Origin of the sequence: Massilia sp. Root351 (genome assembly GCF_001425045.1) — a bacterium.
Lineage (GTDB): Bacteria > Pseudomonadota > Gammaproteobacteria > Burkholderiales > Burkholderiaceae_D > Rugamonas.
This window is the reverse complement of sequence record NZ_LMDJ01000034.1, coordinates 229,160-339,147: the sequence shown is the minus strand read 5'-3', so window position 1 is coordinate 339,147 and position 109,988 is coordinate 229,160. Positions and strand designations below refer to the sequence as shown.

At 64.8% G+C, this 109,988-nt stretch carries 110 protein-coding genes, 1 tRNA gene and 2 pseudogenes (2 of these 113 running past the window's edge); 87 read left to right on the top strand and 26 right to left on the bottom strand.

Annotated features, from left to right (window positions below):
- From rplF to ASD15_RS28185, 12 genes and pseudogenes are all read left to right on the top strand, one after another.
- Positions 1–46, top strand: partial view of a 50S ribosomal protein L6 gene (rplF, locus tag ASD15_RS28235; protein ID WP_057158344.1) — the final stretch only. It extends 488 nt beyond the left edge of the window; 46 of the gene's 534 nt are visible here — the last part of the coding sequence; its start codon lies beyond the left edge, outside the window; it ends in the stop codon at positions 44–46.
- Between the two features lie 13 nt (positions 47–59).
- The gene (rplR, locus tag ASD15_RS28230; protein ID WP_028833785.1) at positions 60–422 is read left to right on the top strand and encodes a 50S ribosomal protein L18; all 363 of its coding nucleotides are present in this window, start codon (positions 60–62) and stop codon (positions 420–422) included.
- A gap of 10 nt (positions 423–432) precedes the next feature.
- Positions 433–951: a 30S ribosomal protein S5 gene (rpsE, locus tag ASD15_RS28225; protein WP_049817602.1), complete on the top strand. Its 519-nt coding sequence runs from the start codon at positions 433–435 to the stop codon at positions 949–951.
- A gap of 11 nt (positions 952–962) precedes the next feature.
- Entirely contained in the window at positions 963–1,139 is a 177-nt protein-coding gene (gene rpmD, locus ASD15_RS28220; protein ID WP_050409754.1) for a 50S ribosomal protein L30, read from the top strand.
- Between the two features lie 27 nt (positions 1,140–1,166).
- Positions 1,167–1,598: a 50S ribosomal protein L15 gene (rplO, locus tag ASD15_RS28215; protein WP_056404276.1), complete on the top strand. Its 432-nt coding sequence runs from the start codon at positions 1,167–1,169 to the stop codon at positions 1,596–1,598.
- A gap of 32 nt (positions 1,599–1,630) precedes the next feature.
- Positions 1,631–2,965: a preprotein translocase subunit SecY gene (secY, locus tag ASD15_RS28210; protein WP_057158343.1), complete on the top strand. Its 1,335-nt coding sequence runs from the start codon at positions 1,631–1,633 to the stop codon at positions 2,963–2,965.
- A 21-nt stretch (positions 2,966–2,986) separates the two neighbouring features.
- The gene (gene infA / locus ASD15_RS28205; RefSeq protein ID WP_005663428.1) at positions 2,987–3,205 is read left to right on the top strand and encodes a translation initiation factor IF-1; all 219 of its coding nucleotides are present in this window, start codon (positions 2,987–2,989) and stop codon (positions 3,203–3,205) included.
- A 31-nt stretch (positions 3,206–3,236) separates the two neighbouring features.
- Positions 3,237–3,350 carry a 50S ribosomal protein L36 gene (rpmJ, locus tag ASD15_RS32040; protein ID WP_005663407.1) on the top strand — a complete coding sequence of 38 codons (114 nt, stop codon included), beginning with the start codon at positions 3,237–3,239 and terminating at the stop codon, positions 3,348–3,350.
- 27 nt (positions 3,351–3,377) lie between these two features.
- Positions 3,378–3,743 (top strand): 30S ribosomal protein S13, encoded by a 366-nt coding sequence (gene rpsM, locus ASD15_RS28200; RefSeq protein WP_056404273.1) that lies wholly within the window; start codon positions 3,378–3,380, stop codon positions 3,741–3,743.
- A gap of 15 nt (positions 3,744–3,758) precedes the next feature.
- Positions 3,759–4,163 (top strand): 30S ribosomal protein S11, encoded by a 405-nt coding sequence (gene rpsK / locus ASD15_RS28195; protein WP_008444339.1) that lies wholly within the window; start codon positions 3,759–3,761, stop codon positions 4,161–4,163.
- A 239-nt stretch (positions 4,164–4,402) separates the two neighbouring features.
- Entirely contained in the window at positions 4,403–5,026 is a 624-nt protein-coding gene (rpsD, locus tag ASD15_RS28190) for a 30S ribosomal protein S4 (RefSeq protein ID WP_057158342.1), read from the top strand.
- A gap of 106 nt (positions 5,027–5,132) precedes the next feature.
- A pseudogene (locus ASD15_RS28185) lies at positions 5,133–6,044 on the top strand (DNA-directed RNA polymerase subunit alpha); the annotation flags it as partial.
- On the opposite strand, the pseudogene ASD15_RS33455 reads toward ASD15_RS28185, so the two are convergent.
- Positions 5,999–6,127, bottom strand: a pseudogene (locus tag ASD15_RS33455) (cytochrome C oxidase Cbb3); the annotation flags it as partial. The pseudogenes ASD15_RS28185 and ASD15_RS33455 overlap by 46 nt on opposite strands.
- A 91-nt stretch (positions 6,128–6,218) precedes the next feature.
- Between ASD15_RS33455 and rplQ the strand changes: the two are divergent.
- Both rplQ and dsbD read left to right on the top strand, forming a co-directional pair.
- Positions 6,219–6,614: a 50S ribosomal protein L17 gene (gene rplQ, locus ASD15_RS28180; protein WP_056404269.1), complete on the top strand. Its 396-nt coding sequence runs from the start codon at positions 6,219–6,221 to the stop codon at positions 6,612–6,614.
- 109 nt (positions 6,615–6,723) lie between these two features.
- Positions 6,724–8,511: a protein-disulfide reductase DsbD gene (dsbD, locus tag ASD15_RS28175; protein ID WP_057158341.1), complete on the top strand. Its 1,788-nt coding sequence runs from the start codon at positions 6,724–6,726 to the stop codon at positions 8,509–8,511.
- A gap of 44 nt (positions 8,512–8,555) precedes the next feature.
- On the opposite strand, the gene ASD15_RS28170 is transcribed toward dsbD, so the two are convergent.
- Positions 8,556–9,068 (bottom strand): Spy/CpxP family protein refolding chaperone, encoded by a 513-nt coding sequence (locus tag ASD15_RS28170; RefSeq protein ID WP_057158340.1) that lies wholly within the window; start codon positions 9,066–9,068, stop codon positions 8,556–8,558.
- A gap of 206 nt (positions 9,069–9,274) precedes the next feature.
- On the opposite strand from ASD15_RS28170, the gene ASD15_RS28165 reads away from it, so the two are divergent.
- The 5 genes from ASD15_RS28165 (at position 9,275) to ASD15_RS28145 (ending at position 16,747) form a co-directional block, all read left to right on the top strand.
- A complete protein-coding gene (locus tag ASD15_RS28165) occupies positions 9,275–10,003 on the top strand; it encodes a response regulator (protein ID WP_057158339.1) in 729 nt (242 codons plus the stop codon).
- Positions 10,000–11,355, top strand: a complete 1,356-nt coding sequence (locus ASD15_RS28160) for an ATP-binding protein (RefSeq protein ID WP_057158338.1) — start codon at positions 10,000–10,002, stop codon at positions 11,353–11,355. Before ASD15_RS28165 ends, ASD15_RS28160 begins: the two co-directional genes overlap by 4 nt.
- 28 nt (positions 11,356–11,383) lie before the next feature.
- Complete coding sequence (locus tag ASD15_RS28155; protein WP_057158337.1) at positions 11,384–12,577, top strand: efflux RND transporter periplasmic adaptor subunit; 1,194 nt, start codon at positions 11,384–11,386, stop codon at positions 12,575–12,577.
- A complete protein-coding gene (locus ASD15_RS28150; RefSeq protein WP_057158336.1) occupies positions 12,574–15,708 on the top strand; it encodes an efflux RND transporter permease subunit in 3,135 nt (1,044 codons plus the stop codon). Before ASD15_RS28155 ends, ASD15_RS28150 begins: the two co-directional genes overlap by 4 nt.
- Positions 15,709–15,841: 133 nt before the next feature.
- Positions 15,842–16,747 (top strand): cell envelope integrity protein TolA, encoded by a 906-nt coding sequence (locus ASD15_RS28145; RefSeq protein ID WP_057158335.1) that lies wholly within the window; start codon positions 15,842–15,844, stop codon positions 16,745–16,747.
- Positions 16,748–16,786: 39 nt separating this feature from the next.
- On the opposite strand, the gene hemB is transcribed toward ASD15_RS28145, so the two are convergent.
- Positions 16,787–17,791 carry a porphobilinogen synthase gene (gene hemB / locus ASD15_RS28140; protein WP_057158334.1) on the bottom strand — a complete coding sequence of 335 codons (1,005 nt, stop codon included), beginning with the start codon at positions 17,789–17,791 and terminating at the stop codon, positions 16,787–16,789.
- Between the two features lie 24 nt (positions 17,792–17,815).
- The gene (gene yihA, locus ASD15_RS28135; RefSeq protein WP_057158333.1) at positions 17,816–18,538 is read right to left on the bottom strand and encodes a ribosome biogenesis GTP-binding protein YihA/YsxC; all 723 of its coding nucleotides are present in this window, start codon (positions 18,536–18,538) and stop codon (positions 17,816–17,818) included.
- A gap of 181 nt (positions 18,539–18,719) precedes the next feature.
- On the opposite strand from yihA, the gene ASD15_RS28130 reads away from it, so the two are divergent.
- The 5 genes from ASD15_RS28130 to ASD15_RS28110 all read left to right on the top strand — a co-directional run bounded on the left by ASD15_RS28130 (position 18,720) and on the right by ASD15_RS28110 (position 24,833).
- Positions 18,720–19,379 (top strand): cytochrome c, encoded by a 660-nt coding sequence (locus tag ASD15_RS28130; RefSeq protein ID WP_057158332.1) that lies wholly within the window; start codon positions 18,720–18,722, stop codon positions 19,377–19,379.
- 126 nt (positions 19,380–19,505) lie between these two features.
- The gene (locus ASD15_RS28125; protein ID WP_057158331.1) at positions 19,506–21,668 is read left to right on the top strand and encodes a cytochrome c biogenesis protein ResB; all 2,163 of its coding nucleotides are present in this window, start codon (positions 19,506–19,508) and stop codon (positions 21,666–21,668) included.
- Positions 21,669–21,701: 33 nt separating this feature from the next.
- The gene (ccsB, locus tag ASD15_RS28120) at positions 21,702–23,027 is read left to right on the top strand and encodes a c-type cytochrome biogenesis protein CcsB (RefSeq protein ID WP_373888207.1); all 1,326 of its coding nucleotides are present in this window, start codon (positions 21,702–21,704) and stop codon (positions 23,025–23,027) included.
- A gap of 191 nt (positions 23,028–23,218) precedes the next feature.
- Positions 23,219–24,196: a protein-methionine-sulfoxide reductase catalytic subunit MsrP gene (gene msrP, locus ASD15_RS28115; RefSeq protein ID WP_057158330.1), complete on the top strand. Its 978-nt coding sequence runs from the start codon at positions 23,219–23,221 to the stop codon at positions 24,194–24,196.
- Between the two features lies 1 nt (position 24,197).
- On the top strand, positions 24,198–24,833 hold the full coding sequence (locus ASD15_RS28110; protein WP_057158329.1) for a sulfite oxidase heme-binding subunit YedZ: 636 nt from the start codon (positions 24,198–24,200) through the stop codon (positions 24,831–24,833).
- Between the two features lie 15 nt (positions 24,834–24,848).
- On the opposite strand, the gene lysA is transcribed toward ASD15_RS28110, so the two are convergent.
- Positions 24,849–26,123 carry a diaminopimelate decarboxylase gene (gene lysA / locus ASD15_RS28105; protein WP_057158328.1) on the bottom strand — a complete coding sequence of 425 codons (1,275 nt, stop codon included), beginning with the start codon at positions 26,121–26,123 and terminating at the stop codon, positions 24,849–24,851.
- A gap of 8 nt (positions 26,124–26,131) precedes the next feature.
- The gene (locus ASD15_RS32700; RefSeq protein WP_229418371.1) at positions 26,132–26,338 is read right to left on the bottom strand and encodes a lipoprotein; all 207 of its coding nucleotides are present in this window, start codon (positions 26,336–26,338) and stop codon (positions 26,132–26,134) included.
- Positions 26,339–26,378: 40 nt separating this feature from the next.
- Here ASD15_RS32700 and cyaY point away from each other — a divergent pair, with 40 nt between their 5' ends.
- Complete coding sequence (cyaY, locus tag ASD15_RS28100) at positions 26,379–26,714, top strand: iron donor protein CyaY (protein ID WP_057158327.1); 336 nt, start codon at positions 26,379–26,381, stop codon at positions 26,712–26,714.
- A 31-nt stretch (positions 26,715–26,745) separates the two neighbouring features.
- Here the strand turns inward: cyaY and ASD15_RS28095 are convergent, their stop codons facing one another.
- Entirely contained in the window at positions 26,746–29,070 is a 2,325-nt protein-coding gene (locus ASD15_RS28095; protein WP_057158326.1) for a penicillin-binding protein 1A, read from the bottom strand.
- Between the two features lie 332 nt (positions 29,071–29,402).
- Here ASD15_RS28095 and ASD15_RS28090 point away from each other — a divergent pair, with 332 nt between their 5' ends.
- The 8 genes from ASD15_RS28090 (at position 29,403) to ASD15_RS28055 (ending at position 39,390) form a co-directional block, all read left to right on the top strand.
- A complete protein-coding gene (locus tag ASD15_RS28090; protein WP_057158325.1) occupies positions 29,403–30,482 on the top strand; it encodes a pilus assembly protein PilM in 1,080 nt (359 codons plus the stop codon).
- Complete coding sequence (locus ASD15_RS28085) at positions 30,482–31,126, top strand: PilN domain-containing protein (protein WP_057158324.1); 645 nt, start codon at positions 30,482–30,484, stop codon at positions 31,124–31,126. Before ASD15_RS28090 ends, ASD15_RS28085 begins: the two co-directional genes overlap by 1 nt.
- Before the next feature lie 9 nt (positions 31,127–31,135).
- Positions 31,136–31,798, top strand: a complete 663-nt coding sequence (locus ASD15_RS28080) for a type 4a pilus biogenesis protein PilO (protein WP_057158323.1) — start codon at positions 31,136–31,138, stop codon at positions 31,796–31,798.
- Complete coding sequence (locus ASD15_RS28075; RefSeq protein ID WP_057158322.1) at positions 31,795–32,358, top strand: pilus assembly protein PilP; 564 nt, start codon at positions 31,795–31,797, stop codon at positions 32,356–32,358. Before ASD15_RS28080 ends, ASD15_RS28075 begins: the two co-directional genes overlap by 4 nt.
- Positions 32,359–32,405: 47 nt before the next feature.
- Complete coding sequence (pilQ, locus tag ASD15_RS28070; protein WP_057158374.1) at positions 32,406–34,532, top strand: type IV pilus secretin PilQ; 2,127 nt, start codon at positions 32,406–32,408, stop codon at positions 34,530–34,532.
- Positions 34,533–34,584: 52 nt separating this feature from the next.
- Positions 34,585–36,525: a hypothetical protein gene (locus ASD15_RS28065; protein WP_057158321.1), complete on the top strand. Its 1,941-nt coding sequence runs from the start codon at positions 34,585–34,587 to the stop codon at positions 36,523–36,525.
- Between the two features lie 101 nt (positions 36,526–36,626).
- Entirely contained in the window at positions 36,627–38,252 is a 1,626-nt protein-coding gene (gene aroKB, locus ASD15_RS28060) for a bifunctional shikimate kinase/3-dehydroquinate synthase AroKB (protein WP_057158320.1), read from the top strand.
- A gap of 1 nt (position 38,253) precedes the next feature.
- Positions 38,254–39,390, top strand: a complete 1,137-nt coding sequence (locus ASD15_RS28055) for a deoxyguanosinetriphosphate triphosphohydrolase (protein ID WP_057158319.1) — start codon at positions 38,254–38,256, stop codon at positions 39,388–39,390.
- A gap of 154 nt (positions 39,391–39,544) precedes the next feature.
- On the opposite strand, the gene mutY is transcribed toward ASD15_RS28055, so the two are convergent.
- Genes mutY through mutM form a run of 3 tightly spaced genes read right to left on the bottom strand, consistent with a single transcriptional unit; the run spans position 39,545 to position 43,487 of the window.
- A complete protein-coding gene (gene mutY, locus ASD15_RS28050; protein WP_057158318.1) occupies positions 39,545–40,696 on the bottom strand; it encodes an A/G-specific adenine glycosylase in 1,152 nt (383 codons plus the stop codon).
- A gap of 13 nt (positions 40,697–40,709) precedes the next feature.
- Positions 40,710–42,638: a dynamin family protein gene (locus ASD15_RS28045; protein ID WP_057158317.1), complete on the bottom strand. Its 1,929-nt coding sequence runs from the start codon at positions 42,636–42,638 to the stop codon at positions 40,710–40,712.
- A gap of 9 nt (positions 42,639–42,647) precedes the next feature.
- Positions 42,648–43,487, bottom strand: a complete 840-nt coding sequence (gene mutM, locus ASD15_RS28040) for a bifunctional DNA-formamidopyrimidine glycosylase/DNA-(apurinic or apyrimidinic site) lyase (protein ID WP_057158316.1) — start codon at positions 43,485–43,487, stop codon at positions 42,648–42,650.
- Between the two features lie 107 nt (positions 43,488–43,594).
- Here mutM and ASD15_RS28035 point away from each other — a divergent pair, with 107 nt between their 5' ends.
- From ASD15_RS28035 to pth, 7 genes are all read left to right on the top strand, one after another.
- Positions 43,595–45,394 carry a tetratricopeptide repeat protein gene (locus ASD15_RS28035; protein ID WP_057158315.1) on the top strand — a complete coding sequence of 600 codons (1,800 nt, stop codon included), beginning with the start codon at positions 43,595–43,597 and terminating at the stop codon, positions 45,392–45,394.
- 10 nt (positions 45,395–45,404) lie between these two features.
- Positions 45,405–46,052: an outer membrane lipoprotein LolB gene (locus ASD15_RS28030; RefSeq protein WP_057158314.1), complete on the top strand. Its 648-nt coding sequence runs from the start codon at positions 45,405–45,407 to the stop codon at positions 46,050–46,052.
- A complete protein-coding gene (ispE, locus tag ASD15_RS28025) occupies positions 46,052–46,927 on the top strand; it encodes a 4-(cytidine 5'-diphospho)-2-C-methyl-D-erythritol kinase (protein ID WP_057158313.1) in 876 nt (291 codons plus the stop codon). Before ASD15_RS28030 ends, ispE begins: the two co-directional genes overlap by 1 nt.
- Before the next feature lie 77 nt (positions 46,928–47,004).
- Positions 47,005–47,081 (top strand) — tRNA-Gln (locus tag ASD15_RS28020).
- 143 nt (positions 47,082–47,224) lie between these two features.
- Positions 47,225–48,175 (top strand): ribose-phosphate pyrophosphokinase, encoded by a 951-nt coding sequence (locus ASD15_RS28015; RefSeq protein ID WP_057158312.1) that lies wholly within the window; start codon positions 47,225–47,227, stop codon positions 48,173–48,175.
- Between the two features lie 158 nt (positions 48,176–48,333).
- The gene (locus tag ASD15_RS28010) at positions 48,334–48,963 is read left to right on the top strand and encodes a 50S ribosomal protein L25/general stress protein Ctc (RefSeq protein WP_057158311.1); all 630 of its coding nucleotides are present in this window, start codon (positions 48,334–48,336) and stop codon (positions 48,961–48,963) included.
- Positions 48,964–49,031: 68 nt separating this feature from the next.
- Positions 49,032–49,613, top strand: a complete 582-nt coding sequence (pth, locus tag ASD15_RS28005; protein ID WP_057158310.1) for an aminoacyl-tRNA hydrolase — start codon at positions 49,032–49,034, stop codon at positions 49,611–49,613.
- A gap of 16 nt (positions 49,614–49,629) precedes the next feature.
- Here the strand turns inward: pth and ASD15_RS28000 are convergent, their stop codons facing one another.
- Positions 49,630–50,913, bottom strand: coding sequence for an HD-GYP domain-containing protein (locus tag ASD15_RS28000; RefSeq protein ID WP_057158309.1), 1,284 nt, complete (start codon positions 50,911–50,913; stop codon positions 49,630–49,632).
- Between the two features lie 114 nt (positions 50,914–51,027).
- Positions 51,028–51,921, bottom strand: coding sequence for a LysR family transcriptional regulator (locus tag ASD15_RS27995; protein ID WP_057158308.1), 894 nt, complete (start codon positions 51,919–51,921; stop codon positions 51,028–51,030).
- 75 nt (positions 51,922–51,996) lie between these two features.
- Here ASD15_RS27995 and ASD15_RS27990 point away from each other — a divergent pair, with 75 nt between their 5' ends.
- The gene (locus ASD15_RS27990) at positions 51,997–52,956 is read left to right on the top strand and encodes a PhzF family isomerase (protein ID WP_057158307.1); all 960 of its coding nucleotides are present in this window, start codon (positions 51,997–51,999) and stop codon (positions 52,954–52,956) included.
- Here the strand turns inward: ASD15_RS27990 and ASD15_RS27985 are convergent.
- A complete protein-coding gene (locus ASD15_RS27985) occupies positions 52,898–53,752 on the bottom strand; it encodes an AraC family transcriptional regulator (protein WP_057158306.1) in 855 nt (284 codons plus the stop codon). The two genes, ASD15_RS27990 and ASD15_RS27985, sit on opposite strands and share 59 nt — an antisense overlap.
- A 55-nt stretch (positions 53,753–53,807) precedes the next feature.
- On the opposite strand from ASD15_RS27985, the gene ASD15_RS27980 reads away from it, so the two are divergent.
- The 4 genes from ASD15_RS27980 to ASD15_RS27965 all read left to right on the top strand — a co-directional run bounded on the left by ASD15_RS27980 (position 53,808) and on the right by ASD15_RS27965 (position 56,943).
- Positions 53,808–54,272 carry a DUF3224 domain-containing protein gene (locus ASD15_RS27980; protein WP_082552202.1) on the top strand — a complete coding sequence of 155 codons (465 nt, stop codon included), beginning with the start codon at positions 53,808–53,810 and terminating at the stop codon, positions 54,270–54,272.
- Between the two features lie 90 nt (positions 54,273–54,362).
- Positions 54,363–54,776, top strand: a complete 414-nt coding sequence (locus tag ASD15_RS27975) for a hypothetical protein (protein WP_057158305.1) — start codon at positions 54,363–54,365, stop codon at positions 54,774–54,776.
- Positions 54,777–54,794: 18 nt separating this feature from the next.
- The gene (locus ASD15_RS27970) at positions 54,795–56,114 is read left to right on the top strand and encodes an amidohydrolase (protein ID WP_057158304.1); all 1,320 of its coding nucleotides are present in this window, start codon (positions 54,795–54,797) and stop codon (positions 56,112–56,114) included.
- A 10-nt stretch (positions 56,115–56,124) separates the two neighbouring features.
- Positions 56,125–56,943 carry an AraC family transcriptional regulator gene (locus ASD15_RS27965; protein WP_057158303.1) on the top strand — a complete coding sequence of 273 codons (819 nt, stop codon included), beginning with the start codon at positions 56,125–56,127 and terminating at the stop codon, positions 56,941–56,943.
- On the opposite strand, the gene ASD15_RS27960 is transcribed toward ASD15_RS27965, so the two are convergent.
- Entirely contained in the window at positions 56,897–57,886 is a 990-nt protein-coding gene (locus ASD15_RS27960) for a proline dehydrogenase family protein (protein ID WP_057158302.1), read from the bottom strand. The genes ASD15_RS27965 and ASD15_RS27960 overlap by 47 nt on opposite strands.
- Positions 57,887–57,982: 96 nt before the next feature.
- On the opposite strand from ASD15_RS27960, the gene ASD15_RS32695 reads away from it, so the two are divergent.
- On the top strand, positions 57,983–58,273 hold the full coding sequence (locus tag ASD15_RS32695) for a hypothetical protein (RefSeq protein ID WP_157201175.1): 291 nt from the start codon (positions 57,983–57,985) through the stop codon (positions 58,271–58,273).
- A 25-nt stretch (positions 58,274–58,298) separates the two neighbouring features.
- Here ASD15_RS32695 and ASD15_RS27950 read toward each other — a convergent pair whose 3' ends face one another.
- On the bottom strand, positions 58,299–58,967 hold the full coding sequence (locus ASD15_RS27950; RefSeq protein ID WP_057158300.1) for an ion channel: 669 nt from the start codon (positions 58,965–58,967) through the stop codon (positions 58,299–58,301).
- A gap of 3 nt (positions 58,968–58,970) precedes the next feature.
- Positions 58,971–59,399, bottom strand: a complete 429-nt coding sequence (locus ASD15_RS27945) for a thioesterase family protein (protein ID WP_229418374.1) — start codon at positions 59,397–59,399, stop codon at positions 58,971–58,973.
- Between the two features lie 90 nt (positions 59,400–59,489).
- Between ASD15_RS27945 and ychF the strand changes: the two genes are divergently transcribed.
- The gene (gene ychF, locus ASD15_RS27940) at positions 59,490–60,581 is read left to right on the top strand and encodes a redox-regulated ATPase YchF (protein WP_057158298.1); all 1,092 of its coding nucleotides are present in this window, start codon (positions 59,490–59,492) and stop codon (positions 60,579–60,581) included.
- A gap of 167 nt (positions 60,582–60,748) precedes the next feature.
- On the opposite strand, the gene ASD15_RS27935 is transcribed toward ychF, so the two are convergent.
- Positions 60,749–61,249 carry a nuclear transport factor 2 family protein gene (locus ASD15_RS27935; protein ID WP_057158297.1) on the bottom strand — a complete coding sequence of 167 codons (501 nt, stop codon included), beginning with the start codon at positions 61,247–61,249 and terminating at the stop codon, positions 60,749–60,751.
- Positions 61,250–61,379: 130 nt separating this feature from the next.
- Between ASD15_RS27935 and ASD15_RS33450 the strand changes: the two genes are divergently transcribed.
- The 3 genes from ASD15_RS33450 (at position 61,380) to ASD15_RS27920 (ending at position 65,571) form a co-directional block, all read left to right on the top strand.
- A complete protein-coding gene (locus ASD15_RS33450) occupies positions 61,380–63,380 on the top strand; it encodes an NYN domain-containing protein (protein ID WP_082552201.1) in 2,001 nt (666 codons plus the stop codon).
- 197 nt (positions 63,381–63,577) lie between these two features.
- Positions 63,578–64,429, top strand: a complete 852-nt coding sequence (locus tag ASD15_RS27925) for an MOSC domain-containing protein (protein WP_057158372.1) — start codon at positions 63,578–63,580, stop codon at positions 64,427–64,429.
- Between the two features lie 2 nt (positions 64,430–64,431).
- Positions 64,432–65,571 (top strand): diguanylate cyclase, encoded by a 1,140-nt coding sequence (locus tag ASD15_RS27920; RefSeq protein ID WP_057158296.1) that lies wholly within the window; start codon positions 64,432–64,434, stop codon positions 65,569–65,571.
- A 110-nt stretch (positions 65,572–65,681) separates the two neighbouring features.
- On the opposite strand, the gene ASD15_RS27915 is transcribed toward ASD15_RS27920, so the two are convergent.
- Positions 65,682–67,658 (bottom strand): monovalent cation:proton antiporter family protein, encoded by a 1,977-nt coding sequence (locus ASD15_RS27915; RefSeq protein WP_057158295.1) that lies wholly within the window; start codon positions 67,656–67,658, stop codon positions 65,682–65,684.
- 108 nt (positions 67,659–67,766) lie between these two features.
- Between ASD15_RS27915 and ASD15_RS27910 the strand changes: the two genes are divergently transcribed.
- From ASD15_RS27910 to ASD15_RS27875, 8 genes are all read left to right on the top strand, one after another.
- The gene (locus ASD15_RS27910) at positions 67,767–68,765 is read left to right on the top strand and encodes an SIS domain-containing protein (RefSeq protein ID WP_057158294.1); all 999 of its coding nucleotides are present in this window, start codon (positions 67,767–67,769) and stop codon (positions 68,763–68,765) included.
- The gene (locus ASD15_RS27905) at positions 68,765–69,304 is read left to right on the top strand and encodes an HAD family hydrolase (RefSeq protein WP_057158293.1); all 540 of its coding nucleotides are present in this window, start codon (positions 68,765–68,767) and stop codon (positions 69,302–69,304) included. Before ASD15_RS27910 ends, ASD15_RS27905 begins: the two co-directional genes overlap by 1 nt.
- Before the next feature lie 27 nt (positions 69,305–69,331).
- Positions 69,332–69,925: an LPS export ABC transporter periplasmic protein LptC gene (gene lptC, locus ASD15_RS27900; RefSeq protein ID WP_057158292.1), complete on the top strand. Its 594-nt coding sequence runs from the start codon at positions 69,332–69,334 to the stop codon at positions 69,923–69,925.
- Between the two features lie 14 nt (positions 69,926–69,939).
- Positions 69,940–70,518 (top strand): lipopolysaccharide transport periplasmic protein LptA, encoded by a 579-nt coding sequence (gene lptA, locus ASD15_RS27895; protein ID WP_057158291.1) that lies wholly within the window; start codon positions 69,940–69,942, stop codon positions 70,516–70,518.
- A 2-nt stretch (positions 70,519–70,520) separates the two neighbouring features.
- The gene (gene lptB, locus ASD15_RS27890) at positions 70,521–71,282 is read left to right on the top strand and encodes an LPS export ABC transporter ATP-binding protein (RefSeq protein ID WP_057158290.1); all 762 of its coding nucleotides are present in this window, start codon (positions 70,521–70,523) and stop codon (positions 71,280–71,282) included.
- A 7-nt stretch (positions 71,283–71,289) separates the two neighbouring features.
- Positions 71,290–72,780: an RNA polymerase factor sigma-54 gene (locus ASD15_RS27885; RefSeq protein ID WP_057158289.1), complete on the top strand. Its 1,491-nt coding sequence runs from the start codon at positions 71,290–71,292 to the stop codon at positions 72,778–72,780.
- Positions 72,781–72,847: 67 nt separating this feature from the next.
- Positions 72,848–73,204, top strand: coding sequence for a ribosome hibernation-promoting factor, HPF/YfiA family (hpf, locus tag ASD15_RS27880; protein WP_057158288.1), 357 nt, complete (start codon positions 72,848–72,850; stop codon positions 73,202–73,204).
- Between the two features lie 93 nt (positions 73,205–73,297).
- Entirely contained in the window at positions 73,298–74,374 is a 1,077-nt protein-coding gene (locus tag ASD15_RS27875; RefSeq protein ID WP_057158287.1) for an enoyl-CoA hydratase/isomerase family protein, read from the top strand.
- Between the two features lie 46 nt (positions 74,375–74,420).
- On the opposite strand, the gene rapZ is transcribed toward ASD15_RS27875, so the two are convergent.
- The 4 genes from rapZ to queF form a co-directional block, all read right to left on the bottom strand.
- Complete coding sequence (gene rapZ / locus ASD15_RS27870) at positions 74,421–75,284, bottom strand: RNase adapter RapZ (protein ID WP_057158286.1); 864 nt, start codon at positions 75,282–75,284, stop codon at positions 74,421–74,423.
- Between the two features lie 104 nt (positions 75,285–75,388).
- Positions 75,389–76,324: an HPr(Ser) kinase/phosphatase gene (gene hprK / locus ASD15_RS27865; RefSeq protein ID WP_056404135.1), complete on the bottom strand. Its 936-nt coding sequence runs from the start codon at positions 76,322–76,324 to the stop codon at positions 75,389–75,391.
- 54 nt (positions 76,325–76,378) lie between these two features.
- The gene (locus ASD15_RS27860) at positions 76,379–76,861 is read right to left on the bottom strand and encodes a PTS sugar transporter subunit IIA (protein ID WP_057158285.1); all 483 of its coding nucleotides are present in this window, start codon (positions 76,859–76,861) and stop codon (positions 76,379–76,381) included.
- A 351-nt stretch (positions 76,862–77,212) separates the two neighbouring features.
- The gene (gene queF, locus ASD15_RS27855; RefSeq protein WP_057158371.1) at positions 77,213–78,046 is read right to left on the bottom strand and encodes an NADPH-dependent 7-cyano-7-deazaguanine reductase QueF; all 834 of its coding nucleotides are present in this window, start codon (positions 78,044–78,046) and stop codon (positions 77,213–77,215) included.
- Between the two features lie 212 nt (positions 78,047–78,258).
- Here queF and ASD15_RS27850 point away from each other — a divergent pair, with 212 nt between their 5' ends.
- Positions 78,259–78,588 (top strand): hypothetical protein, encoded by a 330-nt coding sequence (locus ASD15_RS27850; RefSeq protein WP_057158284.1) that lies wholly within the window; start codon positions 78,259–78,261, stop codon positions 78,586–78,588.
- Between the two features lie 41 nt (positions 78,589–78,629).
- On the opposite strand, the gene ilvA is transcribed toward ASD15_RS27850, so the two are convergent.
- A complete protein-coding gene (ilvA, locus tag ASD15_RS27845; protein ID WP_057158283.1) occupies positions 78,630–80,165 on the bottom strand; it encodes a threonine ammonia-lyase, biosynthetic in 1,536 nt (511 codons plus the stop codon).
- Positions 80,166–80,313: 148 nt separating this feature from the next.
- Between ilvA and ASD15_RS27840 the strand changes: the two genes are divergently transcribed.
- The 27 genes from ASD15_RS27840 (at position 80,314) to ASD15_RS27715 (ending at position 107,381) form a co-directional block, all read left to right on the top strand.
- Positions 80,314–80,808: a YqaA family protein gene (locus ASD15_RS27840; RefSeq protein ID WP_057158282.1), complete on the top strand. Its 495-nt coding sequence runs from the start codon at positions 80,314–80,316 to the stop codon at positions 80,806–80,808.
- 204 nt (positions 80,809–81,012) lie between these two features.
- Positions 81,013–85,017: an FAD/FMN-binding oxidoreductase gene (locus tag ASD15_RS27835; RefSeq protein WP_057158281.1), complete on the top strand. Its 4,005-nt coding sequence runs from the start codon at positions 81,013–81,015 to the stop codon at positions 85,015–85,017.
- Complete coding sequence (locus ASD15_RS27830) at positions 85,014–85,457, top strand: HIT family protein (protein ID WP_057158280.1); 444 nt, start codon at positions 85,014–85,016, stop codon at positions 85,455–85,457. The genes ASD15_RS27835 and ASD15_RS27830 overlap by 4 nt, the downstream gene beginning before the upstream one ends.
- Positions 85,454–85,870, top strand: coding sequence for a gamma-butyrobetaine hydroxylase-like domain-containing protein (locus ASD15_RS27825; RefSeq protein WP_200954107.1), 417 nt, complete (start codon positions 85,454–85,456; stop codon positions 85,868–85,870). Before ASD15_RS27830 ends, ASD15_RS27825 begins: the two co-directional genes overlap by 4 nt.
- Positions 85,871–85,984: 114 nt before the next feature.
- Positions 85,985–86,335 carry a YciI family protein gene (locus ASD15_RS27820; RefSeq protein WP_057158279.1) on the top strand — a complete coding sequence of 117 codons (351 nt, stop codon included), beginning with the start codon at positions 85,985–85,987 and terminating at the stop codon, positions 86,333–86,335.
- 89 nt (positions 86,336–86,424) lie between these two features.
- On the top strand, positions 86,425–87,762 hold the full coding sequence (locus tag ASD15_RS27815) for an RNA polymerase sigma factor (RefSeq protein WP_057158278.1): 1,338 nt from the start codon (positions 86,425–86,427) through the stop codon (positions 87,760–87,762).
- Between the two features lie 237 nt (positions 87,763–87,999).
- On the top strand, positions 88,000–88,734 hold the full coding sequence (gene ubiE / locus ASD15_RS27810) for a bifunctional demethylmenaquinone methyltransferase/2-methoxy-6-polyprenyl-1,4-benzoquinol methylase UbiE (RefSeq protein ID WP_057158277.1): 735 nt from the start codon (positions 88,000–88,002) through the stop codon (positions 88,732–88,734).
- A 13-nt stretch (positions 88,735–88,747) separates the two neighbouring features.
- Positions 88,748–89,707 (top strand): Tim44 domain-containing protein, encoded by a 960-nt coding sequence (locus ASD15_RS27805; protein ID WP_057158276.1) that lies wholly within the window; start codon positions 88,748–88,750, stop codon positions 89,705–89,707.
- Between the two features lie 113 nt (positions 89,708–89,820).
- Complete coding sequence (locus ASD15_RS27800; protein ID WP_057158275.1) at positions 89,821–90,450, top strand: SCP2 domain-containing protein; 630 nt, start codon at positions 89,821–89,823, stop codon at positions 90,448–90,450.
- Positions 90,447–92,015 (top strand): ubiquinone biosynthesis regulatory protein kinase UbiB, encoded by a 1,569-nt coding sequence (ubiB, locus tag ASD15_RS27795; protein WP_057158274.1) that lies wholly within the window; start codon positions 90,447–90,449, stop codon positions 92,013–92,015. The genes ASD15_RS27800 and ubiB overlap by 4 nt, the downstream gene beginning before the upstream one ends.
- The gene (locus tag ASD15_RS27790; protein WP_057158273.1) at positions 92,012–92,641 is read left to right on the top strand and encodes a methyltransferase; all 630 of its coding nucleotides are present in this window, start codon (positions 92,012–92,014) and stop codon (positions 92,639–92,641) included. The genes ubiB and ASD15_RS27790 overlap by 4 nt, the downstream gene beginning before the upstream one ends.
- A gap of 65 nt (positions 92,642–92,706) precedes the next feature.
- Positions 92,707–93,018 carry an FmdB family zinc ribbon protein gene (locus tag ASD15_RS27785; protein WP_057158272.1) on the top strand — a complete coding sequence of 104 codons (312 nt, stop codon included), beginning with the start codon at positions 92,707–92,709 and terminating at the stop codon, positions 93,016–93,018.
- A gap of 4 nt (positions 93,019–93,022) precedes the next feature.
- Positions 93,023–93,610 (top strand): DUF502 domain-containing protein, encoded by a 588-nt coding sequence (locus ASD15_RS27780; protein ID WP_057158271.1) that lies wholly within the window; start codon positions 93,023–93,025, stop codon positions 93,608–93,610.
- A gap of 29 nt (positions 93,611–93,639) precedes the next feature.
- Positions 93,640–95,445, top strand: a complete 1,806-nt coding sequence (gene aspS / locus ASD15_RS27775) for an aspartate--tRNA ligase (protein WP_057158270.1) — start codon at positions 93,640–93,642, stop codon at positions 95,443–95,445.
- A gap of 47 nt (positions 95,446–95,492) precedes the next feature.
- Complete coding sequence (gene nudB, locus ASD15_RS27770) at positions 95,493–95,960, top strand: dihydroneopterin triphosphate diphosphatase (RefSeq protein WP_057158269.1); 468 nt, start codon at positions 95,493–95,495, stop codon at positions 95,958–95,960.
- A 92-nt stretch (positions 95,961–96,052) separates the two neighbouring features.
- Entirely contained in the window at positions 96,053–96,670 is a 618-nt protein-coding gene (locus ASD15_RS27765; protein ID WP_057158268.1) for a GNAT family N-acetyltransferase, read from the top strand.
- 21 nt (positions 96,671–96,691) lie between these two features.
- Positions 96,692–96,871 (top strand): DUF4160 domain-containing protein, encoded by a 180-nt coding sequence (locus tag ASD15_RS33925; protein WP_373888206.1) that lies wholly within the window; start codon positions 96,692–96,694, stop codon positions 96,869–96,871.
- A 59-nt stretch (positions 96,872–96,930) separates the two neighbouring features.
- The gene (locus tag ASD15_RS27760; RefSeq protein ID WP_229418370.1) at positions 96,931–97,131 is read left to right on the top strand and encodes a DUF2442 domain-containing protein; all 201 of its coding nucleotides are present in this window, start codon (positions 96,931–96,933) and stop codon (positions 97,129–97,131) included.
- A gap of 156 nt (positions 97,132–97,287) precedes the next feature.
- Positions 97,288–98,094, top strand: coding sequence for an endonuclease/exonuclease/phosphatase family protein (locus ASD15_RS27755; protein WP_057158266.1), 807 nt, complete (start codon positions 97,288–97,290; stop codon positions 98,092–98,094).
- Between the two features lie 6 nt (positions 98,095–98,100).
- The gene (clsB, locus tag ASD15_RS27750; RefSeq protein WP_057158265.1) at positions 98,101–99,264 is read left to right on the top strand and encodes a cardiolipin synthase ClsB; all 1,164 of its coding nucleotides are present in this window, start codon (positions 98,101–98,103) and stop codon (positions 99,262–99,264) included.
- Positions 99,264–99,641 (top strand): RNA-binding S4 domain-containing protein, encoded by a 378-nt coding sequence (locus ASD15_RS27745; protein WP_057158264.1) that lies wholly within the window; start codon positions 99,264–99,266, stop codon positions 99,639–99,641. The genes clsB and ASD15_RS27745 overlap by 1 nt, the downstream gene beginning before the upstream one ends.
- Positions 99,642–99,855: 214 nt before the next feature.
- Positions 99,856–100,443 (top strand): TetR/AcrR family transcriptional regulator, encoded by a 588-nt coding sequence (locus ASD15_RS27740; protein WP_056404066.1) that lies wholly within the window; start codon positions 99,856–99,858, stop codon positions 100,441–100,443.
- Positions 100,444–100,544: 101 nt separating this feature from the next.
- Positions 100,545–102,335 carry an acyl-CoA dehydrogenase C-terminal domain-containing protein gene (locus ASD15_RS27735; RefSeq protein WP_057158263.1) on the top strand — a complete coding sequence of 597 codons (1,791 nt, stop codon included), beginning with the start codon at positions 100,545–100,547 and terminating at the stop codon, positions 102,333–102,335.
- Positions 102,336–102,352: 17 nt separating this feature from the next.
- Entirely contained in the window at positions 102,353–104,752 is a 2,400-nt protein-coding gene (locus ASD15_RS27730) for a 3-hydroxyacyl-CoA dehydrogenase/enoyl-CoA hydratase family protein (RefSeq protein WP_057158262.1), read from the top strand.
- 9 nt (positions 104,753–104,761) lie between these two features.
- Positions 104,762–105,259 (top strand): PaaI family thioesterase, encoded by a 498-nt coding sequence (locus ASD15_RS27725; protein ID WP_229418369.1) that lies wholly within the window; start codon positions 104,762–104,764, stop codon positions 105,257–105,259.
- 54 nt (positions 105,260–105,313) lie between these two features.
- Complete coding sequence (locus ASD15_RS27720; RefSeq protein ID WP_057158261.1) at positions 105,314–106,510, top strand: acetyl-CoA C-acyltransferase; 1,197 nt, start codon at positions 105,314–105,316, stop codon at positions 106,508–106,510.
- A gap of 91 nt (positions 106,511–106,601) precedes the next feature.
- Positions 106,602–107,381: an enoyl-CoA hydratase gene (locus tag ASD15_RS27715; RefSeq protein WP_057158260.1), complete on the top strand. Its 780-nt coding sequence runs from the start codon at positions 106,602–106,604 to the stop codon at positions 107,379–107,381.
- Position 107,382: 1 nt separating this feature from the next.
- Here ASD15_RS27715 and ASD15_RS27710 read toward each other — a convergent pair whose 3' ends face one another.
- On the bottom strand, positions 107,383–107,925 hold the full coding sequence (locus ASD15_RS27710) for a hypothetical protein (protein ID WP_157201174.1): 543 nt from the start codon (positions 107,923–107,925) through the stop codon (positions 107,383–107,385).
- A gap of 226 nt (positions 107,926–108,151) precedes the next feature.
- Between ASD15_RS27710 and ASD15_RS27705 the strand changes: the two genes are divergently transcribed.
- Entirely contained in the window at positions 108,152–108,538 is a 387-nt protein-coding gene (locus ASD15_RS27705) for a hypothetical protein (protein ID WP_157201173.1), read from the top strand.
- Here ASD15_RS27705 and ASD15_RS27700 read toward each other — a convergent pair.
- Entirely contained in the window at positions 108,523–109,209 is a 687-nt protein-coding gene (locus tag ASD15_RS27700; protein ID WP_229418368.1) for an ABC transporter substrate-binding protein, read from the bottom strand. The genes ASD15_RS27705 and ASD15_RS27700 overlap by 16 nt on opposite strands.
- Before the next feature lie 125 nt (positions 109,210–109,334).
- On the bottom strand, positions 109,335–109,988 hold the 3' portion of the coding sequence (locus ASD15_RS27695; RefSeq protein WP_057158257.1) for a PEP-CTERM sorting domain-containing protein. 423 nt of this gene lie beyond the right edge of the window; only the last 654 of its 1,077 coding nucleotides appear in the window; the start codon falls outside the window, past its right edge; it ends in the stop codon at positions 109,335–109,337.

The following is a 109,988-nucleotide window of genomic DNA, read 5'->3' as shown; positions in this document are numbered from 1 at the left end:
TTATTCGGACGAAGTGGTTAAGATCAAAGAAACCAAGAAGAAGTAATTAGGGGCTGACGATGGATAAAAAAGAATCTCGTCTGCGTCGCGGACGTCAAACCCGGATCAAGATTGCGCAGCTGAAAGTGAACCGCCTGTCGGTACACCGCACCAACCTGCACATCTATGCAAACTTGACCTCCCCGGATGCCAAAGTACTGGTTTCGGCCTCGACCGCGGAAGCGGAAGTGCGCGCAGAACTGGCCGGCAAATCGGGCAAGGGTGGCAACGCCGCCGCCGCCGCACTGGTGGGCAAGCGCGTAGCAGAAAAAGCACTGAAAGCAGGAATCACCGAAGTTGCGTTCGACCGCTCCGGTTTCCGTTACCACGGCCGTGTCAAAGCGCTGGCAGAAGCTGCCCGCGAAGCCGGTCTGAAGTTCTAAGGGTACGATCATGGCAAAAATGCAAGCTAAAATGCAAAGCGACAAGCCGGATGACGGCATGCGCGAAAAAATGATCGCGATCAACCGCGTGACCAAAGTGGTCAAGGGTGGTCGTATCATGGGCTTCGCGGCGCTGACCGTCGTTGGTGACGGCGATGGCCGCATCGGCATGGGTAAAGGCAAATCGAAAGAAGTGCCAGTGGGTGTGCAAAAGGCAATGGAAGAAGCCCGCCGCAACCTGATCAAAGTGCCGCTGAAAAACGGCACGCTGCATCACACCGTCATCGGCCGCCACGGCGCGTCGAAAGTGATGATGATGCCAGCCAAGCCGGGTACCGGCGTGATCGCTGGTGGCGCCATGCGCGCGATCTTCGAGGTAATGGGCGTGACCGACGTGGTGGCGAAATCCACCGGTTCGAGCAACCCATACAACCTGGTGCGCGCGACCCTGGACGGCCTGTCGAAAATCAGTACTGCTGCTGACATCGCTGCGAAACGCGGCAAGTCGGTGGAAGACATCCTGGCTTAAGGGGAAACCACATGAGCACTATCAAAGTCAAACTGGTGAAGGGCCTGATCGGCACTCGTCAAGACCACCGCGCCACCGTGCGTGGCCTGGGTCTGCGCCGCGTCAACTCGGTTTCCGAGCTGCAGGACACCCCATCGGTACGCGGCATGATCACCAAAGTCGCCTACCTCGTGAAAGTCGTATCGTAAGCCTTGGCTTATGATCTGGAGAAATCAATGGAATTGAATACCATTCAACCAGCAGACGGCGCGAAGCACTACAAGCGTCGCGTCGGTCGCGGTATCGGCTCCGGCCTGGGTAAAACCTCCGGCCGTGGTCACAAAGGTCAAAAATCGCGTTCGGGCGGCTTCCATAAAGTCGGTTTCGAAGGCGGTCAGATGCCTCTGCAACGCCGTCTGCCTAAGCGCGGTTTCAAGTCGCTCAACGCCACCTTCAAAGCTGAAGTGCGCCTGTCCGACCTGAACAACCTGCCTACCGGCGAAGTCGACATTCTGGTCCTGAAGCAAGCCGGCGTGCTGGGCGTGCTGGCCCGCGACGTGCGCGTGATCGCCTCCGGCGAAATCACCAAAGCCGTCGTGGTCAAAGGCCTGAAAGTCACCGCGGGCGCGAAAGCGGCCATCGAAGCGGCTGGCGGCTCGGTAGCCTGAGCTGATAGCTAACAGCTAGATCGGAGCGAAAATTGGCGACCAACCCACAACTTGCTAAGAGCGCCGCAGCTGGCTTCCCTTGGGGCCGCCTGTGGTTCCTGCTTGGCGCATTGGTGGTGTATCGTATCGGCGCTCACGTTCCTGTACCGGGTGTCGACCCGGTACAGCTGGCGGCCCTGTTCAAGCAACAGGAAGGCGGCATCCTGGGCATGTTCAACATGTTCTCCGGTGGCGCCTTGTCCCGCTTTACGGTGTTTGCGCTCGGTATCACGCCCTACATCTCGGCCTCGATCATCATGCAGTTGCTGTCGATCGTGTCGCCACAGATGGAGGCGCTGAAGAAGGAGGGCGAATCCGGCCGCCGCAAGATCACCCAGTACACCCGTTATGCGACGGTGGCGCTGGCTCTGTTCCAGGCGCTGGGTGTGTCCGTGGCACTGGAATCGCAGCCTGGTCTGGTGCTGGATCCTGGCCTGGGCTTCCGCTTCGTGACGATCGTGACGCTGTTGACCGGCACCATGTTCCTGATGTGGCTGGGGGAGCAGATTACCGAGCGCGGTCTCGGTAACGGCATCTCCATCATCATCTTCGCCGGTATCGCCGCCGGTCTGCCTGGCGCCCTGGGCGGCTTGTTCTCCCAGGTGTCGACGGGTTCGATTGGCAGCTTCTCGGCCATCCTCATCGTGGTACTGGTCGCCCTGGTGACCTACGCCGTGGTGTTCGTGGAGCGTGGACAGCGCAAGATCCTGGTCAACTACGCCAAGCGTCAAGTCGGCAACAAGATCTACGGTGGCCAAACCAGCCACCTGCCGCTGAAGCTGAACATGGCCGGCGTGATCCCGCCGATCTTCGCATCGTCGATTATCCTGTTCCCGGCTACGCTCGTGGAGTGGTTCTCGAAGGGTGCCGACAAGTCCAGCCCGGTCGTCGGTTTCATGAAAGACCTGGCTGCGTCGTTGAGCCCTGGCGAGCCGATCCATGCGTTGTTGTACGCCATTGCAATCGTGTTCTTCTGTTTCTTCTATACCGCGCTGGTGTTCAACAGCAAGGAAACAGCGGACAACTTGAAGAAGAGCGGGGCCTTTGTGCCAGGGATCCGTCCCGGTGAGCAGACTGCCCGCTACATCGACAAGATCCTGACGCGATTGACGCTGGCCGGTGCCATCTACATCACGCTGGTGTGTTTGTTGCCGGAGTTTATGAATGCCCAGTGGAAGGTCCCCTTCTACTTTGGCGGCACCTCCCTGTTGATTATTGTGGTTGTGACCATGGATTTCATGGCCCAGGTGCAAAACTATGTGATGTCGCAGCAATACGAGTCGCTGCTGCGCAAAGCAAACTTCAAGGGCGGGATTCCGACGCGTTAAGCGCGGCAAACATAACGAAAAATGGCAAAAGACGACGTCATACAGATGCAAGGCGAGATTCTGGAGAATCTCCCCAATGCAACATTTCGAGTGAAGCTGGAAAACGGGCACGTGGTGCTCGGGCACATTTCGGGTAAAATGCGGATGAACTATATCCGCATCCTTCCTGGCGACAAGGTGACGGTCGAACTGACACCTTATGATCTGAGCCGGGCCCGCATCGTGTTCCGGACCAAGTAAATAAACAATCGTACTAGAAGAGAGTGCAAAAATGAAAGTTAACGCTTCAGTCAAGCGCATCTGCCGCAACTGCAAGATCATCAAGCGCAAAGGTGTGGTCCGCGTAATCTGCGTCGAACCGCGTCACAAGCAGCGTCAAGGTTAATAACCGTTATTTATCGAGGAATAACGAATGGCACGTATTGCAGGGGTTAACATCCCAAACCACCAACATACCGTTATCGGCCTGACCGCCATCTACGGTATCGGCCGCCCACGCTCGCAGTTCATCTGCCAGGCGACGGGTGTTCCATCCAACAAGAAGATCAAAGATCTGGACGACAGCGAGCTGGAAAAGCTGCGTGATGAGATCGGCAAGTTCGTAGTTGAAGGCGACCTGCGCCGCGAACTGTCGATGAACATCAAGCGTCTGATGGATCTGGGCTGCTACCGCGGCATGCGTCACCGCAAGGGCCTGCCGGTCCGCGGCCAGCGCACCCGCACCAATGCACGTACCCGCAAGGGCCCGCGCAAAGCCGCTCAATCGCTGAAGAAATAATCTTAGGAAAATATTATGGCTAAGCAACAAAGCAGCGCAGCAGCAGCTCGCGTACGCAAGAAGGTCAAGAAGAACGTTGCAGAAGGCATCGCACACGTTCACGCTTCCTTCAACAACACCATCATCACCATCACCGACCGTCAGGGCAACGCTCTGTCGTGGGCGACCTCCGGTGGCGCTGGCTTCAAGGGTTCGCGTAAATCGACCCCGTTCGCAGCGCAGGTTGCTGCTGAAGCCGCAGGTAAAGTGGCTGTTGAGTGCGGCGTGAAGAACCTGGAAGTGCGCATCAAGGGCCCAGGCCCTGGCCGCGAATCCGCAGTGCGCGCACTGAACAACCTGGGCATCAAGATCACCGAGATCCAGGACGTTACCCCAGTACCGCACAACGGCTGCCGTCCTCCTAAGCGTCGTCGTATCTAATGATGCTGCCGGCGGCGGGGCAACCCGCTCCCGCCGGCGTCGTCCTCTTGGAAGCAAAAAACCGCTGGAACAGTGGGCCGGAAACGGCTATACTGTCCGGCTGTTCTCGCCTGTCGGATGGATTTCGACGGGTTTTTCGTTTTGTCAGCCACCGTCCAAGCTGAAAGTGAGCTGGACTAGCGCCTAACCGCACGCATAGTCGCGCCGCGGCTGGGGCGTCATATTTAAAGGAAAACACCGTGGCACGTTATATCGGACCAAAAGCAAAGCTGTCCCGCCGTGAAGGCACCGACCTGTTCCTGAAGAGCGCCCGCCGCTCCCTGGATTCGAAATGCAAACTGGACGTCAAGCCAGGCCAGCACGGCGTGAAATCGGGCGCCCGCACCTCGGACTTCGGCAACCAGCTGCGCGAAAAGCAAAAAGTAAAACGCATGTACGGCATCCTGGAACGCCAGTTCCGCCGCTACTTCGCCGAAGCCGACCGCCGCAAGGGCAACACCGGCGAAACCCTGCTGTCCCTGCTGGAAACCCGCCTGGACAACGTGGCTTACCGCATGGGCTTCGGCTCGACCCGCGCTGAAGCGCGCCAGCTGGTATCGCACAAAGCCTTCACCGTGAACGGCCAAGTGGTCAACATCGCTTCCTACGCCGTGAAAACCGGTGACGTGATCGCCGTGCGCGAAAAAGCCAAGAAGCAAGTGCGTATCGTTGAAGCGCTGTCGCTGGCGGAACAAGTCGGCATGCCAGCCTGGGTGTCGGTTGACTCCAAGAAAATGGAAGGCACGCTGAAATCGCTGCCAGAGCGTAACGAAATCGCTCACGACGTCAACGAATCGCTGATCGTCGAACTGTACTCGCGTTAATCGCAGTAAGTAGCCTCCGCCCACTGGGTTTCGCCCAGTGGGCTTTTTCACTAATGCCATCAGCCTTATCGGTGTAATGAGCCGAGGGTATTGAAAAGGACATTTCATGCAAAACAGTTTGTTGAAACCACGTATCATCGACGTCGAAGCCCTGGGCGCCGGTCACGCTAAAGTCGTGATGGAGCCGTTCGAGCGTGGCTATGGCCACACCCTGGGCAATGCGCTGCGCCGCGTGCTGCTGTCGTCCATGATCGGCTACGCGCCGACCGAAGTGACGATTGCCGGCGTGGTGCACGAGTACTCGTCGCTGGACGGCGTCCAGGAAGACGTGGTTGACCTGTTGCTGAACCTGAAGGGCGTGGTCTTCAAAGTCCACAACCGTGACTCCGTCACCCTGACCCTGAAGAAGGAAGGCGAAGGCGCCGTCCTGGCATCGGACATCGACCTGCCGCACGACGTCGAGCTGATCAATCCGGACCACGTGATTGCCCACCTGACCGCAGGCGGCAAGCTGGACATGCAGATCAAAGTGGAAAAAGGCCGCGGCTATGTGCCGGGCAACGTCCGCCGCCTGTCCGAAGACACCAACAAGACCATCGGCCGCATCATCCTGGACGCGTCGTTCTCGCCAGTGCGCCGCGTGTCTTACGCCGTGGAATCGGCCCGTGTGGAACAGCGTACCGACCTGGACAAGCTGATCATCAACATCGAAACCAACGGCGTGATCACGCCGGAAGAAGCGATCCGCCAGTCGGCCCGCGTGCTGGTGGACCAGTTGAATGTATTCGCCGCCCTGGAAGGCACGGAAGCGGCCGCCGAAGCGCCATCGCGTGCTCCGCTGGTCGATCCTATCCTGCTGCGTCCGGTGGACGACCTGGAGCTGACCGTACGTTCGGCCAACTGCCTGAAAGCGGAAAACATCTACTACATCGGCGACCTGATCCAGCGTTCGGAAAACGAACTGCTGAAGACGCCGAACCTGGGCCGCAAGTCCTTGAACGAGTTCATGATGGTGGTCTTGATGACGTCCGGCGCGCCGCCGTACAGCCAGTCCTTGTCGGTCAGGTTGGGGAAGCCCTTGTTGCCGCGCGCGTTTAACCCTTATGAACCGGTCCGCGCCCTGGCGGGCAGCGATAGCTGTCCCCCTGGCGATCGAAGAACCTGGCATTAAACATCATCGAAAGGAAGTACCATGCGTCACCGTCACGGCCTCCGTAAGCTGAACCGTACCTCGTCCCACCGCCTGGCTATGCTGCGCAACATGACCGTTTCCCTGCTGCGTCATGAAGCCATCAAAACCACCGTTCCTAAAGCTAAGGAACTGCGCCGCGTGATCGAGCCGATCCTGACCCTGGGCAAGACCGACACCCTGGCCAACAAGCGCCTGGCTTTCGCTCGCCTGCGCGACCGCGAAATGGTTCTGAAGCTGTTCGCCGAACTGGGCCCACGCTACGCCAACCGCAACGGCGGTTACCTGCGCATCCTGAAAATGGGTTTCCGCGTGGGCGACAACGCGCCGATGGCTTACGTTGAACTGCTGGACCGTCCAGAGATCACCGAAGCTGTTGAAGTTGCCGACGAAGCGTAAATCACGCTGAGTCAGGAAAAAAGCCAGGCGCTGCCTGGCTTTTTTTATGGCCGGGCGGGAAAGCGCGGCCAGGTGTACCATAGGCGGGTTTCAGTTCTCGAAGGCAGTCATGTCCCGCTTTGCCCACTTCCTCGTCCGCCTGCTGGCGTTGACGGTCCTGCTGTTTGCCGCGCCGGCCCGCGCCGAGGAAGACTTCCTCGATCCGGCTGTCGCCTTCAAGTTCTCCGCCCGCATGCTGGACGAGAAAACCGCCAGCGTCACCTATGACATCGCCGACGGCTACTATATGTACCGCGAGCGCTTCATGTTCAAGGCGCAGGGCGCCACGCTGGGCGCGCCGGACATTCCGCCCGGCAAGGTCAAGTTCGACGAAACCTTCAACAAGGACGTGGAAACCTACCGCAAGCAGGTCACCATCACCATCCCGGTCGACACCGCCGGCCCGTTCACCTTGCTGGCCACCTCGCAGGGCTGCTCGGACAAGGGCTTGTGCTACTCGCCGCAGGAGGCCCAGGTCAAGCTGGTGGGCGCCGGCGGCAGCGGCGCGGCCATGTCGCTGCCTGGCGCCGCAGGGCCGGGCGCCGCCTTGGCCGGCGTGGACGCGGCCGGCGCCGGCGGGGTCAGCGAACTGGGCAAGATCGAAGCGGCGCTGCAGGGCGGCCGCCTGCTGGTGATCCTGCCGCTGTTCGCGCTGCTGGGCCTGGGCCTGGCGTTCACCCCCTGCGTGCTGCCCATGGTGCCCATCCTGTCCTCGATCATCGTCGGCGAAGGTGCGCGCAGCAGCCGCGGGCGCGGCCTGCTGCTGTCGCTCACCTATGCGCTGGGCATGGCCATCGTCTACACCGCGCTGGGCGTGGCGGCCGGGCTGATCGGCGAAGGCCTGGCCGCCGCGCTGCAGAACCCCTGGGTGCTGGGCGCCTTCGGCCTGCTGATGGTGGCGCTGTCGCTGTCCATGTTCGGCCTGTACGAACTGCAAGTGCCGGCCGGGCTGCAAAGCCGGCTGAGCACGGTGTCCAGCCGCCAGTCGTCCGGCAAGCTGGCCGGCGTGTTCGCCATGGGCGCCATTTCCGCCCTCATCGTCGGCCCCTGCGTGGCCGCGCCGCTGGCCGGCGCGCTGGTCTACATCAGCCAGACGCGCGACGTGGTCATCGGCGGCGGCGCGCTGTTCGCCATGGCGGTGGGCATGAGCGTGCCGCTGGTGCTGGTGGGCGTCTCGGCCGGCACGCTGCTGCCGCGCGCCGGCGGCTGGATGGACAATGTGAAGAAATTCTTCGGCGTGCTGCTGCTGGCCATGGCGCTGTGGCTGGTGTCGCCGGTGCTGCCGGCCTGGGTGGCCATGCTGGGCTTCGCGCTGCTGGGCATAGGCTACGGCGTCTACCTGCTGACGGCCGGTAGCCGGGGCCGGGCCGGCACGGGCTGGCTGGGCAAGGCGGCGGCCGTGGTGTTCATCCTGCTGGGGGCGGTGCAACTGGTCGGCGCAGCCACCGGCGGGCGGGACGTGCTGGCGCCGCTGGCCCACCTGGGGCGTGGCGGCGAGCAGCCGGTGCACTTCCAGCGCGTCAAGACCGTGGCCCAGCTGGACGCCGCGCTGGCGCAAACCGGCGGCAAGACCGCCATGCTGGACTTCTACGCCGACTGGTGCGTGTCCTGCAAGGAAATGGAAAAGCTCACCTTCGTCGACCCGGCCGTCAAGGCCAAATTGGCCAACACCGTGCTGCTGCAGGTGGACGTGACCGCCAACGACGAGGACGACAAGGCCATGCTGAAGCGCTTCAAGCTGTTCGGCCCGCCCGGCATCATCTTGTTCAACCCGCAAGGCCAGGAAATCCCGGACTCCCGCGTGGTCGGCTTCCAGAATGCGGAAACCTTCCTGAAATCGCTGGACAAGCTGCAATAAACCAAGGGGCGCCGTGGCGCCCCTTGTGCTTGATGCAAGCCCGATCAGCTATGGTGCATGGCGCCGTGGCCGCCGCCAGGGCGGTGGCCGCGTCGGTGGTGGCGCTGGGTGGCTTGGTCGAAGGTCTTCTGCTGCTCGGGCGTCAGCTGGGCGTAGAAGGTCTTCAGCGCGGCCAGGCGGGTTTCATGCTGGGCGATCATCTGCTTGTGCATCTCCAGGCGCCGCTCGGCGCGCTCCGGCGCACTCAGCTGGGCCAGCGCGGCGCGGTCGGCGCGGGCCGCCGGCAGCTTGGGCGCGCTGGCGGCGACGAAGGCGTTCCAGGCCGGTTCCTGCGCCGCCGTCAGCTTCAGCTTGTCGTGCAGCGCGGCCTGGTGCCTGGCCATCATTTCCTTGAATGTGGCCTGGCGCTCGGCGGCCCTGGCGGCGCGCTGCTCCTGGGTCAGGGCCTGGCCGTGGCGGCCCGGGGCCGGGGTGTCGGCGGCGAAGGCGCTGCCGCCCACCGCGCCCAGGCTGAGCACGGCCATGCCGATGATCAGGGATTTGCGTATCGTGTTCATGGTAAGTCCTTTGAGGTTGGGTTCGGTGGCTACACTCGATGTGCACTGCACATGGAGGCCATCTTGGCAGCGCGGTGTTGCCGCTGCATTGCCCCAGCCGCCGCTTTTGTATCAAACTGTTTCGCCGGGACTGCAGCGCTTGCAGATATACAAGCCGATACAAACCCTTATTGGCCTTCCCCCTCCGAACTGAGGATAATTGAGGCATGGAACAAACTTCTACCATCCTGATCGTCGACGACGACCGCGATATCCGCTCCCTGCTGGCCGACTACCTGGAGGCCAATGGCTACCGCGCGCAGTGCGCGGCGGACGGCGGCGCCATGTGGAAACAGCTCGACGAGGCGCGCCCGGACCTGATCGTGCTGGACCTGAACCTGCCCGGCGACGACGGCCTGAGCCTGTGCCGCAAGCTGCGCGCCACGTCGTCGCTGCCGGTCATCATGCTGACCGCCCGCAACGAGCCGCTGGACCGCATCCTGGGCCTGGAAATGGGCGCCGACGACTACCTGCCGAAACCGTTCGAGCCGCGCGAATTGCTGGCCCGCATACGCAGCGTGCTGCGCCGCAGCCACGCCATGCCGTCCAATGCCGGTTCCGACAAGGTGCAGCAGATGCGCTTTTCCAACTGGACCCTGGACCTGACCGCGCGCCACCTGGTGAATCCGGACGGCATCGTCATCATGCTGTCGGGCGCCGAGTTCCGCCTGCTCAAGGTGTTCCTGGAACACCCGAACCGGGTGCTCAACCGCGACCAGCTGCTGAACCTGACCCAGGGCCGCGACGCCGACCCCTTCGACCGATCGATCGACATCCAGATCAGCCGCCTGCGCCAGAAGCTGGGCGAGGACGCGCGGGTGCCGCAAATCATCAAGACCGTGCGCAACGGCGGCTATGTGCTGGCCGGCGCCGTCAGCGTGGAGCCGGGCACGTGAAAGCGTTCCTCAGTTCGATGACGGGCCGCGTGTTCCTGGTGCTGCTGCTCGGCATCGTGGCCTCGGCCACGCTGACGCAATACCTGGCCGTCAACGAACGCCAGCGCACGCTGGAGCGCTACCGCGACTCCTACGCGCTGGACCGCGCGGTGGAACTGCTCTCCACGGTCGGCGTGGTCAAGCCGGAAGGGCGCGCCACCTACCTGAAGATCACCAGCCAGGGCGGCCTGCGGCTGGAAGCGACCAGCGACGCCATCAACACCGCCCACCCGCAATCCGATTTTTCCCGCCACCTGGGCGAGCGCCTGGGGCAGGACTACGTGCTGGCGCCGCTGGCCGAGCGGCCCGCCGCCTGCGACGCGCCGCGCGAGATCAACTCCATCTTCGGCCCGGCCCAATGGCGCGGCACCTGCGAGGCGATCAATGTGGGCATGCCGGACGGCCAGGTGCTGCGCCTGACCATCCTGCCGCCGCGCTCGCCGCCCCCGACCGGCCAGAATGAGCTGCTCAGCCTGCTGCCTTTCCTGTTCAGCATAGTCGGCCTGGCCTACCTGGTCACGCGCATGGCGGTGCGCCCGCTCAAGCAGCTGGCCCAGGCCGCCAAGGACCTGGGCAACGACATCAACCACGCGCCGCTGGAACTGCGCGGCGCCAGCGAGATCCGCCAGGCCAGCGCCGCCTTCAACGCCATGCAGGCGCGCATCCGCCAGCACATCTTCCAGCGCACGCAAATGCTGGCCGCCATCACGCACGACTTGCAGACCCCGCTGACCCGCATGCGGCTGCGGCTGGAAAAAGTGGCCGACGGCGACTTGCAGCAAAAGCTGCTGGGCGACCTGTCGGCCACGCAGCAGATGGTGAAGGAAGGCCTGGACCTGGCGCGCAGCATGGACAGCACCGAAAACATGCAGGCGCTGGACCTGGACTCGCTGCTCGACAGCGTGTGCGCCGACGCGGCCGACGCCGGCCAGGACGTGGCCCTCAAGGGCCGCGCCGCCATGGCGCTGATGGGCCGTCCGCTGGCGATCCGGCGCTGCCTGGTGAACCTGCTGGACAACGCCGTCAAGTACGGCCAGAGCGCCAGCGTGACGGTGGAGCGCATGGTGGGCGCGGCCCGCATCCGCATCCGCGACGCCGGCCCCGGCATTGCCGCCGACCAGCTGGCGCAGGTGTTCGAGCCGTTCTACCGCATCGAGACGTCGCGCTCGCGCGAATCCGGCGGCACCGGCCTGGGCCTGACCATCGCGCGCAACATCGCCGAACAGCACGGCGCCAGCATCGCGCTGGCCAACCACCCGGACGGCGGCCTGGAGGTCACCCTGGTACTGCCCGAATATTACGCCGGGAAATGATTCCCGCTTTGCACTCACCTAAAACAACATGAAAAAGACGACACTGGTAGTTCTGGTGGCTGCGGCCGCCGCGATCGGCGCGGGCGCCTGGTATTTCGGGCAGCCGGCGGCAGCGCCGGCCGGGCAGGCGGGCGCCCAAGGCAAGGGACAGCAGGGGCAGCAGGGACCGACCACGGTCAACGTGGTGGCGCCGCAGCGGCAGGACGTGCCGGTGCTGCTGACCGCCAACGGCACGGTGTCGCCCATCAGCACCGTGGACCTGCACCCGCAAACCACCAGCACCATTGTCAAGGTGCACATCAAGGAAGGCCAGTTCGTCAAACAGGGCGAGCTGATGTTCTCGCTCGACAGCCGCAGCGAACACGCCAACGTGGAGAAAGCCCAGGCCCAGGTGATGCGCGACCGCGCCACCCTGGCCGACCTGGAGCGCCAGTACCAGCGCAGCATGGAGCTGCTGGCGCAGAAATTCATCGCCCAGGGCGCGGTCGACACCCTGCGCAGCCAGGTCGAGCAGGCGCGCGCCGTGCTCAACGCGGATCTCGCCGCCGCCCAGGCTGTCAAAGTGGACGCCAGCTACACCAGCATCCGCGCGCCGCTGACGGGCCGGGTGGGCGCCATCAACGTCTACCCGGGCAGCCTGGTGCAGCTGTCGACCTCGCTCACCACGGTGACCCAGCTGAACCCGATCAATGTCGCCTTCACGCTGCCGGAAAGCGCGCTGGCCGGGCTGCTGGCGGCGCAACAGGCCGGCGCGGTGCCGGTCGAGGTGGAATCGGGCGGCAAGCTGTTCAAGGGCAAGCTGAGCTTCATCGACAACGCAGTCGACCCGATGGCCGGCGTGATCCGGGTGAAGGCCGAGTTCGACAACAGCCAGACCCAGCTCTGGCCGGGCCAGTACGTCGGCGCCAGGCTCACCGTGCAAACGCTGAAAGACGTGCTGGTGGTGCCGCAAAACGCTATCATTAACAACACCAGAGGTACTTTCGTGTACACCGTCGCCCCGGACCAGACCGCCGCGGTGGCCAATATCAAGCGCCTGCACACGTTCGGCCCCTACGCCGCCGTGAGCGGCCTGAACGGCGATGAGAAGGTCATCGTCGAAGGCAAGCAGAACCTGCGTCCCGGCGGCAAGGTGCGCATCGCCGACGCCGCGTCGCCGGACAAGAAAAAGGGCGCGGGCGAGGGCGGCGGGGCTGCCAAGAAAAAGGATAGCGCGGCATGAACCTGTCCGAATTGTGCATACGCCGCCCGGTGATGGTGGTGCTGCTGTCGCTGAGCCTGATCCTGGCCGGCGTGCTGGCCTACGCCCACATCCCGGTCGCCGCGCTGCCCAGCTATAACACCCCGGTCATCAACGTCGGCGCCGACCTGCCCGGGGCCAGCCCGGAAACCATGGCGTCCTCGGTCGCGCTGCCGCTGGAGAAGCAGTTCTCCACGATCGCCGGCCTGAGCATGATCACCTCCACCAGCACCCTGGGCAACACCTCGCTGACGCTGGAGTTCGACACCAGCATCGATGTCAACGAGGCGGCGGTCGATGTGCAGGCCGCGTTGCTGCGCGCGCAGCGTTCGCTGCCGCAGGAAATGACGGACTTGCCGTCCTACCGCAAGGTCAACCCGGCCGACGCGCCGGTGCTGTTCATGACCATGACCTCGCCGTCGCTGAGCCTGTCCGAACTGAACGACTATGCGGAAAACCTGGTCGCGCCCAGCCTGTCGACGCTGCCCGGCGTGGCCCAGGTCACCGTCAACGGCCAGAAGCGCTTCGCGGTGCGCATCCGCGCCAAGGCTGACCTGCTGAACGCGCGCAACATGACGCTGGACGAGCTGGCCGCGGCCATCCGCGCCGCCAACGCCAATACCCCGCTCGGCATCTTGGACGGCCCCAGCCAGACCCTCACCATCCAGGGCAACGCCCAGCTGATGAAGGCGGCCGAGTTCGCCGAACTGATAGTCGCCACCCGCAACGGCCAGCCGGTGCGCCTGAAGGACGTGGCCGAGGCCGAGGACAGTTACCAGTCCGTCAAGACCGCCGGCAGCTACAACGGCGAGCGCTCCATCGTGCTGCTGGTGCAGCGCCAGCCGGACGCCAACACGGTGCAGGTGGTGGACGGCGTGCGCCGGCTGCTGCCGCGCTTCACCGCCCAGCTGCCGGCTTCGGTCAAGATCAACCTGGTCAACGACCGCTCGGTGTCGATCCGTGAAGCCATCCACGACGTCAACCTGACCCTGGCGCTGACCGTGGTGCTGGTGGTGCTGGTGATCTTCCTGTTCCTGCGCAAGGCCGCCGCCACCTTCATCCCGGCCATCACCATGCCGATCTCGCTGCTGGGCGCACTGAGCCTGCTGTACGCCTTCGGCTACAGCCTGGACAACGTGTCCCTGCTCGGCATCACCCTGGCCGTGGGCCTGGTGGTGGACGACGCCATCGTGGTACTGGAAAACATTGTGCGCCACATCGAGCTGGGCAAGAAGCCGCTGCAGGCGGCGCTGGTCGGCTCGCGCGAAATGGGCTTCACCATCATTTCCATTTCGATTTCGCTGGTGGCGGTGTTCATCCCCATCTTCTTCATGCCCGGCGTGATCGGCCTGCTGTTCCATGAATTCGCGGTGGTGGTGGCGCTGTCGGTGCTGGTCTCGGCGGTGGTGTCGCTGACCCTGGTGCCCATGCTGTGCGCGCGCCTGCTGCCGAACGAGGCGCACGCCGCCGCCGGCGACGACACCTTCATCGGCCGCTGGTTCGAGGCCGGCTTCTCGCGCCTGCGCAACGGCTACGCCAGCACGCTGGACATCGCGCTCAAGCACCGCTACGTGGTGCTGGCGCTGGCCATCGGCACCTTCGTGCTGACCGTGGTGCTGTACGCCACCATCCCCAAGGGTTTCTTCCCGGAAGAAGACCTGGGCCAGATCCGCGTCACCACCGAGGCGTCGGAAGACATTTCCTCGGCTGCATTGCTGGAGCTGCAGACCCGGGTGGCGCAGGTCATCATGGCCGACCCCAACGTGCAGGACGTGACGTCCTTCGTCAGCGGCGGCAACGGCGGCCGCATGTTCCTGGTGCTCAAGCCGCGCGGCCAGCGCGCCAAGATGCCGCAGGTACTCGACAGCTTGCGCAAGGCCACCAAGGCGGTGCCCGGCATGGCCGTCTACCTCAGTCCCGTGCAGAACCTGCAGCTGGGCGGCCGCCCCAGCAAGAGCCGCTACCAGTACACGCTGCAGTCGGTCAGCCCGGATGCGCTGAGCGACTGGGCCAACAAGTTCCAGGAGCGCATGCGTTCGGACAACGACTTCCGCGACGTCACCAGCGATTCGCAGAACAAGGGCTTGCAGGCCTCGCTCAAGATCGACCGCGACAAGGCCAACACCCTGGGCGTGGAAATCAGCGCCATCCGCAGCGCGCTGTACCTGGCCTTCGGCGAGCGCCAGGTGTCGACCATCTACTCGTCCGCCGCCAGCTACTTCGTGATCCTGGAGGCGGCCGCCGAGGACCGCCAGTTCGACGACGCGCTGACCAAGATTTCCGTGCGCAACAAGGCCGGCAACCTGGTGCAGCTGTCCAGCTTTGCCAGCGTGGAGCGCACCGTGGGCCCGACCTCGGTCAACCACCAGGGCCAGCTGCAGGCCATCACGCTGTCGTTCAACCTGGCGCCGGACGTGCCGCTGGGCGTGGCCACCAACAAGATCGACAAGATGGCGCTGGACATGGGCCTGCCCGCCTCCATCATCACCACCTACGGCGGCGACGCGGCGGTGTTCCAGAGCTCGCAGGGCAGCCAGCTGATCCTGATCATCGCCGCGCTGGGCGTGATCTACGTGCTGCTGGGCGTGCTCTACGAGAGCTACATCCACCCGCTGACCATCCTGGCCGGCCTGCCGTCGGCGGCGGTGGGGGCCTTGCTGACCTTGCGCATCTTCAACCTGGACCTGACCATGATCGCCATCATCGGCATCCTGATGCTGATCGGTATCGTCAAGAAGAACGCCATCATGATGATCGACTTCGCGCTGGACGCGCAGCGCAACCAGGGCATGGCGCCGGCCGACGCCATCCGCGAAGCCTGCGTGCTGCGCTTCCGCCCCATCATGATGACCACGCTGGCCGCGCTGATGGGCGCCTTGCCGATCGCGCTGGGCCTGGGCGCCGGCGCCGAACTGCGCCAGCCGCTGGGCCTGGCCGTGGTGGGCGGCCTGATCTTCTCGCAGGTGATCACGCTGTACATCACCCCGGTGATCTACCTGTTCCTCGACAAATACAGCGGCAGCGGGCCGATGGACGACGCGGCCCTGGCGGACGAGCCGGAGCCGGCCAAGGCGCCGGTGGAGCTAAAAGCTGTCAGCCTTGCCAAGCACTGATATCATACGGCGGGCCGGAAGATTTCCGGCCCGTTTGCTTTTGGCAATCTTGTGATACATACGGTAACATCCATCAAGACCGGGTCCGGGTAAGCTGGCGTACTCGGGTGTTTGTAAAGAAAGTCCGTTTATCTTGTTCCAGTTCAGCCACACCCACGGGGCCGACCACAGCCACGAATATTGCGAAGCATGCGGCCAGCGGCTGCCTCCGCCCGGCAGCTACGGCTATGGCGGCTATGGCGGGCCGAGCCGGCACAAGCGCATCGGCATCGGCATCTCGATCGCGCTGCACCTGCTCATCGTGCTGTACTACCTGTTCCATCCCCAGGAAAAGATTTCCCTTAAACCGCCCGCCAAGGAAGGCGAGATGGTGTGGGTGGCGCCGCTCAAGGACAAGCCGGCCCCGAAAGCCAAGCCGGAACCGAAGAAGCCCGAAGTGGCCAAGGCGCCGCCGCAGCCGCGCCGCGACAGCAAGGCCGTGGCCAGGAAGACCGCGCCGCCCAAGCTGGAAACCTATGTGCCGCCGGTGCAGGCCACCATGAAGCCGCCGCCGACCCCGGCCGTGGAAGAGGACATGATGGCGCGCGTGGAAGCGGCCCGCAAGCGCCGCGCCGACGCCAATCCGCAGCCGGCGCAGGAGCCGCAGGAAAGCGACGCCGAGCGCGCCAACCGCATCGCGCGCGCCAACATCATGGGCGCCATGGGCCGCAACGCGGCCGGCGAGCGGGAAGACACGGGCGGCATCTTCTCCATCATCAACAAATCGGGGCTGAGCGCGGACATCAAGTTCCGCGGCTGGAACACCAACTTCAAGCGCCAGTGGTCGCAGCAGGTGCATGTCGAACTGGGGACCGATCCGGACATCGAGACGGCCATCGTGCGCCGCATGATAGAGCTGATCCGCAAGGAGAAGCCGGGCGAGTTCCAGTGGGAATCGCACCGCCTGGGCAAGGTGATCACGATGAACGCCGGCCGCCAATACCAGGCCGAACTGGAAGCGTTCCTGCTGAAAGAGTTCTTCCCGAACTACCGGCGATAAAAAAACGGGGCTCGCGCCCCGCTTGCTTGTTCCGTCTGCTTACGCCGCCTTCAGCTTGCGCGCGATGTCGAGCGCGAAGTAGGTCAGCACGCCGTCGGCGCCGGCGCGCTTGAAGGCCAGCATGGCTTCCATCATCACCTTGTCGTGGTCCAGCCAGCCGTTTTGCGCGGCGGCCTTGATCATGGCGTACTCGCCGCTGACCTGGTAGGCGAAGGTCGGCACCTTGAACTCGTCCTTCACGCGGCGCACGATGTCCAGGTAGGGCATGCCGGGTTTCACCATCACCATGTCGGCGCCTTCCTGCAGGTCCAGCGCCACTTCGCGCAGCGCCTCGTTGCCGTTGGCCGGGTCCATCTGGTAGGTGTTCTTGTCGCTCTTGCCGAGGTTTTTGGCGGAACCGACCGCGTCGCGGAAGGGGCCGTAGAACGCCGACGCGTACTTGGCCGAGTAGGCCATGATGCGGGTGTGGATGTGGCCCTTCTCTTCCAGCGCGGCGCGGATGGCGCCGATGCGGCCGTCCATCATGTCCGACGGCGCCACCACGTCCACCCCGGCGTCCGCCTGGCACAGGGCCTGGCGCACCAGCATGGCGGTGGTGACGTCGTTGAGCACATAGCCGTTGTCGTCGATCAGGCCGTCCTGGCCGTGGCTGGTGTACGGGTCCAGCGCCACGTCGGTCAGGATGCCCAGTTCCGGGAAGGCCTGTTTCAGGGCGCGCACGGCGCGCGGCACCAGGCCGTCCGGATTGGTCGCCTCGATGCCGTCCGGCGTTTTCAGCGCCGCGTCGATCACCGGGAACAGCGCCAGCACCGGGATGCCCAGCGCCACGCATTCCTCCGCCACCGTCAGCAGCAGGTCCACCGACACGCGCTCCACGCCCGGCATCGAGGCCACCGGCTCGCGCTGGTTCGTGCCTTCGAGGATGAAGACCGGGTAGATCAGGTCGGACGCGGTGACGGCGTTCTCGCGCATCAGCGCGCGCGAGAATGGGTCGCGGCGCATACGGCGCATGCGGATGGCGGGGAAGGGCGTGTGGTGGGCCATGGCTACAGTTTTTCCTTTGCTGGTTTAGTCTTCCGGCGTCTCGTCCGGTGTATCGATGAGCTCTGCCTGGGCGGCGGCGTCGTCTTCGGCCAGGCCGGCCAGTTCGACGATCTTGGCGGTGGCTTCTTCCAGGCCGACGCGCTTGAGCGCCGAGAACAGCTGCACGGTGAACGGGAAGCCTTCGCCGTCCTCGTCCACGTAGCTGGCCAGCTTGGCTTGCGCCTGGCGCAGCACGGTGGTCGATTCGCTGCGGGTCAGCTTGTCAACCTTGGTCAGGATGCAATGGATCGGCTTGCCGGTCGGGGCGAACCATTCCAGCATCTGGATGTCCAGGTCGGTGAACGGGCGGCGCGAATCCATGATCAGGATCAGTGCGGCCAGCTGTTCGCGCTGCTGCACATAGTCGCCCAGCAGGCGCTGCCAGTACAGCTTGGTATTCCCGGACACTTCGGCGTAGCCGTAGCCGGGCAAGTCCACCAGCATGGCCTGGATTTCCTCGACCTTGGTCGGGTCCTTGCGGTGCATCGCCACGTGGGCGCCGCCGATCGAGAAGAAGTTGATGTGCTGGGTGCGGCCCGGCGTCTTGGACGCGAACGCCAGTCCCTTCTGGTTGCACAGGATATTGATGGAGGTCGACTTGCCGGCGTTGGAGCGGCCGGCAAAGGCGATTTCGGGCACCGTGGTATTGGGCAATTCACGCAAGTGATTCACGGTGGTAAAGAAGCGGGCTTGCCAGAGTTTGGACATGGGGAGGGGTGGGCAGAAATGCAACAAAGAAAGCTAAAAGCGCGAAAAGCTATTGTACAATAAGGGGTTACGAATTGTTGCCATGTAAAAAAGCAAATCAGCGCGCAAACAAAAGTTCAGCGAGCGGCAAAATAATACATCGCAGTCCCACCATTTTTTTCACTAGTCTCAGGGTGTTTGAATGAATCGTGCGTTTTCACCGTTGGTAAAGTCCTTGCTCCTCGCAGTGTTGGCCGTTTCGGGTGTCGCATCGGCTGCCGAACATGCTGCTCCCGCCAAAGTAGATCCTGCCAAAGGCTCCACCCTGTATGCCGACGGCGACAACGCCCGCGGCCTGCCGGCGTGCGTCTCCTGCCACGGCGCGGCGGGCAACTCCACTATCGCGGCCAACCCCAAGCTGGCCGGCCAGCCGGAAGCCTACCTCTACAAGCAACTGGTGAATTTCGCCTCGCCGTCGCGCAACAACCCGGTGATGAGCACCTACGCCAAGATGCTGACCGACGATGAAAAGAAGAACATTTCGGCCTATCTGAGCGCGCAGGTGCAAAAAGCGGGCGCGGCCAAGAACAAGGACACCGTTGAGCTGGGCAAGAAGATCTATCGCGGCGGTATTGCCGAGAAGAACGTACCAGCCTGCGCCAGCTGCCATGGCCCTGCCGGCGGCGGCATTCCTGCCCTGTACCCGCGCCTGGCCGGCCAGCACCAGGATTACACGGTGGGCCAGCTGACCGCCTTCCGTGGTGAAGGCCGCAAGAACAGCGCCGAGATGAGCACCATCGCCAAGCGCCTGTCGGACGACGAGATGAAGGCGGTAGCCGACTACGTGGCCGGCCTGAAGTAATTCCGTGTATTTATGCGCCGATATGGCGCTTATCAGTCCGTGAATATCGAAAAGAGGGCGGCCGCGTGAGCGGGCTGCCCTTTTTGTTGGTATTCTGCTGCCAGTCCTTTTTGAGATAGTGTCCGCATGAGCACCACCAGCACCGCCGGTATCAAACTGAAAACCCGCCGGCCAGCCTTCGACGCGACCGTCGAATTGCTGTCGTCGATGCGCTTCGCCATCAGCCTGCTGACCATGATCGCCATCGCCTCCGTGATCGGCACGGTGATGAAGCAGAACGAGCCGATGTCCAACTATGTAAACCAGTTCGGGCCGTTCTGGTTCGAAGTGTTCAACAAGGTGGGGCTGTACGCCGTGTACTCGGCGTGGTGGTTCCTGGCCATCATGGGCTTCCTGGTGGTGTCGACCACGCTGTGCATTGTGCGCAACACGCCCAAGATGATGAAGGATATGCGCAGCTGGCGCGAGAACGTGCGCGAGCAGTCGCTGCTGAACTTCCACCACAAGAATGACTGGAACTCGCCGCTGCCGCGCGCCGCGCTGGCGCAGCAGATGGCGCAGCGCCTCGGCCACGCCGGCTACCGGGCCAAAATCGTCGAGAAAGAGCACGCCACCCTGGTCACCGCCAAGCGCGGCGCGGGCGCCAAGTTCGGCTACATTTTCGCCCACACCGCCATCGTGGTGATCTGCATCGGCGGCCTGCTTGATTCGGACATGCCGATCCGCTTCCAGGAATGGTTCATGGGCAAGAGCCCGTTCGCCGGCAGCGGCGTCATCGCCGAGATCCCGGCCCAGCACCGCCTCGGCCTGGGCAACCCCACCTACCGCGCCAACACTGCCATCCCCGAGGGGCAGGCCAGCAACACGGCCATCATTCCGCGCGCGGACGGGGTGCTGATCCAGGAGTTGCCGTTCACCATCCTGCTCAAGAAATTCAATATCGACTTCTACAGCACCGGCATGCCCAAGCTGTTCGCCAGCGAAGTGGAAGTGCGCGACCATGAAACCGGCAAGACCTTCAGCTCGGTGATCGAAGTCAACAAGCCGCTGGTCTACAAGGGCCTGGCGGTGTACCAGTCCAGTTTCGAGGACGGCGGCACCAAGCTCAAGCTCAAGGGCTACCCGATGGCGGGCGCCGGCAAGGACAGCTTCGACCTCACCGGCGAGGTCAACTCGGCCACGCCGCTGGCGCTGGGCCAGAGCCAGCAATACAGCGTCGAGTGGAGCGGCTTCCGCCCCTTCAACGTGGAAAACATGGCCTCCCAGGATGCGCGTTCCGTGGCCCAGGGCGAAAAGCTGGAGCAAAGCTTCGCGCGCGGCCTGGACAAGCAGCTCGGCTCGGCCGCCAAGAATGCCAACAACAAGGACTTGAAGAACGTCGGCCCGAGCGTGCAGTACAAGCTGCGCGACAAGACCGGCCAGGCGCGCGAATTCCAGAACTACATGCAGCCGGTGACGGTGGACGGCGCCACCGTGTTCCTGGCCGGCGTGCGCGCCAGCCCGGCCGACCCGTTCAGCTACCTGCGCATCCCGGCCGACGACGATTACACCGTCAAGGAATGGATGCGATTGCGCGCCGCGCTGCACGACCCGGCGCTGCGCGCCATCGCCGCCGAACGCTATGCGCGCCGCGCCATGCCGGGCGGCGCCGACGCGGCCAAGCCTTCTGCCGGCCAGGCCGCCGGCGGCGCCGTGCTGCGCGACCAGCTGGCGCTATCGTCGGCGCGCAGCCTGAACATGTTCGCCGGCGCCGAGGCGGGCCAGGACAAGGACGGCGGCGCGGCAACGGGCGGCTTCATGGCCATCTCGCGCTTCCTCGAGAAAGTGCCGCAAGCGGAACAGGAGAAAGCCGCCGACATTTTCATGAAGATCCTGAACGGCAGCATGTGGGAGCTGTGGCAGGCCGCGCGCGAGAAGGATGGCCTGGCCCCGCTGGAAGGCAACGAGAAGCATGGCCGCTTCCTGCAGCTGGCCACCAACGCGCTGTCCGACGCCACCTTCTACGGCGCCCCGGTCTACCTGCAGCTGGACGAATTCAACGAAGTCAAGGCCTCGGTGTTCCAGGTGACCAAGTCGCCGGGCAAGAACGTGGTCTACCTGGGCTGCCTGTTCCTGGTGCTGGGCGTGTTCTCGATGTTCTACATCCGCGAGCGCCGCCTGTGGGTATGGATCAAGGACGGCGCCGAAGGCGGGGCGCATGCGCTGATGGCCATGAGCACGCAGCGCAAGACCCTCGACTTCGACAAGGAATTTGCAGACTTGAAGGAAAAGCTGCCGCAATCGGCGTAAGCTGCATGGCATGGAGCAGTACTGGAGACCAATATGGAAATGACACAAACCCAAACCTATAGCCAGACGCCGGGCTATTTCAAGCGCCTGAACGCCTTCGACTGGCTGTTCGCGCTGGCGCTGGCCGGCGGTGCGCTGTTCGCGCTGAACCGCTACGGCGCCTATATGGACATCTACGAAAAAGTGATCCTGCTGGCGGCCGCGCCGTCGTTCGCGGCGCTGGGCTGGCACTGGAAACCGGTGCGCTGGTTCCTGCCGCTGGCCTTTGCGCTGGCGCTGCTGGCCGTGTCCTTGTACAGCGGCAACCTGGACGCCGCCAACCAGAAATTCTGGCTCAAGTACATGCTGTCCAGCCAGTCCGCCATTTTGTGGATGAGCACGTTCTTCTTCCTGTCCACGCTGTTCTACTGGATCGGCCTGGTGGGCCATTCCTCGATGGGCTTCGTGGTCGGCTCCAAGCTGTGCTGGGCGGCGCTGGTGATCGGCATCACCGGCATGCTGGTGCGCTGGTACGAATCCTACCTGATCGGCGCGGACGTGGGCCACATTCCCATCTCCAACCTGTATGAAGTGTTCATCCTGTTCGCGCTGATCACGGCCATGTTCTACCTGTACTACGAAGCCCACTACAAGACGCAGCAGCTGGGCCCCTTCGTGCTGCTGGTGATCTCGGCGGCGGTGGCCTTCCTGCTGTGGTACACCGTGTCGCGCGACGCGGCCGACATCCAGCCCCTGGTGCCGGCGCTGCAGAGCTGGTGGATGAAGATCCACGTGCCGGCCAATTTCATCGGCTACGGCACCTTCGCGCTGGCCTCCATGGTGGGTTGGGCCTACCTGCTCAAGCACGAGAAGATCCGCACCCTGTGGCAGGCGCTGGTGATCGCCCCCATCGTGCTGCTGGCGCTGGCCTGGCTGATCGCCTACGTCTCGGGCGCCGGCGAAGCGGTCATCAAGGGCATGGTCAATGCCAGCCGCTTCACGGCCGTGCTGGTGGTGCTGTTCGCGGTCACCAACCTGATGCGCGACCGCCTGGTGGCGCGCCTGCCGGACGCCGAAACGCTGGAAGACGTGATGTACAAGGCCATTTCGGCCGGCTTCGCCTTCTTCACCATCGCCACCATCCTGGGCGCGCTGTGGGCGGCCGAAGCGTGGGGCGGCTACTGGTCGTGGGACCCGAAAGAAACCTGGGCGCTGATTGTCTGGCTCAACTATGCAGCCTGGCTGCACATGCGCCTGATGTCCGGCCTGCGCGGCAAGGTAGCGGCCTGGTGGGCGCTGGTGGGCCTGCTGGTGACCACCTTCGCCTTCCTGGGCGTCAATATGTTCCTGTCCGGCCTGCATTCCTACGGCAAGCTGTAAACGCCGGCTGCTGCGGCGCCAAGCCCCCGCTCACGCCAGTGACCGGGGGCTTTTTGTATGGCTTTGTATCCGCTTTTCGGCGGACACAGACGCATACAAATGCGAGATATCGCGCCTGTGGCGGATTGGTGTAAGGTTACCCCTGTCTCGTTCGACAAAGCCATACGAGTCCCTTTACTCCCGGAGTCATCATGTTGATCAAACGTAGCCCGAACGGTATCGACCTGCCGTTCTCGTCAGAAATTACCCCGCGCGCGATCTTTGAGTCGCGCCGCAGCTTCATCCAGCAGATGGCGGTGGGGTCCATCGCCGGCGGCGCGCTGCTCGAGATGGCCACGCGGCAAGCCTTCGCGCAGGGCACGCCCGGCAAGCTGGGCGCCAAGCTCAATCCCGCCTATTCCGCGCTCGACAAGCAGACCGCGTTCAAGGACGCCACCACCTATAACAATTTCTACGAATTCGGCACCGGCAAGGACGACCCGGCGCGCAACGCCCACACGCTGAAACCGCGCCCGTGGACCGTCAGCATCGAAGGCGAGGTCAAGAAGCCCCTGACCCTGGACCTGGACCAGCTGCTCAAGCTGGCGCCGCTGGAAGAGCGCGTCTACCGGCTGCGCTGCGTGGAAGGCTGGTCGATGGTGATCCCGTGGGTGGGCTATTCGCTGTCCGAGCTGATCAAGAAAGTGGAGCCCACCGGCAACGCCAAATACGTCGAATTCATCTCGCTGGCCGACAAGGGCCAGATGCCGGGCGTGGGCAGCCGCGTGCTGACCTGGCCCTACCGCGAAGGCCTGCGCATGGACGAAGCCATGCACCCGCTGGCGCTGCTCACGCTGGGCATGTACGGCGACGTGCTGCCCAACCAGAACGGCGCGCCGGTGCGCATCGTCACGCCGTGGAAATACGGCTTCAAGTCGGCCAAGTCCATCGTCAAGATCCGCTTCGTCAAGGACCAGCCGCGCACCGCGTGGAACGACGCCGCGCCGTCCGAATACGGTTTCTACTCCAACGTGAATCCTGACGTGGACCACCCGCGCTGGTCGCAGGCTTCCGAGCGCCGCATCGGCGAAGACGGCTTCCTGGTGCGCAAGCGCAAAACGCTGATGTTCAACGGCTACAACGACGTGGCGCCGCTGTACGCCGGCATGGACCTGAAGAAGTTCTTCTGACATGGCCTTTACTCCCACCGCGAAGCAGGTCACGGCGCTGAAGGCGGCGGTGTTCGTGCTGTCGCTGCTGCCGTTCTTCAACCTGGTCTGGCTCACGGCCAGCGGCCAGCTGGTCGAGCCGCTGCAGTACATCACGCGCGCCACCGGCGACTGGACCTTGTACTTCCTGTGCATCACGCTGGCGGTGACGCCGCTGCGGCGCCTGACGAAATGGAACTGGCTGCTCAAGCTGCGCCGCATGGTGGGGCTGTACGCCTTCTTCTATGGCCTGCTGCACTTCACCACCTTCCTGTGGTTCGACCATTTCTTCGACGTGCAGGAAATGCTCAAGGACGTGGTCAAGCGGCCCTTCATCACGGTCGGCTTTATCGCCTTCGTGCTGCTGATTCCGCTGGCCGTGACCAGCACCAACGGCATGGTGCGCCGCCTGGGCGGCAAGCGCTGGCAGTGGCTGCACCGGCTGGTGTACGTGATCGCCCCGCTGGGCATCTTGCACTTCTGGTGGATGAAAGCGGCCAAGCACGACTTCTCGCAGCCCATCATCTTCGGCCTGGTGGTGCTGGCGCTGCTGGGCGTGCGGGTGTACTGGGCGCGCAGCAAGGCGGCCGCGGCGGGTTACGCGGGCGCCGCCCGCTAAGCCGCCGCTGCGGCGTTACTTGATCACGGACTCCAGCGCGAACAGGTCGGCCGGGTTTTCGCGCTGGCGCACCACGTGCACCTGGGTGCCGTCGACGATCAGCTCGGCCGCGCGGCCGCGCGTGTTGTAGTTGGACGCCATCGTCATGCCGTAGGCGCCGGCCGTCTTCATCACCAGCAGGTCGCCTTCCTTGACCGCCAGCGCGCGGTCGCGCGCCAGCCAGTCGCCGGACTCGCAGATCGGACCGACCACGTCGTACAGCGCGCCGCCGTCGGCCTGCACCACCGGCTGCATGTCCATCCACGCCTGGTACAGTGCCGGGCGCGCCATGTCGTTCATGGCCGCGTCGACGATGCAGAAGTTCTTTTCCTCGCCATGCTTGATGAACTCGACCTTGGTCAGCAGCACGCCGGTGTTGCCGACGATGGAGCGGCCCGGCTCGAAAATCACCTTGATCGGCCGGCCGGCGTGGCGCTCGGCGCGCCACGCGTCCACGCGCGCGAACACGCGGCCCAGGTAGTCGGCCACCGCCACCGGCGCGCCGTCTTCCTCGTCGCCGTAGTCCACGCCGATGCCGCCGCCCAGGTCCAGGTGGTGCAGGTGGATGCCCTCGTCGCCCAGCGCGTCGATCAGCTCGATCAGCTTGTCCAGCGCTTCCAGCAGCGGCGCGTCGTCCAGCAGCTGCGAGCCGATGTGGCAGTCGATGCCGGCCACGTCCAGGTGCGGCAGCTGCGCCGCCGCGCGGTAGGTGGCCAGCGCGTCGCTGAAGGCCACGCCGAACTTGCTGGCCTTCAGGCCGGTGGCGATATAGGGGTGGGTCTTGGGATCGACGTTGGGATTTACGCGCAGCGACACGCGCGCGCGCCGGCCCATGCTGCCGGCCACGTCGTTCAGGCGGTGCAGTTCCGGGATCGACTCCACGTTGAAGCACAGGATGTCGTGCTGCAGCGCCAGGCGCATCTCTTCCACGCTCTTGCCCACGCCGGAGAAGATCACCTTCTTCGGGTCGCCGCCGGCGGCGATCACGCGCAGCAGCTCGCCGCCCGACACGATGTCGAAGCCCGCGCCCTGGCGCGCCAGCAGGTCCAGGATGGCCAGGTTGGAGTTGGCTTTCATGGCGTAGCAGACCAGCGCATCGCGCCCTCGGCAAGCATCGGCGTATGATGCAAAGTTATCGAGCAGCTGCGCTTTGGAATACACGTAGGCTGGGGTGCCGTACTGTTCGGCGATGGCGCTCAGCGAGACGCCTTCGGCGTGCAGCACGCCGTTCTGGTAAGAAAATTGCGACATGGAATGGCTTATTTAGCGGACGATTGTTGGGATGCGGGAGGAGTCGAAGGCACGGGGGCGGACGGCGGCGCCACGCCGGGTTTGCCCTGGGTATTGGCAGAGGCGGGTTTGGCAGGCTGTTTGGGTAAATACAGCGGGCCTTGCTGGCCGCAGCCGCCCAGCAGGGCGGCGGTGCAGGCCAGCGCGGTGAATTGCAGCGCTAATGTGGACTTCACGATTAAAATCACAGTTTGACTAGAGAGCTTGGAGTGTAGCATGACCGAAACAGAATTTTTGACCCTGGCCGACGCTACCCTGAACGCCATCGAGGCCGCGCTGGACCGCCTGAACGACCAGGACATGGTGGACGTCGAATGCAAGCGCAGCGGCAACGTGCTGGAAATCGAGTTCATCGACAACGGCTCCAAGGTCATCGTCAACAGCCAGGCGCCGATGCAGGAGCTGTGGGTGGCGGCCCGGTCCGGCGGCTTCCACTACAAGCGCATCGACGGCCGCTGGATCAACACCCGCGACGGTTCGGAACTGTTCGCGGCGCTGTCCGACATCACCACCGCCCAGGGCGGCGCGCCGGTGGTGATCAGCGAAGCATGAAGAAAGGGGCACGCGGCCCCTTTTTCTTGGCTTAGAACAACTCGTTCTTGACCGCGTCCTTGGCCTTCTCCTCGGCCGGCGTGGCGCGCGTGGCGCCTTCCAGGCTGGTCACGCCGGTGCCCGGCGGATTCTCCGCGTAGTAGTACTCGCCGTCCACCACGATCATGCCTTCCGGCACGGCCCGCTCTTCGATCGGGATATTTTTCAGCGCCTTGCCCATGTAGCCGATCCAGATCGGCAGCGCCAGGCCGCCGCCGGTTTCGCGGTTGCCCAGGTTTTTCGGCTGGTCGTAGCCGATCCAGGCCACGCCCACCAGCTTGGACTGGTAGCCGGCGAACCAGGCGTCGATCGAATCGTTGGTGGTGCCGGTCTTGCCGGCGATGTCGGGCCGTTTCAGCGACAGCGCCTTGGTGGCCGTGCCGAAGCGCACCACGTCCTTCATCATGCTGTCCATCAGGAAGGCGTTGCGCTCGTCGATGACGCGGTTGGCGTCCACCCCGGCGCGGTCCGGATTGGCTTGCGACAGCACCTTGCCGTTGGCGTCCGTCACCTTCGAGATCAGATACGGCGACACCCGGTAGCCGCCGTTGGCGAACACCGCGTAGGCGCCGGCCATCTGCAGCGGCGTCACCGCGCCGGCGCCCAGCGCCAGGGTCAGGTAGGGCGGGTTCTTCTCCGCCTCGAAGCCGAAGCGGGTGGTGTACTCCTGGCCGTACTTGGCGCCGATGCGGTGCAGGATGCGGATCGAAATCATGTTCTTGGACTTGGTCAGGCCGCGCCGCATGGTCATCGGGCCTTCGTACTTGCCGTCGTAGTTCTTCGGTTCCCAGGCCTGGCCGCCGGTCTGGCCGGCGTCGAAGGAAATCGGCGCGTCGTTGATGACGGTGGCCGGCGACAGGCCGCGCTCCAGCGAGGCCGAGTAGATGAAGGGCTTGAACGAGGAGCCGGGCTGGCGCCACGCTTGCGTCACGTGGTTGAACTTGTTGCGGTTGTAGTCGAAACCGCCCACCATGGCCTTGATGGCACCGTCCTCGGTGGAGGCGGCCACGAAGGCCGATTCGATTTCCGGCATCTGGGTGATTTCCCAGTCCTTCTCCTGGCGCATGACGCGGATCACGGCGCCGCGGCGGATGCGCTTGTTCGGCGCCGCCTTCTCCGACAGCCAGGACTTGCCCATGTCCAGCCCGGCGCCGGTGATGGCGATCTCCTCGCCGGTGGCGGTCACCGCCGTCACCTTCTGCGGCGTGGCGTTCAGCACCATGGCGGCCACGATGTCGTCGCTGTCCGGATGCCCGGCCAGTTCGGACTCGATGGCGTCGTCCGCCTCTTCCTTGTTGGCCGGGATGGCGATGTAGGCTTCCGGGCCGCGGTAGGCGTGGCGCTTCTCGTATTCCATCACGCCCCGGCGCAGCGCCAGGTAGGCCGCGTCCTGGTCGGCCTTGGTGATGGTGGTAAACACGTTCAGGCCGCGCGTGTAGGTGTCTTCCTTGAACTGCTCGTAGACCAGCTGGCGCGCCATCTCGGCCACGTACTCGGCATGCACGCCGAACTCGCTGCTGTCGGTCTTCACTTTCAGCGGCTCGGCCTTGGCGGCCTGGAACTGCGCGTCGCTGATATAGCCCAGCTGCGCCATGCGCACCAGGATGTATTGCTGGCGGGTGCGCGCGCGCTTGGGATTGACCACCGGGTTGTAGGCCGACGGCGCTTTCGGCAGGCCGGCCAGCATGGCCGCCTCGGCCACGCTAATGTCTTTCAGATTCTTGCCGAAATAGATCTGTGCGGCCGACGAGAAACCGTAGGCGCGCTGGCCCAGGTAGATCTGGTTCATATACACCTCGAGGATCTGGTCCTTGCTGAGGTTTTTCTCGATTTTCCACGCCAGCAGGATCTCGTAGATCTTGCGCTTGAAGGTTTGCTCGCTGGACAGGAAGAAGTTGCGCGCCACCTGCTGCGTGATGGTGGAGGCGCCCTGGCGCGCGCCGCCGGTGGCGTTGTGCACCGCCGCGCGCAGGATGCCGGCGTAATCGATGCCGCCGTGGTCGTAGAAGCGGTCGTCCTCGATCGCCAGCACGGCCTTTTTCATCACGTCCGGGATTTCCTGGATGCGCACCAGGTTGCGGCGCTCTTCGCCGAACTCGCCGATCAGCACATTGTCGGCCGAGAAGATGCGCAGTGGCATCTTGGGACGGTAGTCGGTCAGCGAATCCAGCTCGGGCAGGTTGGGGTAGGCCATCGCCAGGCCGAACACCACCAGCAGTACCGCGACCATCGCCAGGCCCAGCAAGGAGGCCAGCGCGGTCAGCAGGATTTTCTTGGAACGGGAAGGGGAGGCTTTGGCAGATTGGGCAGTGCTCATGCGCTTGGCTCTTTCGCTATGGTTTCGCTATGGTTATCCGGCCCATTATAAGCGAGCCCAGATAGCAGCGGCGCCTTCCGCATCCTACCGGAAATCAGGAAATATTAACTCTGAGTAACAAAACAACTTAGTTGTTCTTGCGCTCACACAGAGGAAAAACGGGGCGGAGAAAGTGTGGCGAAACGCGCACAGACGGCCAATTGTGCGCAGTAGAAATACCTTTACACTGGATTCATCTTATTGCTAGGATTTAATGTACCGCATCACTTCTGTCTCCTAAACGCTGGTTTTCAAACGAGTTCCCTTATGCATTCAACCACAGGTGTTGCAATATGAACCTGGATCTCGGCAGCCTGTTCGGTGGCGGCAATCCCCCGCTGATCGGCGTGGACATCAGCACCTCCAGCGTGCGCCTGGTGGAACTGTCGCAGGCGGGCAAGGAAGGCTGGCGCCTGGAGCGCTACGCCGCCGAGCCGCTGCCGCGCGGCGCCGTGGTGGACGGGAATATCGAGAACATGGAGCAGGTGGTCGACGCGCTGCGCCGCGTGTGGAAGAAAAGCGGCACGCGCGCCAAGCTGGCCGCGCTGGGCATGCCGCCGGCCTCCGTGATCACCAAGAAGATCGTGCTGCCGGCCGGCATGGCCGAGGACCAGCTGGAAGTGCAGGTGGAATCGGAAGCCAGCCAGTACATCCCGTTCGCGCTGGACGAGGTCAGCCTCGATTTCGACGTGATCGGCCCGGCGCCCAATTCCCCCGACGATATCGAGGTGATGCTGGCCGCCTCGCGCCGCGAAAAGGTCGAGGACCGGGTCGCCATCGCCGAGGCCTCCGGCCTGAAGGCCACCGTGATGGACGTCGAGTCCTACGCCGCGCGCGCCGCGCTGGACCGGGTGCTGGTGCAGTTGCCGGAAGGCGGCGCCGGCCAGATCGTGGCGCTGTTCCAGATCGGCGCCCAGGTCACCCATATTTCGGTGCTGCTGGACGGCGCCACCATATACGAGCGCGAGGCGCCGTTCGGCGGCAACGCGCTGACCCAGGAGATCGTGCGCAGCTACGGCATGGCCTTCGACGAGGCCGAGACGCGCAAGAAGTCGGGCGAACTGCCGGACAGCTACGGCGCCGACATCCTTGCGCCCTTCCTCGAAAGCGCCGCGCTGGAAGTGACGCGCGCGATCCAGTTCTTCTACACCTCCACGCCCTATACCCGGGTCGACCAGCTGTTCCTGGCCGGCGGCTGTGCGCTGATCCCGGGCCTGCTCGACATCGTGGCCAGCCGCAGCAAGATTTCCAGCGCCGTCATTTCGCCGTTCAAGGGCATGCAGCTGGGACCGGGCGTGCGCGAGCAAGCCTTGCGCGCCGAGGCGCCGGCCTACCTGGTGGCCTGCGGCCTGGCCATGCGGAGGTTTGGCTGATGATCCATATTAATCTGCTGCCGCACCGCGAGGCCAAGCGCAAGCAAAAGAAGGCGGCGTTCTACGCACTGCTGGTGCTGGGCGCGCTGATCGGCGCGGCCATCGTGCTGGCCGTGGGCGGCTACAACGCGCGCGGCATCTCGATCCAGGAACAGCGCAACAAGGTCATCAAGGACGCCATCGTGGTGCTGGACAAGAAGATCGTCGAGATCGCCACGCTGAAGCAGGAAATCGAAGCGCTCAAGGCGCGCCAGCAGGCCGTCGAGGACTTGCAGGGCGACCGCAACCAGCCGGTGTTCCTGCTGGACGAACTGGTCAAGAACATGCCGCCCGGGGTCTACCTGCGCGCCTTCAAGCAGGAGGGCCAGAAGGTCACGCTGCTGGGCTATGCGCAGTCGCAGGAGCGGGTCTCGGAGCTGCTGCGCAACGTGGCCGGGGTCTCGCCGTGGCTGGAGCGGCCGGACCTGATCGAAGTCAAGTCGACCGGCCTGGGCCAGGGCAAGACGGCCAAGAAGGTGGTGGAGTTCAACATGATCGTCAGCATCAAGCGTCCGCGCGACAAGGACAAGCCGGCCGACGGCAAGCCGGGCGCCAAACCTGCGGCCGGCGCCAACGCCGGCGCAATGGCTGCGGCCAGGAACTGAGGGCCGACCATGGCGATAGATATCAAAGATGCGAGCGCCGCCCTGGCGGACCAGTTCCGCGGCCTGGGCGGCCGCCATCCCGGCCAGTGGCCGCTGGCGCCGCGCCTGCTGTGCGCGGTGGCCATGGTGGTGGGCGTGTCGGCGCTGGGCTATTTCGCCTACTGGAGCGGCCAGTTCGAGGCCAAGGAAGCGCTGGTGGCCGAGGAGCAGCGGCTGCGCGGCGAATACACCATCAAGACCCAGCAGGCGGTCAACCTGGAAGCGCTGCGGGCCCAGAAAGCACAAGTGGACCAGTACGTGGAACGGTTGCAGAAGCAGCTGCCGAGCAAGGCCGAGATGGCCGCGCTGCTGTCGGACATCAACCAGGCCGGCCTCGGGCGCGGCCTGCAGTTCGAACTGTTCAAGCCGGGCCAGGTGGTGGTGCGCGACTACTACGCCGAGCTGCCGATCGACATCAAGGTGTCCGGCAACTACCACGACATCGGCGCCTTCGCCAGCGACATGGCCAACCTGCCGCGCATCGTCACGCTGAACAATATGGCGCTGACGGCCGGCAAGGACGGCAACCTGACCCTGGACGCGGTGGCCAAGACCTTCCGCTATCTGGACCCCGACGAAGTGGCGGCGCAGCGCAAGGCGGCCGCCGACAAGAAAAAGGCGGCCAAAAAATGAGCAAGCGCCTTGATACGCTGCGTGATAAGCAGCACGCCCTCGCGCTGGCCGGGCTGCTGGCGCTGGCCGGCTGCGGCGACAGCGACGTGCAGGAAGTGCGCGACTGGATGAAGCAGGTCGACGGCCAGGCCGTGGTGGCCGTCAAGCCGATCAGCGAGCCGAAGACGTTCGTGCCTTACGCCTATGCGGCGCAGCAGGAAGTCGACCCGTTCAGCCCCAACAAGCTGCTGGCCGAGCTGGCGCGGCTGGACCGCAAGCCGGGCGGCGGCCTCAAGCCGGACATGGAGCGCCGCAAGGAGTTCCTCGAGACCTTCCCGCTCGACACCGTGAAAATGGTGGGCACGATGGAAAAGGCCAAGGTGGTGTACGCCCTGCTGCAGGTCGACAAGGCGGTGTACCAGGTGCGCGCCGGCCAGCACGTGGGCCAGAACTACGGCCTGATCACCGGCATCACCGAGGACGCCGTAAACGTCAAGGAAATTGTCCAGGATGCCACCGGCGACTGGGTCGAACGCATGTCGAAGCTGGAACTGCAGGAAAGCAAGGAGAACCAAAAATGAACCGCCTTTACACTTCCGCGTTCCGACAGAGGCTGCCGGGCGCCGCCATGCTGGCGGCGCTGTGCTGCGCCATGCTGGCCTGGATCCCGGCCCGGGCCCAGCCGGGCAACGCCATCGAATCGATCACCACCAACCAGCAGGGCGCCAACGTGATCGTCAAGATCGCGCTGAAGAACGCGCCGGAAAAACTGCCGATCGGCTTTGCCATCACCAACCCGCCGCGCATCGCGCTCGACTTCGGCGCCACCGTCAACGCCAGCGGCAAGACCACCCAGGAAATCAATCAGGGCGAGCTGCGCAGCGTCAACGTGGTGCAGGCCGGCGAGCGCTCGCGCCTGGTGTTCAACCTGAAACGCAGCCTGAACTACGCCACCGCCATCGACGGCAACGCCGTCATCCTCACCATCGACGGTTCCGGCGGCCTGGCCACGGCGGTCGACGCCACCGGCTTGCCGGTCAAGCAGCCGGCGGCGCCCGCGGCGGCGGGCAAGCAGCAATTGCGCGACCTGGACTTCCGGCGCGGCGCCAACGGCGAAGGCCGCGTGGTGGTGGACTTGCCGAACAGCCAGGTGGCAGTCGACGTGCGCCCCACCGCCGCCGGCCTGGTGATCGATTTCCTCAAGACCGGCCTGCCGGAGACCCTGCGCCGCCGCCTGGACGTGACCGACTTCGGCACGCCGGTGTCGCAGATCACCACCGTGCCGCAAGGCGACAATGTGCGCATGACCATCGAGGCCAAGGGCCTGTGGGAGCAGAGCGTGTACCAGAGCGACACCCAGCTGGTGGTGGACGTCAAGCCGATCAAGGAAGACCCCAACAAGCTGACCCAGGGCACCCAGGGCTACCGCGGCGAAAAGCTGTCGTTCAATTTCCAGAACGTGGAAGTGCGCGCCGCGCTGCAAGCGATCGCCGACATTTCCGGCCTGAACATCATCACCAGCGACAGCGTGGCCGGCAACCTGACCCTGCGCCTGAAGGAAGTGCCGTGGGACCAGGCGCTGGACGTGGTGCTGCAGGCCAAGGGCCTGGACATGCGCAAGAACGGCTCGGTGCTGTGGATCGCGCCCAAGGAAGAACTGCTGACCAAGGAAAAACTGGAGCTCGAGCAGCGCGCCCAGATCGCCGACCTGGAGCCGCTGAAGTCGGAAATCTTCCAGCTCAATTACCAGAAGGCCGAATCGTTCAAGACCGTGTTCGGCCTGGACGGCGCGGCCGACGCCAAGAACCGCGTGCTGTCGCGCCGCGGCAGCGCCATCATCGAGCCGCGCACCAACCAGCTGTTCGTCACCGACATCGCCTCCAAGCTGGATGACATCCGCAAGCTGATCGCCAAGACCGACATCGCCTCCAAGCAGGTGCTGATCGAGGCCCGCATTGTCGAGGCCAGCGACTCCTTCACCCGCAACCTGGGCGCCAAGCTGGGCTTTGCCGACATGCGCACCATCCGCGGCGGCGACGCCGGCTACCAGCTGGGCGGCGGCAACACCCGCATCGGCATCGGCGGCAACCTGACCGGCGTGGGCCAGACCACCGGCCAGGTCAGCATCGCCAACGCCAACGACAGCTTCAACAACACCCAGTTCGTCAACCTGCCGGCCGCGCCCATCAACGGCGCCGCCGCCGGCAGCCTGGCCATCAGCCTGTTCTCCTCGGCCGCCAACCGCTTCCTGAACCTGGAACTGTCGGCGCTGGAGGCGGACGGCACCGGCAAGATCGTCTCCAGCCCGCGCGTGGTGACGGCCGACAAGACCGTGGCCATCATCGAGCAGGGCCTGGAACTGCCTTACCAGGTGGCCACCAGCAGCGGCGCCACCTCCATCGTGTTCCGCAAGGCCAACCTGCGGCTGGAAGTGACGCCGCAGATCACGCCGGACGGCAACGTGGTGATCGACGTGGACGTAAACAAGGACAGCGTGGGCCAGGAAACCCGGGCCGGCTTCGCCATCGACACCAAGCACGTGAAGACCCAGGTGATGGTTGACAACGGCGGCACCGTGGTGCTGGGCGGCATTTACCAGCAGACCGAGCGCAACAGCGTGAGCAAGGTGCCGCTGCTGGGCGACGTACCGGTGCTGGGCTATCTGTTCCGCACCAATTCGCGCACCAACGACAAGACCGAATTGCTGGTCTTTATCACGCCGAAGATTGTCGCCGAGCGGCTGTCCGCACGCTGAGCCCCGGCCCGCTAACGCAACCAGATTTTTTATGATTACAACGGAAAACAGCATGATGAAAAAATTCAAGGAATGGCTGGCACTGTCGCTGTGCGCGGGCCTGCTGGCGGCGTGCGGCGGCGGCGGCGGCAATCCCGGCGCGGTCAATCCGGGCGGCGGCGGCGGCACCACCACGCCGGTGGTGCAGACGCCCACCATCGCGCTGGCGCTGGTCAACAGCGGCGGCACGGCCAGCAATGCGCTGACCAGCGTGGCGCCGTTGACGGCGCGCGCCACCGTCAAGGACAAGGACGGCAAGGTGGTGCCGAACGCGCTGGTGACCTTCGCCTCCAACAGCGCGCCGGGCGGCTCGCCGCTGGTGGTGTTTTCCCCGTCGGCCGGGACCACGCTGACCGACGCCAACGGCGTGGCCACCGTCACCATGCGCCCGGCCAGCCTGGTCGTCAGCGGCGCGGGCACCGTCACCGCCTCGAGCACCGTGGGCGGCACCAACGTGTCGGCGGACGCCAACTACAGCGTCGGCGCCACCGCGATCACGCTCAGCCCCCTGCGCCTGTCGCCGGCCACCATCGGCGCCTACGGCTCGTCCGTGATCGCGGTCGACGTGCTGACCGGCACCACCAAGTACACCGAACAGCAAATGACGGTCAACTTCACGTCGGCCTGCGTCACCGCCGGCAAGGCCACCCTGGCCGCCACCGCGCCCACCAGCAACGGCACCGCGCAAGTGGTGTTCCGCGACCAGGGCTGCGGCAATAACGACGTGGTTACCGCCACCCTCAACAGCGGCGCGGCCACCCCGGCCACCGCCAGCGCCACGCTGACCGTGGCCAGCCCGTCGGCAGCGTCGGTGCAGTTCGTGGGCGCGGCGCCGGTCAGCCAGTCCATCGTCATCAAGGGCGAGGGCGGTTTCGGCCGTACCGAAACGGCCACCCTGACCTTCAAGGTGGTGGACATCTTCGGCAAGCCGCTTGCGGCCCAGCAGGTCAACTTCAGCAAGGCGGCCGGCGTGGACGTGACCATCAACAAGGCCAGCGACAGCACCGACGCCAACGGCGAAGTGATCACCACCGTCAACTCGGGCAGCACGCCGACCTCGTTCCGCATCACCGCCACGCTGGCGGCCAACCCGGCCGTGTCCACCATCTCGGACTCCATCGTGGTCACCACCGGCAAGCCGGTGCAGCAAGCCTTCTCGCTCAGCGTGGGCAGCCCGAACGTGGAAGGCTGGACCTTCGACAGCGGCCCGGTCACCCCGGCCACCACGGTCAGCATCCTGGTGGCCGACCAGGCCGGCAATCCGGTACCGGACGGCCTGCCGGTGGTGTTCCAGAGCAACCTGGCGTCGGTGGGCTCGTCCAGCAAGGGCGCCTGCAACACCGTCAACGGCGGCTGCTCGGTGGACTTCCGCACCCAGAACCCGCGCACCGCGCTGCCCAACCTGCCCGTCACGCCATGCAACTCCGGCAGCGGCCCCGGCGTCAGCAGCGACAGCCCCCGCACCGGCCTGGCCACCATCTGCGCCAGCACCACCGACGGCACCAACACGCTGTTCGCCAAGACCGGCATCTTCCTGAGCGGCAGCTTCGCCGACAACGTGTGGTTCTCCGACACCGCCAGCCCGACCGCGGTACGCCTGAGCGGGGCCGAGTTCGACCTGGGCACCGTGGGCGCCAACGATTCGCGCGTGTTCACCCTGCAGCTGAACGACATCAACAACAATCCGATGCCGGCCGGCACCCGCGTGGACATTTCCAACCCCGTCAACGCGGCCGCCACCGGCGTCTCGCCTGCCACGGTGCAGGGCGTCTTCCCCGGCGCCGGCATCGACAGCAACACGGTGCGCGTGGGGTCCTCGCACGTGGTCACGGTGGGCAGCGTGCAGCCGAAACCTTGCCTGACGGCACTAAATGCAACTTTCAACGTGACTATCACCACGCCGCGCAACAATGTAACCAGTTATCCGTTTAAACTGCGGTTCAGCTGCCCGTAAGGAGGCGGCTGCGGCACCGGCCCCGGCCGGTGTCCGCTTAACTGAAAATTGGATCATTAGTGGCTGATACTTACGGCAGTAACATTTATCTGGTCGGACTGATGGGGGCGGGAAAGACCACCATAGGCCGCATCCTGGCTCGCAAACTGGGCTTGACCTTCATCGATTCGGACCACGAGATCGAGGCCCGCACCGGCGCCTCCATCCCGTGGATCTTCGAGATCGAGGGCGAGCAGAGCTTCCGCCGCCGCGAAGCCGACGTGATCCGCGACCTGACCGCCCAGCGCGGCGTGGTGCTGGCCACCGGCGGCGGCGCCATCCTCAATCCCGACAGCCGGGCCCTGCTGCGCGAGCGCGGCACGGTGATCTACCTGCGCGCCAGCATCAATTCCATCCTCGCGCGCACCGCGCACGACAAGAACCGCCCGCTGCTGCAAACGGCCGATCCGCGCAAAAAGCTGGAAGAACTGATGGCCCAGCGCGAGCCGCTCTACGAGGAAATGGCCCACATCGTCGTCGATACCGGCCGACCTAACGTACAATCGATGGTTCACTCAATTCTGAACCAGCTGGACGCGCTGGCTTGCCAGGCCGCGCCCAACTGTGTCACCACGGCACAACCATCGATGAACGAACAAACCACCATCCTCCTGAACGTCGAGCTGGGCGAGCGCAGCTACCCCATTTCCATCGGACCGTCCCTGCTGGCCGACGGCGCGCTGCTGGCGCGCTACGTGGCCGGCAGCAAGGTCGCCATCGTCACCAACACCACCGTCGCGCCGCTCTACCTGGACGGCGTGCGCAGCGCGCTGCAGGCGCACGGCAAGGACATCATCGAGATCATCCTGCCGGACGGTGAAGAGTACAAGACCTGGGACAGCCTGATGACGGTGTTCGACACCCTGCTGGCTGCCAAGGCCGACCGCAAGACCACCTTGCTGGCGCTGGGCGGCGGCGTGATCGGCGACCTGACCGGCTACGCGGCCGCCAGCTATATGCGCGGGGTGGACTTCATCCAGGTGCCGACCACCTTGCTGAGCCAGGTCGATTCCTCGGTGGGCGGCAAGACCGGCATCAACCATCCGCTGGGCAAGAACATGATAGGCGCGTTCTACCAGCCGCGCGTGGTGATCGCCGACACGTCGACCCTGGAAACCCTGCCGGACCGCGAACTGTCGGCCGGCCTGGCCGAGGTGATCAAGCACGGCGCCATCATCGACGCCGAGTTCTTCGACTGGATCGAAGCGAACATCGGCCTGCTGGTGGCGCGCGACAAGGGCGCGCTGGCCTACGCCATCGCCCGCTCCTGCGAAATCAAGGCCGACGTGGTGCGCCAGGACGAGCGCGAGGGCGGCCTGCGCGCCATCCTCAATTTCGGCCACACCTTCGGCCACGCCATTGAAAACGGCCTGGGCTATGGCAACTGGCTGCACGGCGAAGCGGTCGGCTGCGGCATGGTGATGGCGGCCGACCTGTCGCGCCGCATGGGCCTGGTCGACGACGCCACGGTGGCGCGCGTGCGCGCGCTGGTGGCCGCCGCCGGCCTGCCCACCGTGGCGCCCGACCTGGGCACGGCGCGCTGGCTGGAGCTGATGGAAGTGGACAAGAAGAACGAGGGCGGCGCCATCAAGTTCATCCTGCTCAAGCCGCTGGGCAGCCCCAGCATCACCAACGCGCCGCAGGACCTGCTGCTGGAGACCCTGGCCGCCTGCGTGCAGGCCGGCTGAGATGAGCAGCGAAGCCCACCTCGCCCCGTACGCCGTGCATTCGGACCAGGGCGTGGGGCGCCGCTATCCGGAAACGCCGCACGCTTCGCGCAGCCAGTACCAGCGCGACCGCGACCGCATCATCCATTCGACGGCGTTCCGCCGTCTTGAATACAAGACCCAGGTCTTCCTCAACCACGAGGGCGACCTGTTCCGCACCCGCCTCACGCACAGCCTGGAAGTGGCGCAAGTGGGCCGCTCGCTGGCGCGCAACCTGCGCCTGAACGAGGACCTGGTGGAAGCGGTGGCGTTGGCGCACGACCTGGGCCACACGCCCTTCGGCCACGTGGGCCAGGACGTGCTCAACGACTGCATGCGCGAGCACGGCGGCTTCGAGCACAACCTGCAAAGCCTGCGCGTGGTCGACACGCTGGAAGAACAGTACGGCGCCTTCGACGGCCTGAACCTGATGTTTGAAACCCGCGAAGGCATCCTCAAGCACTGCTCGCTGGCCAACGCCAAGTTGCTGGGTCCGGTGGCGCAGCGCTTCATCGACCGCACCCAGCCCTCGCTGGAAGCGCAGTTGACCAATCTGGCCGACGAGATCGCCTACAACAGCCACGACATCGACGACGGCCTGCGTTCCGGGCTGATCACGATAGCGCAGCTGGAGCAGGTGGAATTCTTCGCCCGGCTGTGGCGCGACGTGCAGCGCGCGCATCCCGGCCTGAGCGGCCGGCGCGCCATCTATGAAACCCTGCGCCGCCTGATCACGGCGCTGGCCGACGACCTGCTGGCCACCTCCGGCCAGCTGCTGCTGGACGCCGCGCCGAAGAATCTGGACGAGGTGCGCCGGGCGCCGCCGCTGATCCGTTTCTCGGACCAGATGCGCAAGGACGCCACCGAGCTGAAGCGCTTCCTGCGCGCCAACCTGTACCGGCATTACAAGGTCAACCGCATGCGGGTGAAAGCCAGCCGCATCCTGCGCGAGCTGTTCGAGGCCTTCATGGCCGACCCGGTGCTGCTGCCGCCCGACTACGTCGATGCCAGCGGCGACGCCACCGCGCAGGCGCGCAAGATCGCCGACTACATCGCCGGCATGACCGACCGCTACGCCATCCGCGAACACCGCCGCCTGTTCTCGCTCGAAGAACTGTAGCGTCACCTGATCCGCGTCACGCGCCGTGTGCGCGCCACTTGATCGCCGACCTTGCGCGGCGCATGATGAACGCATGGCCACCACCCTGGCGGTTGTGATCGCGGCCGCCAGCACCACGCTGGCGGTGCTGCGCATGGCGGGATAGCCGCGCCGGCTAGAACATGCGCGCCTGCGCGGCGGCGCTGTCGCCCAGCAGTTCGAGCAGCAGCTTCTTGACGGGGGCGGGCAGGGCGGCGTCGGCCACGCGGGACGCGTCCAGCCAGACGTGGCGGCCATCGGCGGCGAACGGCGCGCGCTTGGCCAGGGTCACCAGCAGCGGCGCGATGTGCAGCTTGTAGTGCGTGAACACATGCGTGACCGTCATCAGCCGCTCGTGCGACTCCATCTGCCCGAACACATGCACCGCAGCCAGCAGCGCCGCCTGGTCCGCCGGCGGGATGTCGTCGTCCTCGGCCAGCGTGTGGCCGTCCAGCTCCGGCAGGGACAGCAGGCCGCCCCAGATGCCGGTTGCCGGCCGCTGCTCCAGCAGCACCTGGCCCCGGTCGATGATCACCAGCATGGTGGCGTGCTTCTCCGGCGTCGCCTTCTTCGGCTTGCGCACCGGCAGTTCCTTGGTGCGGCCGGTGGCGAACGCCACGCAGCGCGGCTGCATCGGACAGCGGCCGCAGTCCGGGCTGCTGCGCGTGCACAAGGTGGCGCCCATGTCCATCAGCCCCTGCGTGTACGACTCGATGCCCTGCTCGGGCAGCAGCGCCTCGGCGCGCAGCCACATGGCCTGTTCCACCTGCTTCTCGCCGGGGTAGGCGGCTATGCCGAACACGCGCGCGAACACGCGCTTGACGTTGCCGTCCATGATGGCCGCGCGCGCGCCGCCGGAAAACGCCGCGATGGCGGCCGCCGTCGAGCGGCCGATGCCGGGCAGCTCGGCCAGCAGCGCCGGGTCGGACGGGAACACGCCGCCGTACTCGGCCACCACGCGCTGCGCGCACTTGTGCAGGTTGCGCGCGCGGGTGTAGTAGCCCAGGCCGCTCCACTGCGCCATCACGTCCTCCACCGGCGCCTCGGCCAGCGAGCGCAGGGTGGGGAAGCGCGCCAGGAAGCGCGCGTAGTAGCCCAGCACGGCGGACACCTGGGTCTGCTGCAGCATGATTTCCGACAGCCACACCAGGTAGGCGTCGCGCGTGTTCTGCCACGGCAGCGTGTGGCGGCCATGTTGCTGCTGCCAGGCGATCAGGTCGGCGGAAAAAGTGGGGTCGGCATAGTCCGCCGCGCCTTCGGGCGCCAGCGGATGGGTCAAACGTTTCATGGAATTCCTTGGATTATGCGGCGGCGTCCAGCGCCACGAACTCCGCATTGATGGCGATGCTGATATTGCCGGACAGTTCGGTGAGCCGCGCCTTGAGCTGCTCCAGCTCGGCCTGGCTGCGCTCGAAGGCCTCGATCTTCTGTTCCAGGCTGTCGGTCGCGTCGTGGATGCGCTGGATCGACGCCAGCCGGTGCTTGAGCTGGTCCTTGTGCTGCCGGATCTGCGCCTCCAGCGGCGCCATGATCACCTTCAGCCACGCCTCCACGTCCGCGTTGGCCGCCTTCAGGCAGCGCTTCACGGCCGAGGCGATGGAGTCGAAGAAGCGCTCCATCAGCACCACGCGGCTGGTCATCAGCAGGGTCACGGTGCCGAACTGGGCGTCGTAGATGTCCTCGATGTCGGCAATCTCGTCGCGGTAGCGCTCCAGCGAAAACGGCATCGGCGGCGCCAGCGTCAGGCCATGCTCGCTGGAGAATTTACGGTACATCACTTCCATCATGTCGCGGATTTCGGTGGTCTTGTGCTCGGACGCCTGCAAGTCGCGCTTGATACTGTCGAAGAAGATTTTCACCGCCTCGCGCATGCCGGTCGAAAAGCGGCTGCGGTCCATGGCCGCGCGCACGCCCAGCACGTGGTCGCGCAGGATGTCCATGCCCAGGCTGGTGTACAGCTCGGTGGACAGGCGCGTGAACACGGCGCGCGTGGCCTGCAGCTTGAACAGGCTGCTGTCGAACTCTTTCTTCTCCACGTCGATGCGGCGCATCATGTGCGCCACCACGCTCTGGTTCTTGCCGCGCAGGCTTTTCAGTTCGTGCAGCTGCTCCATGATGCCGCGCAGGCGCGCGCCCACCAGCGCCTGCTGCGCGCCGCTCAGCGTGCCCAGTTCTTGCGCCAGCTGCTTGCGCACGATGTCCTTCTTGGCCGGGATCAGCTCATTGAACAGCGCTTTTTCCAGCAGGCCGAGGCGGCTTTTCTCCAGCAGCGCCGCGTCGCTGTTGATCTTGCCCACCAGCGCCTTCTGCGCCGACACCGGGAACACCTGGCGCGGCTCCAGGGCCAGCATGTGCGCCGCGTGCTCCTGCTGGCGCGCGATCTCGGCGTTGACCTCGGCGTCGCTGCGCAGCTCGTCCCACATGCTGTCGATCTTGTTCAGCACCACCAGCCGGCCCGCGCCGTTGCCGATGTGCTTGCGCCACACTTCGATGTCGCTCTTGGTCACGCCGGTGTCGGCCGCCAGGATGAACAGCACCGCGTGCGCGTGCGGGATCAGGTTCAGGGTCAGCTCGGGCTCGGTGCCGATGGCGTTCAGCCCGGGCGTGTCCAGGATCACCAGGCCCTGCTTGAGCAAGGGGTGCGGGAAGTTGATGATGGCGTGGCGCCACAGCGAAATCTCGACCATGCCGTCGTCGTCCAGCGTGACCTGCATGTCCGGGTCGTCCTCGTCGTACAGGCCATAGCGTTTGGCTTCCGCCACGCTCACGTGGCGCGTCAGGCTCACCTGCCGGAACACCTCGTGCATGGCGGCCGGCGAGTCCAGCTCCAGCGGCAGCATGGTCCAGGCCGAGGCGTGTTCGCGGTAGTCGCTGGTGGACAGGTTCTCGGCCCGCGTTTCGATGGGCAGCAGGCGGATGCAGGCCGGCCACGCCGGGTCGTACATCAGCTCGGTGGGGCACATGGTGGTGCGCCCGGCGGCGGACGGCAGGATGCGCTGGCCGTAGTCGGCGAAAAAGATGGAGTTGATCAGTTCGGATTTGCCGCGCGAGAATTCGGCCACGAAGGCCACCGACAGCTTGTCGTCGGCCAGCCGCGCCAGGGTGCGCGCCACGCGCTGCTCGGTGGCGGCGTCGGCCAGTTCGGCGCCGTGCAGCCACGCCTGGTACTGCTGCAACGCCACCACCACGCCGTGGCGCCACGCACTGTACTGTTCAAGATCCCTGACCATGCTTCCCTCTTATTTCTGGCACTGCACACAATAGAAGGTCGAACGCTGCCCCTGCTTGACCTGGCGCACCGGCGTGCCGCACACGCGGCAGGGCATGCCGGTACGATCATAGACGAAATAGCTCTGCTGGAAGTAGCCGGACTGGCCATTGACGCTGATAAAGTCGCGCAAGGTGCTGCCGCCCTGGACGATGGCCTCGGCCAGCACGTCGCGGATGGCCTGCGCCAGCTTCTGGTAGCGCGCCAGGCTGATGCGGCGGGCCGGCGTCTTCGGATTGATGCCGGCGCGGAACAGGCTTTCCGAGCAGTAGATATTGCCCACGCCCACCACGATGTCGCCTGCCAGCAGCACCTGTTTGACGGCCGCGCCGCGCGTGCGCGTCATGCGGTGCAGCAGCTCGCCGGTGAAGGCGCCCTCCAGCGGCTCCACGCCCAGGCCGCGCAGCAGCAGGTGTTCCTCCAGCGCGCCGTCGGCGCTGGCGTGCCACAGCACGGCGCCGAAACGGCGCGGGTCGGTCATGCGCAGGATCTGCGGCCCGCCGCCGGCGTGCGCGCCCACCACGAGGTCAAAATGATCATGTTTTTGCGGCGGGATGCCGGGCGGCAGCACGCGCAGGTGGCCCGACATGCCGAGGTGGATGATCAGCGTGCCGTGCTCGAACTTGAGCAGCAGGTACTTGCCGCGCCGGCCGGTGGCGGTCACCGTGCGGCCGGCCAGCGCCTGCTCCAGTCCGGCCGGGAAGGGCCAGCGCAGGCCGCTGCGCCGCAGCACCACGCCGCGCACGGTGCGGCCTTCGATATGGGGCGCCACCCCGCGCCGGGTGACTTCAACTTCTGGTAATTCTGGCATGGATCGCTTTAAATTAGCTTTAAATAACTTTCGTTACACCTGCAAACGGACGATGACGGTGGCTTGGCGTAAAATCAGGCTAGTTTCCGACCAGTCAGGACTATCCTTTGAAAAACGCACTCGTCATTGTAACCCTCTCCGCAGTGCTTTCCGCTTGCTCCGTTGCGCCGCAAAAACAAGCCGATACGGCCGATCAGCCCGTTCCCGCTGCCGGGCCGGAAACCCGCGACACGCCGGCCATGCAGGCCGTGGCCGCCGCCGCCGCCGTGCAGGCCACCGAGCCCTTGCCCAGCGTCGAGCTGACCAGCGACCTGTTCTACAAGCTGACCAAGGCCGAACTGGACTTCAAGCGTGGCCAGTGGCAAAGCGCCTACGTGACCATGATGGTGCTGGCCCAGCAGACGCGCGACCCGCGCCTGGCCCAGCGTTCGGCCGAAATGGCGCTGGCCGCCAAGCAGGGCGGCGAGGCCATGGCGGCCATCCGCCTGTGGCGCGAGCTGGCGCCGGAGTCCGACGAGGCGGCCCAGTATTTCCTCGGTTTTTCCGTGCTGGGCGACGACCTGAGCGAAGCCGAGCAGGTGTTCGCGCAACGCCTGAAGGCCGCGCCTGCCAATTCGCGCGGCCTGGCCATGTTCCAGATGCAGCAATTCCTGCTGCGCGCCAAGGACAAGGCCGCCGCCTTCGCGCTGATGGAGCGCGTGCTGAAACCGTACGGCCAGACGCTGGAGGCGCATCTGGTCCTGGCCCAGGGCGCCTACGCCAACAACGACGCCGAACGCGCCGCCAGGGAAGCGCAGCAAGCCATGCGCATCAAGCCCGATTCCGAACTGGCGCTGCTGACCATGGCGCAGGTGACGCCCGATGCGGACGCGGTGACCAGGATGGTCAACGGCTTCCTCGCCAAGTATCCGAATTCGCGCGAAGTGCGCGCGGCCTACGCGCGCATGCTGGTCGAGCAGAAGCAGTACGACAAGGCGCGCGAGCAGTTCCAGTTCCTGCTGAAAAGCCAGCCCGACAATCCGGCCACGCTGTATGCGCTGGGCATCATGTCGATGCAGGGCAACGACACGGCCGCCGCCGAAGGCTACTTCAAGCACTTCGTGGAAGTGGTGGACAAGGAGGGCGGCGACGAGCGCGACCCCACCAAGGCGCTGCTGATCCTGTCGCAGATCGCCGAGGAGCGCGGCGACTACGCGGCCGCCCAGTCGTGGCTGGAGCAGATCGACGGCGGCGAGCCGCGCTTGCTGCTGACGGTCAAGCTCAAGCGCGCCCAGCTGGCCGCGCGCATGGGCGACCTGGCCGGTGCGCGCAAGCAGCTGACCGAGATCAAGAGCGAAGACCCGGCCGAACTGGCCCAGGTGGCGCAGACCGACGCCCAGCTGCTGCGCGACGCCGGCCGCAGCGGCGACGCCTACGCGGTGCTCGAAGACGGCGTGCTGCGCTACCCGAACAGCCCCGACCTGCTGTACGACTTTGCGCTGGCGGCCGAGAAGCTGGGCAAGATGGAATTGATGGAAACCAGCTTGCGCAAGGTGATGGAAATTGCCCCGGACAACCACCATGCCTACAACGCGCTGGGCTATTCGCTGGCCGACCGCAACCTGCGCCTGGAGGAAGCCTATACGCTGGTCGAGAAGGCCATGCAGATGGCGCCCAACGATCCCTTCATCATGGACAGCATGGGCTGGGTGCAGTTCCGCCTGGGCCGCCTGAAGGAAGCCGAAGCGCTGCTGCGCCAGGCCTACACGCTGCGCAACGATCCCGAGATCGCCGTGCACCTGGGCGAAGTGCTGTGGGCGCAGGGCGACCAGGGCGGCGCGCAGAAGCTGTGGCGCGAGGCGCGCGCCAAGGATCCGCAGAACGACGCGCTGAAGAGCACGCTGGCGCGCCTGAATACGAGTTTGTGATGGAGAGCTTATGATGCGCACACCGATAGCCTCCATGCTTTGCGCGGGCGGCCTGAGCCTGCTGTTGTCCGGCTGCGCCAGCCTGGGCGGCGGGGCGGGAGGGGCAGGCACTCCCGCTGCGCCGCCGCCTTCCGGCGCTGCCGTTGCACCTTACCGCGACACGCTGGAGCTGGCCGGCAAGCTGTCGGTCACCTACAGCCGTGACGGCAAGCAGGACTCCAGCCATGTGCGCTTTATCTGGGAGCAAAGCCCGCAGCGCACCGACGTCACCATCACCGCGCCGCCGCTGAACCAGACCGTGGCCACCATCAGCGTCACGCCGCAGGAAGCGGTGCTGACCGAGAGCGGCAAGGCGCCGCGCCGCGCCGCCGACATCGGCGCGCTGAGCGCGCAGGCGCTGGGCTGGACCATGCCGGTGTCCGGCCTGCGCGAATGGCTGCAGGGCTATGCCACCGCCGCCGGCGGCCAGCGCTTCGTCGCCAGCCCGGCCGCCAACACCGTGACCACCGCCGACGGCTGGCGCATCACCTATGTGTCGTGGCAGGATGGCGCCCCCGGCGCGCCGCCGCAGCCCAAGCGCATCGACGCCGAGCACGGCGCCATCGGCACGCTGGATGAGATGTCCATCCGCATTGTCCTCGACTCACCGCAAGCATAATGACCGAACTGAAGAATCTCCCGGCCCCGGCCAAACTGAACCTGTTCCTGCACGTGACCGGCCGCCGCGCCGACGGCTACCACATGCTGCAAACCGCCTTCCAGCTGATCGGCCGGGGCGACCTGCTGCACATCCGCGTGCGCACCGACGGCCAGCTGCGCCGCAGCAACGACATTCTCGGCGTGCCGGAGCAGCAGGACCTGGTGATCCGCGCGGCCGCGCTGCTGCAAGCCGAGGCGCTGCGCCGCAGCGGCGTGCTGCACGGCGCCGACATCACGGTGGACAAGGTGCTCCCCATGGGCGGCGGCCTGGGCGGCGGTTCGTCCGACGCGGCCACCACCTTGATGGCATTGAACACGCTGTGGAACGTGGGATTGGACCAGCAAGAGCTGATGGCGCTGGGCTTGCCGCTGGGTGCGGACATCCCGTTTTTCATCTTCGGCGAGACCGCCTTTGCCGAAGGCGTGGGCGAGGCGCTGCAGCCGCTGGCGGCGCCGGATTGCTGGTACGTGGTGATCGAGCCGGGCGTTTCTGTGCCCACTGCGGAAATATTTTGCTCGGAGCATTTGACAAGGAACACTCCGCCCATCATAATAGCGGACTTTTCCAGCCACTACGAAAATCGAAACGATTGGAAGCAGTTTGGCCGGAATGATTTGCAACAAGTAGCGTCCAGTATTTACCCGCCGGTAGCAAAGGCGATAGAATGGCTGGCAGCTTACGGAGATGCCAGGATGACTGGTTCCGGTGCTTGTGTGTTTTGTGCCTTTGCAGATGAAGGCCGGGCCGATGCGGTACTCGAAAGAGCGCAGGGGGTCTGGACTGCCTGGAAGGCCAAAGCGCTGAAGCGGCATCCGATCTTCGACATGTTGTGAGTGAAAAAAAGATTTTGCTTTTCGTTAGTTCGGTAGTATAATAATCGCCGTCGTAACGACAAGCAGCAAGTTACAGCAGGGGAATCGCCAAGCTGGTTAAGGCACTGGATTTTGATTCCAGCATACCAAGGTTCGAATCCTTGTTCCCCTGCCACCCATTTTTCTTGAGTCTGTCGATGCATCAGCGTCCAGTCAAGATAAAATACAGGTGCCCACGGCACCGAAGCTCGCAGCGCCGGATAGCGGTTTGTCCGGCGATCAATCAAGATATCAACGCTTACTTCTCTGGGACTCCCCATGGCTTACGAAAACCTGATGGTTTTTACCGGCAACGCTAATCCTGCGCTGGCTGAAGGAGTCGCAAAAAACCTCGGCATTCCTCTCGGCAAAGCAGTCGTCTCGAAATTCTCGGACGGCGAAGTCATGGTCGAAATCAACGAAAACGTTCGTGGTAAAGACGTGTTCGTGCTGCAATCGACCTGCGCACCGACCAACGATAGCCTGATGGAACTGATTCTGATGGTCGATGCGCTGAAACGCGCCTCCGCAGGCCGTATCACTGCCGCCATCCCATATTTCGGCTACGCCCGCCAGGACCGCCGCCCCCGCTCGGCGCGTGTTGCGATTTCGGCAAAGGTAGTGGCCAACATGCTGGAAAGCGCCGGCGTTGAGCGCGTCCTGATCATGGATCTGCACGCAGACCAGATCCAGGGTTTCTTCGATATTCCAGTCGATAACATCTACGCTTCCCCTATCCTGCTGGGCGACCTGCAGAAGAAGGACAATGAAGACCTGCTGGTCGTGTCGCCCGACGTCGGCGGCGTGGTGCGCGCCCGCGCCCTGGCAAAGCGCCTGGGCTGCGACCTGGCCATCATCGACAAGCGCCGTCCGAAAGCCAACGTTTCCGAAGTGATGAACATCATCGGTGAAGTCGAAGGCCGCAACTGCGTCATCATGGACGATATGGTCGATACCGCCGGCACCCTGGTGAAAGCTGCCGAAGTGCTGAAAGAGCGCGGCGCCAAGAAAGTGGTGGCGTATTGCACCCACGCCGTGCTGTCCGGCCCGGCGATCGACCGTATTTCCGGCTCGTCGCTGGACGAACTGGTGGTGACCGACACGATTCCGCTGTCCGACGCCGCCAAAGCCTGCGGCAAGATCCGCCAGCTGACCTGCGCACCGCTGCTGGCCGAGACGTTCAAACGCATCATCAAGGGCGATTCCGTGATCTCCCTGTTCATCGACTAAGTTCGGCTCAGTTCGGCTTGTTTCGGTAGACAACAACAGTTTTTAGCGGCGGCGCGACCGGTTTTCGACCGGTTGCGCCGCTGTTTTTCCGGAGCGCCCTGGTCGCGGGGCGCTTCTTCACAACAGGGCGCGAGCCTTGTTTATTATTGGAGTCTCAAATGAAAGTAGTTGCATTCAAACGCGAACTGCAGGGCACGGGTGCGAGCCGCCGCCTGCGTATTTCCGGCCAAACCCCAGGCATCGTGTACGGCGGCGCTGAAGCCCCGATCACCATCTCCCTGGACCACAACGCGCTGTACCACGCGCTGAAAAAAGAAGTGTTCCACTCGTCCATCCTGGACCTGGAAATCGACGGCAAGACCCAGCAAGTTCTGCTGCGCGACTTCCAGATGCACGCTTACAAGCAACTGGTACTGCACGCTGACTTCCAGCGCGTTGACGCAAACACCAAGCTGCACAAGAAAGTGGCACTGCACTTCATCAACGCCGACGTATCGCCAGCCGTGAAACTGCACGGCGCATCGATCAGCCACGTGCTGTCCGAGCTGGACGTTTCCTGCGTTGCAGGCGACCTGCCGGAATTCGTGAACGTTGACCTGGCCAACATCGACGTGGGCCACTCGATCCACGTGTCGGACCTGGTTCTGCCAAAAGGCGTGACCGCTGTTACCCACGGCAAAAACCAGACCGTAGCCACCGCTTCGGTACCAGCTGGCCACGTGTCCGCTGAAGCGACCGCAGCAGCTGCTCCAGCAGCCGATGCCAAGCCAGCCAAAGGCAAGAAGTAATCTTTTACTTCCTTTGAAGTAAAATAAAAAACCCCGCTCGCGGGGTTTTTTTATATCTGGAAGAAACCATGTCCATCCGCCTGATCGTCGGCCTCGGCAACCCCGGCCCCGACTACGAACAAACCCGCCACAACGCCGGCTTCTGGCTGGTCGACAACCTGGCCAACAGCCTGGGCGCGCGCCTGCAGCGCGAAACCCGCTTCAACGCGCTGATGGCCAAGACCGCCATCGCCGGCAAGGAACTGTGGCTGCTGGAACCGCAGACCTATATGAACCGCTCCGGCCAGTCGGTGGGCGGGCTGGCGCGCTTTTACAAGATCAACCCGGATGAAGTGCTGGTGGTGCACGACGAACTGGACATGATGCCCGGCGTGGCCAAGCTGAAGAAGGGCGGCTCCTCGGGCGGCCACAACGGCCTGAAGGACATTACCGCCGCGCTCGGCACGCAGGACTACTGGCGCCTTCGCATCGGCATCGGCCATCCGCGCACGCTCAGCCTGCAGCAGGCGGTGGCCGACTTCGTGCTGCACCGCCCGCGCCGCGACGAGCAGCTGCTGATCGATGAAGCGATCGAGAAAAGCCTGAAGATCGTTCCGCTGGTGTGCGAAGGCAAGTTCCCGCTGGCCACTACCCAACTGCATACCGCATAGGCGGCATGCGAGCGGCTCAGGCCGCGGCGGTTTGCGGCGCCGGCTTGCTGGCGTCGAAGTAGTAGCTGACGCGCTTGCGCGGACTGAGATAGACGTACACTTCCGGCGGCACCATCCCGGGCCGCAGCGCCTTGACGATGTTCAGCTCGGGCTCCAGGTCCAGGTCCACCATGATGGCTTCCAGGCGCGGCACATCCTTGTCGTACACCACCACCATTGGTTTCATCGGCCGCGCCGTGTTCACGGTCGCCACCATGCCGGTCATGCCATTCGACAGTTGCACCACGGTGCCGGGCGGGTACACGCCCAGGCAGCGGATGAACATCTGCAGCAGGCGCGGATCGAACTTGGCGCGGTGCTTGGCGAACATCATCGACAGCGCCTCGTGCGGCGTGAGCGCGTGCGCCAGGTTGAATGGATTGCACAGCTCGTCGTAGTAGTTGGCGATGGCCACGATGCGCGCCAGCACGCCGATGCCTTCCCCCTTCAGCTTGCGCGGATAGCCGCTGCCGTCGAACAACTCGTGGTGGTCGTGGATCACCGCCGCCACCGCCGGCATGCACTGCAGGCGCTGCGCCATCTCCGCGCCGTACTGCGCGTGCATCTCGTACAGGTTCTGTTCGGCCGTGGTGTACGGTTCCGGCTTGCTGAGGATCTTGTCCGGAATGTTTTTGCGGCCGATGTCGTGCAGCAGCGCGCCCAGGCCCAGCAGATTGGCCACCTCGGGCGGCAGATTGACTTCGCGCGCGATCATCATCGACAGCATCGTCACGTTGAGCGAGTGGAAATACAGCTCCTCGTTGCCGGCCGTGTCGCCCATGACATGGATCGCCAGTTCCGGCGCGCACAGGATGGCGTCGGTGATCTGCGTGACCAGGCCGGTGGCCTGCTTGACCGACTCCTCGGGCCGCGAGAACAGGTGCTTCTCGATTTCGCGGATGGCGCGCGCGGTGTGGGTGAAGGCGCGCTCGACGCGTTCGGCGTCCGCGCGGCGCAGCTGCATGCGTTCCAGCATGGCGCGCTTGGCTTGCAGCGCGGGCGACGCTGCCGCCGCCGCTGCCGCCGCCGCCACGGCTGCCGCCGAGTCCGCCGCGTCCTTGCCGGATGCCGTGGCCGCCTGCGCGTCTTCCTGCGGCGCCACATCGCTCAGCTCCGGCTTGTAGCGCACCGAAGGCAGGCCCAGGCTGCGCAAGGTGCTGATCTGGTCTTCGGACTTGATCTTGAAATGGCTGAATGCAAACGGGTGCTCGAACCACTTCAGGTCCAGCTCGACATACAGCCCGACGCGCAGCTGATCCATCGTAACCGTCAACTCATCCAAGTCGGCTCCCCCCACAGGCTTGCATTGCAGAAGTTGTGGTTATGCAAATTTATCCAATTCTAAGTGTATACGAGAAGCATCGCCGGCGGTTGCTTATGGCCAGCGGCCGGCCAGGAAATCCATGGCGGCCCGGGCCGGCGGCGGTACCGGCCGTTGCGGACACACACCGTATACGCCGGTCGGGCGGCCGCTCCACTGCGGTAGCACCTGTAGCAGCTCCCCATTACGCAGCGCCGCCGCCACCGTTGCGCTGGACAAAAAGGCGATGCCCAGGCCGTCGATGGCGAACTGCCGGATGGCGTCGCCATTGTCGGCGCGGATACGGCCCTGGGGACGCAGGCTGCGTTCGCCGTCCGGGCCGGTCAGGCGCCACAGCTCGGCGTCGCGGTTCACGGCCAGGTTCAGGCACGCGTGCCGGCTGAGCCCGGCCACGTCGGCCGGTGCGCCATGCTGCTCCAGGTAGCGGGGCGCCGCCACCAGCAGGCGGCGGTTGTCCATCAGCTTGCGCGCCACCAGCGCCGAATCGTCCAGGCGGCCGATGCGGATGGCCAGGCCGACCCCTTCGGCCACCAGGTCCACATAGCGGTCCGTCATCATGAGGTCAAGCTCGATGCCGGGGTAGCGGCGCAGGAATGCGGCCACGTGCGGCACCACGTGGGTGCGTCCGAACGAAACCGGCACACTGAGCCGCAGCTGCCCGCGCGGCTGGGACGGTTCCGCATACTGATGGCTGGCCGTCTCGTAGGCGCCGCGCAACTGCGCAAAGGCGCTGCCGCATTCGGCGTACAGCGCCTGGCCGGCGGCGGTCAGCGACATGGCGCGCGTGCTGCGGTTCAGCAACTGCGTGCCCAGTTCCTGCTCCAGCGCTTTCACCAGCCGGCTCACGGAGGAGGGCGTCATGCGCAATGCCTGCGCCGCGCGCGCAAAACTGTGGTGGTCGACCACGCACGTGAAAGCGCGTAGCAAATGGAGCGGAGGCTGCTGCATTCGTTCTTCCATGGAAGGTATGTGCTGATTCTACAGCTATTATCGCCGGCCATCGCCATGGCTAGACTAGCTTGCATGACCCAACTATTTCATATCGACGCGTTCACCTCCATCCCGTTTCGCGGCAACCCCGCCGGCGTGGTGCTGGCTGCCGACGGACTGAGCGCACGGCAGATGCAGGACCTGGCGCGCGAGCTCAAGCATTCCGAAACCGCCTTTGTCATGCAGCCCAGGAAAGGAGCGCAGGATGAAGCGCACGACGTTTACATCCGCTACTTCACGCCCACCACCGAAGTGCCCATCTGCGGCCACGCCACCATCGCCGCCCACTACGCGCGCGCAGTGGCGATGCAGCTGGGCAGCGTGGAACTGCAGCAGAAGACCGGCGCCGGCGTGCAGCGCATCCGCGTGGAGCGGCAAGCGGACGGGGACTACCGCATAGTCATGCGGCAGGGGCCGTTATCCTTCGGTCTGCCCTTGTCCGCCGCGACCCGCCGCGCGGTGGCGGCTGCGCTGGGGCTGGACGACAGCGCTTTTGCGCCGGGCTTGCCGCTGCAAATCGTCTCCACCGGCCATTCGAAAGTGATGGTGCCGCTGCGTGCCGGCGTGGCGCTGGACGCCATCGTTCCCGACCATGCCGCGCTGGCCGCACTGAGCGCCGACGTCGGCTGCAACGGCTGGTTCCCGTTTCAGCTGCGCGCCTGCGGCACCGCCACCGATGGCCGCATGTTCGCGCCCGCCATCGGCATCCCGGAAGACCCCGTCACCGGCAATGCCAACGGCCCGCTCGGCGCCTACCTGGTGCGGCACGGCCTGATGGCGCACGACGGCCAGCTGCTGCGCTTCCAGGGGCACCAGGGCCGTGCCCTGCGCCGCGACGGCGTGGTCCACGTGGAGGTGGCGATAGCGCAGGGCGCGCCGCAGCAAGTGTCGATCAGCGGCGGCGCGGTGATCCTGTTTTGCGCGCCGCTCGATCTCACCCGCCTTGCTGGGACTTCCAGTACTCCAGCGGCGGCTTGCCCACCAGCCGCGTGAACCCGCGCGTGAAGTGCGCCTGGTCGAAAAAGCCCAGCCGCGCAGCCAGCGCGGCCAGGTCCGGAGCCGCCGCGCGGCCCAGCTGCCAGGTGGCTTCGTGCAGCCGGAAGCGCTGGATCACCCACTTCGGCGACACGCCCACATAGTTGCTGAACAGCCGCTGCAGCGTGCGCTCCTCGATGCCGAGCAGGTCCGACAAGGCCGCCACGCTGACCGGGCCGTCTTCGGCGGCGGCAGCTGCCACCGCGCGCTGCGCCAGCAGCGCGCGCGGGTCGGCCGGCGGCAGCACGGCCGCCAGCAAGGCCTCGGCCGCCTGCACCATATCGGTATCGCTGCGCGCCTCGCCAGCATCGCCGCCGTTGCCCCCCGCTTCCGCGCCAAGCACGCGCCGCTCGGCCTCCACGCCGGCCACGCCCAGCATCCCGTCCACCGGCATGGTGCGGTCCGCCAGCCGGGACAGCGGGTGCGGCAGAAAGGGCCGCAGTCCGCCCGGCTTGAAGCGTACCCCCAGCACCTTGCCAGCGCCCTCCACCTTGCGCTCGAACGCGCCGCGCACCACGCCGTGGATGGCCGTGTTGCCGCGGTCGAACACCAGGTGGGCGTTCGGATACGGCAGCACGCGCTGGGTTTGCGGCGGCCCTCCGTTCCTGTCCCATTGCACCACCCAGTGGTAGTCGACAAAAGGCTGCAGCGCGGGCGAGGGCGGATAGCTTGCCAGCCGGATGCGGCGCGCCGCTGCCGCCGGATCCACAACCCCTTTCGGCATCGGCGCACCACCGTTGTCGGTTTTTTCCAATCTTTTCTCCTGGTCCTGAAATACAGTGCCGCTTTTCCATTGATGAAAGAGCGCCATGAAATCCAGCCTGTCCACCCTGGCCGCCGTTGCCGCCCTCGCTTGCCTGCCGGTCCGCGCCGAACCCGCTGCCCAGCACGCGGCCGGCACGTTTGAAGTCAAGATGTCGCCAGCCTCGGCGCCGCAGCATGAGGGCCGCACAGCCACCGGGCGCATGTTACTTGAAAAACAATACTCCGGCGACCTGCAAGCCACCGGCAAAGGCGAAATGCTGACCGCCATGACCGACACCCAGGGTTCCGCCGCCTATGTCGCCATCGAGCGCGTCACCGGTACGCTGAAGGGCAAGGCCGGCAGTTTCGTGATCCAGCATTCAGGTGCCATGCACGGCGGCGACAGCCAGCTGGCCGTGACCATCGTGCCCGATTCCGGCACCGGCGAGCTGGCCGGCATCAGCGGCCGCATGGCGCTCAAGCAGGTGGACCGGCAGCATCACTATCAGCTGGACTTCGTGTTGCCCTGACCCTGCTGCCATCGGGCATTCGATATGTGCTTGACTTCTGACACCTGTAAGATATTATTGACATATCAAATCAATAACCAGGAGCGGTCCATGCAAGAGGTGTCATTGTTCCGGCTGTATGCGCTGCGCGCGGTCTACCTGCTGATCGTTGTTGGACTGGCCCTGGTCGTCTGGCCGGGCATACTCCACCACAGCAAGCCGTGGGAGCTGATGGAGGGCGTGGTGCTGTGCATGCTCGCCGCGTTCTCGCTGCTGTGCGCGCTTGGCCTGCGCTACCCGCTGCAGATGCTGCCGGTGCTGCTGTGGGAACTGATCTGGAAAGTGCTGTGGCTGTCGCTGGTCGCGCTGCCGGCCTGGAAGTCCGGCAGTATGAGCCAGGCCGTGCTGGAAAACACTATCGCCTGCCTGGTGGTGATCGTGGTCCCGCTGGCCATGCCGTGGCGCTACGTGGTCGACCACTATCTGAAAAAATCCGGCGACCGCTGGCGCCTGGCCGGCAATTAACATGCGAATATAGGGGCTATGAAAAATACCCTCGCATGCCTGCCCCTGGCCCTGGCGGCAGTGTTCCCGGCCATGGCCGCCAAGGCGCAGGACGGCGCGCCGCTCAAGGCGCAAGTCGCCAGCCGCATCAATGCCATGTACCCGCAGCTGGAAACGGTCTACAAGGATTTGCACGCCCACCCTGAAATTGCCTTCCAGGAGGTGCGTACCGCTGCCAAACTGGCTGGCGAGATGCGCGCGCTTGGCTTCGATGTGACCGAAGGCGTCGGCAAGACCGGGCTGGTGGCGATCTTCAAGAACGGACCCGGCCCCACCGTGATGGTGCGCACCGAGTTGGACGCGCTGCCGATGGAGGAAAAAACCGGCCTGCCGTACGCCAGCAAGGCCCGCACTCGCTCCGGCGGCGCCGAAACCTACGTCATGCACAGCTGCGGCCATGACATCCACATGGCCAGCTGGCTGGGCGCGGCGCGCGCCTTGGTGGAACTCAAATCGCAATGGCAGGGCAGCCTGATGTTCATTGCGCAGCCCGCCGAGGAAACCGTGTCCGGCGCCAAAGCCATGCTGGAGGACGGCCTGTTCAAGCGCTTCCCCAAGCCGGACGTGGCGTTCGCCCTGCATTCCTGGCCGACTGCGCACGGCACCGTCGGCTACAACGTCGGCGCGGTGTCATCGAATTCGGATGCCCTCGAGATCGTGTTCAAGGGGCGCGGCGGCCATGGTTCTGCGCCGGACAAGGCGCTGGACCCGATCACCATCGCCGCGCGCTTCGTGGTGGACGTGCAGACCGTGGTCAGCCGCGAGAAGGACCCCAAGGAATTCGGCGTGGTCACCATCGGCGCCATCCAGGGCGGCACCGTGGGCAACATCATTCCGGACAGCGTGCTGGTGCGCGGCACCATCCGTTCCTACAGCCCGGCCGTGCGCGCCAAGCTGCTGGACGGCGTGCGGCGCGTAGCCAATGCGTCGGCCGCCATGGCGGGCGCCCCGGCGCCGGACGTGGAGCTCAAGTCCGGCGGCCAGGCCATCATCAATAACGACGCGCTGGTGCGCAAGACGGAGGCGGTGCTGAAGGACGCGCTGGGCGCCGCCAACGTCGGCCTGATCGCGCCGATGACGGCCAGCGAAGACTTCTCCGAGTACGTCAACCAGGGCGTGCCGGGCATGTTCTTCTTCACCGGCGTCTATCCCGCCAAGGCGGTGGCCGAGGCCGAAACGGCCGGCGGCAAGCCGCTGGCCTTCAACCACTCGCCGTTCTATGCGCCGGTGCCCGAGCCTTCCATCAAGACCGCCGCGCAGGCCATGAGCCTGGCGGTGTTGAGCGCGCTGGCGCGCTAGCGGGCCGGCCATGCCCAGCGTGCAAACCGCGCAGCCCGCGTTCTGGCGCGATGCCGCGCTGCCCTTCATCGAGGCGCGCTCGATACGCGGCGGCCGCGACCTGTGCTACGCGCGGCATACGCACGACACCTTCTCCATCGGCGCCATCACCGGCGGCGTGAGCACCTACTGGAACCGGCGCAGCAAGGAAACCGTGGGCGCGGGCAGCGTGGTGGTGATCAACCCGGAGGACGCGCATGCCTGCAATCCGGCCGCCGGCCAGCCGTGGTCGTACCGCATGTTTTATGTGGACGTGGCCTGGCTGACCGCGCTGCAGCATGAACTCGGTTTCAGCCGCAATGCCGATTTCAGGGCGTTTTCGACCACCTCAAGCACCGCGCTGTTCGCGGGCTTGAACCGGCTCTACGACACCGTGACCTCGGCGCACGCCGACGGCTTGCAGAAGCAGAGTGCGGCGCTCGCCTTCTTCATGGACATGCAGCAGGCGCTGGACCCGGCGCCGGTCGCGCTGGCCGGCGCCAACGGCAAGCTGCTGCGGGCCGCCGAATTCATCAGCGACAATTGCACCCGCCTGCTGAGCCTGGAAGACATCTGCGCCGCCGCCGGCCTGTCGCCGTCCTATCTGATCCGCGCCTTCAAGAGCCAGTTCGGCATGACGCCGCACGCCTACCTGGTCAACCGGCGCGTCCAGTACGGCCAGGCGCGGCTCAGGCGCGGCGCCGCGATTGCCGACGCCGCCATCGAAAGCGGCTTCGCGGACCAGGCCCATTTCCAGCGCGCCTTCAAGCAGCTTGTCGCTGCAACGCCGGGGCAGTACCGGGGCCGATAAGGTCCACCACGGCCTGGAATAGCCGGGCCGGCTGTTCCGCGATCCGGTTCAGCACGTAGAGAAAATATTCCTCGCCGAAGATGGCGTACTCGCGCGTCTGGAACCCGCGCCGGCGCAGCGCGTCCAGGCCATCCGCGCCCAGTCCGAACAGTGTTTCGAATTCCGATTGCCGCGGCGACAGTTCCTGCTGCAGGATGAAGCCGGCCAGGTCGTTCTGCAACTGCACGTCGTGTGTGGCGAGCGCGCATGGGTGGCCACTGGCAAGCAGGGTCTGCGCAAACCGGCGGTAGGCGGCTGCCAGTTCCGGGCTGTGGCGGTCCCAGGCAATCGCGGGCGACTCGAGGAAGGCGCCCTTGACCAGGCGTATGCGGCCCGGCAACTCCATCAGCTGCGGCAAGTCCTGCGCGCTGCGGTGCAGTTTGGCCGGCAGCGTGATGCCCACGTTGTCCAGTCCGGCCTCGGCATGCAGCCGCCGGTAGGTGGCATAGATCAGGCTGGCCCGGTCCGCGCCCTCCATCGAAATCATTACCTCGCGGCCGGCGCCGGCCGCGGCGCTGGCAATGCGCCTGGCGTTGCGGTAGCCCAGTTCCGGGTCCACCAGCAAGCCGACGTGGGACAAGTCCAGCGAAACCGAGCACTGCAGGTTTTCGTGCGCGAGCGCGGCCGCCAGTTGCAGGAAGACTTCCGTGTCGGTGTTGGCCTTGGCCTCGTCGCGGCAGCTTTCGCCCACATACTCCGCCGATCCGGCATGCCCGCGCGCGCTGACAGCGTGCAGGTGCCGCACCAGGTCGGCCACGGTGTGCCCCGCCAGATAGCGCGCAGCCACGCGGTGGATGTACGGGCGCAGCTGGGGATCGCTGCAGAAGCGTTCTTTTGCCTGTTCGTTGAGCGCCAAAGCGCGCAGGCTGTCGGCTGCCTGCACCATCAAATCCGGGGTCTGCATAATCCATTCCTTTCAAAATTTCGGAAAGGCCATCGTATGGGGCGCGCCGGGCCGCCGTATTGAAGGAAATTGCCTTCTGCCGGCGCCGGAAAGACTATGGTATTGCAAAAATGCAAAGCAAATTGCGCCAAAGATATTAATATTTCAAGGAATCATGTCTATCTTGGCCCGTATCTCGTTTCGCCTGCTACTTTCCTTACTCTGCCTCGCACCGGCCGGCGGCATGGCCGCGCCGGCCGCCACCGTGGCAGACTGGAACACAGGCATGCCGAGGCCGAAGCGGCTCTGAAGCGTGTCGTAGAAATCGAAGAGAAGGCAGATCCGGACCACCAGAGTGGGGTGTTGATGAATCTGGGCCAGCATTACGCGTCGCAGAAGCGCTACTGACGCCGCCGGGCGCGCGCGTGCCGGCCTAGGACTTGTTGGACTGCAGCGTAAAGCCGATCAGGCGCGCCACCACCGCCGCCAGATACATCAGCCCGACCAGCATCTCCACGCTGGCGATGGCCCGCGCATGCGAGGTCAGCGGGATCACGTCGCCGATGCCGGTGCTCGACAGCAGCGCAAAGCTCAGGTAGTTCAGCTCGGTCCACGTGCGCGGGGCGGCGGCGTTCACCGCTGCGCCGAAGGTGCCCGGCTGCAGCGCCTGGACCAGGATGAACACGTGCGTGAAGGCCCACGCCAGCAGCGTGAACGCGGCGCCGGCCGCGAACAGTTCGTCTGTCGTGGCCAGCCGGTCCTCCATCATGTAGGCCACCAGGCTGGCGGCGGCATAGAAATAGAACGCCGCCTCCAGCGCGGACGACCAGGGCAGCAGCCCCGGCAGGTCGAACGCCATCTGCAAGCCCAGCAGGATGATCACGGGGCCGGCGATGCTGGCGCTGACCCAGGCATGGCCCGGCGTGCGCCGCACCATGCGCGTGGCCACCACCAGCACCAGGATGCCGAACATATTGAAGATGATGTGGCCGCCGCGCACGGTTTCGATAAACGGATACAGCAGCATGCCCAGCAACTGCGTCAGCAGCAGCACGGCTGACGGATGGCGCTTGGTGCTATGCACCAGGGGAAACGGATTCATGGTTCAAGCCCCGGACAGCGTCGCAAGCACGCCGCGCACCGCAGCCGGGATCGGGACGGCGCGGTTGCTGGCGCGCTCGACGTAGACGTGGACGAAATGGCCGGCCGCGCACGGCTGCTCGTCGTCGTTGCGGAACAGCGCGATCTCATAGCGCACGCTGGAATTGCCCAGCTTGGCCACCCGGATGCCGGCATGGACAGTGTCCGGGAAGGAGATGGAACGGAAATAGGCGCAGCCGCTGTCAACCACGAACCCGACCACCTCGCCCTTGTGGATGTCCAGCACGCCGCGTTCGATCAGGAACTGGTTCACGGCCGTGTCGAAGTAGGAATAATAAACAACGTTGTTGACATGGCCATACACGTCATTGTCCATCCAGCGGGTGGCGATGGGCAGGAAATGGGGAAACTGCGAGCGTTTGGCGTCGCGCATCGTCATGGAAGCTCCTGGTTCTGAGGTACAATTGATCCTTACGCGCGGGCAATCGGCGCAGCAAAACAATACCATCATTAAAGGTTTTTCATGAGTCTCCAATGCGGCATCGTCGGCCTGCCTAACGTCGGCAAGTCCACTCTTTTCAATGCACTGACCAAGGCCGGCATCCCGGCTGAAAACTATCCGTTCTGCACCATCGAGCCGAACGTCGGCGTGGTGGAAGTGCCGGACCCGCGCATGGCCGCGCTGGCCGAGATCGTCAAGCCCGAGCGCATGGTCAACGCCATCGTCGAGTTCGTCGACATCGCCGGCCTGGTGGCCGGTGCTTCGCAAGGCGAGGGCCTGGGCAACCAGTTCCTGTCGCACATCCGCGAAACCGACGCCATCGTCAACGTGGTGCGCTGCTTTGAAGATGAAAACGTGATCCACGTTGCCGGCAAAGTCAGCCCGCTGGACGATATCGAAGTGATTCAAACCGAATTGGCGCTGGCCGACTTGGGCACCGCTGAAAAAGCGCTGCACCGCGAAAACAAGAAAGCCCGCTCCGGCGATAAAGACGCAGCGAAACTGGTTGCTCTGCTGGAAAAGATTATCCCGCAGCTGAACGAAGCCAAGCCGGTGCGCGCCATGGGCCTGGACGCGGATCAAATGGCGATCATTAAATCGCTGTGCCTGATTACCGCGAAGCCGGCCATGTATGTGGCCAACGTTTCCGATACCGGTTTCACCAATAATCCGCTGCTGGACCAACTGACCGAATACGCGAAATCGCAGAATGCGCCTATCGTCGCCATTTGCGCTTCGATTGAAGCCGAGATTGCCGACCTGGATGACGCCGATAAAGTGGAATTCCTGTCCGATATGGGGATGGAAGAGCCTGGCCTGGACCGTCTGATCCGCGCCGCCTATAAACTGCTGGGCTTGCAGACTTATTTCACCGCCGGCGTAAAAGAAGTGCGCGCCTGGACCATCCATATCGGCGACACCGCCCCGCAGGCAGCCGGTGTTATTCACACCGATTTCGAACGCGGCTTTATCCGTGCGCAGACCATTGCCTATGACGATTACATCGCCCTCAAGGGCGAAGCAGGCGCCAAGGAAGCGGGCAAGATGCGCGCCGAGGGCAAGGAATATGTGGTCAAGGATGGCGACGTGCTGAACTTCCTGTTCAACGTCTAAATACCCTTAGCGGCCTCGGCCGCAGAAAAAAGCCGCGAGAGATCGCGGCTTTTTTTTCGCCCTTTTTCCGCCGGATTACCCCCGCGCACTCAAATCTGGCGCGAACACGCCAGAAACTGGCATAAAACGGCCGCGCCAGGGCCTTAAAACAATGCGCCGGGCCGGCGTTACTGCGCCGCCGCCGGTTTCGCTTCGAATTCCCTGACCGCCTTGCTGAACTGCTCCATCAGCGGATTCGGTACCGCCAGGGACAGCTGGTAGTGTTCGATCTCGAATCCGCTGGCGGTCCGGCGAATAACTCCGCTGGCCTGGCAGATGCCCATTTGTGTGTTCAGCTGCTCATCGAACCACGCGTAGCTTTTATTTGCCGAGAAATATACGTTGCGTTTAATAGCGGTAAATGACCACGCGTTTTTACGGTCGAAAAACGGCTTGGCCCATACTTTAAACTGGTCGCGGGTCCATATTTCAGTTTTATCGGTGCCGATATAAATACCGTTGGGCGCCATTTTATCGAAATACACCGGATCGGCATTGGCGGCATCCTTATGCCATTGGTCCATAAAAGTATTGATTTGCTGGCGGAAAGTTGCGTCGGCGTCGGCCGATTGCGCGGCGGCGCCGTAGCTCATCAGGAAAAAAGCGAGGGCGGCAAGCAATTGCTTCATGGGGGCTCCGGAAAAAATGTGTAAAGCGAGCATACACCAGGGCGGGCGCCGGGCTGGCCTGGCTGTATAATCGTCGGGTTCGCCGGCCACCGGCCCTTTAGCTTCTCCTCACCACAGAAAACGAAATCTCATGGCTTCATCCAACGATAACGTCAGCATGGCGCTGTTCTGCGACTTCGAAAACGTCGCCCTCGGCGTGCGCGACGCCAATTACGAAAAATTCGACATCAAGCCCGTGCTGGAGCGTTTATTGCTCAAAGGCAGCATCGTGGTCAAAAAGGCGTATTGCGACTGGGACCGCTACAAGGGTTTCAAGGCGCCCATGCATGAGGGCAATTTCGAACTGATTGAAATTCCGCACGTGCGTCAATCGGGCAAAAATTCGGCCGACATCCGCATGGTGGTGGACGCGCTGGACCTGTGCTACACCAAGTCCCACGTGAACACTTTTGTCATCATTTCCGGCGACTCGGACTTCTCGCCGCTGGTCTCCAAACTGCGCGAGAACAACAAGAAAGTGATCGGCGTCGGCGTCAAGCAGTCCACCTCGGACTTGCTGGTGGCCAACTGCGACGAGTTCATTTTCTACGACGACCTGGTGCGCGAGATCCGCCGCGCCGCCGCCAAGCGCGACACCCGCGAAGGCCAGCCTGCCGTCAAACGCACCCCGGAAGAGGAAAAAGGCCGCCGCGAGGAAATGGACAAGCGCCGCCGCGAAGCCGTGGACATGGCGGTCGAGACCTTCGATGCGCTGGTGTCCGAGCGTGGCGACTCCGGCAAGATCTGGGCGTCCGTGCTGAAAGAGGCGATCAAGCGCCGCAAGCCGGACTTCAGCGAGTCCTATTACGGTTTCCGCACCTTCGGCAACCTGCTGGAGGAAGCCAAGGCGCGCGGCCTGCTGGAATTCGGCCGCGACGAGAAATCCGGCGCCTATGTCTACCGCAGCAGCGGCGCGGGCGAGCAGGGTTCGGGCGAAGGGTCGGGCAACGTGTCCGCGCCGGTGCAGCACGAGGCGGCCGAGGGCGGCCGCCATGAAGGCCGCCGTGGCCGTGGCCGTGGCCGCAACCGTGGCGGCGAGCGCCACGCCAGCCATGAGCCGGTATCCGAGGAAGTGTCCGCCGAACTGCAGCTGGCGCAGGACGAGAACGCCTACGCGGAAGCGGAAGCCGTGCATGCGGCCGACGACTCGGCCTACGCGCAGCAAGCCGTAGCTGACCAGCCGGACGCGCAGCAGGTGCAGGCGCACGCGCAGGCAAGCCCAATGCTCGGCAGCAGCGAGCAGGACGACCTGGACGAGGAAGAGCGCGCGCTGGATGCCGCAGCGGCAGCCATCGCCAACTCGGCCGGCGGCAATCAGCGCCAGCTCGGCCGCGACGGCCAGCCCAAGCGCAGTGCGGCCAAGATGCCGGCCCGCCAGGCGAAAGCGCAGCAGAAAGCCGCCCAGTCGGCGACGGCGGGCGACGTCTGGGCCAAGGGCAAGGGCCGGGGCAAACCGGTGCAGGGCGGCAACCAGCGCGGCAAATCCGGCCAGCCGGCGCCGCAAGCGCAGGCGTCCTTCGCGCAGGCAGGCGCAGCGCAGGCCGGCCAGGCAGCGGGCCGGTCGGACGTGCCGGCCGCCGTGCCAGTCGCGCAGCCAGCCGTGCAGCCAGCTGACCATGCCGGCGTTCAGCCGGGCGATCACGCTGAATTGCCGGTCGTCCAGCCGGCCGTGCAGCCATCCGCCCGCGCGGGTGGACGTGCCGCTGGCCGCCAGCAAGCCAGCCGCCAGCCGGCGGCGCCGCAGGCTGCCGAGGCCGTGCTCGCACCGGTAGCGGACAGCGCCGCCGCCGAAGCGGATGCGATGGCCAAGCCGGCCGCCAAGCCGCGCAGCCGTGCTGCGGCCAAGGGCCGTGCCAAGGCGGGCGAATCGCGCATCACCGAAGCGGCTGCGGAAGCTGCCACGGCGAGCGCGGCGCCAGCGGCGGCAGAGGCGGACCAGGCGCTGGAGACAGCGGCCGACAAGCCCAAGTCCGGCCGGGCCGCTGCCGCGCGCGCGCGCGCCGCCAAGCCGGTGGTTGCCAGCGGCGACGCGGAAGGCGGCGACCAGCCCGCCCGCAAGCCGGCCGCCCGCCGCCCGCGCAAGGCGGAGTAAGTTGCTCCCTGTCATATCCTCCACCGGGGGATATGGCTTCCCGCGCGACCCTGCGCACGGGGAACCATGGTCCGTATCTTCGCAATCGGGCCGTGCTGTGGTTTCCCGCGATTTACTGCCAGACACTTTGCTGCCATACTGCCAACTTGAATAACATTTTGGCAGTGGCCGTCCGCGCGCTGCCTGCGGCGGTCAGCATGGCTATCCTCTCCGAAATCAACCTCTATCCGATCAAATCCTGTGCCGGCATGTCGCTGCGTTCGGCCACGCTGACCAGCGCCGGGCTGATGAAGGAGCAGATCTACGACCGCGAGTGGATGGTGGTGGATGACGCCGGCGCGGCGCTGACCCAGCGCGAACATCCGCGCATGGCGCTGATCGTGCCCCGCCTGAAGGCCGATACGCTGGAACTGCGCGCGCCGGGCATGCTGCGCCTGGAAATCGAACTGGGCCTGCCCGACCCCGAACTGGCTCCGCAGCGCACCGTGCAAGTGTGGGACGACCAGGTGCTGGCCTACGACTGCGACGCCACCACCGCCGCCTGGTTCAGCAATTTCCTGGGCCTGCCGTGCCGCCTGGTGCGCTTCCACGCCAACGCCACCCGCGCCGTATCGCAGAAATGGACCCAGGGCGTGGCCGCCACCACCATGTTCTCCGACGGCTACCCGATGCTGGTGGCGGGCAGCGCCTCGCTGGCCGACCTGAATGGCAAGCTGGTCCAGGCTGGCCGCCAGGCCATCCCCATGAACCGCTTCCGTCCCAACCTGGTGCTGGACGGCATCGAAGCGTTCGAAGAAGACTACGCAGAAGATTTCCGCGTCGGCGGCGCCGTGCTGAAACCGGTCAAGCCCTGTCCGCGCTGCCCCATGCCCTCGATCGACCAGGCCACCGGCGAATTCGGTCCCGATCCGCTCGACATCATGGCCGGCTACCGCGCCAAGCCCGAGGTGGACGGCGCGCTGTGCTTCGGCATGAACAGCATCCTGCTTGAAGGCGATGGCCAGGAATTGCGCGTGGGCCAGGAAATCGACGTCAACCTGGCGTTCTAGCCATGACCAGCAAACAGCCCCAAGCAAGCGACCTGGTTGCGGAAAACCAGGCACTGCGCACGCGCATGGCGTATTTGCTGGAGCAGGCCGAGCGCAACCACAACATCATGATGCGGCACCAGGCCTTTGACCTGGAAATCGTCAGCGCCTCCACGTTCCCGGAACTGGTGGGCACCATCTTCCGCACGCTGCCCATCATTTCGGAACTGGAAGCGGTGACGCTGACCCTGATCGACGAAGGCGGCGACATCCACACCGTGATGGGCAAGCTGGGCGTCAATTTCGCCGAGTTCCCGGACCTGCTCTTCGTCGAGGAAGTGGACCGGCTGGGCTTCGACCTGGGGCGCCGCAACGCCTATTCGCCCATCCCCCGGCCGCTGCTGGGCATGTACGACGCCTTCAAGCACGGCCACGCCTTTCCGCGTCCGCCGGAAGGGCTGCAAAGCGTGGCGCTGGTGCCGCTGCTGCGCAACAAGCGCATCATCGGCAGCCTGAACCTGGGCAGCGTGGACCCCACGCGCTTCACGCCCAGCCTGGGCACCGACTTCATCGAGCACATGGCATCCATCATCGCCATCTGCCTGGAGAACGTGATCTCCAACGAAATGCTCAAGTACATCGGCCTGACCGATTCGCTGACGGGCGTCTACAACCGGCGCTATATGGACCGGCGCCTGCTGGAGGAAATTGCGCGCGCGCGGCGCCAGGCCTACGACATCTCCCTCATGTACATCGACATCGACCACTTCAAGCGGGTCAACGACACGGTGGGCCACCAGGGCGGCGACGAAGTGCTGCGCGAAGTGGCGCAGCGCATCAAGGCCGAGCTGCGGCTGTCGGACGCGCTGGCGCGCTTCGGCGGGGAAGAGTTCGTGGTGCTGCTGATCAACGCCGACCTGGACAGCTCCACCTTTGTGGCCGAGCGCATCCGCGCCGGCATAGCTGCCAGCATGATAGACGTGTCGCCCAGCGTACGGGTTTCCATCACCGCCTCGATCGGCGTGGCCTGCCTGGACCGCAGCGACGCCGGCGCCACGCCCGAAGCCGCCGCCATGGAACTGATCGCCCAGGCCGACTCCGCGCTCTACCAAGCCAAGGACAGCGGCCGCAACCGCGTGCTCCCCTACCGTCCCGACGCCTGATACCCCGCTAAAGCAAGCTCAGCCGCATTGCACCAACCTCGGGGTCTGACCCCGAGGTTGGTGCAATGCGGCTCAGGCCGGTTGTAGGAGAGTTGGAAGGGTTGTCGGAATCAGGCGAGCAGCTGGCTTTCGGCGCGGGCGACGGCGTCGGCGGCGCCGCGCAGCACGACCACGTCGCCAGCTTGCAGCACCGTGCCGGGCGTGGCGTCGATGCCGCTCTTGCCGCGCCGGATGGAGGCGATCTCGGCGCCCGCTTCGCCTAGCGCCAGCTCGCCCAGCATCTTGCCGATGCAGCTGGCGTTCTCGCCCAGCGTGACCGAGTGCAGGCGCAGCATGTCGTCGTCCTCGCCGGCGTCGCTGGCGCCGTGGAACCAGCCGCGCAGCGACGCGTAGCGCGCTTCGCGCGCCGCCTGCACGCGGTGCACCACGCGCCGCAGCGGCACGCCCAGCATCACCAGCGCGTGCGAGGCCAGCATCAGGCTGCCTTCCATCAGTTCCGGCACCACTTCGGCCGCGCCGGCCGCTTTCAGGCGGTCCAGGTCGGTATCGTCATGGCTGCGCACGATCACCGGCAGCGCCGGCGCCAGCTCGTGCACCAGGTGCAGCACGCGCAGCGCCGACGGCGTGCTGGCGTAGGTGATCACCACCGCGCTGGCGCGGTAGATGCCGGCCGCGATCAGGCTTTCGCGCCGCCCGGCGTCGCCGTAGGATACGTTGGCGCCGGCCGTCTGCGCCTCCTGCACCCGCTCCGGGTCCAGGTCCAGTGCGTGGTAGGCGATGTCCTCTTCACTCAATAGCGTGGCCAGGCTCTGGCCGCTGCGCCCGAAGCCGGCCACGATCACGTGCTTTTGCGTGCTCATGGTGCGCGTGGCGATCTTGGTCAGCGCCAGCGACTGCATCATCCATTCGTTGCTGGACACTTTCATCACCAGCTTGTCGGAATGGTCGATGACGAACGGCGCCAGCAGCATCGACAGCACCATCGACGCCAGCACCACCTGGATGATGAACGGGTCCATCAGCGCCACGCCGCCGGCCAGGTTGAGCAGCACGAAGCCGAATTCGCCCGCCTGCGCCAGCGCCAGGCCGGTGCGCATCGAGACGCCGTCGGACGAGCCGAACAGCTTGGCCAGCCCGGCGATCAGCGCGAACTTGAGCAGCACCGGCCCGGCCAGCAGCACCAGCACCAGCCACCAGTTCTCCAGCACCAGGCGCAAATTGAGCAGCATGCCGACGTTGATGAAGAACAGCCCCAGCAGCACATCGCGGAAGGGCTTGATGTCTTCCTCCACCTGGTGCTTGTATTCGGTTTCCGAGATCAGCATGCCGGCCACGAAGGCGCCCAGCGCCATGGACAGCCCGGCCTTCTCGGTGATCCAGGCCGCGCCCAAGGTGATCAGCAGCAGGTTCAGCATGAACAGCTCCTGCGAGCGGCGCTTGACCACGATGGCGAACCAGCCGCGCACCAGCTTCTGGCCAACGAACAGCAGCAGCACCAGCACGATGACGGCCTTGCCGCCGGCCCAGGCCAGCGTTTCGAGCAGGTCGTCCGGGTTTTTCGCCAGCGAGGGGATCAGGATCAGCAGCGGCACCACGGCCAGGTCCTGGAACAGCAGGATGCCCATGATCTTGCGGCCGTGTTCGCTTTCCAGCTCCAGCCGTTCGGTGATCATCTTCACCACGATGGCGGTGGACGACATGGCCAGCGCGCCGCCCAGCGCGAACGAGGCTTGCCAGCTGATGTTGATGCCGGGCAGCTGCCAGGCCAGCAGCCAGCCCAGCAGCATGGTGGCGGCGATGGTGGCCGTCACCTGCGCCATGCCCAGCCCGAACACGATGCCGCGCATGGCCATCAGCTTGGGCAGCGAGAATTCCAGGCCGATCGAGAACATCAGGAACACCACGCCGAACTCGGCCAGGATATGGCTCGCCTCGCTCTGCTCGGCCAGGCCCAGCGCGTGCGGCCCGATCAGGATGCCCACCGTCAGATAGCCCAGCATGGGCGGCAGGTGCATCATGCGGAACGCCACCACGCCCAGTACGGCGCTGCCGAGCAGCAAGAGGGTCAGTTCAAGCGGTGAAAACATGCGGCGGTTCCATTTAAGGGCTGATCCCGTTGTTTGTTGGGACTGGCAAGTTTTTTGCTTTCGCAATTCGGCTATACTTCCGGCATGAGTGTAACCGATGGAATTCCCATGCTGAAAGCTTTTGACAACAACACGGCCGAACGCGCGCTGGCGCTGGCCCGAGAAACCCTGCAGATCGAGGCGGACGCCATTACCGCCATGCACGCGCGCCTGGCCACCGACGACAGCGTCGGCAAGGCGGTCGCGCTGCTGCTGAACTGCAAAGGCCGGGTCGTGGTGTCGGGCATCGGCAAATCCGGCCACATCGCGCGCAAGATCGCCGCCACGCTGGCCTCGACCGGTACCCCGGCCCTGTTCGTACACCCGGCCGAGGCGGCGCACGGCGACCTGGGCATGGTGACGGCGGAAGACGCCTTCATCGCCATCTCGTATTCCGGCGAAAGCGCGGAGCTGATGGCCATCCTGCCGGTGGTCAAGCGCATGGGCAGCACCCTTATTTCCATGACCGGCAAGCCCGGCTCCAGCCTGGCCAAGCTGGCCGACGTGCACCTGGACGTGTCGGTGGCCAAGGAGGCCTGCCCGATGAACCTGGCGCCCACCGCCAGCACCACCGTCACCCTGGCGCTGGGCGACGCGCTGGCCGTGGCGCTGCTGGACCTGCGCGGCTTCAAGGAAGAAGACTTCGCCCGCTCGCACCCGGGCGGCGCGCTGGGCCGCCGCCTGCTGACCCATGTGCGCGACGTGATGCGCAGCGGCGACGCGATTCCGTCCGTGGGCCTGGACACCCGCCTGCCGGACGCGCTGCTGGAAATCACCCAGAAGGGCATGGGCATGACCGCCATCGTCGATGCCGACAACCGCCCGGTGGGCGTGTTTACCGACGGCGACTTGCGCCGCATGATAGAAAAAGTGCAGGACTTTAGCAAGGTGATCATCCGCGACGTGATGCACGCCAATCCGCGCAGCATTTCGCCGGACAAGCTGGCGGTGGACGCGGTGGCCATCATGGAGCAGTTCCGCATCAATCAAATGCTGGTGGTGGACGCCGAGGGCAAGCTGGCCGGCGCGCTGCACATCCACGACCTGACGCGCGCCAAGGTGATCTGATGAACAAGGCCTACAATCTTGAAAATGTGGCACGCGCGGCCAACATCAAGCTGATGATCTTCGACGTGGACGGCGTGCTCACCGACGGCAGCCTGCATTACGGCCCGGACGGGGAAGTGATGAAGACTTTCAACGTGCACGACGGCCTGGGCATCAAGCTGCTGCAGGAGGCCGGCATCCTGACGGCCATCATCAGCGCGCGCCGCTCACCGCAGGTGACGGCCCGCGCGCGCGACCTGGGCATCGAGTTCGTGCACCAGGGCGGCCACGACAAGCTGACCCCGTTCAACGACCTGCTGGCCAAGACCGGCCTGCAGGCCGGGCAGGTGTGCTTTATCGGCGACGACGTGGTGGACCTGACGATACTGAAGCGTGTCGGCTTCGCGGTGGGCGTGCCGAACGGCCGCGCCGATGTGCTGAGCCGGGTGCATCACGTGACCGAGGCCCACGGCGGGCGCGGGGCGGTGCGCGAGGTGTGCGAATTCGTGCTGCGCGCCACCGGCAATTACGATAAGGTCATGGCCCAGTTCCTGGTCTGAGAAGGTAGATGATGCGGAGATTTAACCATGCGTAAGCGTACTGCGCACCGCTGGCGCTTGAGCATCACCCTGGTGATCGCGGTGTTTGTTGCCTTTGGCACGTTCTGGCTGTTGCAGCTGCTGAACCGGGGCGAGGAAGACATGCTGGCCGACAAGCGCCTGAACGAGCCCGACTACATCATCGAGCAGTTCAGCGTGGTGCGCATGACCAAGGAAGGCAAGCCGAGCTACATCGTGTCGGGCGACAAGCTGGTGCACCGCCCGATCGACGACGCCTCGGAGATCGACAAGCCGATGGTGCGCAACTTGAGCAGCACCCATCCGCCGATGGACATGACGGCGGAGCGCGCCCGCGTGGACGAGAACAACACGCGCGTGCAGCTGAAGGGCAATGTGAAGATAGACCGCGCGGCCCAGGGCAAGAGCCCGGCCATGCAGATGACGACGCAGGCGCTCACCGTCTACCCGGACGAGGACCGCATGGAAACCGACCAGCCGGTGCAGATCGTGCAGGGCGGCGCCACGGCGACCGGCGCCGGCATGAAGGCGAACAACGCCACGCGCCAGGTGTCGCTGAATGGACGCGGCCGGATTGTGTATCCGCCGCCGCAAACTAAATAGTGAATGGACAGACGATGAAAAAACTCCTGATTTCGGCGCTGCTGCTGTGCGCGGCCGGACTGGTGCAGGCCGAGAAGGCCGACTCCACCAAGCCCACGCTGATCGACTATGACAACGCGGACGTCGACGACGTCAAGCAGATCAGCACCTTCACCGGCAATGTGGTGCTCACGCGCGGCACCTTGCTGATGAAGGCGGCCAAGGCGGTGGTGACCAAGGATCCGGAAGGCTACCAGTATGTCACCTTGACCAGCGCCGGCGGCAAGCCCACCACCTTCCGCCAGAAACGCGACGGCGAAGGCGACCAGTGGATGGAAGGCGAAGCCGAACGCATCGAGTACGACGGCAAGAACGAACTGGTGAAGCTGTTCTCGCGCGCCAAGGTGCGCCGCCTGGAAGGCAGCAAGCCGAGCGACGAGGTGGCCGGCGAATTCATTTCCTACGACAGCCGTCGCGAGCAGTTCAGCGTGCGCAACACCGTCAGCGGCGAAGGCAAGACCGGCGGCGGGCGCGGCACCATGGTGATCCAGCCGTCCACGCCCAAGCCAGCCGCCCCGGCCGTGCCGGCGCAGCAGCCGCCGGCGGGGAAATAACGATGGCTGAAGCAATCCCAAGCTGCACCAGCACCCTGGTGGTGCGCGGCCTGCAGAAAAGCTACGGCAAGCGCCAGGTGGTGCACGACGTGTCGCTGCAGGTGGAATGCGGCGAAGTGGTGGGCCTGCTGGGCCCCAACGGCGCCGGCAAGACCACCTCCTTCTACATGATCGTCGGCCTGGTGCCGTCGGACGCGGGCAGCATCGATATCGCCGGCGTGGACGTGTCGAGCATGCCGATCCACCAGCGCGCCACGCTCGGCTTGTCCTACCTGCCGCAGGAAGCGTCGGTGTTCCGCAAGCTGACGGTGGAGGACAACATCCGCGCCGTGCTGGAGATCCAGCGCGTAAACGGCAAGGCACTGAGCAAGGCCGAGATCGACGAGCGCCTGGACCGCCTGCTGGCCGACCTGCAAATCGAGAAACTGCGCGAGAACCAGGCGCTGTCGCTGTCGGGCGGCGAGCGCAGGCGCGTGGAAATCGCGCGCGCGCTGGCCACCAACCCGCGCTTCGTGCTGCTCGACGAACCGTTTGCCGGCGTCGATCCGATCGCCGTGATCGAGATCCAGCGCATCGTGCGCTTCCTCAAGGAGCGCGGCATCGGCGTGCTGATCACCGACCACAACGTGCGCGAGACGCTGGGCATCTGCGACCGCGCCTACATCATCAACCAGGGCAGCGTGCTGGCGTCCGGCCGTCCGGACGATATCATCGCCGACGAATCGGTGCGGCGCGTCTACCTCGGCGAACACTTCCGCATGTAAGCCCGCCATGAAACAGTCACTGCAACTCCGCACCTCTCAGCACCTGGCGCTGACGCCGCAACTGCAGCAGTCGATTCGACTGCTGCAGCTGTCCACGCTGGAGCTGCACCAGGAACTGGAGCAGCTGCTCGGCGAGAACCCCTTGCTGGAACGGCTGGACGACCCGCTGGACCGCTCGCTGCGGCTGCTGGGCGACGGCGCCATCAACCCGACCCAGTCCACCGGCGCGGACGCCTCGCCGGCCGAAGTGGGCGCACCGGCGCAGGACAGCGCACCGGCCGGCGAGGGCGATCCCTTCGAGGGCGCCAGCGGCGACGGCGACAGCGCCAGCGGCGCCGAGGCCGATACCGACTGGAGCGACGCCGGCCGCAGCAAGGCGCCGGACGACGAGGACTCGCGCCCGCAGCTCGAAGCGAGCCACTGCACCCTGCGCGAGCACCTGATGGAGCAGATGCGCGTGACCGTGCAGCAGCCGCGCGACCGCGTGCTGATGGAACTGATCATCGATGCGCTGGACGAAAACGGCTACCTCGAAGAGCCGCTGGAGGAAATCCATGCGCGCCTGCCGGAAGAGGCGGACGTGGAGCTCGAGGAACTGCAGACGGCGCTCACGCTGCTGCAAAGTTTCGACCCTATCGGCGTGGGCGCGCGCAGCGCGTCCGAGTGCCTGGCGCTGCAGATCAAGCGCATGCCCGGGGTGCCGCTGGTGACGCGCCGCATGGCCATCTGCATCGTGGAAAAGCACCTGGCCTGGTTCGCGCAGCGCGAATTCAACAAGCTGAAAAAAGCCCTCGACTGCGACGACGAAGACCTGCGCGAAGCGCAGGCGGTGATCCGCCAGTGCAATCCGCATCCGGGCGCCGAGTTCGCCTCCGACGTATCCGACTACGTGGTGCCGGACGTGATCGTGAAGAAGGCGCGCAACGGCTGGCAGGTCACGTTGAACAACGACGTGATGCCGCGCCTGCGCGTGAACGCGCTGTACGCCAACATGCTCAAGCAGGGCAAGGGCGAGTCGGCCATGGGCGCGCAGCTGCAGGAAGCCAAGTGGCTGATCAAGAATATGCGCCAGCGTTTCGACACCATTTTGCGCGTGGCGCAGGCGATAGTAGAAAGACAAAAGAACTTTTTCAGCCATGGCGCCGTTGCCATGAGACCCCTTGTGTTGCGTGAAATTGCTGATACACTGGGACTACACGAGAGCACTATTTCTCGCGTAACAACTCAGAAATACATGCTGACTCCGCATGGGATGTTTGAGTTGAAATATTTCTTTGGCAGTCACGTCGCCACCGAAGCAGGAGGAGAAGCATCCTCGACGGCGATACGGGCGCTGATTGTGCAATTGACAGGAGCTGAAGACCCGAAAAATCCTTTATCCGACAGTAAGATTGCGGACATGCTGGGTGAACAGGGCATGGTAATTGCGCGACGGACTGTTGCCAAATATCGCGAAGCCTTGAAAATCCCTCCGGTAAGTCTGCGTAAAGCTTTGTAGTTTTACTTGGGTTCCCCTGCGCGCCAAAAACACCAAAGCGTACGAACCCTTATCTTTAGGAGTGTGTATGAATCTCACCATCAGTGGACATCATCTCGAAGTGACCCCCGCCATCCGTGAATACGTGCAGAACAAGCTGGAACGGGTCAAGCGCCATTTCGATCAAGTTATTGATATTGCTGTCATCCTGACTGTAGATAACCTCACCGAGAAAGACAAAAGGCAGAAGGCCGAGATCAACCTGCGAATGTCCGGCAAGACTGTGTACGTGGAAAGCCTGTCGCAAGACCTGTATGCTGCCATCGATACGCTGATCGACAAACTGGACCGCCAAGTGATGAAGTACAAAGCCAAGGTGCAGGAGCATGGCCACGACGCCATCAAGCACCTCCCGGACACGTACGAACCTGCCCCGACCGCATAACGGGTCACCGGCACTCCCAACAAAGGGCGCATCTGGCGCCCTTTTTTGCGGCCGCGCTAAAATGGGGCTCTAACAATTCCAGAGACATCCAGCATGAGCGAGCACGTCCTTACCCAGGTTGCCAACCGCACCGGCTTCATCACCCTCGACCGCCCCAAGGCGCTCAATTCCCTGTCCCTCGATATGGTGCGCAGCCTGACCGCCGTGCTGCTGGACTGGCGCGGCGACAGCAGCGTCGCCGCCGTGGTGATCCGCAGCAGCAGCGCAAAGGCCCTGTGCGCCGGCGGCGACATCCGCTTCTTCCACGAGGTGGGCAACGCCACGCCGCAGGGCGGCAGCGCGCTGCTGGAGGACTTCTTCACCGAGGAGTACGCGCTCAACCACCTGATCCACTATTACCCTAAACCGTATATCGCGTTAATGGACGGCGTGGTGATGGGCGGCGGCATGGGCATTGCGCAGGGCGGTCCGGGCTGCCGCGTGCGCATCGTCACGGACCGCACGAAGATGGCCATGCCGGAAGTGAATATCGGCCTGTTCCCGGACGTGGGCGGCAGCCATTTCCTGTCGCGCGCGCCGGGCAGCCTGGGGCGCTACCTGGGCCTGACCGGGCTGACCGTGGGCGCGGCCGACGCGCTGTACGTGGGCCTGGCGGACCATTATGTGCCGGCCGATGCCTGGGACGCGCTGCGCGACCTGCTGGAAGCGGTGCCGGGCGCCGAACTGCCGCAAGCAATCGATGCTTTCGCGGCGCCGTTCCATGCCGGCGCCGGCGTGCTGGAAGCTGAGCGTGCCACCATCGAGCGGCACTTCGCGGCCGGCAGCGTGGCGGCCATCATGGCTTCGCTGGCGGCCGACGATGGCGTGTTCGCGCAGGCGGCGCTCAAAGCCATGCAAAGCCGTTCGCCGCTGATGATGTGCGTGACGCTGGAACTATTGAACCGCGGCGCGGCGCTGGACGTGGCGGACTGCCTGCGCATGGAGCGCAACCTGGTGCGGCGCAATTTCGAACATGGCGAAGTGCTGGAAGGCGTGCGCGCGCTGGTGATCGACAAGGACAACGCGCCCAAGTGGTCGCCCGCAACGGTGGCGCAAGTAACGCCCGGGATGGTGGCAGGATTCTTCGCACCGCCGTGGCCGGCGCACGCGCATCCGCTGCGCCACCTGTGATGGCACGCGGTCTGCGCAGGGCGGGGTAGCGAAGCGTAACCCGCCGTTACGACTGTTCCCGATGGCGCAAGACAACTTGCTCCGTCGGGTGGAAGTGCCGGGCCAGGCGTTCGGCCATGTACACCGAGCGGTGCTGGCCGCCGGTGCAGCCCACCGCCACCGTCAGGTAGCTGCGGTTGTCGGTCTTGAACGACGGCAGCCATTTGCTGACGAAATCGCGGATGTCCTTGAACATCTCCTCCGCGCTGGGCTGCGCGTCCAGGAAGGCGATCACCGGCGCGTCGCGTCCCGTCATCGGGCGCAGGGCCAGGTCGTAATAGGGATTGGGAATGGCCCGCACGTCGAACACGAAGTCCGCGTCCAGCGGCACCCCCACCTTGAAGGCGAACGATTCGAAGAACAGCGTCAGCGGCGCATTCTCGCTTTGTACCAGGTCCTTGATCCAGGCGCGCAGCTTGTTGGCGCTCAGCTCCGAGGTGTCGATCACGTGGCCGAGCTGCTCGATGGCCGACAGCCGCTCGCGCTCTTCGGAAATGCACTCGATCAGGGTGCGGCGCGCGGCCGGATTCTGGCCCGGCTTCAGCTCGTGCGACAGCGGATGGCTGCGGCGCGTTTCCGAGAAGCGCGCCACCAGCGAATGGGTATTCGCCGTCAGGTACATGATCTTGACGTCGTGGCCCTGCTGGCGCAAGGCCTGCACGGCGTCCGGCAGGTTGACCAGCGACTCGGCGCTGCGCGCGTCGACCGCCACGGCCAGCGCCTGCGTGCCTTCGTCGGTCAGCTGCGACACCAGTTGCGACAGCAAGGCCGGCGGCAAATTGTCCACGCAATAATAGCCCGTGTCCTCAAGGACATTCAGGGCGACGGATTTTCCGGAGCCGGATATACCGGTGATGAGAACGATACGCATAGCTAAAGATAATACATCAAGACTACGCGATAGGTGCGCTGGCGAACAAATCCCCGCGCGAGTGCTGCGCCTGCGGAACGGATGGACCGTGCAAGGTCCAGCTCCTAGTCGCCACTCATGGCTTGCCGTTGCCGCTCCATGAACTCCTGCAGCGTATCGATGCCGCGCAGTTGCAGGATGGTGTTGCGCACGGCCGCTTCCAGCAGCACCGCGATGTTGCGGCCGGCCGCCACCGGGATCACCACCTTGCGGATCGGCAGGCCCAGCACGTCCTCGGTGGGGAACTGGAACGGCAGCCGCTCCACTTCCTCCTCCAGCGCCGAACGCCGCACCAGGTGCACGATCAGCTTCAGGCGCATCTTGCGGCGCACCGCCGTCTCGCCGAAGATGGCCTTGATGTCCAGCAGTCCCAGCCCGCGCACTTCCAGCAGGTTTTGCAGCAGGGCAGGGCAGCGGCCCTCTATCATATTGGGCGCAATGCGCGCGAACTCCACCGCATCGTCGGCCACCAGGCCGTGCGAGCGCGAAATCAGCTCCAGCCCCAGCTCCGACTTGCCCAGGCCCGAATCGCCGGTAATCAGCACGCCCACGCCCAGCACGTCCATGAACACGCCGTGCATGATGATGCGCTGCGCCAGCTTTTTCGACAGGTACACGCGCAAGAAGTCAATCACCTGCGCCGCCGGCAGCGGCGTGGAAAACAGCGGGATGTTCTTTTCGTCGCAGATGGCGAGGATATCGGGTGGCGTTTCCAGCCCTTGCGCGATGATCAGCGCGGGCGGCCCGCCAGCGATGAGCTCGCTGATGACGTGCGCGCGCGTGAGCGACTTGAGGCGCTGGTAGTAATTGATTTCCTGGTGCCCGAACACCTGGATGCGGCCCGGGTGGATGGTGTTCAAGTGGCCGACCTGGTCGGCCGCCGAGGCCACATCGCCCGAAATCAGGCGCTCGCCGCCGGGAAAGCCGGCGAACCAGCCGAGCTGCAACGTTTCACGATTATCGTCGTACAGGCGTTGTATCGTCAGGGGCGTTTGCAGCATGGCATCTCAGTTCAGGAATGGCGGATGCCCTAGTTTAACTGCTTTTAGCGTGCTCTAGCCTGCAGCTTGCAAGCTAGGCTGCCAATTGACGATGCGGCTGTGTACCGATTGCGGGTCCGGGTCGGTGGCCAGCGCGTTGCGGAAGCCGTCGTCCGAGAACATTTCCGCAATCTCCGACAGGATTTCCAGGTGCTGCTGCGTCACATGGTCCGGGATCAACAGGAAGAACAGCAGGCTGACCGGCTTGCCATCCGGCGATTCGAACGGGATAGGCTCGGCCAGGCGCACGAACGCCGCCAGCGGCGACTTCAGGCTCTTCATGCCCTTGATGCGCCCGTGCGGCACGGCGACGCCGTGGCCCAGGCCGGTGGAGCCCAGGCGCTCGCGCGCGAACAGGTTGTCCGACACGGTGGAGCGGGCGATGCCGCAGTTGTTCTCAAAAATCAGGCCGGCTTGCTCGAAAGCGCGCTTCTTGCTGGAAACCTCCAGATCGAGCTGGACGTTTTCGAGGGATAGGATTTTGCTCAGGTTGTTCATAACGCGACGTGGAATGGTGCAGCGCACAAATGGGGCTTGCGAGCAGAATTATAGGCTTGTTTTTTTGCCGTGTAACTTGAATTCGCTTGCGCCATGGCTGGCTCCGCAATCCGCCGCAGTCCGCTGGGGGCAGGCCGTAGCGTTGTTAAATAAGCACTGGCAGAGATATTAGCTATTTCCGCGTCAAATACAAGACAAATGCCAGTTTTTTGTCAGGGACCAGGCGGATTCACCGATTTTTGAATGTCTTTTTCCAGCATCGGCTGCAGCTTTGAAAACCGCAACCTTTATTGATTCATTGTAAGACAAATTCGCCCCGCGTGTAACCCAATTCGACCGGGCGCGCAGACCTTACTGCCGGGCATTGCGCAGGTTGGACGGCTTGATGCCGGTGCTATAGTTGGCGCGCCAGGGATTGATGTCCAGGCCGCCGCGCCGCGTATACCGTGCATATACGGCCAACTGGGTCGGTTTGCAATGGCGCAGGATGTCGGTAAAGATGCGTTCCACGCATTGCTCGTGGAATTCGTTGTGCTCGCGGAAACCGATGAGGTAGCGCAGCAGGCTTTCCTGGTCGATTTGCGGCCCGGCGTAGCTGATCTGCACGCTGCCCCAGTCCGGCTGGCCGGTGACCAGGCAGTTCGATTTGAGCAGGTGGGAAATGAATACTTCCTCCACCGGCAAGTCGTCGAAGTTGGCCTTCAGTACTTGCGGCTGCGGCGCGTAGTTGTCCACGTCGATGTCCAGGCGGTCCAGCAGCAGGCCTTCCAGCTCGCCCATTTCCAGCTTGGCGAAATCTTCCTGCAAGGTGATGACCACGTGCACGCTGGCGCCGGCCGCGGCCGACAGGTCCTGCACCATCAAGGAACGCAGTGCTTCCTCGTTGGCCAGGCGGGTCTGGTTGAAGGAGTTCAGGTAGAGCTTGAAGGACTTCGATTCGATGATGTTGGGCGAATCGGCCGGGAAGGTGATCTTGGCCACGGCCACCTGCGGCTTGCCGCGCATGTTCAGCCACGACAGTTCGTAGGCGTTCCAGATGTCCACGCCGAAGAAGGGCAGCGTGCCCTGCAGGCCCAGTTCATCGCGTTTGCCCTGGCGCGGGATGGGGAACAGCAGTTCCGGCGCGTAATCGGTGCGGTAGGCGGAGTTTTTGCCCAGCGGGGACAGGTCGGCGGTATTGGTCATGATGGCAATGATGAAGGTGAGGCGGAGCGCGAAGCGTGCATGGTAGCGCAAATGCGGCGCGGCGGCAGCAGCGCGCAGAGATGGCCGATATGGCATTGCGCCTGCACTGGCGCTGGGCGCCGTCCTACAGGTCGCTATCGGCGCGTCCTATGGGCGGACGCGGCAAGGCGGCTTACAGTCATGGCCAACAACACCAACTACAGGAGCACCGCATGAAACACAAAATCAACGCACTGATCTGCGCGTCCGCCATTGCGGCGTTCACCATCGCCGGCTGCAAGGACCGCGAACCGGATGTGCCTTCGCCCACCGTGGCGGCGGATGCGCGCATGGCGCCGGCCACGCCGGCGCCACCTCCGGTTTCTTCCGCGCTGCCGGGCGCGCCGGTGGATGCCAGCGGCGCTTCAGGCACGGCCGGCAGCGCGGGCTCGGGCTCCGAAACCGTGACCGACAAGGCGCCCGCGACACCCAGCGGCCAGACCGCCGGCACCGGCAGCGGCAACGTCGGCAACCGGGGCAAACCGCACAACTATGACCGCTGAACAGTGAGCCTGGTTGCCGAGCCGGGATGTTGAGCGTGGCGCTAGCCCAGGAACAGCTTGTAGACCGGGTTCTGCGACTCGTCCCAGTAACGGTAGCCAAGCTTGGCCAGGAACTGGGTGAACTCGTCCATCTCGTCCGGCGGCACCTGCAGGCCGATCAGGATGCGGCCCACGTCGCCGCCTTGCGAGCGGTAGTGGCACAGCGAGATGTTCCAGTTCGGCGCCATCGAATCGAGGAAGCGCATCAGCGCGCCCGGACGCTCGGGGAACTCGAAGCGGTACAGCAGCTCGTCCTTGGCCAGGGCGCTCTTGCCGCCCACCAGGTGGCGCAAGTGCGACTTGGCCAGTTCATCGTGCGTCAGGTCCAGCGTCTTGAAGTCGGCTGCCTCGAAGCTGCGCGCCACCGTGCCCGATTCGCCCCGGTCCGACACCTGCACGCCGACGAACACGTGCGCTTCCTTCTCGTCGCTGATGCGGTAGTTGAACTCGGTCACATTGCGCGGACCGACCAGCGCGCAGAAGCGCTTGAAGCTGCCGCGCTGCTCCGGCAGGGTCACCGCGAACACCGCCTCGCGCGACTCGCCCAGCTCGGCGCGTTCGGCCACGAAGCGCAGCCGGTCGAAGTTCATGTTGGCGCCGCTGGCGATGGTGATCAGGGTTTCGTTCTGGACCGGGTCCCTGGTCAGCGCCGCGCGTTCCACGTAAGCCTTGGCGCCGGCAATGGCCAGCGCGCCGGACGGCTCCAGGATGCTGCGCGTGTCGGTGAACACGTCCTTGATGGCCGCGCACACCGCGTCGGTGTCGACGATGACGATGTCGTCCACGTACAGCTGCGCCAGGCGGAAGGTTTCCTCGCCCACCAGGCGCACCGCGGTGCCGTCGGCGAACAGGCCCACGTCGGCCAGGGTCACGCGCTCGCCCGCCTTCAGGCTCTTGCCCATGGCGTCCGAGTCGAAGGTGTGCACGCCGATGATCTTGATGTCCGGCCGCACCTGCTTGACATAGGCCGCCACGCCGGCCAGCAGCCCGCCGCCGCCGATGGGCACGAAGATGGCGTGGATCGGGCCGGCGTGCTGGCGCAGGATCTCCATGCCGATGGTGCCCTGGCCGGCGATCACGTCCGGGTCGTCGAAGGGATGGACGAAGGTCAGGTTCTGTTCTTTTTCCAGCGTCAGCGCGTGGTTGTAGGCGTCCGTGTACGACTCGCCGTGCAGGATCACTTCCACGCCGGGACCGCCGCGCGTGCGCACCGCGTCGACCTTCACCTGGGGCGTGGTGGTCGGCATCACGATCACGGCGCGGCAGCCCATCTTGTTGGCCGAGAAGGCCAGGCCCTGGGCGTGGTTGCCGGCCGAGGCGCAGATCACGCCGCGCTTCAGCTGGCCGTCGCTCAGGTGCGCCATCTTGTTGTACGCGCCCCGAATCTTGAAACTGAACACGTCCTGCATGTCTTCGCGCTTGAAATAAATCCGGTTCTGGTAGCGCTGCGACAGGGTCGGCGCCAGCTCAAGCGGCGTTTCGTGGGCCACGTCGTAGACGCGGGCGGTCAGGATTTTCTTCAGGTAGTCGATAGTCATAGTCTGCATGGTTTAGTCTGGGACGGTGCCCTGGTGCGTAGTGCAAGGACATGCTTTTCAACGGCGGGTAACCGGGAAGGGGCGGGCGCTAAACGGCGTACTGTTGTGTAGTACCTCACGCGCCATGCCGACTCATTATAATGGCAAGATGATTGAATCCACCATCCAGTGGCTGCTGGAGCAGCTGTCCGCACCGGAAGTCGGCCTGACTTCGGTCTTCTTCGTCAGCTTTGTTTCCGCCACCCTGGTGCCCATGGGCTCCGAGCCCATGGTGTTTGCCACCATCAAGGCCAACCCCGAACTGTTCTGGCCCGCCATTGCCGTGGCCACCCTGGGCAATACGCTGGGCGGCGCGGTCGACTACTGGATCGGCTACCGCGCCAAGGTGGCCTTTGCCAAGGAACGCGAAAGCCGCTGGTTCCGCTGGCTGGCCCGCTATGGCGCCAAGACCATGCTGCTGTCCTGGGTGCCCGGCATCGGCGATCCGCTGTGCACGCTGGGCGGCTGGCTCAAGCTGCCGTTCTGGCCGGCCATCGGCTATATGGCCATAGGCAAGTGCGCGCGCTACCTCACCATGACCACCCTGTTGCTGTATGTGCCGGACGGCGTGTGGAAAACCATTGCCACTGCGCTGGGCGGATGAATTTGGCTTAGGCGCCTTTTCATCGCACAAAAAATGGTAAAAACGCGTTGAATGGCAGGAAATTGTTTGGAAAAGGCCATTTTTCGAATTTTTGTCGGCTGTTTGACGTTTGCGTAACCCTTTGCGGCCTAAGGCTGTTGGGGCGTGGTGCAGCGCAATAAGATAGAATGTCCTTCCTTAGGGTCAGTCCGCAGCACATCCAACATGAACGCCCCAGCACAAATCCAAGCTCTCCTCGCCGAAACGCCAAACGGTCCCGCAGCCACGCGCCTGCGCGAAATCCCCTATAACTACACGTCGTTTTCCGATCGCGAGATCGTCATCCGGCTGCTGGGAGAGGACTCTTGGCGCGTGCTCGACGAACTGCGCAGCGCGCGCCAGACCGGCCGCTCGGCGCGCATGCTGTACGAGGTGCTGGGCGATATCTGGGCCGTGCGCCGCAATCCCTATCTGCAGGACGACCTGCTGGATAACCCGAAGCGGCGCCAGGAACTGATCGACGCGCTGCATCACCGTCTGGCCGAAGTGGACAAACGCCGCGTCTCCGTGGACGGCGCCGAAGCCGACCAGACCCGCAGCCGCAACGTGGAACAGCTGCTGAAGGCAGCCAGCGGCGCCGTGGAAGCGTTCGGCGAGGAATTCCGCCAGACCTACGACCTGCGCAAGCGCACCACCAAGGTGCTGGGCCGCTACACCGAGAAGCACAACATCTGCTTCGACGGCATGAAGCGCATCTCGCACGTGACCGACGCCACCGACTGGCGCGTCGAATACCCGTTCGTGGTGCTGACGCCGGATACCGAAGACGAGATGGCCGGCCTGGTGAAAGGCTGCATCGAGCTGGGGCTGACCATCATCCCGCGCGGCGGCGGCACCGGCTACACCGGCGGCGCCATTCCGCTCACGCCGCTGTCGGCAGTCATCAATACCGAAAAGCTGCTCGACCTGGGCAAGGTCGAGATGAAGGTGCTGCCCGGCCTGGACAAGGAATACGCCACCATCTACTCGGGCGCCGGCGTCATCACCAACAAAGTGTCCGAAGCGGCCGAGAAGGCCGGCTTCGTGTTCGCGGTGGACCCGACCTCGGCGCACGCCTCCTGCATCGGCGGCAATATCGCCATGAACGCGGGCGGCAAGAAAGCCGTGCTGTGGGGCACCGCGCTGGACAACCTGGCCTCGTGGAAGATGGTCGACCCGAACGGCGACTGGCTGGAAGTCACGCGCCTGGACCACAACCTGTCCAAGATCCATGACACGCCGCTGGCGCGCTTCAAGCTGGAATGGACCCACCCGAACGCGCGCGGCGAGTCGAAAGGCGAGCCGTTCAAGACCGAGATCCTGGAGATCGCCGGCCGCGTATTCCGCAAGGAAGGCCTGGGCAAGGATGTGACCGACAAATTCCTGGCCGGCCTGCCGGGCATCCAGAAAGAGGGCTGCGACGGCTTGATCACGTCGGCGCGCTGGATCCTGCACAAGATGCCCAAGCACACCCGCACCGTGTGCCTGGAGTTCTTCGGCCAGGCGCGCGACGCGATTCCGTCCATCGTTGAAATCAAGGACTACCTGGACGGCCTGCCGGCCACCGGCGAAAAATTCGCCACGCTGCGCCTGGCCGGCCTGGAACACCTGGACGAGCGCTACCTGCGCGCGGTGGGCTACGCCACCAAATCGAAGCGCGGCGTGCTGCCGAAGATGGCGCTGTTCGGCGACATCGTCGGCGACGACGAGGACGCGGTGGCGATTGCCGCCTCGGAAGTGGTGCGCCTGGCCAACACCCGCGTGGGCGAAGGCTTCGTGGCCGTGAGCCCGGAAGCGCGCAAGAAATTCTGGCTGGACCGCGCCCGCACCGCCGCCATCGCCAAGCACACCAACGCCTTCAAGATCAATGAAGACGTGGTGATCCCGCTGAACCGCATGGGCGAGTACACCGACGGCATCGAGCGCATCAACGTCGAGCTGTCGATCACCAACAAGCTGGAACTGGCGGGCGAACTGCGCGCCTTCTTCGAGGCTGGCAATCTGCCGGTAGGGAAAAGCGACGACGCCTCCGACGACAAGGTGGGCGACGCCGAAATGCTGGGCGACCGCGCACAGCAGGCGCTGGCCCTGCTGGAGCAGGTGCAGCAGCGCTGGACCTTCACGCAGGACAATCTGGACCAGCCGCTGGCCGCCGTGCGCGAGCAACTGCGCGCACTGGGCCTGGGCGCGCTGGACGCGGCCTTCGACGAGCGCCTGGTGCGCCAGCCGGACGCCACCCTGTTCGACGTGGTGCAGGACCGCACCGTGCGCGTGAGCTGGAAGCAGGAAATCCGCGCCGTGCTGCGCCAGATCTTCAACGGCGCCGCCTTCAAGCTGATCCTGGACGAAGCGGCCGCCATCCACAAGCGCGTGCTGCGCGGGCGCGTGTTCGTGGCGCTGCACATGCACGCCGGCGACGGCAACGTGCACACCAACCTGCCGGTGAACTCGGACCATTACGAGATGCTGCAGCTGGCGCACAAGGCCGTGGCGCGCATCATGAAGCTGGCCCGTTCGCTGAACGGCGTAATTTCAGGCGAGCACGGCATCGGCATCACCAAGCTGGAGTTCCTGACCGAAGACGAAATCGTCAACTTCCGCGAGTACAAGCTGCGGGTGGATCCGGAAGGCCGCTTCAACAAGGGCAAGCTGCTCAACCTGCCGGGCATGGATGCCGACTTGTCGAACGCCTATACCCCGTCCTTCGGGCTGATGGGCCACGAATCGCTGATCATGCAGCAAAGCGACATCGGCGAAATCGCCAACAGCGTCAAGGACTGCCTGCGCTGCGGCAAATGCAAACCGGTGTGCTCGACCCACGTGCCGCGCGCCAACCTGCTGTACTCGCCGCGCGACAAGATCCTGGCGACGTCCTCGCTGATCGAAGCTTTCCTGTACGAAGAGCAGACCCGGCGCGGCATCTCCATCAAGCACTGGGAAGAATTCGAAGACGTGGCCGACCACTGCACGGTATGCCATAAATGCGTCACGCCCTGTCCGGTCAACATCGACTTCGGCGACGTGTCGATGAACATGCGCAACCTGCTGCGCAAGATGGACAAGCGCAGCTTCAATCCCGGCAAGGCGGCGGCCATGTTCTTCCTGAACGCCACCGACCCGACCACCATCAATACGGTGCGCCAGGGCATGGTGGGCGTGGCCTACAAGGCACAGCGGCTGGGCAACGATGTGCTGAAGAAGTTCGCCAAGAGCCAGACCAAGGCGCCGCCGCCGACCGTCGGCAAGCCGCCGATCAAAGAGCAGGTGATCCACTTCATCAACAAGAAGATGCCGGGCAACCTGCCGAAGAAGACCGCGCGCGCGCTGCTCGACATCGAAGACAACAAGATGATCCCCATCATCCGCGACCCGAAGAAAACCACGGCCGACACCGAAGCCGTGTTCTACTTCCCGGGCTGCGGTTCGGAGCGCCTGTTCTCGCAAGTGGGCCTGGCCACGCAGGCCATGCTGTGGGAAGTGGGGGTGCAGACCGTGCTGCCGCCTGGCTACCTGTGCTGCGGCTACCCGCAGCGCGGCGCCGGCGACTTCGACAAGGCCGACAAGATGGTGACGGACAACCGCGTGCTGTTCCATCGCATGGCCAACACCCTGAACTACCTGGACATCAAGACCGTGGTGGTATCGTGCGGCACCTGCTACGACCAGCTGGCGTCCTACGAGTTCGAGAAGATCTTCCCGGGCTGCCGCATCATGGACATCCATGAGTACCTGCTGGAGAAGAACGTCAAGCTGGAAAGCGTGACCGGCACCCGTTACATGTACCACGATCCTTGCCACTCGCCGATGAAGATGCAGGACCCGCTGAAAACGGTGAATTCGCTGATCACCACCGTGGACGCCACCAAGATCGAGAAGAACGACCGCTGCTGCGGCGACTCCGGCACCCTGATGGCGGCGCGTCCGGACATTTCGACCCAGGTGCGCTTCCGCAAGGAAGAGGAAATGGTCAAGGGCGCCGACAAGCTGCGCGCCGACGGCTTCACCGGCGAGGTGAAGGTGCTGACCAGCTGCCCGGCCTGTCTGGGCGGCGTATCGCGCTACAGCGAAGACGCGGGCACCACGGCCGACTACATTGTGGTGGAAATCGCCAAGCACCTGCTGGGCGAGAACTGGATGCCGGACTACGTGGCCAAGGCCAACAACGGCGGCATCGAGCGGGTGCTGGTATGACGCAGGCGGCGCGCCCCTGCGACTTGTGCACGCTGCTGGCCGCGCCGTCCGACGCGCTGGTCTGGCATGACGACAAGCTCAGCGTGGTGCTGGTGAACGAGGCCAGTTATCCTGGCTTCGTACGCGTGGTGTGGAACCGGCACGTCAAGGAAATGACGGATTTGGCGCCGGCCGACCGCATGCACGTGATGAACGCCGTGTGGCAGGTGGAGGCGGCGGTGCGCGAGGTGATGGCGCCGGAAAAGGTCAACCTGGCCAGTTTCGGCAACATGACGCCGCATGTGCACTGGCACGTGATCCCGCGCTACACGGACGACGTGCACTTCCCGAACCCCACCTGGGGCGAGGCGCAGCGCGCGCCGGATCCGGCCGCGCTGGCCGCGCGCAGCGCGTTGCTGGTACAGTTACGTGCATCCATCATCGCGAAACTGTCATCATGAAACAACCCACCGGCCTCACCGTCCACAACAAATCGCGCATCCTCGAAATCAGTTTCGACGACGGCGCCACCTTCAACCTGCCGTTCGAGCTGCTGCGCGTGTACTCGCCGTCGGCCGAAGTGAAGGGACACGGGGCGGGGCAGGAAGTACTGCAGGTCGGCAAGCGCGAAGTCGGCATCGCCGGCATCGAACCGGTCGGCAACTACGCCGTCCAGCCCACCTTCTCGGACGGCCACAACACCGGCTTGTTCACCTGGGACTACCTGTACAAGCTGGGCGCCGAACAGGAACAGCTGTGGCGCGACTACATGGACCGCCTGCACGCCGCCGGCTTCGACGGCGACAGCGGACGCGCATCCGGCGCCGCCTTGCCGTCCGCCCCCAAAGCGCACGGCTGCGGCCACAAGCACTGAGCACCGATCCCCGCCGGCCGCGGGGATTTTTTTTTGCGCGCCGCCTGTCGATATTGCGAAAACCGTTCGTCGTGGTGAGGTCCGGATGTCCGGTCGACTTTCAAGGAGAGCAACATGGAATACATGATCCTGATCTACGCCGACGAAAAACTCTACAGCGGCATGAGCGAGCAGCAGCTGGGAGAGCTGATGCAATCCTACGGCGACTACACGCAGGAAATGATCGCCGCCGGCGTGCTGCGCGGCGGCTCCGAGCTGGCCCCGGTGCACACCGCCACCACGGTGCGCGTGCGCGACGGCAAAGTTGCCTGCACCGACGGACCGTTCGCGGAAACCAAGGAGCAGCTGGGCGGCTACTACCTGATCGACTGCGCCAACCTGGACGAGGCCATCAAATGGGCCGCCAAATGCCCCTCCGCTGGCGAGGGCTCGATCGAAGTGCGGCCGCAAATCAACCACGGCTAGCCCATGCGCGCCCTTACCAGACTGAGCCGCATTTTCCCAACTTCGGGGTCTGACCCCGAGATGGTGAAAATGCGGCTCAGCTCGCTAGCATGCTGACGCGGGCGGTGGAGGAGGTGTGCCGGCGCGAGGGCGGCAGGGTGCTGGCCGGGCTGATACGCCGTTTCGGCGACATCAGCCTGGCCGAGGACTTGCTGCAGGACGCCTACGGCAAAGCGCTGGAGCGCTGGCCGCGCGACGGCCTGCCCGCCAACCCTGCGGCCTGGCTGACCACGGTCGCCCGCAACGCCGGCCTTGACTACCTGCGCCGCGCCGGCTGGACCTTGCCCGACTCCAGCGAAGCGCTGGCGCGGCTGGCGCAGGAGCCGGCCGCGGACACGGACGCCGGCGTCGACGGCTGCTTCGCGCGCGTGGACGGTAGCGGTAGCGCCAGCGCCGGCGCCGGCGCTGGCGCCCCTGCGCCGGCCTTCTCGGCAGCCGGCTACAGCCTGGCGGTGGACGACGACCGCCTGCGCCTGATCTTCATCTGCTGCCACCCAGCCCTGGCCTCCGGCGCGCAGACGGCGCTGGCCTTGCGCACGCTGTGCGGCCTGTCCACCCGCGAGATTGCGCGCGCCTACTGCGAGAGCGAGGCGGCCACCGCCCAGCGCCTGGTGCGCGCCAAGCGCAAGATCGTCGACGCGAAGATTCCCTTCGCCGTGCCGGCGCCGGACCAGCTGCCGGCGCGCCTGGCGCTGGTGCTGCAAGTGATCTACCTGGTGTTCAACGAAGGCTACGGCGCCACCAGCGGCCAGCGCCTGGTGCGTACCGACCTGTGCCGCGAAGCGATCCGGCTGGGCCGCCTGCTGGCCGAGCTGGCGCCGCGCGACGCCGAGGTGCAGGGTCTGCTGGCCCTGATGCTGCTGACCCACGCCCGCAGCGGCGCCCGCGCCTCGGCCGACGGCGGGTTGATGACGCTGGAAACGCAAGACCGCAGCCTGTGGGACCGCGCCGCCATCGCCGAAGGCCTGGCGCTGCTGGACGCGGCCTTGCCGCTGCGCCGGCCCGGCCCATACCAGATCCAGGCCGCCATCGCGGCGCTGCACAGCAAGGCTGCCGGCGCGGCGGAAACCGACTGGCCACAGATCTCGGCCCTGTACGGCGCGCTGCTGCGCCACCTGCCCACGCCGGTGGTGGAGTTGAACGCCGCCGTCGCGCTCGGCATGGCCGGCGGCCCGGCGCAGGGGCTGGCCTGGATTGCCAGGCTGGAGCAGGGCGGCCAGCTGGACGGTTTCCATTACCTGCACGCTGCCAAGGCCGAACTGCTGCGCCGCCAGGGCGACCCTGCCGCCATCGCCGCTTATGACCGCGCCTGCGAGCTCGCCAGCAACGCCGTCGAGCGCCAGTACCTGCAATCCCGCCGCGCGGAACTGCTCAATCTTCCCGCGTGAAAATCCAGCGGTATGCGGCCAGGCCGCCGCCACAGACCCATAGTTCCGCAAGGACGCCGATGGCGATTCCCTCTGTCAAGAACTGGTTCTGCGCGCTGAGAGCAAACCGCGCCTTTGCCTGTCCAGTGCTGCCAGCCTGGGACCGCCACGGCTGGCCGCCTCCACCCAGATCAAGCTCCGGAGGGATTTTCCCTGCTGCGCTTGTATAATGCAGGCAAATCCACAGCTTCCCAGACCATGACCAATACCACCCATTTCGGCTACAAGACCGTCTCCGAAGACGATAAAGTGAAGGAAGTCGCCAAGGTGTTCCACTCGGTGGCCGCCAAGTACGACGTGATGAACGACCTGATGTCGGCCGGTCTGCATCGCCTGTGGAAGACGTTTACCATCGCCAACGCGGCCGTGCGTCCCGGTTTCAAATGCCTGGACATCGCCGGCGGCACCGGCGACCTGGCCAAGGCTTTCGCCAAGCAGGCCGGCCCCAGCGGCGAGGTGTGGCTGACCGATATTAATGAGTCCATGCTGCGCGTGGGCCGCGATCGCCTCTTGAATCGCGGCCTGGTCACCCCCACCTTGCTGTGTGACGCGGAAAAATTGCCGTTCCCCGACAATTATTTCGACCGGGTCAGCGTGGCGTTCGGCCTGCGCAACATGACGCACAAGGACCAGGCGCTGGCCGAAATGCGCCGCGTGCTGAAGCCGGGCGGCAAGCTGCTGGTGCTGGAATTCTCAAAAGTCGCGGAACCGTTGCAAAAGCCGTATGATCTGTATTCGTTCTCGGTGCTGCCTTGGCTGGGACAGAAAATTGCCGGTGACGCGGAAAGCTACCGTTACCTGGCTGAATCGATCCGCATGCATCCCGACCAGGAAACCCTGAAAACGATGATGCAGGATGCGGGACTGGAGCGGGTCCAGTATTACAACCTGACGGCGGGTGTGGCCGCTTTGCACACCGGTATCAAACTGTAAGCGGGAAAACATCATGAACATGAAAAAGATTCTGGTTAGCGCTGTGCTGGCATTGTCCGCCACCGCCATGCTGGGCGAGGCGATCGCCCGTCCCATGGGCGGCGGCCGCTCCATCGGACGCCAGTCCCAAAGCGTGAGCAAGATGCCGGCCCAGCCTGCGCCGACCCCGGCCCAGGCCCGCCAGGCCACGCCCGCAGCCGCGGCGGCCACGCCGCCGGCAGCCGCGCCGAAACCTTCCAGCCCTTGGAAAGGCATCCTGGGCGGCGCGCTGCTGGGCCTCGGCCTGGGCGCCCTGCTGTCGCACTTCGGCCTGGGCGGCGCCCTGGCCAGCATGATCGGCACCATGCTGACGTTCGCGCTGATCGCCGGCGCGGCCTACCTGATCTTCCGCCTGGTGCGCAGCCGCATGTCGCCGCAGCGTCCTGCCGCGGCAGCGGCCGGCTTCGGCGGCAATGGCGGCAGCGCATGGCAGCCTCAGCCACAGCAGCCGATGGCACGTACGCCGGAAATCGGCTCCGGCCTGCCGCCGCTGCAGCCGGTCTCGGGCGGCCTGAACCTGGATAAAGCGGCGCCTGTTGCGGCCCACACCCCTTGGGGCGTGCCGGCCGACTTCGACACGGCGTCCTTCCTGCGCCATGCCAAGAGCAACTACATCCGCCTGCAAGCGGCCTGGGACAAGGGCGATTCGGCCGACATCCGCGAATTCACCACCCCGGAAGTGTTCGCCGAGCTGAAGATGCAGATCGCCGAGCGCAACGGCCAGGCCGACTACACCGACGTGGTCACCATCGACGCCGAGCTGCTGGGCATCGAGAACGACGGCAAGGACTACCTGGCCAGCGTCAAGTTCATGGGCTCGATCAAGTCCGCACCGGACGCGCTGGCCGAGCCGTTCCACGAAGTGTGGAACCTGAGCAAGCCGGTTTCCGGCAACGGCGGCTGGCTGCTGGCCGGCATCCAGCAGCTTGCCTAAGCGCTGGCGTTCCCGTTTTTTCGCCACCACGCCGGGCAAGCGCCCGGCAAACTGGTAAGATCAAGACCGCCCAGGCAAACTGGGCGGTTTTGTTTTTTTAAGCGCCTGCACGCATGCCTTCACCGACCATACCCAATCTGCCTACACCGCTGGCGCCCGTCGCCGCCACCATCAACCATCTGCTGGCCCAGGAGCCGTGGGCCCGCGCGGCCCTGCGCCTGCACGCCGGCAAGGTGGCCTGCATCGCCGCCGCGCCGGTCGAGCTGCGCCTGGGCGTGACCGCCGACGGCATGGTGGAAGCCGCGCCGGCCGATGCCGCAGCCAATGTCACCATCCGCCTCAAGCTGTCCGACCTGCCGCTGATCGCGCAAAACCGCGAGCGCGCCTTTTCCTACGTGCAGATCGAGGGCGACGCCGAATTTGCCAACGCCATCTCGCAGCTGTCCAAATCGCTGCGCTGGGAGGCCGAACATGACCTGGAAAAGCTGGTCGGCCCGCTGGCCGCCACGCGCCTGGCGGGCGGCGCCAGGGCCGCCTTCGAGGCGCTCAAGAGCGGGCAGCGCAAGCTGGCCGAGAACGCCGCCGAGTACTTCCTTGAAGAGAATCCGCTGCTGGTACGCCCGGCCGTGACCGAGCAGTTCGGCGCGGAAGTGCGCCGCCTGCGCGACGACACCGAGCGCTTCGCCAAGCGCCTGGCCAACCTGGAAAAGAAACTGGCGCAGGGCGCCGGGGACCATACATGATCTTGAAATTCCTGCGCCTGCTGAAAATCCTGCGGGTCGCCGTCCAGTACGGACTCGATGAAATCGCCTTCTCCGGCCTGCGCGTGCCGCGCACGGCCAAGCTGATCGACACCTTCTTCTTCTGGCGCGACATCTCCGCGCCGCGCGGCCTGCGCCTGCGCCTGGCGCTGGAGGAGCTGGGACCGATCTTCGTCAAGTTCGGCCAGGTGCTGTCCACCCGGCGCGACCTGATCCCGCTCGACATCGTGGAAGAGCTGGCGCTGCTGCAGGACCGCGTGCCGCCGTTCGATTCGGACCTGGCCATCGCCCAGATCCAGCGTTCGCTGGGCGACCATCCGGACCGCCTGTTTGCCAGCTTCGAGCGCATCCCCGTCGCGTCGGCCTCGATCGCGCAGGTGCACTTCGCCGTCCTGAAGGACGGCAAGGAAGTGGCCGTCAAGGTGCTGCGCCCGGGCATGAAGAAGCTGATCGACGAGGACGTGGCGTTGATGCATATCGCCGCCGACTGGATCGGCCGCCTGTGGGCCGACAGCAAGCGCCTCAAGCCGAAAGAGGTGGTGGGCGAGTTCGACAAATACCTGCACGACGAACTGGACCTGATGCGCGAGGCGGCCAACGCCAGCCAGCTGCGGCGCAACTTCGCCGACGGCAACTTGCTGCTGGTGCCGGAAATGTACTGGGACTATTGCTCGTCCAGCGTGATCGTGATGGAGCGCATGCACGGCATCCCCGTGTCGCAGATCGACCGCTTGATGGAAGCCGGCGTGGACTTGAAAAAACTGTCCAGCGACGGCGTGGAAATCTTCTTCACCCAGGTGTTCCGTGACGGCTTCTTCCATGCAGATATGCATCCCGGCAACATCCTGGTGTCGATCGACCCGGCCACCTTCGGCCGCTACATTGCGCTCGACTTCGGCATCGTCGGCACCCTGAACGACTTCGACAAGGATTACCTGTCGCAGAACTTCCTGGCCTTCTTCCGGCGCGACTACAAGCGTGTGGCCGAGGCCCACATCGAATCGGGCTGGGCGCCCAAGGAAACCCGCGTCGACGAGCTGGAGTCGGCGGTGCGCGCCTGCTGCGAGCCGATCTTCGACCGGCCGCTGAAAGACATCTCCTTCGGCCAGATCCTGCTGCGCCTGTTCCAGACCTCGCGCCGCTTCAACGTGGAAGTGCAGCCGCAGCTGGTGCTGCTGCAAAAGACCCTGCTCAACATCGAAGGCCTGGGGCGCCAGCTGGACCCGGACCTGGACCTGTGGAAGACCGCCAAGCCCTACCTGGAAAACTGGATGGCCGAGCAGGTCGGCTGGCAGGGCATGCTGGAGCGCCTGAAGGCCGAGGCGCCGCGCTACACCCACGTGCTGCCGCAGCTGCCGCGCCTGATGCACCGCGCGCTCAGCGTGGCCGGCGAGCCGGACAACACCAACAATGAACTGCTGCGCGTGCTCATCGCCGAGCAGCAGCGCACCAACCGGCTGATCAGCTTCGTGGTCTATTTCGCCGGCGCCTTCGCGGTCGGCGCGCTGGGTCTGCAAGCTTACATGCGCTGGCGCGGCCTGCTATGACGCAGCCATCCCCGCCACCGGCGCCGGTCCCGGCGTTCGCCTCGCGCGACCCGCTCGACCCGGCCTTCTGGGACGAGCGCTTCGACCAGGGTTACACGCCCTGGGACCGGGGCGGCGTGCCCGAGCGCCTGCGCCAGTTCGCCACCGAACTGCACGGCTTGCCGACCGTATTGATACCCGGCTGCGGCTCTGCCTACGAACTCGCCTTCCTGTCCGAAGCGGGCTGGGACGCCACCGCCATCGACTTTTCGCCGGCCGCCGTGGCCGCCGCGCGCCAGGCTGTCGGCCCGCAGTGGCAGGGCAGGGTGGTGGAGGCGGATTTCTTCCAGTACCGGCCGTCCGCGCCGCTGGACCTGATCTACGAGCGCGCCTTCCTGTGCGCCTTGCCGCGCGCCATGTGGCCGCCAGTGGCGGCGCGCTGGGCCGAGCTGCTGCCGCCCGGCGCGCTGCTGGCCGGCTATTTCTTCTTTGACAACAACCCCAAGGGCCCGCCCTTCGGCATCGCGCGCGAGGCGCTGGACGCCCTGCTCGCGCCGCATTTCCGCTGCGTGGCCGACGAGGCGGTGTTGGATTCCATGCCGGTTTTCGCGGGCAAGGAGCGCTGGATGGCCTGGCGGCGGCTGTAATTCGCATTACGCGCCGGAAAAGGCTTTATAATTCAGGGTTTTGATGATTTTTGCGGAGTAATTGAATGCCGATCTACGCTTACCGCTGCGACGACTGTGGCTTTGCCAAGGATGTTTTGCAGAAGATGTCCGATCCGGTCCTGACCGATTGCCCTACGTGCGGCAAGGCAACCTTCAAGAAGCAGCTGACCGCCGCCGGTTTCCAGCTGAAGGGTACGGGCTGGTACGCCACCGATTTCCGCGGCGGCACGCCGCCTGCGACCGGCGTGGCCACCGGACCGGCCGACGCCAAGCCGGAGGGCAAGCCCGACGCCAAGTCCGACAGCACGGCCGCCGCCCCCGCAGCCGCGCCGGCCAGCACCACCACTTCGGCTTGATCCAATGCGCAAATATTTCATTACCGGCCTGCTGATCCTGGTTCCGATCGCGATCACCGCCTGGGTGCTGAACCTGGTGATCAGCACCATGGACCAGTCGCTGCTGCTGGTGCCGGCGCAGTACCGTCCGAAAGCCCTGTTCGGTTTCGACATTCCCGGCCTGGGCACGATCCTGACCGTGCTGATCGTGTTCCTGACCGGCTTGCTGACCAACAACCTGGTCGGCAACTACATCGTGCGCATGTGGGAAAAGCTGCTGCACCGCATCCCGGTGGTCAGCTCGCTGTACGGCAGCGTCAAGCAAGTGTCGGACACGCTGTTTTCGTCGTCGGGCAACGCCTTCCGCAAGGCCGTGCTGATCCCGTATCCGCACCAGAATTCGCGCACCATCGCTTTCCTGACCGGCGTGCCGGGCGGCGATGTGAAGCAGCACCTGGAGGGCGAGTACGTCAGCGTGTACGTGCCCACCACGCCGAACCCGACCTCGGGATTCTTCCTGATGTTGGCCAAAAAAGATGTTATCGAGCTCGATATGAGCGTCGATGCCGCCCTGAAGTACATCGTTTCCATGGGCGTGGTTGCGCCCGAATGAACCAAATTAACCTGAACTGAGAAATAACCATGTCTATGCGCACTCACTACTGCGGCCTCACCACTGAAGCCCAGCTCGGCCAAACCGTCAGCCTGTGCGGTTGGGTACACCGTCGCCGCGACCACGGCGGCGTGATTTTCATCGACCTGCGCGACCGCGAAGGCCTGGTTCAGATCGTCTGCAACCCGGAGCAGGCGGAAGTCTTCAAGGCGGCCGAATCCGTGCGCAACGAGTTCTGCCTGCGCGTGACCGGCGTGGTCAAGGACCGCCTGGCCGGCACCATCAACAACAACCTGAAATCGGGCAAGATCGAAGTGATCTGCTCCGAACTGGAAGTGCTGAACCCCTCCGTGGCAGTTCCGTTCCAGCTGGACGACGACAACCTGTCCGAAACCACCCGCCTGACCCACCGCGTGCTGGACCTGCGCCGTCCGCAGATGCAGAACAACCTGCGCCTGCGCTACAAGGTGACGATGGAAGTGCGCAAATACCTGGACGCGCTGGGCTTCATCGACATCGAAACCCCGATGCTGACCAAGTCCACCCCGGAAGGCGCGCGCGACTACCTGGTGCCGTCGCGTGTGAACGCCGGCAACTTCTTCGCACTGCCGCAGTCGCCGCAGCTGTTCAAGCAGCTGCTGATGGTGGCCAACTTCGACCGCTACTACCAGATCACCAAGTGCTTCCGCGACGAGGACCTGCGCGCCGACCGCCAGCCTGAATTCACCCAGATCGACTGCGAAACCTCGTTCCTGACCGAACAGGAGATCCGCGACCTGTTCGAAGACATGATCCGCCTGGTGTTCAAGAACACCATGGAAGTGGACCTGCCGAACCCGTTCCCGGTGATGAACTTCTCCGAAGCCATGGGCAAGTACGGTTCGGACAAGCCGGACATGCGCGTCAAGCTGGAGTTCACCGAACTGACCGAGGTGGTGAAGAACGTCGAGTTCAAGATCTTCAACGCCGCCGCCAACATGCCTAACGGCCGCGTGGTCGGCATGCGCGTGCCGCAAGGCGGCTCGATGCCGCGTTCGGAAATCGACGCCTACACCCAGTTCGTGGCCATCTACGGCGCCAAGGGCCTGGCCTACATCAAGGTCAACGAAAAGGCGAAAGGCCGCGACGGCCTGCAATCGCCTATCGTCAAGACCATCGACGACGCCACCCTGGCCAAGATCCTGGAACTGACGGGCGCGCAGGACGGCGACCTGATCTTCTTCGGCGCCGACAAAGCGAAAGTCGTGAACGACGCCATCGGCGCGCTGCGCGTGAAGATCGGCCACTCCGAGTTCGGCAAGAAAGCCGGCCTGTTCGACGACGTCTGGTCGCCGCTGTGGGTGATCGACTTCCCGATGTTTGAATACGACGAAGAAGCCGACCGCTGGACCGCGACCCACCACCCGTTCACCGCGCCGAAAGACGGCCACGAGGACATGCTGGAAACCAATCCGGGCGCCTGCATCGCCAAGGCCTACGACATGGTGCTGAACGGCTGGGAACTGGGCGGCGGTTCGATCCGTATCCACCGCGAAGAAGTGCAATCGAAAGTGTTCCGCGCGCTGAAGATCGACGCCGACGAAGCGCGCCTGAAGTTCGGCTTCCTGCTGGATGCGCTGCAATACGGCGCGCCTCCGCACGGCGGCCTGGCATTCGGCCTGGACCGTATCGTGACCCTGATGACCAAGTCCGATTCGATCCGCGACGTGATCGCCTTCCCGAAAACCCAGCGTGCGCAAGACTTGCTGACCCACGCTCCATCGGAAGTGGACGAGAAGCAGCTGAAAGAGCTGCATATCCGCCTGCGCGCCGCCGAGCCGAAGGTGGCCGGCTAATGTAGCAATGGAAAAGGCGCCGCGGCGCCTTTTCTTTTATCGGAACTATGAAGCCTTACAAGATCCCTGAATCGGTGCTGGTGGTGATCCACACGGCCGAGCTGCAAGTGCTGCTGATCGAGCGGGCCGGCAATCCCGGCTTCTGGCAATCCGTCACCGGCTCGCTGGACGCGCCGGACGAGCCGCTGCTGGCGACCGCCACGCGCGAGCTGTTCGAGGAAACCGGCATCGTCGCCGACGGCGACACCATCGCGCTGCGCGACTGGCGGCTGTCCAACGTCTACGAAATCTACCCCATCTGGCGCCACCGTTATGCGCCGGGCGTGACGCACAACACCGAGCACGTGTTCAGCGTGCAGGTGCCGCGCGACATCCCCATCCTGCTCAGCCCGCGCGAGCACACGCAATATGTGTGGCTGCCCTACCTGGAAGCCGCCGACCAGTGCTTCTCGTCCTCCAACGCCGAAGCCGTGCTGCAGCTGCCGCACCAGCTGGCCTCGCTGCGCGGCGCCTGACCCGCCAGCCGGCAAGTCACCACTCCCATGCGCCCCAAGGAGCCGCCTATAAGCCTCCCACAAGCCTCCTATGAGCTTCCCGCGAGCCGCTGATGAGCGCCGATGAGCCGCCCATGACCGCGCCCGCGATCGCCATCCTTGCCGCCGATGCCCGCAACGCGCCCGACGCTGCCGCGCTGGACGGCTCCTTCACCATCGCCGAACGCCTGTTGCTGAGCGCCACGCCGGACGCCATCACCTGGCAAGCCATGCCGGTGCCGCCCTACCGCAAGGACTACCACGAGCTCGACCGCGCAGACAGCGACCGCGGCGGGGCCAGCGCTCCGCTGCCGGCCGAATACCTCGGCAGCGCCGACAGCGCCGCCTTCCTCGCCTACGCGGCAGGCAAGCCCTGCGGCTTGCTGCTGCTCTCCACCGGCTGGAACGGCCTGGCCGTCATCGACGACATCCTGGTTGACGCCGGTGCGCGCCGCCTTGGCGTCGGCAGCGCCTTGCTGGCGCACGCGGAGGCGTGGGCGCGCGGGCGAGGCCTGCCCGGCATCATGCTTGAAACCCAGGACAGCAACGTCCCCGCCTGCCGCCTGTACGCCCGCCACGGCTACCAGCTGCGCGGCTTCGACCGCAGCCTCTACGCCACCCATCCCGGCACCGCCCATGAAACTGCCTTGTTCTGGTACCTGCTGTTCAATGATAGGACTCTCCGCAATTGATACAGCCGCTGCTGGCGTAGCATGAAAGCTTGCGTCCTCGCGGAGCTTGGCATGCCAGCAGTGTTGCGCTACAAAGGCTATGTTTTCTTCTTTTTCTCAAGCGAAGGCACGCCGCGCGAGCCAGCGCACATTCACGTCAGGCACGGCAACGCTGTGGCAAAATTCCGGCGACTGCCTGGAGGTTGTCGAAGAGTTGGATAGAATTCTTTCATGAATGAACCCAGAGCAGTGAGTGTGCCCTTCCAGGGCGAATCGATGCAGTGCTATTGGACGACGAGCGCACGCTGAGCGTCCCCTTGGCGCGCTTTCCGCGTCTGCAGCGGGCGTCTGCCGAACAGCGGTCGGACTATCTGATCAGTGTGCTCGGGCTGCATTGGGAAGCGTTGGACGAGGACGTCAGCGTGGCGCATCTGCTCGCCGCTTGCGGCGACCGGCATGCCGATCAAGCGGTCCTGAAGTAGATTGCGGTCCATTTCATCAATCACTATTCGGTGTTCCCTGTCCGGGCCGTAAATAGCGTGCCCCAGGCCATCACTACGTCTGTGCGCCGCCGCACAGAGACTGGAAGAAAACATTAGCCGTGCGGCAAGCGGACTGTTGGGAGTAGAATCATTCCCATGAAGATCCGAGTCGCCACCTATAACATCCACAAGGGCGTGTCGTACCGCTCTCAGCCGCGCGTGCACGCGCTCAAACAGGCCATCGGCAAGTTCGATGCGGACGTGGTGTTCCTGCAGGAAGTGCAGGGCAAGCACGACCGCATCGCGGAAAAGTTCGGCGAGGAGCTGCACGGCCACCGCCACTGGCCCACCACCGCGCAGCACGAGTTCTTCGGCGACGGCCGCCATTCTGTCTACGGCATGAACGCCAAGTACGACCACGGCCACCACGGCAACGCGCTGCTGAGCAACTTCCCCATCGCCAAGTGGACCAATACCGACATCTCGGACCACGCCTACGAGGCGCGCGGCATCCTGCACTGCATTATCGATACGCCGAGCACGCCGGTGCACTGCTATGTGGTGCACCTGGGCCTGTTCGAGGCTGGCCGCACGCGCCAGACCCAGGCGCTGATCGACGCGGTCAAGGAGACCGCACCCGACAACGAGCCGGTGATCATCGCCGGCGATTTCAACGACTGGCGCAACACCCTGAGCGCCACACTGCGCAAGGCGCTGGGAGTGGTGGAGGTCTTCGATGAGATCCGCCCGCCCTCCGCGCTGGGCGACCTGGTCCGTACTCTGGCGCGGCGCAAGGCGGCCCTGCATCCGGCCCGCACCTTCCCGGCCGCCTTGCCTGTGTTCCGGCTGGACCGCATCTATGTGCGCGGCTTCAGCGTCGAGACCGCGCAAGTGCTGCACGGACCCGAGTGGGCACGCTTGTCGGACCACTCTCCCATCGTCGCGACTCTGGGGTTAAACTGACGCCGTATGCGCTCAGTCAATTTCATCGCCGACAACGAAGTCAAGCTCCTGCATTGCGGTACCGATTACTTCCCGGCCCTGAGGGAGGCGATCGACGCGGCGCAGTACGAGGTCTACTTCGAAACCTATATCTTCGCCGGCGACGATACCGGCCAATCCGTGCTGGGCGCACTGATGCGGGCCGCCCAGCGCGGTGTGACGGTGCGCATGATTACCGACTGGTTCGGCACCGGCCACCGCCAGGTCTACCGCATGCACGAGCAACTGGTCGCGGCCGGCGTCGAGCACCGCATCTTCAACCCCTGGTTCAAGCGCGGCGTGACGCGCACCCACCGCAAGATCTGCGTGGTGGACCGCGAGGTGGCCTTCGTGGGCGGCATCAATATCAACGACGACATGTTCTGCGACACCAAGCCGGATGTGTGCCTGGCCGCGCCGCGCTGGGACTTCGCGGTGGCCGTGCGCGGTCCGCTGGTGACCTCCATCCACCAGGAAGCGCAGACCCAGTGGCAGCGCCTGGGCAAGATGAGCATCATCAAGCGTATCGGCCTGTACAACGAAATGCGCAAGGTGAACAAGATCGCCCGCCAGAGCACGGTGCAAGCCGGCTTCGTGGTGCGCGACAACCTGCGCAACCGCGCCACCATCCAGCGCGCCTACCTGCAGGCGCTGGGGCGCGCCAAGAAGAGCGTGCTGATCGCCAACCCCTACTTCGCGCCCGGGCGCAAGTTCCGCCACGCGCTGGCGCGCGCCGCCCAGCGCGGCGTGGACGTGGTGCTGCTGATCGGCGTGGGCGAGATCTGGCTGCAGGACGCGGTGGCGCACTCCTTCTACCCCAAGCTGCTGGCGGCCGGCGTCAAAGTGGTGGAATACCGCAAGACCCAGCTGCACGCCAAGGTGGCCGTCATCGACGACGACTGGGCCACGGTGGGCTCCAGCAATGTGGACGGCCTGAGCCTGTTCCTGAACCAGGAAGCCAACGTGGTCATCAAGGATGCGGAATTTGCCCGCAGCCTGCGCGAACACATCGAGCAGGGCATCGCCGATGGCGTGGTGATCCACGCCGAAGACTTCGCCCACGTGGGCCGCGTGCGCCGCATCGGCTACGAGGCCGCCTTCTTCTTCTATCTGATATTGATGAGAATTTTTGCTTCTGGGAAGTACGCATAATGGAAAACGTGCGCATCGACAAATGGCTGTGGGCGGCCCGTTTCTTCAAGACCCGTTCGCTGGCCTCGGACGCGGTGGAAACCGGCAAGGTGAAGCTGGACGGCGAGCGCGTCAAGCCGGCGCGCGCCGTGCGGGTGGGCGACAAGCTGGCCATCGACAACGGCTCGGACGAGTGGGAAGTGCAGGTGTTGGGGATTTCAGACAAGCGCAGCGGCGCCCCGGTGGCACGCCTGCTGTACCAGGAGAGCGAGGCCAGCATCGCGCGCCGCATTGCGGAACACGAGCGCCGCAAACTGTTTCACGAACCGGGCGCGGACTTCAAGGGCCGCCCCACCAAGCGCGACCGCCGTCAACTGGGGCGTTTCCACGACGAGTGACACCAAACAAGCAGCTGTGGCTCCTTTTTTCTTGCTGCGGCGCACCAATAGAACGCCGCCTCTAACGAAGCCGTTTGACATTTACCCCTCGCTGGATAATAGTACGAGCGTTCGCAATTCTTTTCACACGAAGAAAATCCAGGTGGGAGAAAATAGAACTCCCTGACCTGGACTACAACTTTGAGTGGCAACTATTAATACTTCAATCAAATTTATGCGCAAGGGCGAGCTGACTCGCGCAGCCATCCTGGATATGGCGCTGGAACTGGCCAGCCGGGATGGTCTGGAAGGCCTGACCATTGGCTTGCTTGCGGACAAGATGAACATGAGCAAGTCGGGCGTGTTCGCCCACTTCGGTTCGCGCGAGGACTTGCAGCTGGAAGTGCTGAAACTGTATCACCACCGTTTCGAGCAGGAAGTGTTCTTCCCCAGCATTAAGGAACCGCGCGGTTTGCCGCGCCTGCGTGCGATGTTTGCGCGCTGGATTTCGCGCGTCAGCGAAGAGATCGCCTCGGGCTGCATCTATATCAGCGGCGCCGTCGAGTACGACGACCGGCCCGGCCCGATCCGCGAGGAGCTGGTGGGCATGGTGTCGGCGTGGCAAGGCGCACTGGTACGCAGCGTGCAGCAAGCCATCGACACAGGCGACCTGAAGCAGGACACCGACGCGCAGCAGCTGGTGTACGAGATGTACGGCCTGATCCTCGCGGTGCACCACGACGCGCGCTTCCTGCGCACGCCGGGCAGCGTGGAACGGGCCCGCACCGGCTTTACGCGCTTGATTGAAAACTACCGCACCTAGCCTCGGCTGGGTGCACGGAATGCACGGGCAGCTGCGGTCCGCCGCGGCACGCTTTTACTTATTAAGCTAACTTTTTTAGTTTGCGCCATCAGGAGAAAATCATGGGTCAATACGTCGCACCAATCCGGGATATGCAATTCGTGCTGCACGAGTTCTTGAAGGTTGAAGAGCAGCTGAAAGAACTGCCGGCCCACGCGGAAACCGACGCCGACATCATCAACGCGGTGCTGGACGAAGGCGCGAAATTCACCTCCGAAGTGCTGTTCCCGCTGAACCACTCGGGCGACCGCGAAGGCTGCACCCATGATCCGGTCAACAAGACCGTGACCACTCCGAAAGGCTTCAAGGAAGCCTACAAGCAGTACGTTGAAGGCGGCTGGGCCGCGCTGGCCTGCGATCCGGAGTACGGCGGCCAGGGCCTGCCTGTCGTGCTGAACAACTCCTTCTACGAGATGCTGAACTCGTCGAACCAGGCCTGGACCATGTACCCCGGCCTGTCGCACGGCGCCTACGAGTGCCTGAAAGAACACGGCACCGACGAACAGAAGCGCCTGTACCTGCCGAAGCTGGTGTCGGGCGAATGGACCGGCACCATGTGCCTGACCGAGCCGCACTGCGGCACCGACCTGGGCATGCTGCGCTCGAAAGCCATCCCTGAAGCGGACGGCTCCTGGACCATCACCGGCAACAAGATCTTCATTTCGGCCGGCGAGCACGACATGTCCGACAACATCCTGCACCTGGTGCTGGCCCGCGTGCCGGATGCGCCGGAAGGCTCGAAAGGCATCTCGCTGTTCCTGGTGCCGAAATTCCTGCCGAACGCGGACGGCAGCGTCGGCGCGCGCAACCCGATCACCTGCGGCGCCATCGAAGAAAAGATGGGCATCCACGGCAACTCGACCTGCCAGATGAACCTGGACGGCGCCAAGGGCTGGATCATCGGCCAGCCGAACAAGGGCCTGAACGCCATGTTCGTGTTCATGAACGCGGCCCGCCTGGGCGTGGGCATGCAGTCGCTGGGCCTGACCGAGATCGCCTACCAGAACGCGCTGACCTACGCCAAGGACCGCATCCAGATGCGCTCCCTGTCGGGTGTCAAGGCACCGGACAAGCAAGCCGACCCGATCATCGTGCACCCTGACGTGCGCCGCATGCTGCTGACCTGCAAGGCCTACGCCGAAGGCGCGCGCGCCTTCACGTCCTACATCGCGCTGCAGATCGACCGCGAACTGAACCATCCGGACGAAGAAGTGCGCAAGGAAGCGGCCGACGAAGTGGCGCTGCTGACCCCTATCGTCAAGGCCTTCATCACCGACAACGGCTGGATCGCCACCTCGGAAGCGATGCAGGTGTACGGCGGCCACGGCTACATCGCCGAATGGGGCATGGAGCAGTACGTGCGCGACGCGCGCATCAACCTGATCTACGAAGGCACCAACACCATCCAGTCGCTGGACCTGCTGGGCCGCAAGATCCTGATGGACAACGGCGCCAAGCTGCGCAAGTTCGGCGACAAGATCCGCGCTTTCGTGGAAGAAAACGGCACCGACGAAGCGATGTCCGAGTTCATCACCCCGCTGGGCGACCTGGGCGAAAAAGTCGGCAAGCTGACCATGGAAATCGGCATGAAGGCCTTCCAGAACCAGGACGAAGTGGGCGCGGCCGCCGTGCCGTACCTGCGCGTCGTGGGCCACCTGGTGTACAGCTACTTCTTCGCGCAGATGGCCAAGATCGCGCTGGAAAAGCAGGACTCCGGCGACAACTTCTACAAAGCCAAGCTGGCCACGGCGCGCTTCTACTTCGCCCGCCTGCAGCCGGAAACCGCAACCCTGATCCGCCAGGCACGCTCCGGCGCCGCCAGCTTGATGGCGCTCGACGCCGACCTGTTCTAAGAGCATAGAGGACCGATATGACCAATTTCACCGTTAAAAAAGTAGCCGTGTTGGGCGCCGGCGTCATGGGCGCGCAAATCGCCGCCCACTGCGTCAACGCCAAAGTGCCGGTCGTGCTGTTCGACCTGCCGGGCAAGGAAGGCACGCCGAAGAACGGCATCGTGCTGCGCGCCATCGAGAACCTGAAAAAAATGTCGCCCGCGCCGTTCGGCGACAAGGCCGACGCCGAGCTGATCCAGGTGGCCAACTACGAAGACAACCTGGACCTGCTGGCCGGCTGCGACCTGATCATCGAAGCGATCGCCGAGCGCATGGACTGGAAGCATGACCTGTACAAGAAGGTCGCGCCGCACATCGCCGCCAACGCCATCTTCGCCTCCAACACCTCGGGCCTGTCGATCAACAAGCTGGCCGAAGGCTTCGACGCGGACCTGAAGGCGCGCTACTGCGGCGTGCACTTCTTCAACCCGCCGCGCTATATGCACCTGGTGGAACTGATCCCGACCACCGACACCAAGCCGGAAATCCTGGACCAGCTGGAAACCTTCCTGACCTCGGCCCTGGGCAAGGGCGTGGTACGCGCCAAGGACACCCCGAACTTCATCGCCAACCGCGTGGGCGTGTTCGGCATGATGGCCACCATCCACGAAGCCGAAAAATTCGGCCTGTCGGTGGACGTGGTCGACGACCTGACCGGCTCCAAGCTGGGCCGCGCCAGCTCCGGCACCTTCCGCACCGCGGACGTGGTCGGCCTGGACACCATGGGCCATGTGATCAAGACCATGCAGGACTACCTGCCGAACGATCCGTTCGCGGCCATCTACAAGACGCCTGAAGTGCTGAGCAAGCTGGTGGAAAAAGGTACGCTGGGTTCGAAGACCGGCGCCGGCTTCTACAAGAAGGTGGGCAAGGACATCATGCGCCTGGACTTCGCCACCGGCGAATACATCGCTGGCGGCGCCAAGGCAGCCGACATCATCGCCCGCATCCTGAAGGAAAAGGATCCGGTCAAGAAGATGAAGGCACTGCGCGAATCGACCAACCCGCAAGGCCAGTTCCTGTGGGCGATCTTCCGCGACATGTTCCACTACATCGCCGTGCACATGAAGGACATCGCCGACAACGCGCGCGACATCGACTTCGCGCTGCGCTGGGGCTTTGGCTGGAAATCGGGCCCGTTCGAAACCTGGCAGGCCGCAGGCTGGACCCAGATCGCCGAGTGGGTGAAAGCCGACATCGACGCCGGCCAGGCCCTGTGCAGCGAACCGCTGCCGGCATGGGTATTCGAAGGCCAGGTGGCGGAGAAGGGCGTGCACACCCCTGAAGGCTCCTACTCGGCAGCATCGAACAGCTACGTGCCGCGCTCGACCCTGGACGTGTACAAGCGCCAGGAATTCCGCGCCGGCCTGTTCGGCAGCGGCGCCATCGACGGCACCAAGGCCGGCACCACCGTGTTCGAGGACGACTCGGTGCGCCTGTGGCACTCCGGCGACGACGTATTGGTGATCTCGCTCAAGACCAAGATGCACGTGATCGGCGACGGCGTGATCAAGGGCCTGAAAATGGGCCTGGAAGAAGCCGGCAAGAACTTCAAGGGCCTGGTGATCTGGAGCGCGGACGCGGCCGACGGCGGCGCCTTCTCGGCCGGCGCCGACCTGCAATCGGCACTGCCTGCGTTCATGCAGGGCGGCGCGAAAGCGGTGGACCCGATCATCAAGGAACTGCAGGACACCTTCCAGGCCATGAAGTACTCCAACGTGCCGGTGGTTGCGGCCGTTGCGGGCCTGGCGCTGGGCGGCGGCTGCGAAATGGCGCTGCACGCATCGAAGCGCGTGGCCTCGATCGAGTCCTACATCGGCCTGGTGGAAGTGGGCGTGGGCCTGATTCCCGCCGGCGGCGGCCTGAAAGAGGCGGCGGTACGCGCCTTCAAGGAAGCCAAGGGCAACGACATCCTGCAATTCCTCAAGACCGGCTTCACCAACGCCGCCACCGCGCAAGTATCGAAGTCCGCGCTGGAAGCGAAGGCCATGGGCTACCTGAAGGAAGACGACGTGATCGTGTTCAACCCGTACGAACTGCTGCACGTGGCCAAAGTGACCGCGCGCGCCATGTTCGACGCGGGCTACCGCGCACCGATCCAGCGTCCCGTGACCGTGACCGGCCGCTACGGCTGGGCCACCATCAAGGGCCAGCTGGTCAACATGCGCGACGGCGGCTTCATCTCGGCGCACGACTTCAAGCTGGGCGACATGATTGCTGAAATCGTGTCCGGCGGCGACATCGACCAGGGCAGCGTGGTGAGCGAGCAGTGGCTGCTGGACATGGAACGCAAAGCCTTCCTGGAGCTGCTGAACAATCCGAAGTCGCAAGAGCGCATCATGGGCATGCTGCAAACCGGTAAGCCGGTACGCAACTAAACAGCCCCGATGTCCTTCCTGTCACTGGCCTTCAAAGTCCTGTTGAAAGTGAAACCGAGCATGGTTTATGACCGCATCAAGCAGCAAATGATGGACACCCTGCCGATGGTGCGGCTGCTCGGCATCCGCATCGACAGCATCGGCAGCGGCACCTCCGAGGTGTCCATGCCGGACGACGCGAAGCTGCACAACCACCTCGGCACGCCGCACGCCGGCGCTCTGTTCACGCTGGCCGAAACGGCCTCCGGCGCGGCCATGGCGGGCGGCTTCGCCGAGCTGATCGCCGACATGCGGCCGGTGGCCAAGGAGTCGCGCATCCAGTACCAGAAGCTGGCCAAGGGCGCCACGCGCGCCAGCGGCCGCGTGCCGGGCGACCTGGCCGCGCTCAAGGCGCAGCTGGCGGCGGAGGGCAAGGTGGCCTTCCCGGTGGATGTGGACATCCACGACGAGCACGGCACCCTGGCGGCGCAAGTACAGGTGGACTGGTATCTCTCGGCCAAGCGCTGAGACCAGCGCTAAAGACTGACGGCTAATCGATCACACAATATTCGAAAGCAGAAAATGAGCAAACAACTTCAAGACGCATACATCGTCGCAGCGACCCGCACCCCGATCGGCAAGGCGCCGCGCGGCATGTTCAACAAGACCCGCCCGGACGACCTGCTGGTCGCCGCCATCAAGGGCGCCATGGCCGCCGTGCCTGGCCTGGACCCGGCGCTGATCGTCGACGCCATCATCGGCTGCTCCTTCCCGGAAGCCGAGCAGGGCTTCAACATCGCCCGCAACTCGGTGGTGCTGGCCGGCCTGCCGAACACCGTGGGCGGCGTCACCGTTAACCGCTACTGCGCCTCGGGCATCACCGCCCTGGCCATGGCTGCGGACCGCATCCGTGTTGGCGAAGCCGACGTGATGATCGCCGGCGGCGTGGAATCGATGTCCATGGTGCCGATGATGGGCCACCACCCGTCGATCAACATGGACACCTTCAAGGACGAGAACATCGGCCTGGCGTACGGCATGGGCCTGACCGCCGAGAAAGTGGCGCAACAGTGGAAAATCTCGCGCGAAGACCAGGACGCGTTCGGCGTGGAATCGCACCGCAAGGCCATTGCCGCGCAGCAAGCCGGTTTCTTCAAGGATGAGACCACCCCGGTTGAAATCATCACCCGCACCCCGGACCTGCACACCGGCGAGATCAAGGTCTCCAAGCGCGTGGTCGACAAGGACGAAGGCGCGCGCGCCGACGCCAGCATGGAAACCATGGGCAAGCTGAAGCCGGTCTTCGCCGCCAAGGGCACCGTCACCGCCGCCACCTCGTCGCAGATGTCGGATGGCGCCGGCGCGCTGATCGTGGTGTCGGAAAAGATCCTGCGCGAGCACAACCTGACCCCGCTGGCCAAGTTCTCCTCGTTTGCCGTGCGCGGCGTGCCGCCGGAAATCATGGGCATCGGTCCTAAAGTGGCGATTCCAGCAGCCCTGAAAGCTGCCGGCATCACCCAGGACCAGCTGGACTGGATCGAACTGAACGAAGCGTTCGCAGCGCAAGCGCTGGCTGTGATCCGCGACCTGAACCTGGATACCTCCAAGGTCAATCCGATGGGCGGCGCAATCGCCCTCGGCCACCCGCTGGGTGCCACTGGCGCTATCCGCGCCGCAACCGTGGTGCACGCGCTGCGCCGCAACAGCCTCAAATACGGCATGGTCACCATGTGCGTAGGCGCAGGCATGGGCGCGGCTGGTATCATCGAACGCGTATAAGCATCGCTGATAGCTAACTGAAGGCGCCGCGGCACAACCCCGGCGCCTTTTTTCACGCCCCTTTTTCACGTACGACGGAGACAAAGAGAACATGGATATTCTGAGCAGCAAGGCCAACGGCATCCTCACCATCGAGTTCAACCGCCTGGAGCGCAAGAACGCCATCACCACGGTGATGTACCAGGCCATGGCCGATGCCATCAGGGACGCCGAGCAGGACGCCTCGGTGCGCGCCATCCTGATCACTGGCAAACCCGAGATCTTCACCGCCGGCAACGACCTGGACGACTTCCTGAAGACCGCCAAGCCGGCCGACGGCGCCGCCTTTACCGACCGTCCCGTGTTCCAGTTCATGCGCGCGCTGAGCGGCTCGAGCAAGCCGGTGGTGGCGGCCGTTTCCGGCGCGGCGATCGGCATCGGCACCACCTTGCTGATGCATTGCGACCTGGTGTACGCGGCCGACACGGCCAAGTTCTCGGTGCCGTTCGCGCAGCTGGGCCTGTGCCCGGAGTTCGGCTCCAGCCTGCTGATGACGCAAGCGGCCGGCCACGCACGCGCGGCTGAAAAGCTGATGCTGGGTGAACCGTTCCTGGCGCAGGAAGCCTACGACATGGGCATCGTCTCGAAAGTGCTGCCGGCCGCCGACGTGCTGGCCTACGCGCAAGGCCAGGCCGCCAAGCTGGCCGCGCTGCCCGCCACCTCGGTCCGCAACACCAAGCGCCTGATGAAGGCCGGCCGCAACAGCGAAGTGCAAGCCGTGATCGAAACCGAAGGCCAGCTGTTCGGCCAGATGCTGCTGGCCCCGGAAGCGAAGGAAGCCTTCACCGCCTTTTTCGAGAAGCGCAAGCCGGACTTCAGCCAGTTCAACTGATTCATCGCCCGCCTTCCGGCTTCGGCGGCGCGCTGGCCGGCGAAGCCGGTGCTGTCGGCGCCAGCGGCGTGGGCGGCAGGCGGCTCTGGGTGGCCTCGAACATGACCACCAGGCGCTCGAACATCGGCTGCACCTGGTCGGCCCGGATGGCGCCGTTCATATAGTACTGGCATAGCGAGAACACGCCGGTGCGGAAGGCGTCCAGCGGGGCGTTGCGGGCGGCCAGCACGGTGACGTTGCTGTCGAACGCGTCCTTCAGCGAGGCGTCGCCCTTGGACGGCAGCTTGAGCGAGGTGTCCAGGCTGGTTTTCAGGCCGGTGGCGGTGTCCGGCGGCGGCTCGGCGCAGAACAGCGGCTTGGCCGAGCCGGGCGGCAGCTGCGACACCACGATGGTGCGGCGGTCGGCCGACAGCGACACCGTGGACAGCGCCTCGCCCACCTTGTCCTCCACCACCGGCCGGTTGTAGAACGTGCCCAGCGACGAGGCGCATCCCGCCGTCATGGCCGCCACGGCGATCGTGGCGGCTGTAAGTTTCCTGAACATGGTGGTCTCCCGGATGTATGGCCATGGCGGCGTCTGCCCGATCAGCATAGGAGAGCGCGGACCCGCCGGCCGGCCTATCTGAGCTAGGCTTGATCCAGCGCAAATAGCGTGCCGCCGGTTGCTGATGGGCCCGGTTGCCTTTGCTTACATTCATGTTCTTGCGCGACACAGCGGCCGGGCCGGCTTTGTCTATAATCGCCTGAACGGCGAGGCTTGGGAGGCGATCATGGCAGTGAACCAATCGGTGTTTGTGGAGCTGGATTTTTTCCTGTTGATCGGGCTGTCGCTGCTGCTGCCGGCGGCGATCTACGGCTACATGATGTGGAAGCGCGCCTTGTCGCGCCCGGCCATCTTCGGCTTCGGCCTGAGCCTGGTCGTGCTGGCCGGCGTCAACGTGGCGGTATTGCGCCGCTTGGCGGAACTGACTGCGCACACGCCCTCGCTGCTGGACGACCAGTTGTTCGCGTCCGGCATTTCGCTGGCGCTGTACCTGGTGCCGGCGCTGTTCGCCGGCGTCGGCATCAACATCATTTCGCATTTGCTGGTCAGCCATTTGACCGAGGCCGAGCGGCGCTACCGGCGCCAGCACCGCAGCGGTCAGTTCAAACCGTAGCGCGCGCGGATGGCGCCCAGCGTGCCGTTCTGCTCCAGGCGCGTGATGGCGGCGTTGATGCGCGCCAGGTCCGCCGCGCTGGTGCTGGCGGCGTTCAGCATCAGGTGGGCCGGGGCGCGGAACGGTACCCAGGGCACGGCCGCCAGCGTCACGCCTTGCCGCTGGGCCTCGTGGCGCAGCGCGGCGCTGTCGCCCATGATGACTTCGGCGCGGCCGGCCTTGAACATGCGCATCCCCAGTTCGTAGCTGCCGAAGGGATTGCGCATGCCGGATGCATCGAGCTGGGGCAGGGCGCGCGCATAGCTGTCGCCGTACCAGCCGCCGCGCGGCGTCAGCAGCATGATGCGCTGCCTGAGGATGGCTTCGAAGCCGTCCAGGCTGCGGTAGCGGGCCGCATTGGCGGGGCTGGTGAACAGGCCCACGGTCTCATTGCGGTAGGGCAGGCTGAAACGGGCGAAGCTGCGCCGCTCGGGGGTTTCCGAGGCGCCCAGCGTCAGGTCCAGCTTGCCCTGCCTGAACTCCATTTGCCGCCGCAGCGACGGCAGCGCCATCTGCACCTGCAGCGTGCAGCCGGCTTCTTTCATGATAGCTTGCGCCAGCTCGTAATCCAGCCCGGACAAGCCGCCTCGCTCGTCGATGAAAATATAGGGCGGCCAGGGCTCCGGCGCCATTTTGAGATTGCAGGCGTTACCGGAAGCTGCCAGGGAACACAGTGCCGCTGACAGCAATAGGGTGCGTCCGCTCATGTTTATGCCGCTAGCGTTAAAACCCCAATGTGCCAGAACTGCCCGGAATGTCAAGTTTGCAGGCGACCGGCCGGCGTTTGCCCGGGCCACCGGCGCCGGCGCGCGCGCCACGCCAGCAGGGCCAGGCCGCCCGAGAGCATCAGCCACGCGCCGGGTTCGGGCACCGGCGAGAGCAGCATCAGCACATCGTCGCCATAGCGGGTGGTGCGGCCCACCGCCACGATCTGGTTGCTGTCGTTGATGTCGTAGGCGTGCCGCACCGACAGGCCGAGCGCCGGATCGAGCAGGCTGTCGAGCCGGTAGCTCTGGCCGTCTGCATACAGGAAGGCGGCCGGCCACTGCGGTTCCAGCAGCGGCAGGTAGTAGCCGACGATGCTGTCATGCGCGTTGACCGCCCAGCCGTAGCTGCGCGTGCCCAGGCCGGGCAGCAGTTCCAGCACACCGTCCCGGTATTTGAAGGCGGTCTGCGAACCTTCCACACCGGGCCCGGTGTTGATGTGGCCCGTCACCGTGCCGGCTTCGCTGATGTCGTGCGTGAAGCCCTGGTTGTCGCTGATGACGGTGGTTACGCCGTTTTGTTGGAACCAGGCGCGGTTGTAGCCATTGTTGATCTGGGCATGGCCGGCGATCTGCCCGGCATTGTTGATGGCGATGGCCGAGCCGATGAAGTTCGACGGCAGCCGCACCGTGCCGATGATGCCGTT

What these genes read in the sequence shown, in the direction of transcription:
- ASD15_RS27705 (WP_157201173.1), top strand. Translation starts at nt 108,152, where the DNA reads ATGGCAGTGAACCAATCGGTGTTTGTGGAGCTGGATTTTTTCCTGTTG.
- ASD15_RS27800 (WP_057158275.1), top strand. Translation starts at nt 89,821, where the DNA reads ATGCCTTCACCGACCATACCCAATCTGCCTACACCGCTGGCGCCCGTC.
- rpmJ (WP_005663407.1), top strand. Translation starts at nt 3,237, where the DNA reads ATGAAAGTTAACGCTTCAGTCAAGCGCATCTGCCGCAACTGCAAGATC.
- ASD15_RS27725 (WP_229418369.1), top strand. Translation starts at nt 104,762, where the DNA reads ATGTCCTTCCTGTCACTGGCCTTCAAAGTCCTGTTGAAAGTGAAACCG.
- ubiB (WP_057158274.1), top strand. Translation starts at nt 90,447, where the DNA reads ATGATCTTGAAATTCCTGCGCCTGCTGAAAATCCTGCGGGTCGCCGTC.
- ASD15_RS27730 (WP_057158262.1), top strand. Translation starts at nt 102,353, where the DNA reads ATGACCAATTTCACCGTTAAAAAAGTAGCCGTGTTGGGCGCCGGCGTC.
- lptA (WP_057158291.1), top strand. Translation starts at nt 69,940, where the DNA reads ATGAAAAAACTCCTGATTTCGGCGCTGCTGCTGTGCGCGGCCGGACTG.
- ASD15_RS27860 (WP_057158285.1), bottom strand. Translation starts at nt 76,861, where the DNA reads ATGAACAACCTGAGCAAAATCCTATCCCTCGAAAACGTCCAGCTCGAT.
- ASD15_RS28085 (WP_057158324.1), top strand. Translation starts at nt 30,482, where the DNA reads ATGATCCATATTAATCTGCTGCCGCACCGCGAGGCCAAGCGCAAGCAA.
- ychF (WP_057158298.1), top strand. Translation starts at nt 59,490, where the DNA reads ATGAGTCTCCAATGCGGCATCGTCGGCCTGCCTAACGTCGGCAAGTCC.
- ASD15_RS27830 (WP_057158280.1), top strand. Translation starts at nt 85,014, where the DNA reads ATGACGCAGGCGGCGCGCCCCTGCGACTTGTGCACGCTGCTGGCCGCG.
- lptC (WP_057158292.1), top strand. Translation starts at nt 69,332, where the DNA reads ATGCGTAAGCGTACTGCGCACCGCTGGCGCTTGAGCATCACCCTGGTG.
- ASD15_RS28165 (WP_057158339.1), top strand. Translation starts at nt 9,275, where the DNA reads ATGGAACAAACTTCTACCATCCTGATCGTCGACGACGACCGCGATATC.
- rpmD (WP_050409754.1), top strand. Translation starts at nt 963, where the DNA reads ATGAGCACTATCAAAGTCAAACTGGTGAAGGGCCTGATCGGCACTCGT.
- ASD15_RS27990 (WP_057158307.1), top strand. Translation starts at nt 51,997, where the DNA reads ATGACCCAACTATTTCATATCGACGCGTTCACCTCCATCCCGTTTCGC.
- ASD15_RS27710 (WP_157201174.1), bottom strand. Translation starts at nt 107,925, where the DNA reads ATGTTCAGGAAACTTACAGCCGCCACGATCGCCGTGGCGGCCATGACG.
- ccsB (WP_373888207.1), top strand. Translation starts at nt 21,702, where the DNA reads ATGGAAATGACACAAACCCAAACCTATAGCCAGACGCCGGGCTATTTC.
- ASD15_RS27715 (WP_057158260.1), top strand. Translation starts at nt 106,602, where the DNA reads ATGGATATTCTGAGCAGCAAGGCCAACGGCATCCTCACCATCGAGTTC.
- rpsK (WP_008444339.1), top strand. Translation starts at nt 3,759, where the DNA reads ATGGCTAAGCAACAAAGCAGCGCAGCAGCAGCTCGCGTACGCAAGAAG.
- ASD15_RS27925 (WP_057158372.1), top strand. Translation starts at nt 63,578, where the DNA reads ATGGCTATCCTCTCCGAAATCAACCTCTATCCGATCAAATCCTGTGCC.
- ASD15_RS27960 (WP_057158302.1), bottom strand. Translation starts at nt 57,886, where the DNA reads ATGCAGACCCCGGATTTGATGGTGCAGGCAGCCGACAGCCTGCGCGCT.
- ASD15_RS28125 (WP_057158331.1), top strand. Translation starts at nt 19,506, where the DNA reads ATGAGCACCACCAGCACCGCCGGTATCAAACTGAAAACCCGCCGGCCA.
- cyaY (WP_057158327.1), top strand. Translation starts at nt 26,379, where the DNA reads ATGACCGAAACAGAATTTTTGACCCTGGCCGACGCTACCCTGAACGCC.
- queF (WP_057158371.1), bottom strand. Translation starts at nt 78,046, where the DNA reads ATGACCAATACCGCCGACCTGTCCCCGCTGGGCAAAAACTCCGCCTAC.
- ASD15_RS27980 (WP_082552202.1), top strand. Translation starts at nt 53,808, where the DNA reads ATGAAATCCAGCCTGTCCACCCTGGCCGCCGTTGCCGCCCTCGCTTGC.
- ilvA (WP_057158283.1), bottom strand. Translation starts at nt 80,165, where the DNA reads ATGACTATCGACTACCTGAAGAAAATCCTGACCGCCCGCGTCTACGAC.
- ASD15_RS27995 (WP_057158308.1), bottom strand. Translation starts at nt 51,921, where the DNA reads ATGCAGCAGCCTCCGCTCCATTTGCTACGCGCTTTCACGTGCGTGGTC.
- yihA (WP_057158333.1), bottom strand. Translation starts at nt 18,538, where the DNA reads ATGTCCAAACTCTGGCAAGCCCGCTTCTTTACCACCGTGAATCACTTG.
- ASD15_RS27825 (WP_200954107.1), top strand. Translation starts at nt 85,454, where the DNA reads ATGAAACAACCCACCGGCCTCACCGTCCACAACAAATCGCGCATCCTC.
- clsB (WP_057158265.1), top strand. Translation starts at nt 98,101, where the DNA reads ATGCGCTCAGTCAATTTCATCGCCGACAACGAAGTCAAGCTCCTGCAT.
- ASD15_RS28170 (WP_057158340.1), bottom strand. Translation starts at nt 9,068, where the DNA reads ATGAACACGATACGCAAATCCCTGATCATCGGCATGGCCGTGCTCAGC.
- ASD15_RS27945 (WP_229418374.1), bottom strand. Translation starts at nt 59,399, where the DNA reads ATGCGCGACGCCAAACGCTCGCAGTTTCCCCATTTCCTGCCCATCGCC.
- nudB (WP_057158269.1), top strand. Translation starts at nt 95,493, where the DNA reads ATGAAGCCTTACAAGATCCCTGAATCGGTGCTGGTGGTGATCCACACG.
- pilQ (WP_057158374.1), top strand. Translation starts at nt 32,406, where the DNA reads ATGCTGGCGGCGCTGTGCTGCGCCATGCTGGCCTGGATCCCGGCCCGG.
- hpf (WP_057158288.1), top strand. Translation starts at nt 72,848, where the DNA reads ATGAATCTCACCATCAGTGGACATCATCTCGAAGTGACCCCCGCCATC.
- ASD15_RS27785 (WP_057158272.1), top strand. Translation starts at nt 92,707, where the DNA reads ATGCCGATCTACGCTTACCGCTGCGACGACTGTGGCTTTGCCAAGGAT.
- ASD15_RS28010 (WP_057158311.1), top strand. Translation starts at nt 48,334, where the DNA reads ATGAAAGTAGTTGCATTCAAACGCGAACTGCAGGGCACGGGTGCGAGC.
- ASD15_RS27780 (WP_057158271.1), top strand. Translation starts at nt 93,023, where the DNA reads ATGCGCAAATATTTCATTACCGGCCTGCTGATCCTGGTTCCGATCGCG.
- rapZ (WP_057158286.1), bottom strand. Translation starts at nt 75,284, where the DNA reads ATGCGTATCGTTCTCATCACCGGTATATCCGGCTCCGGAAAATCCGTC.
- ASD15_RS27835 (WP_057158281.1), top strand. Translation starts at nt 81,013, where the DNA reads ATGAACGCCCCAGCACAAATCCAAGCTCTCCTCGCCGAAACGCCAAAC.
- ASD15_RS28000 (WP_057158309.1), bottom strand. Translation starts at nt 50,913, where the DNA reads ATGGATCAGCTGCGCGTCGGGCTGTATGTCGAGCTGGACCTGAAGTGG.
- mutM (WP_057158316.1), bottom strand. Translation starts at nt 43,487, where the DNA reads ATGCCAGAATTACCAGAAGTTGAAGTCACCCGGCGCGGGGTGGCGCCC.
- ASD15_RS28075 (WP_057158322.1), top strand. Translation starts at nt 31,795, where the DNA reads ATGAGCAAGCGCCTTGATACGCTGCGTGATAAGCAGCACGCCCTCGCG.
- ASD15_RS27920 (WP_057158296.1), top strand. Translation starts at nt 64,432, where the DNA reads ATGACCAGCAAACAGCCCCAAGCAAGCGACCTGGTTGCGGAAAACCAG.
- ispE (WP_057158313.1), top strand. Translation starts at nt 46,052, where the DNA reads ATGACCGAACTGAAGAATCTCCCGGCCCCGGCCAAACTGAACCTGTTC.
- ASD15_RS28080 (WP_057158323.1), top strand. Translation starts at nt 31,136, where the DNA reads ATGGCGATAGATATCAAAGATGCGAGCGCCGCCCTGGCGGACCAGTTC.
- mutY (WP_057158318.1), bottom strand. Translation starts at nt 40,696, where the DNA reads ATGAAACGTTTGACCCATCCGCTGGCGCCCGAAGGCGCGGCGGACTAT.
- rplR (WP_028833785.1), top strand. Translation starts at nt 60, where the DNA reads ATGGATAAAAAAGAATCTCGTCTGCGTCGCGGACGTCAAACCCGGATC.
- ASD15_RS28015 (WP_057158312.1), top strand. Translation starts at nt 47,225, where the DNA reads ATGGCTTACGAAAACCTGATGGTTTTTACCGGCAACGCTAATCCTGCG.
- ASD15_RS27910 (WP_057158294.1), top strand. Translation starts at nt 67,767, where the DNA reads ATGCTGAAAGCTTTTGACAACAACACGGCCGAACGCGCGCTGGCGCTG.
- ASD15_RS28095 (WP_057158326.1), bottom strand. Translation starts at nt 29,070, where the DNA reads ATGAGCACTGCCCAATCTGCCAAAGCCTCCCCTTCCCGTTCCAAGAAA.
- ASD15_RS27965 (WP_057158303.1), top strand. Translation starts at nt 56,125, where the DNA reads ATGCCCAGCGTGCAAACCGCGCAGCCCGCGTTCTGGCGCGATGCCGCG.
- ASD15_RS27875 (WP_057158287.1), top strand. Translation starts at nt 73,298, where the DNA reads ATGAGCGAGCACGTCCTTACCCAGGTTGCCAACCGCACCGGCTTCATC.
- ASD15_RS27970 (WP_057158304.1), top strand. Translation starts at nt 54,795, where the DNA reads ATGAAAAATACCCTCGCATGCCTGCCCCTGGCCCTGGCGGCAGTGTTC.
- ASD15_RS27735 (WP_057158263.1), top strand. Translation starts at nt 100,545, where the DNA reads ATGGGTCAATACGTCGCACCAATCCGGGATATGCAATTCGTGCTGCAC.
- ASD15_RS27700 (WP_229418368.1), bottom strand. Translation starts at nt 109,209, where the DNA reads ATGGCGCCGGAGCCCTGGCCGCCCTATATTTTCATCGACGAGCGAGGC.
- lysA (WP_057158328.1), bottom strand. Translation starts at nt 26,123, where the DNA reads ATGTCGCAATTTTCTTACCAGAACGGCGTGCTGCACGCCGAAGGCGTC.
- ASD15_RS32695 (WP_157201175.1), top strand. Translation starts at nt 57,983, where the DNA reads ATGGTATTGCAAAAATGCAAAGCAAATTGCGCCAAAGATATTAATATT.
- ASD15_RS28055 (WP_057158319.1), top strand. Translation starts at nt 38,254, where the DNA reads ATGAGCAGCGAAGCCCACCTCGCCCCGTACGCCGTGCATTCGGACCAG.
- ASD15_RS28030 (WP_057158314.1), top strand. Translation starts at nt 45,405, where the DNA reads ATGATGCGCACACCGATAGCCTCCATGCTTTGCGCGGGCGGCCTGAGC.
- ASD15_RS27765 (WP_057158268.1), top strand. Translation starts at nt 96,053, where the DNA reads ATGAGCGCCGATGAGCCGCCCATGACCGCGCCCGCGATCGCCATCCTT.
- pth (WP_057158310.1), top strand. Translation starts at nt 49,032, where the DNA reads ATGTCCATCCGCCTGATCGTCGGCCTCGGCAACCCCGGCCCCGACTAC.
- hprK (WP_056404135.1), bottom strand. Translation starts at nt 76,324, where the DNA reads ATGCTGCAAACGCCCCTGACGATACAACGCCTGTACGACGATAATCGT.
- ASD15_RS27905 (WP_057158293.1), top strand. Translation starts at nt 68,765, where the DNA reads ATGAACAAGGCCTACAATCTTGAAAATGTGGCACGCGCGGCCAACATC.
- infA (WP_005663428.1), top strand. Translation starts at nt 2,987, where the DNA reads ATGGCAAAAGACGACGTCATACAGATGCAAGGCGAGATTCTGGAGAAT.
- lptB (WP_057158290.1), top strand. Translation starts at nt 70,521, where the DNA reads ATGGCTGAAGCAATCCCAAGCTGCACCAGCACCCTGGTGGTGCGCGGC.
- rplO (WP_056404276.1), top strand. Translation starts at nt 1,167, where the DNA reads ATGGAATTGAATACCATTCAACCAGCAGACGGCGCGAAGCACTACAAG.
- ASD15_RS27915 (WP_057158295.1), bottom strand. Translation starts at nt 67,658, where the DNA reads ATGTTTTCACCGCTTGAACTGACCCTCTTGCTGCTCGGCAGCGCCGTA.
- ASD15_RS27950 (WP_057158300.1), bottom strand. Translation starts at nt 58,967, where the DNA reads ATGAATCCGTTTCCCCTGGTGCATAGCACCAAGCGCCATCCGTCAGCC.
- ASD15_RS28130 (WP_057158332.1), top strand. Translation starts at nt 18,720, where the DNA reads ATGAATCGTGCGTTTTCACCGTTGGTAAAGTCCTTGCTCCTCGCAGTG.
- rpsM (WP_056404273.1), top strand. Translation starts at nt 3,378, where the DNA reads ATGGCACGTATTGCAGGGGTTAACATCCCAAACCACCAACATACCGTT.
- ASD15_RS27805 (WP_057158276.1), top strand. Translation starts at nt 88,748, where the DNA reads ATGAACATGAAAAAGATTCTGGTTAGCGCTGTGCTGGCATTGTCCGCC.
- rplQ (WP_056404269.1), top strand. Translation starts at nt 6,219, where the DNA reads ATGCGTCACCGTCACGGCCTCCGTAAGCTGAACCGTACCTCGTCCCAC.
- ASD15_RS27850 (WP_057158284.1), top strand. Translation starts at nt 78,259, where the DNA reads ATGAAACACAAAATCAACGCACTGATCTGCGCGTCCGCCATTGCGGCG.
- ASD15_RS27720 (WP_057158261.1), top strand. Translation starts at nt 105,314, where the DNA reads ATGAGCAAACAACTTCAAGACGCATACATCGTCGCAGCGACCCGCACC.
- ASD15_RS27975 (WP_057158305.1), top strand. Translation starts at nt 54,363, where the DNA reads ATGCAAGAGGTGTCATTGTTCCGGCTGTATGCGCTGCGCGCGGTCTAC.
- ASD15_RS28155 (WP_057158337.1), top strand. Translation starts at nt 11,384, where the DNA reads ATGAAAAAGACGACACTGGTAGTTCTGGTGGCTGCGGCCGCCGCGATC.
- ASD15_RS33925 (WP_373888206.1), top strand. Translation starts at nt 96,692, where the DNA reads ATGAAAGCTTGCGTCCTCGCGGAGCTTGGCATGCCAGCAGTGTTGCGC.
- ASD15_RS28110 (WP_057158329.1), top strand. Translation starts at nt 24,198, where the DNA reads ATGGCCTTTACTCCCACCGCGAAGCAGGTCACGGCGCTGAAGGCGGCG.
- ASD15_RS27840 (WP_057158282.1), top strand. Translation starts at nt 80,314, where the DNA reads ATGATTGAATCCACCATCCAGTGGCTGCTGGAGCAGCTGTCCGCACCG.
- ASD15_RS28065 (WP_057158321.1), top strand. Translation starts at nt 34,585, where the DNA reads ATGATGAAAAAATTCAAGGAATGGCTGGCACTGTCGCTGTGCGCGGGC.
- rpsE (WP_049817602.1), top strand. Translation starts at nt 433, where the DNA reads ATGGCAAAAATGCAAGCTAAAATGCAAAGCGACAAGCCGGATGACGGC.
- aroKB (WP_057158320.1), top strand. Translation starts at nt 36,627, where the DNA reads ATGGGGGCGGGAAAGACCACCATAGGCCGCATCCTGGCTCGCAAACTG.
- dsbD (WP_057158341.1), top strand. Translation starts at nt 6,724, where the DNA reads ATGTCCCGCTTTGCCCACTTCCTCGTCCGCCTGCTGGCGTTGACGGTC.
- ASD15_RS27885 (WP_057158289.1), top strand. Translation starts at nt 71,290, where the DNA reads ATGAAACAGTCACTGCAACTCCGCACCTCTCAGCACCTGGCGCTGACG.
- ASD15_RS27790 (WP_057158273.1), top strand. Translation starts at nt 92,012, where the DNA reads ATGACGCAGCCATCCCCGCCACCGGCGCCGGTCCCGGCGTTCGCCTCG.
- ASD15_RS27740 (WP_056404066.1), top strand. Translation starts at nt 99,856, where the DNA reads ATGCGCAAGGGCGAGCTGACTCGCGCAGCCATCCTGGATATGGCGCTG.
- ASD15_RS28090 (WP_057158325.1), top strand. Translation starts at nt 29,403, where the DNA reads ATGAACCTGGATCTCGGCAGCCTGTTCGGTGGCGGCAATCCCCCGCTG.
- ASD15_RS27755 (WP_057158266.1), top strand. Translation starts at nt 97,288, where the DNA reads ATGAAGATCCGAGTCGCCACCTATAACATCCACAAGGGCGTGTCGTAC.
- msrP (WP_057158330.1), top strand. Translation starts at nt 23,219, where the DNA reads ATGTTGATCAAACGTAGCCCGAACGGTATCGACCTGCCGTTCTCGTCA.
- ASD15_RS27745 (WP_057158264.1), top strand. Translation starts at nt 99,264, where the DNA reads ATGGAAAACGTGCGCATCGACAAATGGCTGTGGGCGGCCCGTTTCTTC.
- ASD15_RS33450 (WP_082552201.1), top strand. Translation starts at nt 61,380, where the DNA reads ATGGCTTCATCCAACGATAACGTCAGCATGGCGCTGTTCTGCGACTTC.
- ASD15_RS27935 (WP_057158297.1), bottom strand. Translation starts at nt 61,249, where the DNA reads ATGAAGCAATTGCTTGCCGCCCTCGCTTTTTTCCTGATGAGCTACGGC.
- ASD15_RS28045 (WP_057158317.1), bottom strand. Translation starts at nt 42,638, where the DNA reads ATGGTCAGGGATCTTGAACAGTACAGTGCGTGGCGCCACGGCGTGGTG.
- ASD15_RS27820 (WP_057158279.1), top strand. Translation starts at nt 85,985, where the DNA reads ATGGAATACATGATCCTGATCTACGCCGACGAAAAACTCTACAGCGGC.
- hemB (WP_057158334.1), bottom strand. Translation starts at nt 17,791, where the DNA reads ATGGCCCACCACACGCCCTTCCCCGCCATCCGCATGCGCCGTATGCGC.
- ASD15_RS28150 (WP_057158336.1), top strand. Translation starts at nt 12,574, where the DNA reads ATGAACCTGTCCGAATTGTGCATACGCCGCCCGGTGATGGTGGTGCTG.
- ASD15_RS27815 (WP_057158278.1), top strand. Translation starts at nt 86,425, where the DNA reads ATGCTGACGCGGGCGGTGGAGGAGGTGTGCCGGCGCGAGGGCGGCAGG.
- ubiE (WP_057158277.1), top strand. Translation starts at nt 88,000, where the DNA reads ATGACCAATACCACCCATTTCGGCTACAAGACCGTCTCCGAAGACGAT.
- aspS (WP_057158270.1), top strand. Translation starts at nt 93,640, where the DNA reads ATGTCTATGCGCACTCACTACTGCGGCCTCACCACTGAAGCCCAGCTC.